At 45.9% G+C, this 114,953-nt stretch carries 117 protein-coding genes and 2 pseudogenes (1 of these 119 running past the window's edge); 29 read left to right on the plus strand and 90 right to left on the minus strand.

All coding sequences use genetic code 11. The features are described from left to right. Window position 1 precedes the first annotated feature (1 nt). The 27 genes from NMU02_RS04200 to NMU02_RS04330 form a co-directional block, all read right to left on the minus strand. Window positions 2-1,405, minus strand: a complete 1,404-nt coding sequence (locus tag NMU02_RS04200) for a mobilization protein (protein ID WP_255026211.1) — start codon at window positions 1,403-1,405, stop codon at window positions 2-4. 223 nt (window positions 1,406-1,628) lie between these two features. Continuing rightward, complete coding sequence (locus NMU02_RS04205; protein ID WP_255026015.1) at window positions 1,629-2,585, minus strand: DUF8464 domain-containing protein; 957 nt, start codon at window positions 2,583-2,585, stop codon at window positions 1,629-1,631. A gap of 206 nt (window positions 2,586-2,791) precedes the next feature. Continuing rightward, window positions 2,792-3,868, minus strand: a complete 1,077-nt coding sequence (locus tag NMU02_RS04210; RefSeq protein WP_255026017.1) for an AAA family ATPase — start codon at window positions 3,866-3,868, stop codon at window positions 2,792-2,794. Between the two features lie 14 nt (window positions 3,869-3,882). Next, on the minus strand, window positions 3,883-4,191 hold the full coding sequence (locus NMU02_RS04215) for a DUF3853 family protein (protein WP_009317188.1): 309 nt from the start codon (window positions 4,189-4,191) through the stop codon (window positions 3,883-3,885). 222 nt (window positions 4,192-4,413) lie between these two features. After that, window positions 4,414-5,433, minus strand: coding sequence for a hypothetical protein (locus NMU02_RS04220; protein WP_255026018.1), 1,020 nt, complete (start codon window positions 5,431-5,433; stop codon window positions 4,414-4,416). 7 nt (window positions 5,434-5,440) lie between these two features. After that, complete coding sequence (locus tag NMU02_RS04225) at window positions 5,441-6,736, minus strand: PDDEXK nuclease domain-containing protein (RefSeq protein ID WP_255026019.1); 1,296 nt, start codon at window positions 6,734-6,736, stop codon at window positions 5,441-5,443. Window positions 6,737-6,806: 70 nt separating this feature from the next. After that, complete coding sequence (locus tag NMU02_RS04230; RefSeq protein WP_065739599.1) at window positions 6,807-8,090, minus strand: site-specific integrase; 1,284 nt, start codon at window positions 8,088-8,090, stop codon at window positions 6,807-6,809. A gap of 263 nt (window positions 8,091-8,353) precedes the next feature. Next, window positions 8,354-8,974, minus strand: a complete 621-nt coding sequence (locus NMU02_RS04235) for a hypothetical protein (RefSeq protein WP_255026020.1) — start codon at window positions 8,972-8,974, stop codon at window positions 8,354-8,356. Then, a complete protein-coding gene (locus NMU02_RS04240) occupies window positions 8,971-9,495 on the minus strand; it encodes a glycoside hydrolase family 108 protein (protein WP_255026021.1) in 525 nt (174 codons plus the stop codon). The genes NMU02_RS04235 and NMU02_RS04240 overlap by 4 nt, the downstream gene beginning before the upstream one ends. A gap of 12 nt (window positions 9,496-9,507) precedes the next feature. Beyond that, window positions 9,508-10,176 (minus strand): hypothetical protein, encoded by a 669-nt coding sequence (locus tag NMU02_RS04245; protein ID WP_255026022.1) that lies wholly within the window; start codon window positions 10,174-10,176, stop codon window positions 9,508-9,510. A 5-nt stretch (window positions 10,177-10,181) separates the two neighbouring features. Then, window positions 10,182-10,589 (minus strand): hypothetical protein, encoded by a 408-nt coding sequence (locus NMU02_RS04250; RefSeq protein WP_255026023.1) that lies wholly within the window; start codon window positions 10,587-10,589, stop codon window positions 10,182-10,184. After that, window positions 10,567-11,577, minus strand: coding sequence for an RNA-directed DNA polymerase (locus NMU02_RS04255; RefSeq protein WP_255026024.1), 1,011 nt, complete (start codon window positions 11,575-11,577; stop codon window positions 10,567-10,569). The genes NMU02_RS04250 and NMU02_RS04255 overlap by 23 nt, the downstream gene beginning before the upstream one ends. Before the next feature lie 248 nt (window positions 11,578-11,825). Further along, the gene (locus tag NMU02_RS04260; RefSeq protein ID WP_255026025.1) at window positions 11,826-12,167 is read right to left on the minus strand and encodes a DUF8468 domain-containing protein; all 342 of its coding nucleotides are present in this window, start codon (window positions 12,165-12,167) and stop codon (window positions 11,826-11,828) included. A 104-nt stretch (window positions 12,168-12,271) separates the two neighbouring features. After that, window positions 12,272-13,591 (minus strand): hypothetical protein, encoded by a 1,320-nt coding sequence (locus tag NMU02_RS04265; protein WP_255026026.1) that lies wholly within the window; start codon window positions 13,589-13,591, stop codon window positions 12,272-12,274. Window positions 13,592-13,604: 13 nt separating this feature from the next. Then, a complete protein-coding gene (locus tag NMU02_RS04270; RefSeq protein WP_255026027.1) occupies window positions 13,605-13,874 on the minus strand; it encodes a hypothetical protein in 270 nt (89 codons plus the stop codon). 84 nt (window positions 13,875-13,958) lie between these two features. Next, the gene (locus NMU02_RS04275) at window positions 13,959-16,904 is read right to left on the minus strand and encodes a phage tail protein (RefSeq protein ID WP_255026028.1); all 2,946 of its coding nucleotides are present in this window, start codon (window positions 16,902-16,904) and stop codon (window positions 13,959-13,961) included. Further along, window positions 16,889-18,097: a LamG domain-containing protein gene (locus NMU02_RS04280; protein WP_255026029.1), complete on the minus strand. Its 1,209-nt coding sequence runs from the start codon at window positions 18,095-18,097 to the stop codon at window positions 16,889-16,891. The genes NMU02_RS04275 and NMU02_RS04280 overlap by 16 nt, the downstream gene beginning before the upstream one ends. Before the next feature lies 1 nt (window position 18,098). Continuing rightward, window positions 18,099-18,617, minus strand: a complete 519-nt coding sequence (locus tag NMU02_RS04285) for a hypothetical protein (protein ID WP_255026030.1) — start codon at window positions 18,615-18,617, stop codon at window positions 18,099-18,101. Between the two features lie 4 nt (window positions 18,618-18,621). Then, window positions 18,622-22,527, minus strand: a complete 3,906-nt coding sequence (locus NMU02_RS04290; RefSeq protein WP_255026031.1) for a hypothetical protein — start codon at window positions 22,525-22,527, stop codon at window positions 18,622-18,624. A gap of 223 nt (window positions 22,528-22,750) precedes the next feature. Beyond that, complete coding sequence (locus tag NMU02_RS04295; RefSeq protein ID WP_255026033.1) at window positions 22,751-23,332, minus strand: hypothetical protein; 582 nt, start codon at window positions 23,330-23,332, stop codon at window positions 22,751-22,753. A gap of 73 nt (window positions 23,333-23,405) precedes the next feature. Next, on the minus strand, window positions 23,406-23,948 hold the full coding sequence (locus NMU02_RS04300) for a hypothetical protein (RefSeq protein ID WP_255026034.1): 543 nt from the start codon (window positions 23,946-23,948) through the stop codon (window positions 23,406-23,408). A gap of 11 nt (window positions 23,949-23,959) precedes the next feature. Continuing rightward, window positions 23,960-24,373, minus strand: a complete 414-nt coding sequence (locus tag NMU02_RS04305) for a hypothetical protein (protein WP_255026035.1) — start codon at window positions 24,371-24,373, stop codon at window positions 23,960-23,962. 11 nt (window positions 24,374-24,384) lie between these two features. Further along, window positions 24,385-24,774, minus strand: coding sequence for a hypothetical protein (locus tag NMU02_RS04310; protein WP_255026036.1), 390 nt, complete (start codon window positions 24,772-24,774; stop codon window positions 24,385-24,387). Next, entirely contained in the window at window positions 24,768-25,079 is a 312-nt protein-coding gene (locus NMU02_RS04315) for a DUF6706 family protein (RefSeq protein WP_255026037.1), read from the minus strand. The genes NMU02_RS04310 and NMU02_RS04315 overlap by 7 nt, the downstream gene beginning before the upstream one ends. A gap of 52 nt (window positions 25,080-25,131) precedes the next feature. Continuing rightward, window positions 25,132-26,232, minus strand: coding sequence for a major capsid protein (locus NMU02_RS04320; protein WP_255026038.1), 1,101 nt, complete (start codon window positions 26,230-26,232; stop codon window positions 25,132-25,134). Between the two features lie 17 nt (window positions 26,233-26,249). Continuing rightward, complete coding sequence (locus tag NMU02_RS04325) at window positions 26,250-26,831, minus strand: hypothetical protein (protein ID WP_196053090.1); 582 nt, start codon at window positions 26,829-26,831, stop codon at window positions 26,250-26,252. An 18-nt stretch (window positions 26,832-26,849) separates the two neighbouring features. After that, window positions 26,850-27,569 (minus strand): hypothetical protein, encoded by a 720-nt coding sequence (locus tag NMU02_RS04330; protein WP_255026040.1) that lies wholly within the window; start codon window positions 27,567-27,569, stop codon window positions 26,850-26,852. Between the two features lie 1,085 nt (window positions 27,570-28,654). Between NMU02_RS04330 and NMU02_RS04335 the strand changes: the two genes are divergently transcribed. Further along, window positions 28,655-29,068 carry a hypothetical protein gene (locus NMU02_RS04335; RefSeq protein ID WP_255026041.1) on the plus strand — a complete coding sequence of 138 codons (414 nt, stop codon included), beginning with the start codon at window positions 28,655-28,657 and terminating at the stop codon, window positions 29,066-29,068. Window positions 29,069-29,075: 7 nt separating this feature from the next. Then, a complete protein-coding gene (locus tag NMU02_RS04340) occupies window positions 29,076-29,552 on the plus strand; it encodes a hypothetical protein (RefSeq protein ID WP_255026043.1) in 477 nt (158 codons plus the stop codon). A 119-nt stretch (window positions 29,553-29,671) separates the two neighbouring features. Here the strand turns inward: NMU02_RS04340 and NMU02_RS04345 are convergent, their stop codons facing one another. The 39 genes from NMU02_RS04345 to NMU02_RS04530 all read right to left on the minus strand — a co-directional run bounded on the left by NMU02_RS04345 (window position 29,672) and on the right by NMU02_RS04530 (window position 52,970). Further along, window positions 29,672-29,866: a hypothetical protein gene (locus tag NMU02_RS04345; protein ID WP_196053086.1), complete on the minus strand. Its 195-nt coding sequence runs from the start codon at window positions 29,864-29,866 to the stop codon at window positions 29,672-29,674. Continuing rightward, window positions 29,863-31,557 (minus strand): ADP-ribosyltransferase domain-containing protein, encoded by a 1,695-nt coding sequence (locus tag NMU02_RS04350; RefSeq protein ID WP_255026045.1) that lies wholly within the window; start codon window positions 31,555-31,557, stop codon window positions 29,863-29,865. The genes NMU02_RS04345 and NMU02_RS04350 overlap by 4 nt, the downstream gene beginning before the upstream one ends. Then, a complete protein-coding gene (locus NMU02_RS04355; protein WP_255026047.1) occupies window positions 31,557-32,012 on the minus strand; it encodes a hypothetical protein in 456 nt (151 codons plus the stop codon). The genes NMU02_RS04350 and NMU02_RS04355 overlap by 1 nt, the downstream gene beginning before the upstream one ends. A gap of 38 nt (window positions 32,013-32,050) precedes the next feature. Then, entirely contained in the window at window positions 32,051-33,541 is a 1,491-nt protein-coding gene (locus NMU02_RS04360; RefSeq protein WP_255026048.1) for a phage portal protein, read from the minus strand. Between the two features lie 26 nt (window positions 33,542-33,567). Continuing rightward, window positions 33,568-35,031: a phage terminase large subunit gene (gene terL / locus NMU02_RS04365; RefSeq protein ID WP_255026049.1), complete on the minus strand. Its 1,464-nt coding sequence runs from the start codon at window positions 35,029-35,031 to the stop codon at window positions 33,568-33,570. Further along, window positions 35,028-35,546: a terminase small subunit-like protein gene (locus NMU02_RS04370; RefSeq protein WP_255026050.1), complete on the minus strand. Its 519-nt coding sequence runs from the start codon at window positions 35,544-35,546 to the stop codon at window positions 35,028-35,030. The genes terL and NMU02_RS04370 overlap by 4 nt, the downstream gene beginning before the upstream one ends. A gap of 7 nt (window positions 35,547-35,553) precedes the next feature. Beyond that, the gene (locus NMU02_RS04375; RefSeq protein WP_255026051.1) at window positions 35,554-37,125 is read right to left on the minus strand and encodes an SAM-dependent methyltransferase; all 1,572 of its coding nucleotides are present in this window, start codon (window positions 37,123-37,125) and stop codon (window positions 35,554-35,556) included. Between the two features lie 5 nt (window positions 37,126-37,130). Then, window positions 37,131-37,421 carry a hypothetical protein gene (locus NMU02_RS04380; protein WP_255026052.1) on the minus strand — a complete coding sequence of 97 codons (291 nt, stop codon included), beginning with the start codon at window positions 37,419-37,421 and terminating at the stop codon, window positions 37,131-37,133. 99 nt (window positions 37,422-37,520) lie between these two features. Next, a complete protein-coding gene (locus NMU02_RS13705; RefSeq protein ID WP_354003101.1) occupies window positions 37,521-37,886 on the minus strand; it encodes a VRR-NUC domain-containing protein in 366 nt (121 codons plus the stop codon). Between the two features lies 1 nt (window position 37,887). Then, a complete protein-coding gene (locus NMU02_RS04385) occupies window positions 37,888-38,274 on the minus strand; it encodes a hypothetical protein (RefSeq protein ID WP_255026053.1) in 387 nt (128 codons plus the stop codon). 2 nt (window positions 38,275-38,276) lie between these two features. Continuing rightward, window positions 38,277-38,537 (minus strand): hypothetical protein, encoded by a 261-nt coding sequence (locus tag NMU02_RS04390; RefSeq protein ID WP_255026054.1) that lies wholly within the window; start codon window positions 38,535-38,537, stop codon window positions 38,277-38,279. Then, a complete protein-coding gene (locus NMU02_RS04395; RefSeq protein ID WP_255026056.1) occupies window positions 38,518-38,739 on the minus strand; it encodes a hypothetical protein in 222 nt (73 codons plus the stop codon). The genes NMU02_RS04390 and NMU02_RS04395 overlap by 20 nt, the downstream gene beginning before the upstream one ends. Window positions 38,740-38,743: 4 nt before the next feature. Continuing rightward, window positions 38,744-39,046 (minus strand): hypothetical protein, encoded by a 303-nt coding sequence (locus tag NMU02_RS04400; RefSeq protein ID WP_255026058.1) that lies wholly within the window; start codon window positions 39,044-39,046, stop codon window positions 38,744-38,746. An 18-nt stretch (window positions 39,047-39,064) separates the two neighbouring features. Continuing rightward, window positions 39,065-39,610, minus strand: a complete 546-nt coding sequence (locus tag NMU02_RS04405) for a hypothetical protein (RefSeq protein ID WP_255026064.1) — start codon at window positions 39,608-39,610, stop codon at window positions 39,065-39,067. Window position 39,611: 1 nt separating this feature from the next. Continuing rightward, window positions 39,612-39,854: a hypothetical protein gene (locus tag NMU02_RS04410; protein WP_255026065.1), complete on the minus strand. Its 243-nt coding sequence runs from the start codon at window positions 39,852-39,854 to the stop codon at window positions 39,612-39,614. A 10-nt stretch (window positions 39,855-39,864) separates the two neighbouring features. Then, on the minus strand, window positions 39,865-40,158 hold the full coding sequence (locus tag NMU02_RS04415; protein WP_255026066.1) for a hypothetical protein: 294 nt from the start codon (window positions 40,156-40,158) through the stop codon (window positions 39,865-39,867). 11 nt (window positions 40,159-40,169) lie between these two features. After that, complete coding sequence (locus NMU02_RS04420) at window positions 40,170-40,589, minus strand: single-stranded DNA-binding protein (protein ID WP_255026068.1); 420 nt, start codon at window positions 40,587-40,589, stop codon at window positions 40,170-40,172. A 10-nt stretch (window positions 40,590-40,599) separates the two neighbouring features. Continuing rightward, complete coding sequence (locus tag NMU02_RS04425; RefSeq protein WP_255026069.1) at window positions 40,600-40,788, minus strand: hypothetical protein; 189 nt, start codon at window positions 40,786-40,788, stop codon at window positions 40,600-40,602. Continuing rightward, window positions 40,785-41,141, minus strand: coding sequence for a hypothetical protein (locus NMU02_RS04430; protein WP_255026070.1), 357 nt, complete (start codon window positions 41,139-41,141; stop codon window positions 40,785-40,787). Before NMU02_RS04430 ends, NMU02_RS04425 begins: the two co-directional genes overlap by 4 nt. Window position 41,142: 1 nt before the next feature. Next, window positions 41,143-42,768, minus strand: a complete 1,626-nt coding sequence (locus NMU02_RS04435) for a DNA cytosine methyltransferase (protein ID WP_255026071.1) — start codon at window positions 42,766-42,768, stop codon at window positions 41,143-41,145. Between the two features lie 32 nt (window positions 42,769-42,800). Continuing rightward, window positions 42,801-43,376, minus strand: a complete 576-nt coding sequence (locus NMU02_RS04440) for a DUF4406 domain-containing protein (RefSeq protein ID WP_255026072.1) — start codon at window positions 43,374-43,376, stop codon at window positions 42,801-42,803. An 8-nt stretch (window positions 43,377-43,384) separates the two neighbouring features. After that, complete coding sequence (locus NMU02_RS04445) at window positions 43,385-44,056, minus strand: P-loop NTPase family protein (RefSeq protein WP_255026073.1); 672 nt, start codon at window positions 44,054-44,056, stop codon at window positions 43,385-43,387. Next, entirely contained in the window at window positions 43,962-44,684 is a 723-nt protein-coding gene (locus tag NMU02_RS04450; RefSeq protein WP_255026074.1) for a hypothetical protein, read from the minus strand. The genes NMU02_RS04445 and NMU02_RS04450 overlap by 95 nt, the downstream gene beginning before the upstream one ends. Window positions 44,685-44,742: 58 nt before the next feature. After that, window positions 44,743-45,489, minus strand: coding sequence for a hypothetical protein (locus NMU02_RS04455; RefSeq protein WP_255026075.1), 747 nt, complete (start codon window positions 45,487-45,489; stop codon window positions 44,743-44,745). Between the two features lie 6 nt (window positions 45,490-45,495). After that, window positions 45,496-45,765: an HU family DNA-binding protein gene (locus tag NMU02_RS04460; protein ID WP_255026076.1), complete on the minus strand. Its 270-nt coding sequence runs from the start codon at window positions 45,763-45,765 to the stop codon at window positions 45,496-45,498. Window positions 45,766-45,776: 11 nt separating this feature from the next. After that, window positions 45,777-46,208, minus strand: a complete 432-nt coding sequence (locus tag NMU02_RS04465; RefSeq protein ID WP_196053062.1) for a hypothetical protein — start codon at window positions 46,206-46,208, stop codon at window positions 45,777-45,779. A 6-nt stretch (window positions 46,209-46,214) separates the two neighbouring features. Further along, window positions 46,215-46,748: a hypothetical protein gene (locus tag NMU02_RS04470; protein ID WP_255026077.1), complete on the minus strand. Its 534-nt coding sequence runs from the start codon at window positions 46,746-46,748 to the stop codon at window positions 46,215-46,217. Between the two features lie 4 nt (window positions 46,749-46,752). Beyond that, on the minus strand, window positions 46,753-47,154 hold the full coding sequence (locus NMU02_RS04475; RefSeq protein ID WP_196053060.1) for a hypothetical protein: 402 nt from the start codon (window positions 47,152-47,154) through the stop codon (window positions 46,753-46,755). A 1-nt stretch (window position 47,155) separates the two neighbouring features. Beyond that, on the minus strand, window positions 47,156-47,896 hold the full coding sequence (locus NMU02_RS04480) for an MBL fold metallo-hydrolase (protein ID WP_255026079.1): 741 nt from the start codon (window positions 47,894-47,896) through the stop codon (window positions 47,156-47,158). A gap of 4 nt (window positions 47,897-47,900) precedes the next feature. Then, window positions 47,901-48,131: a hypothetical protein gene (locus NMU02_RS04485; protein WP_255026080.1), complete on the minus strand. Its 231-nt coding sequence runs from the start codon at window positions 48,129-48,131 to the stop codon at window positions 47,901-47,903. 1 nt (window position 48,132) lies between these two features. Beyond that, complete coding sequence (locus tag NMU02_RS04490; protein ID WP_255026081.1) at window positions 48,133-48,918, minus strand: hypothetical protein; 786 nt, start codon at window positions 48,916-48,918, stop codon at window positions 48,133-48,135. Window positions 48,919-48,990: 72 nt separating this feature from the next. Then, the gene (locus NMU02_RS04495) at window positions 48,991-49,245 is read right to left on the minus strand and encodes a hypothetical protein (protein ID WP_255026082.1); all 255 of its coding nucleotides are present in this window, start codon (window positions 49,243-49,245) and stop codon (window positions 48,991-48,993) included. 11 nt (window positions 49,246-49,256) lie between these two features. Next, the gene (locus tag NMU02_RS04500) at window positions 49,257-51,296 is read right to left on the minus strand and encodes an AAA family ATPase (RefSeq protein ID WP_255026084.1); all 2,040 of its coding nucleotides are present in this window, start codon (window positions 51,294-51,296) and stop codon (window positions 49,257-49,259) included. 6 nt (window positions 51,297-51,302) lie between these two features. Next, a complete protein-coding gene (locus NMU02_RS04505; protein WP_255026085.1) occupies window positions 51,303-51,608 on the minus strand; it encodes a DUF3853 family protein in 306 nt (101 codons plus the stop codon). 2 nt (window positions 51,609-51,610) lie between these two features. Continuing rightward, window positions 51,611-51,817 carry a hypothetical protein gene (locus NMU02_RS04510; protein WP_255026087.1) on the minus strand — a complete coding sequence of 69 codons (207 nt, stop codon included), beginning with the start codon at window positions 51,815-51,817 and terminating at the stop codon, window positions 51,611-51,613. 12 nt (window positions 51,818-51,829) lie between these two features. Beyond that, window positions 51,830-52,222: a response regulator transcription factor gene (locus tag NMU02_RS04515; RefSeq protein ID WP_255026088.1), complete on the minus strand. Its 393-nt coding sequence runs from the start codon at window positions 52,220-52,222 to the stop codon at window positions 51,830-51,832. Between the two features lie 2 nt (window positions 52,223-52,224). Further along, entirely contained in the window at window positions 52,225-52,455 is a 231-nt protein-coding gene (locus NMU02_RS04520; RefSeq protein WP_015545850.1) for a hypothetical protein, read from the minus strand. Then, the gene (locus tag NMU02_RS04525; protein ID WP_196053051.1) at window positions 52,452-52,742 is read right to left on the minus strand and encodes a hypothetical protein; all 291 of its coding nucleotides are present in this window, start codon (window positions 52,740-52,742) and stop codon (window positions 52,452-52,454) included. Before NMU02_RS04525 ends, NMU02_RS04520 begins: the two co-directional genes overlap by 4 nt. Window positions 52,743-52,745: 3 nt before the next feature. Continuing rightward, complete coding sequence (locus NMU02_RS04530) at window positions 52,746-52,970, minus strand: ribosomal large subunit pseudouridine synthase B (protein WP_255026089.1); 225 nt, start codon at window positions 52,968-52,970, stop codon at window positions 52,746-52,748. Between the two features lie 191 nt (window positions 52,971-53,161). Here NMU02_RS04530 and NMU02_RS04535 point away from each other — a divergent pair, with 191 nt between their 5' ends. From NMU02_RS04535 to NMU02_RS04555, 5 genes and pseudogenes are all read left to right on the plus strand, one after another. Beyond that, on the plus strand, window positions 53,162-53,551 hold the full coding sequence (locus NMU02_RS04535) for a helix-turn-helix domain-containing protein (RefSeq protein WP_255026091.1): 390 nt from the start codon (window positions 53,162-53,164) through the stop codon (window positions 53,549-53,551). 170 nt (window positions 53,552-53,721) lie between these two features. Continuing rightward, window positions 53,722-53,913, plus strand: coding sequence for a hypothetical protein (locus tag NMU02_RS04540; protein WP_196053049.1), 192 nt, complete (start codon window positions 53,722-53,724; stop codon window positions 53,911-53,913). After that, window positions 53,894-54,199, plus strand: a complete 306-nt coding sequence (locus tag NMU02_RS04545; RefSeq protein WP_122141266.1) for a hypothetical protein — start codon at window positions 53,894-53,896, stop codon at window positions 54,197-54,199. Before NMU02_RS04540 ends, NMU02_RS04545 begins: the two co-directional genes overlap by 20 nt. After that, window positions 54,196-55,506, plus strand: coding sequence for a site-specific integrase (locus tag NMU02_RS04550; protein ID WP_255026093.1), 1,311 nt, complete (start codon window positions 54,196-54,198; stop codon window positions 55,504-55,506). Before NMU02_RS04545 ends, NMU02_RS04550 begins: the two co-directional genes overlap by 4 nt. A 406-nt stretch (window positions 55,507-55,912) precedes the next feature. Then, a pseudogene (locus NMU02_RS04555) lies at window positions 55,913-56,092 on the plus strand (Arm DNA-binding domain-containing protein); the annotation flags it as partial. Window positions 56,093-56,098: 6 nt separating this feature from the next. Here NMU02_RS04555 and NMU02_RS04560 read toward each other — a convergent pair. From NMU02_RS04560 to NMU02_RS04600, 9 genes and pseudogenes are all read right to left on the minus strand, one after another. Beyond that, window positions 56,099-57,544 (minus strand): alpha-amylase, encoded by a 1,446-nt coding sequence (locus NMU02_RS04560; protein ID WP_255026095.1) that lies wholly within the window; start codon window positions 57,542-57,544, stop codon window positions 56,099-56,101. Window positions 57,545-57,854: 310 nt separating this feature from the next. After that, window positions 57,855-60,470 (minus strand): UvrD-helicase domain-containing protein, encoded by a 2,616-nt coding sequence (locus NMU02_RS04565; RefSeq protein WP_007855998.1) that lies wholly within the window; start codon window positions 60,468-60,470, stop codon window positions 57,855-57,857. 14 nt (window positions 60,471-60,484) lie between these two features. Further along, window positions 60,485-61,144 (minus strand): hypothetical protein, encoded by a 660-nt coding sequence (locus NMU02_RS04570; protein WP_214445787.1) that lies wholly within the window; start codon window positions 61,142-61,144, stop codon window positions 60,485-60,487. Between the two features lie 90 nt (window positions 61,145-61,234). Further along, window positions 61,235-61,813 carry a hypothetical protein gene (locus NMU02_RS04575; RefSeq protein ID WP_007855990.1) on the minus strand — a complete coding sequence of 193 codons (579 nt, stop codon included), beginning with the start codon at window positions 61,811-61,813 and terminating at the stop codon, window positions 61,235-61,237. A gap of 310 nt (window positions 61,814-62,123) precedes the next feature. Next, on the minus strand, window positions 62,124-63,431 hold the full coding sequence (gene mobV, locus NMU02_RS04580) for a MobV family relaxase (RefSeq protein ID WP_255026098.1): 1,308 nt from the start codon (window positions 63,429-63,431) through the stop codon (window positions 62,124-62,126). A 266-nt stretch (window positions 63,432-63,697) separates the two neighbouring features. After that, window positions 63,698-64,669: pseudogene (locus NMU02_RS04585) on the minus strand (toprim domain-containing protein). Window positions 64,670-64,920: 251 nt separating this feature from the next. Further along, complete coding sequence (locus NMU02_RS04590; RefSeq protein ID WP_007855986.1) at window positions 64,921-66,162, minus strand: primase-helicase family protein; 1,242 nt, start codon at window positions 66,160-66,162, stop codon at window positions 64,921-64,923. Between the two features lie 268 nt (window positions 66,163-66,430). Further along, window positions 66,431-66,814, minus strand: a complete 384-nt coding sequence (locus NMU02_RS04595; RefSeq protein WP_013617184.1) for a hypothetical protein — start codon at window positions 66,812-66,814, stop codon at window positions 66,431-66,433. Window positions 66,815-66,826: 12 nt separating this feature from the next. Continuing rightward, window positions 66,827-68,047: a site-specific integrase gene (locus NMU02_RS04600; protein WP_255026100.1), complete on the minus strand. Its 1,221-nt coding sequence runs from the start codon at window positions 68,045-68,047 to the stop codon at window positions 66,827-66,829. Between the two features lie 458 nt (window positions 68,048-68,505). Between NMU02_RS04600 and pulA the strand changes: the two genes are divergently transcribed. Next, window positions 68,506-70,473 carry a type I pullulanase gene (gene pulA / locus NMU02_RS04605; RefSeq protein ID WP_255026101.1) on the plus strand — a complete coding sequence of 656 codons (1,968 nt, stop codon included), beginning with the start codon at window positions 68,506-68,508 and terminating at the stop codon, window positions 70,471-70,473. A 224-nt stretch (window positions 70,474-70,697) separates the two neighbouring features. Here pulA and NMU02_RS04610 read toward each other — a convergent pair whose 3' ends face one another. The 3 genes from NMU02_RS04610 to NMU02_RS04620 form a co-directional block, all read right to left on the minus strand. Beyond that, window positions 70,698-74,138: a discoidin domain-containing protein gene (locus NMU02_RS04610; RefSeq protein ID WP_255026102.1), complete on the minus strand. Its 3,441-nt coding sequence runs from the start codon at window positions 74,136-74,138 to the stop codon at window positions 70,698-70,700. A gap of 591 nt (window positions 74,139-74,729) precedes the next feature. After that, window positions 74,730-75,221, minus strand: coding sequence for a GNAT family N-acetyltransferase (locus NMU02_RS04615; protein ID WP_255026103.1), 492 nt, complete (start codon window positions 75,219-75,221; stop codon window positions 74,730-74,732). A 271-nt stretch (window positions 75,222-75,492) separates the two neighbouring features. Beyond that, window positions 75,493-77,496 (minus strand): radical SAM protein, encoded by a 2,004-nt coding sequence (locus NMU02_RS04620; RefSeq protein ID WP_255026105.1) that lies wholly within the window; start codon window positions 77,494-77,496, stop codon window positions 75,493-75,495. Window positions 77,497-77,641: 145 nt separating this feature from the next. Between NMU02_RS04620 and NMU02_RS04625 the strand changes: the two genes are divergently transcribed. Next, window positions 77,642-78,037: a hypothetical protein gene (locus NMU02_RS04625; RefSeq protein WP_255026106.1), complete on the plus strand. Its 396-nt coding sequence runs from the start codon at window positions 77,642-77,644 to the stop codon at window positions 78,035-78,037. 67 nt (window positions 78,038-78,104) lie between these two features. Here the strand turns inward: NMU02_RS04625 and NMU02_RS04630 are convergent, their stop codons facing one another. Continuing rightward, window positions 78,105-78,668, minus strand: a complete 564-nt coding sequence (locus tag NMU02_RS04630) for a Crp/Fnr family transcriptional regulator (RefSeq protein WP_255026107.1) — start codon at window positions 78,666-78,668, stop codon at window positions 78,105-78,107. Between the two features lie 149 nt (window positions 78,669-78,817). On the opposite strand from NMU02_RS04630, the gene NMU02_RS04635 reads away from it, so the two are divergent. From NMU02_RS04635 to NMU02_RS04660, 6 genes are all read left to right on the plus strand, one after another. Next, window positions 78,818-79,144, plus strand: coding sequence for a DMT family transporter (locus NMU02_RS04635; protein WP_255026108.1), 327 nt, complete (start codon window positions 78,818-78,820; stop codon window positions 79,142-79,144). 288 nt (window positions 79,145-79,432) lie between these two features. Further along, complete coding sequence (locus NMU02_RS04640) at window positions 79,433-82,210, plus strand: AAA domain-containing protein (RefSeq protein WP_255026109.1); 2,778 nt, start codon at window positions 79,433-79,435, stop codon at window positions 82,208-82,210. Window positions 82,211-82,709: 499 nt separating this feature from the next. After that, entirely contained in the window at window positions 82,710-83,555 is an 846-nt protein-coding gene (locus NMU02_RS04645; RefSeq protein ID WP_255026110.1) for an AraC family transcriptional regulator, read from the plus strand. Window positions 83,556-84,103: 548 nt separating this feature from the next. Further along, entirely contained in the window at window positions 84,104-84,565 is a 462-nt protein-coding gene (locus NMU02_RS04650) for an RrF2 family transcriptional regulator (RefSeq protein ID WP_255026111.1), read from the plus strand. Window positions 84,566-84,583: 18 nt separating this feature from the next. Continuing rightward, a complete protein-coding gene (locus tag NMU02_RS04655; RefSeq protein ID WP_255026112.1) occupies window positions 84,584-85,183 on the plus strand; it encodes a DUF3575 domain-containing protein in 600 nt (199 codons plus the stop codon). Window positions 85,184-85,197: 14 nt separating this feature from the next. Continuing rightward, complete coding sequence (locus NMU02_RS04660; RefSeq protein ID WP_255026113.1) at window positions 85,198-86,769, plus strand: DUF3868 domain-containing protein; 1,572 nt, start codon at window positions 85,198-85,200, stop codon at window positions 86,767-86,769. A gap of 157 nt (window positions 86,770-86,926) precedes the next feature. Here the strand turns inward: NMU02_RS04660 and NMU02_RS04665 are convergent, their stop codons facing one another. Next, window positions 86,927-87,205: a hypothetical protein gene (locus NMU02_RS04665; protein ID WP_255026115.1), complete on the minus strand. Its 279-nt coding sequence runs from the start codon at window positions 87,203-87,205 to the stop codon at window positions 86,927-86,929. Here NMU02_RS04665 and NMU02_RS04670 point away from each other — a divergent pair. The 10 genes from NMU02_RS04670 (at window position 87,183) to NMU02_RS04715 (ending at window position 97,848) form a co-directional block, all read left to right on the plus strand. Continuing rightward, window positions 87,183-88,130: a hypothetical protein gene (locus tag NMU02_RS04670; RefSeq protein WP_255026116.1), complete on the plus strand. Its 948-nt coding sequence runs from the start codon at window positions 87,183-87,185 to the stop codon at window positions 88,128-88,130. The genes NMU02_RS04665 and NMU02_RS04670 overlap by 23 nt on opposite strands. Window positions 88,131-88,268: 138 nt before the next feature. Continuing rightward, window positions 88,269-89,168: a FimB/Mfa2 family fimbrial subunit gene (locus NMU02_RS04675; RefSeq protein ID WP_255026117.1), complete on the plus strand. Its 900-nt coding sequence runs from the start codon at window positions 88,269-88,271 to the stop codon at window positions 89,166-89,168. A 76-nt stretch (window positions 89,169-89,244) separates the two neighbouring features. Beyond that, window positions 89,245-89,430 carry a hypothetical protein gene (locus tag NMU02_RS04680; protein WP_255026118.1) on the plus strand — a complete coding sequence of 62 codons (186 nt, stop codon included), beginning with the start codon at window positions 89,245-89,247 and terminating at the stop codon, window positions 89,428-89,430. Between the two features lie 596 nt (window positions 89,431-90,026). After that, complete coding sequence (locus tag NMU02_RS04685) at window positions 90,027-91,352, plus strand: Lcl C-terminal domain-containing protein (RefSeq protein ID WP_255026120.1); 1,326 nt, start codon at window positions 90,027-90,029, stop codon at window positions 91,350-91,352. 9 nt (window positions 91,353-91,361) lie between these two features. Next, complete coding sequence (locus NMU02_RS04690; protein ID WP_255026122.1) at window positions 91,362-93,083, plus strand: fimbrillin family protein; 1,722 nt, start codon at window positions 91,362-91,364, stop codon at window positions 93,081-93,083. A gap of 424 nt (window positions 93,084-93,507) precedes the next feature. Beyond that, window positions 93,508-95,211, plus strand: coding sequence for a DUF4906 domain-containing protein (locus NMU02_RS04695; protein WP_255026123.1), 1,704 nt, complete (start codon window positions 93,508-93,510; stop codon window positions 95,209-95,211). Between the two features lie 7 nt (window positions 95,212-95,218). Continuing rightward, the gene (locus NMU02_RS04700; RefSeq protein WP_255026125.1) at window positions 95,219-95,884 is read left to right on the plus strand and encodes an Lcl domain-containing protein; all 666 of its coding nucleotides are present in this window, start codon (window positions 95,219-95,221) and stop codon (window positions 95,882-95,884) included. Window positions 95,885-95,902: 18 nt separating this feature from the next. After that, a complete protein-coding gene (locus NMU02_RS04705; RefSeq protein WP_255026126.1) occupies window positions 95,903-96,199 on the plus strand; it encodes a hypothetical protein in 297 nt (98 codons plus the stop codon). A 269-nt stretch (window positions 96,200-96,468) separates the two neighbouring features. Continuing rightward, entirely contained in the window at window positions 96,469-96,732 is a 264-nt protein-coding gene (locus NMU02_RS04710; RefSeq protein ID WP_255026127.1) for an HU family DNA-binding protein, read from the plus strand. Between the two features lie 135 nt (window positions 96,733-96,867). Continuing rightward, window positions 96,868-97,848 (plus strand): DUF5106 domain-containing protein, encoded by a 981-nt coding sequence (locus NMU02_RS04715; RefSeq protein WP_255026128.1) that lies wholly within the window; start codon window positions 96,868-96,870, stop codon window positions 97,846-97,848. A 437-nt stretch (window positions 97,849-98,285) separates the two neighbouring features. On the opposite strand, the gene NMU02_RS04720 is transcribed toward NMU02_RS04715, so the two are convergent. The 5 genes from NMU02_RS04720 to NMU02_RS04740 all read right to left on the minus strand — a co-directional run bounded on the left by NMU02_RS04720 (window position 98,286) and on the right by NMU02_RS04740 (window position 103,934). Continuing rightward, window positions 98,286-99,005 (minus strand): hypothetical protein, encoded by a 720-nt coding sequence (locus NMU02_RS04720; RefSeq protein ID WP_255026129.1) that lies wholly within the window; start codon window positions 99,003-99,005, stop codon window positions 98,286-98,288. Between the two features lie 158 nt (window positions 99,006-99,163). Next, on the minus strand, window positions 99,164-99,916 hold the full coding sequence (locus NMU02_RS04725) for a hypothetical protein (protein ID WP_255026130.1): 753 nt from the start codon (window positions 99,914-99,916) through the stop codon (window positions 99,164-99,166). 297 nt (window positions 99,917-100,213) lie between these two features. Beyond that, on the minus strand, window positions 100,214-100,984 hold the full coding sequence (locus NMU02_RS04730) for a 4Fe-4S dicluster domain-containing protein (RefSeq protein ID WP_255026132.1): 771 nt from the start codon (window positions 100,982-100,984) through the stop codon (window positions 100,214-100,216). A 67-nt stretch (window positions 100,985-101,051) separates the two neighbouring features. After that, window positions 101,052-101,588, minus strand: a complete 537-nt coding sequence (locus NMU02_RS04735; protein ID WP_255026134.1) for a SecDF P1 head subdomain-containing protein — start codon at window positions 101,586-101,588, stop codon at window positions 101,052-101,054. Between the two features lie 126 nt (window positions 101,589-101,714). Further along, window positions 101,715-103,934: a GH92 family glycosyl hydrolase gene (locus tag NMU02_RS04740; protein WP_255026135.1), complete on the minus strand. Its 2,220-nt coding sequence runs from the start codon at window positions 103,932-103,934 to the stop codon at window positions 101,715-101,717. 382 nt (window positions 103,935-104,316) lie between these two features. On the opposite strand from NMU02_RS04740, the gene NMU02_RS04745 reads away from it, so the two are divergent. Continuing rightward, the gene (locus NMU02_RS04745) at window positions 104,317-104,967 is read left to right on the plus strand and encodes a DedA family protein (protein ID WP_255026136.1); all 651 of its coding nucleotides are present in this window, start codon (window positions 104,317-104,319) and stop codon (window positions 104,965-104,967) included. 81 nt (window positions 104,968-105,048) lie between these two features. On the opposite strand, the gene NMU02_RS04750 is transcribed toward NMU02_RS04745, so the two are convergent. Further along, window positions 105,049-107,889 (minus strand): glycoside hydrolase family 2 protein, encoded by a 2,841-nt coding sequence (locus tag NMU02_RS04750; RefSeq protein ID WP_255026137.1) that lies wholly within the window; start codon window positions 107,887-107,889, stop codon window positions 105,049-105,051. Window positions 107,890-108,163: 274 nt separating this feature from the next. On the opposite strand from NMU02_RS04750, the gene NMU02_RS04755 reads away from it, so the two are divergent. Then, window positions 108,164-108,769 carry a GNAT family N-acetyltransferase gene (locus NMU02_RS04755; protein WP_255026138.1) on the plus strand — a complete coding sequence of 202 codons (606 nt, stop codon included), beginning with the start codon at window positions 108,164-108,166 and terminating at the stop codon, window positions 108,767-108,769. Between the two features lie 54 nt (window positions 108,770-108,823). Here NMU02_RS04755 and NMU02_RS04760 read toward each other — a convergent pair whose 3' ends face one another. Then, complete coding sequence (locus NMU02_RS04760; protein WP_255026139.1) at window positions 108,824-109,291, minus strand: GAF domain-containing protein; 468 nt, start codon at window positions 109,289-109,291, stop codon at window positions 108,824-108,826. Between the two features lie 219 nt (window positions 109,292-109,510). Here NMU02_RS04760 and NMU02_RS04765 point away from each other — a divergent pair, with 219 nt between their 5' ends. Then, window positions 109,511-109,870, plus strand: coding sequence for a BlaI/MecI/CopY family transcriptional regulator (locus tag NMU02_RS04765; protein ID WP_255026140.1), 360 nt, complete (start codon window positions 109,511-109,513; stop codon window positions 109,868-109,870). 11 nt (window positions 109,871-109,881) lie between these two features. Continuing rightward, on the plus strand, window positions 109,882-111,177 hold the full coding sequence (locus NMU02_RS04770) for a M56 family metallopeptidase (RefSeq protein ID WP_255026141.1): 1,296 nt from the start codon (window positions 109,882-109,884) through the stop codon (window positions 111,175-111,177). A gap of 118 nt (window positions 111,178-111,295) precedes the next feature. On the opposite strand, the gene NMU02_RS04775 is transcribed toward NMU02_RS04770, so the two are convergent. From NMU02_RS04775 to NMU02_RS04785, 3 genes are all read right to left on the minus strand, one after another. Beyond that, a complete protein-coding gene (locus NMU02_RS04775) occupies window positions 111,296-113,368 on the minus strand; it encodes a TlpA family protein disulfide reductase (protein ID WP_255026143.1) in 2,073 nt (690 codons plus the stop codon). A 181-nt stretch (window positions 113,369-113,549) separates the two neighbouring features. Further along, the gene (locus tag NMU02_RS04780; RefSeq protein WP_255026144.1) at window positions 113,550-114,374 is read right to left on the minus strand and encodes a transporter substrate-binding domain-containing protein; all 825 of its coding nucleotides are present in this window, start codon (window positions 114,372-114,374) and stop codon (window positions 113,550-113,552) included. 18 nt (window positions 114,375-114,392) lie between these two features. Next, window positions 114,393-114,953, minus strand: partial view of a putative porin gene (locus tag NMU02_RS04785; protein ID WP_255026146.1) — the 3' portion only. Its footprint extends 1,422 nt past the window's final position; 561 of the gene's 1,983 nt are visible here — the last part of the coding sequence; the start codon falls outside the window, past its right edge — the gene reads right to left on this strand; it ends in the stop codon at window positions 114,393-114,395.

Here is a 114,953-nt window from a genome sequence, read left to right on the forward strand (position 1 = left end):
TCTATATTCTAAATCCTCTGGATTTTTGCTCTCTCTGCACCGAGTTACGTAGATTCTGCTGTAACTTTTCCCATTGTTCCTTAAACCATTGTACTATGGGTTGTCGGTTTATGGTCAGCATAAGCTTACCACTATCCATCGGATGTTTCTCAACCCTAAAAATATCATTCTTGATGTCAAATTTCCACCTGTGTTCTTCGGAATAAATTTTGCCACTACATTGTATGGATTCTTTCTTTGTCAAGAGGTTTTCTATCATGTCTTTGGTAAACCCGATAACAGCGCATAATTTTTCCATTCTCAACATCTCTTTGAACATGGGAAACCATTTGTGGGCTTTTTCAAGCAAGGTGCTCAATCGTGATATTTCCTTGTCTTTGGCTTCAAGTTCTTGATTATGTATTCTTTGAAGATTACGAATTTGTCTGCTATGCTGTTCCTGTATTTGTTGTATCTGAATTTTTAATTCATCAGTAGCTTTGTCCCGTTTGGTAATTTCCTGATGTAGCTGCTCGATGTGATGTTCCAGTTCTTTCAGCTTACCGCTTCCGAAAAGAGAACCTACACCGCTTGCTATGGCGGTAGCAGCATTGGTGGCTGTTTTCTTTAGTTTGTCCGTGCGTATCTCTGCTTTTACCTGTTTGAGTTCCTGTTCGGCAAGGCTTACTTGTTGTTCCTTGTGTCGCTTGGTTTCCTCTATACGTTGCAGTTCGGCTTTCTGCTTCTCTATGATAAAGTCGTTCCGTTCCAGATGTTCCTTGCCTGTTACAGCCTTTGATTGCCCACGCTCCATCAGCAGAATGTCGGATGCCAAGCTCTGCATTTCGGTCATATCCTCGTCATTGAGTTTGCGGCTCTTGCCTGTATCGTGATTCATCCAGTCGAATACGATATGGGCATGGTAATTCGGCTTGAACCACCTTTCGCCTACTTGGAAACTCTCCATGTCCTCCGGTGCAGGCTGACCGTTCAGCCAATGCCCCTCGTCCTTGTGCAGGAAGATTTGCAGCGGTGTAATGCCCCAGCGTTTTTGGCATTCTTCACCGAATTTACGCACATCTGTCAAAGTGGTGTCCGGCCTGATGAGCAATACTCCCTCACGGATGGGCGAACATCCCGCCACCTTGATAATCTTACCGTTCTTCCCTTTGCGTTTACGCTCCTTTTCCTGCATGGCACGGCCTGTCTTTTCCTTGACCATGCGCTTGATGTTCTCATAGTGCGCCTGCAATTCGAGATTGCCGAAATCGGAATTTATCCACTGTTCATTATCAGCTGTAAGTTCGGGCACGATGTAGATTTTGGACTTGCCGATGTTGCGCATATATTCGGCAGTCCTCCGGTTATGAGCCTCGCTTGATGTCACGTTGCAAGGCTTGATATGTATGCTTGATTTTGTTGCCATCTTTTCAATTTTTAATTCGGTTATTACTAATTTTGTTTGCTGCTTTCCGCTCATAACCGCAAGGGGTTCTTAGGGGCAACCCATAAGCGGAGTTTCCAAAGAGAGGGTCACTCTTTGGTCGGGTTGCATAGGGCTGAAAGCCCTTGCCGGGTTCTTAGGGCAGCGTCCTAAGCCCCTCGGGAGAGCCCACAACTACGCAAGCGAAGCGTGTAGTTATAGTGGGCTATAACCGGAAGCCTTTCGGTTTCTTGGATAACGTATCATTCCTCTTTCTGACGGATTGCATTTGCTCTTTTCCATCAGACATGCGCTTCTGCAAATACTCGTTCAGATCTTTGCATCCGCAGTAGATTTGGGAAGCGTCCCGTATATGCCGGATGCTGTCGTATTCCTTTCGGATTTGCTGCAAGGCTTCCATTCCTGCGCGGTCATTGTCAAAAAAGCAGTGGATGCGCTCATAGCTTCCCAACGGGTAGAGTGCCTTGGAAACATTGGCTACGGAGTTCAGCACCATGTAATCCTGCCTGTCGAAATCGGGGTATTGCGGGCAGCTTTCGAGCCGTAGGGTCAGAAAGGAAAGGTAGTCCATAAATCCCTCGAAAACGAAACAGGTGTTCTTCGGTTCTTGTTGCCGTATGTGTGTAATGTCTTTCGGAGCGATACACCCCTTAAAATATCGGTTGCGTATCTCATAGCCGCCCGATATGTTCGGAAACGCAATGGCGAAGTACTGCTTGTCGTTGTGCGTAAACCGAGCTTCCTTACATTCTCTTTTCGCCAGTGCCGGATTTATCCCCCTTTCCTGCAAGTAAGCGAGCAAGGCAGGAGAAGAAAGCGGCACGATTTCCAACTGTTGGAAACTCGGCTCCGTAAAGGACTGCTTGCGAAAAGAGAAAGAAACGGGGCGCACGTGCGGTGCCTGTTCCTCTATGCGTTTCAAAAGATACGGCACACTGTCCGTTGCATAGAGGTGCGAAGCCAGTGCGATGATGTTGCCGCCCTTGCCGAGTGCAAAATCATACCATTGGTTCCGCTCGGTATTCACCTTGAACGATGCTTCGGTTTCTTCCCTGAACGGCGATTTGTACCAAAGATTGATGCCCTGCCGCTTCACCGGGCTATATCCCAAGCTGTGAAGATACTCTTCCAGCCTGATTTGTTTTGCTGTCTGTATATCCATAAATGATTATCTTTATCGGTTATTGCTTGTTTTTCTTTTCGCCAGTACCTTTTCATATAGGTTACTGGTGTATAACCACTTCACTTTATTGTCGTATATATAGGATACGGCTTAAAGTGAAGCGGTTTGATGCACTCCTGTAACCACTTCGCTTTATCCTAATATATAGACCCTGAGAATAAAGTGAAGTGATTGCGAGGATTGGGCTAATAGTGGAAATCCGGTTCGTACCTGTACTTTCTGCCGTTTTCCTGCACTATCATCCGCTTGTTCTTTAACACTGTGATGAGTTTGACCAGCTTGTTGTCACTTAACGGAATGCCCACCAAGGCATACGACTCTTTCAGTGCTTTGCCCAGTTCCTTATATCCGTATTCGTCCTGTAACGAGAATGCGGCTTCCAGAGCTATCCGGTGCTGTTGCTCGGAAATGTCCTTGCAGGCATCAAACCTTTCACCTTGGGGTCTGCCGGGTGCTTTGGTTTCTGTCTGGTAGTTCTCCATCAGTTCAGGCAATGCCCTGTCATTGATGCGGAAGGCAAACGGCTCGAAGTCCATCGCACGGATGTGCATGGCGGAAACCTTGCTTATGTCCCCGTTGCTCTTGTCCTTTTCAACGAGCAGCACGGTTTCAGCCTTGTTGTTCAGCTCCGTGCCGATATGTCCCCTCGCGTTCTCATCCCCCTTGTTCTGATGGAGTATCGTGTGGATATGTATCTGCCTGTCGTCCGTCCACTGCATCAGCTTTGATATGATGCGTGTCGATTCACTGGGGCTGTTGATGTCATATACCATGTCACGGATGCCGTCTATTATCACCAGACCAAGGTTCGGCGTATGGTAGATTGCCTGTTCGACAATCCTTATGCGCTGCTCCGGCGTGTACTTCCGCAGGGCAAGGAATTCAAGGTTTTCGTTGTCCCTGTCATCGGGCAGCCCTGCCATACGCATGATGCGCTCCATCACATTCAGGCAGTGGTGGGGGCTTTGCTCCGTATCCACATAAAGCACTTTCCGTTTGGCTTCGGGAAGTTCAGCCGCATACCTGAGCACCGTGCCGTTTTTCAATGCCGCCGCCACGATAGCCGACACATTGAATGTCTTCTTGCTTTTGGCTTTGCCGATGGATGCGCTGAAATTTCCCAATGTGCCTATTACAGAACCTTTCACACTGAGGATTTCGGGGGCTTTCTCGTATTTTCCTGACAGGCTCAGCCGTGAGGCTTGCCAGAGGATTACCGCCTGTTCGTCCGATATTTCCCGGATGTCTTTCATATAGTCCATAGCGATTCCTCCCGTTATTTGCGTCCGCCTGTTTTCTTCCCTGCCAGTTCAAGGGCAAGTTCCGCATCCACGATAATCTTGCGCCCAATCTGGGTGATGGCCTTGTCTATCTTCCCGCTTTTCTTTATGCGGTTGGCGGTGGGCAGGCTGCACCCGAACAGTTTGGCTATGCCGAGTATGCCGTACACATATTTCCTGCTTGTGTCCGTTACGGGCTGCGGCTGCGTTTCCGGCTGACCGGATGCGTGCCTGCTTAACATTATAAACTCTTCGCCTGTCATCTGCCAGACGGGTTTGGATAATAATTCTTGGATATTTGTCATAGTCCAATCTAATTAGTCGTTAAACAATCAGCCCTGCGCACTGGCTGTTATTTCTGTTCTCGAACGATGCAAAATTAGATATGGATACGGGTGGTAAGGATGGGGATAATATAATCGAATATCGCTGTATCTTATTGAATATCAGAAAATAAAAATACCACTCAAAAATGAATTTGAGTGGTAAAAGTGGAACTTTCGTAAAGAATCAGGATATGTCACGGATTATCTGAATATCTGCTCCATTTCTTTGGCGAAATTCTGGTTGCTGTCACTGGGGAAATCAGAAACGGGCTCTTTGTACTTGGACTTATAATAACCGTCATCAATATCCAGCAGTTTGAGCATTCCGGCTTTCCATTTGTCCCTGTCCTGTTTGGGGAGCTTTTCGCTCATGAGAAATATCAGATAACATACACGGATTTTCTCTCTCGGTTTGGTTTTCAGTTTGTAGTTGCAGGGTTGCAGGTTCATGTTGGCATAAAAATCCGGTGCGGAAATTTCTTCAAACTGTTCTCCCACACATACTTCATGAATGAGCGAAAGTAATTTCATGCTGAAGTATTCGTGTTGTTCCGTTGTTGTTTCCTGCGGACTGACTGGCTTTCTCGGTTCTTCCTGTCGGTTCCCGTCGGGAATATATTTCTTCAATATGTCCAAGAAAAGGCAGCTTTGACGGTATATGTCCGCACAACGGTTCTTCATATATTGGAATGCCTCCTTTCTTGCAGCCTTTTGCAGGTCATAGAGTTCGTTCAGTCTGGCTTTTTCCCTGTCGTATTCAGCCTTGCAGCGTTCATATTCTTTCTCCGCCTGCTTTTCTTCTTCGGCTGTATGTTCCCTGTAACCGATGGAATCATACCTGTTGTTGGCTTCATTCAGCGGCTTGCTCAGACTTCTTGTGACATCCAGTTGGGCTTCAATTTCAAGGGAATACCTTTCCATGTGCTGATGGCAGACACGCTCTATGGCACTGTCACTTATGGGGTGCGTTTCATAAGCCTGTATGCTCTTTTCTATTTCGGTTTTCAGGCTGTTGAGTATCAGGGTGTATTGTTCTTTTTGCCTGTCAAGCACCAGTTCAAGGATGGCGGCTTCAAAAGACTTCATGTCATTGTACTGCTGACAGAAATCGGAAATAAATTTCTGCCTGTCAAAAGAGAAAACGTGATTGTCTATATAGTCCCTGTATATTCTGTAGAGTTCCCCGTATCGGGGAATCATCGTCTGTATATTGTCTGCCATAGGTGTCCTACTTTTGTCTGTTCTTTTCATTGTCAAGAAGCATCGTCAGTTCTTCCTCCACCTGTTCTATGCTCGGCAGTGCCGATTTCAGGTTTTCCGGCACAGCCTTGCTGAGCTGATAATCGCTGATGCCGATAGGCTGGTCATAGCCGGTCAGCGCATATTGTGCGACAATCTCATCCTTGCCCTTGCACAGCAGCAGCCCGATGGTCTTGTTGTCATTCTCTCCCCTCAGCTTGTCATCCACCACATTGATGTAGAAGTTCAATTGCCCGGCATATTCCGGTTTGAACGGGGTGGCTTTCAGTTCCACGACCACGTATGCATGGAGTTTTATGTTGTACAGAATCAGGTCGGCATAGAAATCGCTGTCGCCAATCTGGAAATGCTTCTGCCTTGCGACAAAGGCGAATCCGCTGCCCATCTCCAGCAGATAGCGGGTGACGTGCTTCACCAGTTGTTCCTCTATGTCCCTTTCGTCCGCCCGTTCTTTGGCTCCCGCCAAGTCAAAGATATACGGGTCTTTCAACAGGTAGTTGGCAAGGTCGCTTTGAGGTGCAGGAAGCGTGGCGGTAAAATTATTGACCTTGCGGCTGTTGATTTGCCGTTCAAACAATTTGCTTTCAATCTGCATTTTAAGGACGTTGCTGCTCCATCCCATTTCCACGGATTGCTTCATATACCAATAATCGACACCTAATGGAAGTGAACTGTTCAGCAGAATCACATGGCTTGCCCAGTTGATTCTTGCGACAGGTGATGCCAGGAACAGTTTTTCTATGTCCTCTATCGGTATTCGGCAAACGGTAGCTACTGTTTGGGCTACATCCTGAATTTGTGCAAGAGGTTCTTGCACAATTGTAACTTCCTTGTTGTCAGAGGATGGAATTTGTGCAAGAGGCTCTTGCGTAAATGACACATTGTTCAGGCATTGGATTTCATCCGTGATTTTCTGCACACTTGGAGCAAGTATTTTCGCATCGGTTTCTATGAAACTCCGTAATGCGCCCAATGGATAGGAGCGTGCGAACTGGCACATATAAGCCAAGTTCCTGACCGAATATCCTTTCTTTTCGGGATAACTGAACCGTATTGCCTGCGCCAGTTTCTTGATGACCTTGCCGCCCCAGCCTTGTCGGTTCTGATGGTACAATATGTAATTGCCCATCTTCCAGTAGTGGAACAGCATCTGCGCATTGGCGGCACTGATGAGCCGGACTTGCGCCTGCTCTATTTCCGAGCCGATGGCATTGACGAAAGCCTCGAAACTCCTTTTCTCTATGTTGTTATCGTTGTTGCTCATTGTTGTATGTATTGAAAGTCACAAAGATAAGCCCAATAACAGGCATCCCGTGAAACTTGCTGATTGTTTTTTATAGTTGGTTGAATTTGTTCATTGCATTTGCCTTGATGTCATCTGCGATGTCAATGTAAGGTTTCATGGCTTTATAATCGCTGTGTCCCGTCCATTTCATGACCACTTGTGCCGGGATACCGAGAGCCAAGGCGTTACAAATGAATGTCCTTCGTCCGGCATGGGTACTTAACAATGCGTACTTTGGCGTAACTTCATCTATACGTTCATTTCCTTTATAATATGTTTCCCTTACAGGCTCGTTGATTTCGGCAAGCTCGCCCAACTCTTTCAGATAATCATTCATTTTCTGATTGCTGATGACTGGCAGTGCCATGTTGTTCTCAAAGTGAATGTCCTTGTATTTTTCAAGTATGGCTTTGCTGTATTTGTTCAGCTCTATGTTTAGGCTGTCCGCCGTTTTGACGGTAGTAACTTCTATGTGGTCGGATTTGATGTCACTTCGCTTCAAGTTACGGACATCTGAATATCTTAGACTCGTAAAGCAGCAGAACAAAAAAACATCCCTGACACGTTCCAGATATTGTTTGTCTTTGGGTATCTGATAGTCTTTCAGTCTATTCAATTCGTCCCATGTCAGAAAGATTACTTTCTTTGAGGTGGTTTTCAATTTCGGTTTGAATGTATCATATGCAATGTTTTGATTATATCCCTTTTTGAAGCTCCATCGCAGGAACCATTTGAGAAATCCTATCTGTTTGCCGATGGTACTGTTTCTCATGTCTTTTTTGTCACGCAGGAAGTTTACATACTCGTTTAGCCCAAACTCATCGAAATACTCAAAAGTCACATCTTCTTTGAACTCTTTCAGGTGATTTTTTACGGCTGCAAATTTTTCGTATGTAGATTCTGTCCAGTTGTTCTGATTGCCACATTCCTTGACAAACTCATCAAATATCTCCCAAAAACTTATTTTAGTATCTTCCTGTTGCTCCTCACTGTCATTTTTCATTCGCAGATTGAACGCATCTTTTAACTGTTGGGTGGTCGGCATGGTTTCCTGTACCTCAAATTCTTTGAACACGTTTTGAATTTCGGCATAGTATCTTAGCAAATCCGCATTGATTTCGGATGCGCTTTGCTTTAACTTATTGGTACATCCGTTCTTTACACGCTGCTTGTCTGCATCCCACTTGGCTACATCAATGCGGTAGCCGGTTGTAAACTCGATGCGGTGACTTGCGTATATGACACGCATACGGATGGGAACGTTCTCCACGATTGGAACGCCGTTCTTTTTGCGGCTTTCAGGTGCAAAAATGATGTTTCGTTTGATGTTCATGACTGGGTGTATTTGAAATTCTGCACCCAAATATACACCCAAAAATTGAAATAGCGAGCGATATTCGATAATATTTAGATTTAATTATGATTGTAATAAGCTGGTTATTAATAGGCATTTGCGATTGTGTGATATTTTGAGATAGTACAGGTTCGAGAGCCTCTCTCTCCGCTGACAACCTTAACTATTAAGGTTTTACAAGTAAGGCACCCAAAAAGGAACCCATTTTTAGGTTCTTTTGGGTGCTTTCCTTTTATCCCCCGTTAAAACAATTTGCGGAAGAAGCCGACTACGGCCGTAAATACTTTCGTCTTCCGAAGGAAGAAAAAGGCAACCGCCAATAGTACCAAAATCCCGAAAATGTAACGCCACCTGTACGGGTCGGCCGCCGGCTTCTCGGTAATATCGGCTTCCTTATCGGTGTCCGTATTCACTTTTTCCGCCTTGGTCGTTTCCGTCTTCTGTTCTTCCTGTGTTACCCCGGTCGCTTCGGTATTCTGTTTTACCGTGAATGTTTCGATACTCTTAATAGCTCCCTGCCTTCCGGTATCGGGCGGCTGCTTTTCTTTCGGTTCCTTCGGCCGGTTCTTGGGCGTGTCTGCAACCGTCTTAGACGGGCCGCCCGTCTTCGTAGTGCTCTGCTTTACCGGCAGGGTATCGGGTTCCGGCGGGAAAAACTCGATTTTCGTATAGGTTACTTCTACGCCTTCGGTTTTCGTACTGTCTACCGTCCGGCGAAATTCGGCCGCCGTCGTTTCGTCCCGCTTTTCTTCGGTCTTAGCCGTTTCCTTCGTGCTGCCGGCCAACTTTCGCGGCGTGCTGCAACCGGCAAGCAATACGGATAAAAGCAACGCAATTACTACTATGCTAAATTTCGGTTTCATACTGAATATTTTAAGGCGTTAAGCCGGTTAAGCCACCCTTTGATAAACCGCTTTTGCGAAGGGTCGCGTTCCACAATCCGGTAAAGGAAGGCTTTGCGCTCGGCCTTAATCGTGTCGAACAATGTACGCGGGTCGGCGTTATTGACTGCCTGCAAGGTCTTCGGGCCTACGATACCGTCCGCTTGTACTCCTAATACGCGCTGGGGTATCTTAATACCGTTCGCGCCGGAACCCCAGACCCAATCCACCAAAATATCGGCGACCGGCTGGCTTGCGATGTCGTCGGCCTTCCACCTGTCCCAATAGTGGGGCTTTAATACCCGGTTCAAAACGTCGTCTTCCGTAAGTAGTTTAAGGTCGTCTACGTCTATATCGCCGTCCCCGTCCTTATCGTAGCCTACTTTGCGCCAAGTAGCAATAGTTACGCCTTTGTTCGTCGCGCCGCCTTTATCCAGCGGGTCGTTTACAAACCCGCCTTCCCACTTCAAAATGAAGGGTAATAGTTTTCTTACGTCTGCCATATCGAATTAGTTTTAGGACAATAACGTAGCTATCTGAACCCCGGCCTTGCGTATCAACATACCGACCTTTTGCGCGTCCATTTCGGTATTACAATAGGTTAGGCCGACAATACCCAAGGGTGCGGTTCCCTTGTATATCGCCAATAGTGCTACTTCGGTTACGTTATTGGACTTCATTTTGAAATACAGCTTTTGGTCTAAGGGCTTAATATCTTCGATACTGCCGTAGAAAAAACCGTCTTCCAAGACCTTAGCAAGCAATGGATAACGCGAAAGGCTAAAATCTGCGTATTCTTCTTCCACCCCTAAAACGCCGTCTTTCGTCGTTTCCAATCGCATAGAACCGAATAGGAACGGCAACCCGGAACCCAAATTAGAATTTCCGTTATGAAATTCGATAAGCCAAGACCGCCCGGCTTCGGATTTGTTTAACAGCCGTTCCAAAATAAGGCGTATTTCGGTATCTGATTTTATACGCTTGGCTATCGCGTCTTCGTGCTGTTCAGTTCTCGTATTCTCGATTTTCTCCAACAAATAAGTAGGATTAAGTGCGAAGAATACGACGTACCCCGATAGCAGAAGGATAAACAACCCTTTGATAATCGAGAAAAAGCCGTATTTGTTTTGCAAGGCTATTAGCTTTTGAAGAAAACCGATACCCTTTTCTATTTTCTGTTCCATAGCTACTACAATTTAGACCCCGTAACTTCTATTCCTACTTTCTGCAAATCGGCCCGAACCATAGCCTTTACCGCGATGACTTCGGAAAGGTAGGCTTCGTATTCCGTTTTGTCCGTTTCGTCCGTCGATAGCCCAAGCACAAAAGCGTTATACTTGTTGATAAGGCTAAATTCTTCGGTTTCGTCCCGGCGGGAACGCAAAACGGCCTTTACGCATTTGTCGTAATCCGGCCGGCCCCATACTTCCACCGTGTCGTAGTCGTACGCCTTCCTTGCGGCCGGGGCCTGTTCGCCTTCCTGTTCGGCCATAGGTTCCGGCTGTATTTCCACTTCGGTAATATTGTAGTTGTAATGCCAACTGCCGTTACCCAAGTCCTGCAAAATGGGCGGTCTATCGTTTGAATTTGATTTCATACTTCGATGTTTTAGAAAGTTTCTTAATCAAGTGTTTGCTATCGCAAGACTTCGCCCAACCCCACCAAGGGCAAATAGCCTGCTTAAAGTCCTTTTCGGATAGTGGCCTTTTCCGCTTGTTAATTTTCGCCAACCGCCGGCAAAAGGTCTTTTTAATGCCCTTTCGCATTTTGGTATGCGTGTGGAAAAATACATATCCTACGAAGTCGATACCGCGAGCCGCTACGGGGAAAACTTGCCAGTTCCCTTTAACCTCTAATTTCAAGTCCCCCAAATACTCCCTAATTTCGCCCATTAAGGAATGAAGGTAGGCTTTGTCGGGCGCAAGTATTACAATATCGTCCGCATAGCGGAAGTAATATTTTACGCCTTTCTGCTCCTTTATCCAATGGTCGAAGTAGGTTAAATAAAGGTTAGCGAAATATTGGCTTAGATAATTTCCGATAGGTACGCCGTCCGCCGAATCTACAATTTCGTCAAGTAGGCGAAGTAGCCTTTTATCCTTCAACTTGCGGCGTAGAATGGATTTTAGCACGTCGTGGTTAATCGAAGGATAGAACTTGCGAATATCCAATTTCAAGCAGAACGTAGTACCTTCCGGGTCTTCCCGTAGGGCTTGTTTTACCTTCTTCGCGGCCGCATGAATCCCCCGGTTCTTAATGCAGCTATAAGTGTCCGCCGTGAAAGTCGAAACCCATATAGGCTCTAAGACGTTCATTATAGCGTGGTGCAAAATACGGTCGGGAAAGTAAGGCAAGCGGTATATTTCCCGTTCTTTGGGTTCGTAAATAGTGAATACGTCGTACTTAGACGTATGGAAAGTACCGTTTAGCAAAATTTCGCGTAACTTCAATAGGTTTGCTTCCCTGTTTTTGTCGTGTTCTATAACTCCGTACGTGCGTAACTTACCCTTACGGGCCTTTTCGTCCGCAAGCTGCAAGTTCTCGATAGAACAAATCTTTTCGTACAAGTTACCTATTCGCTTCATTGCGTTACTCGTTTGCTGATTTCTTAGGGAACGTTCGGGAAGTCCTACTAATGCCCCTTAAATAGTTGTTGTTTTTTGCCAAGTGGCAAGGTTTTTACCCCCATAAAAAAAACTGCATAGCTGAGAGCCGATATTCGCATTCGTATTCGAAGCCGTGTTATTCGTATTCGCGTACGAAAAGCCGGCATTCGCGCTGTTATTCGCATTACCGCCGAAAAGCACGCCCCAAGGGTAAACCGCCTATAATTCTATTCGAAATAATACCTTGTACCCGAAGCCCGCATAGTTACTTTACGCGGAAAGGCGTTGCGCTCCTTAATCTTCCCAAGGATATATTTAATTTCCTGCGAATTGGTAAAGAACTTCCGCGCTTCATTATCCGGGTCTTCTCGGTTGAACTTAATCTTAACCAAGAAGCGGTTATTTCCGAACTTCGTTTTAACGTCGTCCAAATAGTCTACAACCCAAAACGAAAGATTGATTAACTTTTGCTGGTTCGTTTCCGGGCAGTTGAAATGCTTGTTATTCGCGTCCGGCTCAATCTGCAAGAAAGCCAAACTTCCGTCGTCCTGTCTGTTGTTGTTTTCCATTTTTGCGAAAAATTGAACGGCGGGCGTTCGTCCTGATTTGGGCTAATTCGAAAGCCCGCCGTAGTTAAACCTTCTTTGTTAAATGCGTTCCGTTACGTGTCGTTTCAAGCGGGTAAAAAGCAAAGCCGAGAGCCGATATCCGCAGTCGTAGCCGAAGCCGCGTTAAGCGTATGCGCGTACGAAAAGCCGGCAAACGCGCCGTAATGCGCATTACCGCCGAAAAGCACGCCCCTTTGTCCGGTATTGCTTGCTACGTTCGTATAGAAGTAATCGGCGAAGTAAGTAGTAGAACTTGCGCCTACCTCTACCGGCATATTCTCGCCGTACTCGCCAATCATCATAATTTTAACGTAGCCTTCCTTTCGGGGTAACTCGCCGCGCTTTTCGTAATCGGTATAGTCGCTATCTTGGTACTTGGCCGGGTCGGTACATACGAAGAACTCACTAACGCCGCCAGCGTCCGCACTTTGAATATTGCACTTGCAGCCGTCCGTCCAACTCCATACGTGCCCGAAAGGATTTTCCAAACCTCGGTAGCTGGGTACGCTAAGGGTTTGGGTATTCGTGCCGGCATCGTCTTTATTTACCGTATATTCTACTACGCCGGTCTTGTTTCCTAACGCGTTAGTAACACCGCAAGGAATTACCGGGTAATACCCGAATAAATCCCAATTTGAAAGGTTGGTAACGCCTTGGCTTAATCCGCCCTGCTTATATCCTTCGCTCGTGGGTTCGGCGTTATAGGCAAGCTGGCAATTAAAGTTAGCGTATTCGACGGCATAAAGCCACCAACAAGTTTTTTGTACCTCGTAAACGTCGCAATTCCAACCTGCCCCGTTCTTGCCGGCATTACCTCGGTTACGTGCGTATGCCCGGAAATTGGTAAGGCTGATAACCGTAGCAGGCATACCTATAAGCGACTTAAATGTACCGTCTTTGCTTGCGTCGTTGTTACCCCCTCGGAAAGCTGCGGAAGTGTTTACGACGCTTGCAAGTTTCGGCGTAGCCGATACGGTGCGGTCTACGGCTGCTTCATAAGCCGAACGATAGGCAAGCGGTACCAAGTGGAACCCCGGTAATGCGTGTTCAGAAAGAAGACAGCGAAATTTAGTACCGTCTACTTCGAACTTGCGGTAGTGGGCCGGTATTTCTACCATTACCTGCCCGTCGGTACCGTCAAGTTTGGCAGCCGCCCCCGTATCGCGCTTGGTGCTGTCGTTCGCATGAAGGTAGTAAGCCACCGTTCCGTTATCGCGCAAGATACAACGGCGCATTTTACTTTGAATAGGCAGCGAAACGTGAAGTTCCGGGCGACCAATTCGGGTACAAGCCGAAGAAGCTACGTTAGAATCCCATTCTATACCGTAGTAGTAATCGTAGGGAAACGTCGGCTTCGTGTTTCCTACTCCAATCAATAAACCCATAGCCGTATAAGATTTAGTACCCCCACACAAGGGTAGCGTTAATACTCGTTTGCTTAATCTCGCGGACTATTTCGGGGTTCCAGCCTGTTTCGAAGCGCGTAGCTACGAACTTGCCCGGCTCCATGCCCCAAAGGTTTACTTCAAGAACTACGGCGGTTTCTCCGTCGTTCTTAATGTTAAATGGCGTATCTTCCATTTTGAAGTTACCCGTACTTAGCCCTTCAATGGGGCCAATTCTTCCAATTTGGGCGGAAACCGTTTCGCCCCCTCTCGTTGTACTCATTTCTCCTATTTTTTAAGTTACACAAAAATACCCACTCGCGTATTATAATAATACGCTTGTTGGTAAAATATTAAAAACTCACAACTATTGCCAAGTCTTTTCTAATATGTCAGTACCCCAATTTAATACAATCCAATATGGTTGCCCATTGGAATAAGGAACGCATAGTAATTCTATAACTCGCCCTAATATTTGTATGGCAAAAGGGTCGGTTTCATCTATTGTTCCGGTTTTAGGCTTTCCGCCAATACCTATATAACTCGATTGGGATGCCGAGGATACAAGTAGTACCGTCTTTGCAAAAGAGGCCGGCGTTCTTGTATAGGGCGGGAATCTATTATTTAAGATAGTTATACGCGCCCCGATATACTTTTCATCGAATGGTAATTCTATCCAATCTTCGTAAGAATGGTAGGTATCTTCAAGGCCGGACGAAACGATATTTAGGTTTTCTTTTATCTGGAATACGTGCCTTGTTGAGTTCCAAACCGCGTCCGAATCTCCAAGATAAATAAAAGGTGTTTGTAAATATCCTGCGAAAATACCTTTTGAAGTATACATAGAACCGTCCTGTAACACCCTAAAAGGTGCGGACGCGCGATTGGCTTTTGTCGCCCCCGCCCAAAACCTAACGCTTGTTTCGCTGGTTCCTTCGCCCGTAATTCCCGCTTTAATTGTACTGTCGTTTCCGGCAAGTTGTACGGTACCGGAAGTAACTATACCACCATTTATTACGGTCTGCGTATTGTCGTATTCTACTGCTTCTACCCAATCGGAAGCAACGAAATTCCCCGTAGTTCGGGTTACATTACACTTACGTAATACTTTCCCGTCTACCCAAATATCGCCTTTTTTATACGGCGGTATTGGCTGGGCCGTATATACCTTATTATTGTCGCCTATCATTTCTTCAAGGTCGGCAACGTCCTTTATAGAACCGTCCGAAGAAACGAATTTTATATTACCGCCGATTTCGCCCGCGTCCAAATCAAAATAAGTTTGTCCGTCCGCGCTTTGAACACGTCCCGTAGTAAGAAAACGCCCGTTAATGGTAGTCGCGCCATAAGTAAGGGCAATAAGACGCGCCGGCCGTTTCCCGTCGGTGTCCGTTATCGCGCTGCTTAGGCTTCCCACCAAGAAATAGTAATATGTCGGGTCGCTGTCTACCTTTCGTTGTACTGTATCGAAAACGATGTTTCCGGCCGTACCGGTCTTTTGGCAACGGGCGTATATGTAGTACACCGTCCCGCTTACAAGGTTCGAAAAGGTGGCCGTATTTAGCTGCCAACTTTTTACGGTTTCCGCTATCGTATAGTGAACCAACGTACCGCCTACCACCTTTACCGTATTGGGATTCCCTTCGTAGTTCGGTTCAAAGCGGGTGTTCTGTAATACGAACTGCTGGGAACGTGCGCCGGTGGCTAACATGGTCGTTTCAATCGAAAGCGGCTTTATCTTCTCGCTGTAATAGTGGCCTTCGGGGTCGAACACGTTAGCTAATACCTCTTGGCTGGCTTTCCAATTGCGGCGGGCCTTCGATGGGTCGGCAAGGTCGTTTATCTCTATAACATTGTCGATTTTCTGCAAGTCTTCGATAACGCGGGTTATCGTCGTTTTGGTTACGCTATCGCCCAAGGTTATATTATACTTGTATTCCCGCAGCAAATCGCGCGTAAAGGCCGTAATTCGTACCGATTTGTTTACGCCTATGTCTTCATCTTCCACCGGGATATAATCGCCGACGGCGAAAAGGTTTACTACGGTCAATTCGCCGGCGAACTGACGTATAAAATTTTCGTCGATACTTAACCCGTACTGTACTTGCGGCTGGCTGTATTCGGCTATTGCCTTGTTGCCTTCCGCAAGGAGTTTGTTTTCCGCGTCGGTCTTGTAAGCGTCCGGCAAATTTATATCCGTGAAGAAATACTTATCGCCTACGCCGAACTGAAACGCCGCACTTGTTTCGCTGGGGAACTTCATGCCGTTTTCGTCCGTGAACGGTACCACCTGTATTTCCTTCGTCGCGTGGTCGTACTTGTGTATGTCAAATTCATAGCCTGCCAAGTTTCCGGTAGTGAACTTTACCTTTGCAGTAGCTCCGTCGATAAGCCACTTTGTATTACCCGCGCTATCCTTTTCGTTAAGGTCGAAGTTCATAGTAGCGTCCTTAAAAGCATAATACGCGCTTCCGGCGGCTGTTACTTCGCCGTAGCGTTCGGGTCTAATGTCGTCGAATATCTTTGTATTCTCCTTCAAACCGTACGCCGCAATAGCAGCCGCGTTTTCAATGTAGGAAGCGTTCTTAGCCTTTCCCGGAAGACAAAGGCGGGAATAGCGGTATTTGTTCCCAAGATTGCTATTACCACCATAAACGTACAGGCGGGTAACTACGTTCTTGGAATTGATATTTTGGCGCGTCAATTCGTAAAGCCCGCCGGTACGACCGTACCGGAAGGTATAGGGGAAGTTTACCCCGGCCGTTTTGATATTGAGCGTACGAACCCCGTTAGCTTGGGTAATCTCAAATTCGGTACCCCATTGCGTACAGAAGTCCTGCAATACTTCCAAGCAATTCTTTTCCGTATAGGTAAGCGTTTTATACTCCGTATTGGCCGGGAAAATGCCTAACACCCATTTACCCGGATATACGCGGGTAAGGTTCCCGATAAGAATACCTAAGAAGTCTTCTAAATCGCCCGTAAAGCTATCTAATACGGTATCGTCCGGTAACAAAAATTGCACGTCTATTAACTCGTACTGTACGCCTTCGAAAGTAAGGGTATATTCGAAATTCCGGTTTCCGGTCTTCTTAATACCCGGAAGCTGGTTAAGGGTATAGGTCTTCCCGTAAACGTCTATTTGGTCGCCCAAATGGAAGGTTAAGGGCGTGGCACTTTTAACGGTTATCGCCACCGTATCGGCCCCCAACAGCGTAATACTCTGTTCGGCCTTGGTAACGCCGGATTTACGCGCCCGTGAGGTCAAAAGGGCCGTAGTCCCGTCCGGGTGTCTTACTATAATTTGTTCCATACGATAATACCGTTAGTAGTGAAACTTTCTATTTCTTCGATAACGCCAGCGACAATGGCGTAAAAAATTCCGTCGGTCGTATATTCGTGGCTGGTTGTTACGTCGGTTCCGTAAACGTCGTTCGTTTGGGTTCCGTCGCCCCAAAAGATAGTAACCGCCTTCTTGCTGGTTAGGGTAATCGTTAGCGTCTTCGTATCATTGCTTAAACGCTGGTGCCGTACGATACGCTTTACCGGGTCGGGTTCCTTCAACTTCAAGGTAAAGGTTCCTACCATAAGGTCGTCATTCCAACGCTTGCTAATGGCTACCCCGTTTTCGTTATAGACTTCGTAAAGCAACGGTTTTGTAGGGTGTATATCTACCATAAGCCGCTGGGTATTGGGCCGGCTGAATACGTCCAAGAAATCGTTTAGCTTCGTAACAAAGTCTACCTTCCCGTTCGCTTTCATAAAGCAATTAAGGGTTATTTCGCGGGGTTGCAGTATCTTGTTTTCAAGGTCTACTATCTCCCCGTGATAATCCGGCCAATCGACGGAAACCGGGGCTTTCATCTTGGGCCGGTCAAGAAGTCCGCTACTTTCGCTTACATAAATATCCCAAGCCTTAAAATCGGTTCCGTCTATGCTGTAAGCCAATTGCGCCACCGTAGCGATACTATCGGTAATTTCCGCCTGCGTTAAAGCGGTGTTATAGACCTTCAATTCGTCGATACAACCGTACCCGTTGGCGGTCGTATAAATGTCTTGCAGGATAGCGAAACCGGTAGGCTGGGCCGGCAGCGTAATGGTCTGCACTAATGCGGTATCAAGGTAAATGCGGATTGTTAGGCCCTCTTTAACGATAACCCAATAGCCCCAAGTATCGGCCGCAAGGTTAAACCACGCTTCCGTATAACCTTCCAACGCTTCCCACCGTGCGAAAAATCCGATACGTTTGCCTGTAAAACCGTCCGGGAAGGCCGAACGCTTCAACCAAGCAAGAAGGGTAAAGTTTCCGGTAAGGGGAATTACGTTTTTGTCTATATCGCAATGCCCGCTACCGTCGAACTTTATACAATTGCCTTGCTTTCCGCCGGTAAAATCCGCTTCTACTACCGTACCGTCCGCCCGTGTCTTGCTGTAATCGTAGGCAACGGTAGAACCGGCCGCTTCGTCGAAAGGCATATTTAGGATAATGTTACTTTCGTCTGCCATATCAATACGTTTTAGTCGTTTTACGAATAACTTTTATTATCGCGTGCCCTTCGCCGTCGCCGGTGGTGGTCGTCAAGTTCCCGCCGTAGTGGTTTACGCAAATCTTCGCGTTGTCCCGTGCTTCTACCTCTACGGTGGTATCGTCGAACACGTCTACCATGACGAAGGAATTACCGGTAGCAAGAACCTTTAACCGGCTTTGGTGCTTTACGAATATCTGCCCGACGTTCCAACCGTCGTAAGTGGCTGTACCCTCGCAATGCCCAAGGGCTACTACGTGCCGGAAGTTTCCGGCCGTAATAGCTCGGTCGAGGAATACGCCGTAGGCTTCGCAAGTGCCTACGAAGTGCCGGCGTATAAATTCATTGCTGGGGTACTCGTTGCTTAGGCAGAAGTCGATACCTTCAAGGTACATTTTTATAAGTTTGTCTTTCTCCTTGGTGTCTATAAGGCGGTCGTACCATTCTTCGCAAATGCCTTTCTTTTTGGCGTCGCGGGCCAATTGTTTATTTACTTTCATATCGCTACATTGTTATTCCTTGCGCCCGTAACGGGTCGGACGCACTTCCCGAAGTATTTTTTTCTATCTGTTCAAGGTACCGGTTCGATACGCTTAGTTTGCCGTCGATATTGGCAAGGTGTATAAGCTGCTGGCGCAAAACCTCTATTTGTTGTACTTGGTTTACACGCACGGCGTTCGTTTGTCCGGCCAATAAATCTATACTTTCTTGGCTGGCTCCCTTAATGGCTCCCGATAGGCTCGTAGTGGGGTCGCCTGTATCGTCCAAGTCCTTAAACAAATCTTCGTACAATTTCAAGGCTTCGGCGTACCCTTGGGCTATCGAGTTTACCCTATCCTTAAACCGCTGTTGTTCTTCCGGGGTCAAGCCGTCGAAGGAACCGCCGCCTTCTTCATCGAAACCCATATCGCGATGCAACTGCTTTACGGCACTTTGTAGCTGCTGTTCAAGAAATTGTTTCTTTAAGGCGTTCTTTACGGCATTACCTAATACTTGGTTCGTAACCTTTTCAATCGCATTTTTTACATTGTCGCTATTGAATCCGTCCGCGTAGGCTTCGGCTATCGCGTCGGACAATTGCGTAGCCAAGTCCTTCGCCGAAGTCTGCGTAACGCTTTCCGTAATTTCGGCTATGGTATCTTCGATTTGGCGGCCTAATTCTTCGTATTGTTCCTTGTATTGGTTTACCTTGCCGCTATCGGTTTTCTTCTTCCCTTCTTCCTCTTGCCACATGGCCCGCAAGTGCGCTTGTTGTTCGCGCATATTGTTGATAAGGGCCTTTTGGTTGTCGTAAACCGATTCGCCTAACGCCTTATCTACGGCGTGTTCGAGTGCTTTATACACTCGTTCCAATTCTTCGACGGCGGCCGCGTGCTTCTTAATGGCACGTTCGGCCCGGCGGTCGCGGAAGTTGAACACTTCGAACGCGGAAGAAATAAGGCCGATACTACCCTGTATAATCCCCAGCGGGTTGCCGGTTGCGATACCGGTAGCCAACTGCCCGGCGGAACCTATCATTTCGCCGATGTCGCCTAAAAGCTGCTGGGTTACTTCGTCGCCGGCAAGCCCCATATTCGAAAGCGCACCCGTAACCGCGTCGAACGAACCTTTTACCAAATCGGCCGTAGCCCCTACACTTTTGAATACTTCGGATAGGTTCGCTTTGCTTGCGTCCTTCTTATAGTCCTTCAAAGCCGTAGAAAGGGCCTTAAACGGGTTGCGGGTCTGTACTTCGTCCTTGGCTTCCCGTAGCTTGCTTAAAACTACGTCTAAGTCTTTCGGGTCGAGTTCTACGCCTAATTGGGCTTTTTGCGCTTCTATCTTGGCTATAAGGGCCTGTATTTGCGCCGTCGTAAGGTCGTCAAGGTTCCCGAAAAGTTGTTCCCAAGCCCCGCTATCCTGCAATTCTTGCAATGCGGCTGACGAAAGGGCCTTATTCTTTGCTTCCTGCAAACGCGCTACTAATTCTTCGTTCTTCTGCTCGGTCGCCAAGGCTATTTTTTCGTCGTATTGGGCGGAAATATCGGCGCATTTCTGTTGGTAGGTTTTGTATTCCTCTACCAATGCGTCGTAGTCCGTTGTCTGCTTTAACTGCTGGGTGGTATCGAGCGTTTTTAACTGTGTTTCGAGTATTTTCTTTCGCTCTGCGTCCGTTTCCTTCTCTATCGCTATTTCCAATTCCCTACGGCGGGTTTGGTACGATAATTCCGCGTCTATTTTACTTTGCAAATAGTCGTTATAATCGCGCATGGCCTTCGCGTAGTCCTCTTGGGCCTGCGTCGCTATATTCGCTTGCTCGGTGTCTAAAACTGCCCCTTTTTCCTTGGTTAGTCCGCTATCGTCCGTTTCGAGTTCTTTACGTTTGTCGGCGATAATCGCCAACTTTTCTACAAGGGTATCGGCTAACGAAATCTGTTTTTCCAAACTCTTGGTATAACCGTCCATGTAAGTATCTTTTTCGATACTTACAAGCTCGTTAGACACTACCGATATTTTCTTATTCCGGTCGGCCGTTTCCGGAAATGCTTCCAACTCCCGTTTAAGGTTTTTAAGGTAGGCTTCGTAACTTTCGCCGTCGGCCAATAATCCGGCAAATTCCGTCTTCGCGCTATTCCGTATATCTTCGTTCGTGGAATTTAGCCAATTGGCGTACTCTTGGTATTTCTTTTTTCGTTGCTCTAACTTCTCCGTAAACGGGTCTTTCTCCTTATCGCCGCCGGTATCGGTGGCCGTCAAGTCTATTTTTTTAAGTAATGCTTCCTGCTCTTGGATTTGCTTTAACAACGCCGTCCGTTCCGTATCGGTGGCCGCTTCCTTATACTTCGTTTTCAAGGCGGAAATAGTCTTTTCCAAAGCCGCTATACTGCCTTCCGCTATTTGCTCCGAACCGGCACCTATGAAAGCCAATATTTCGCGTTCTTTATCGGAAAATTCTACTTGCTGGCGTACCAATGCTTCGTACTCTCTTTCGGCCTTCTCTACGGCTGCTTCTGCCTTCTGCCAATTGCTGGATTTTTCCAAAACAACCCCTTTTCGCTGCACGCCGTAACCGTCCGTATAGGTTCCCTTCTTCGATACATACGCTTTCGGGGTGGCTTCTAATTCCTGCTGGGCCTGTAATACTTCCTTGTATTTTTCTACGGCCAATTCCTGTACGGCCAAAGCCTTAGCACGCTGTAAACAGGCTTCTATAAACTTGGATTTATTGGCTACTAACAAATCTTCCGCGTCTTTTACCGTTCTAATGGAAAATCCCAAATCATCGAAGCGGTCTTTATTGTCTTCGATAAATTTGTTTTTCGCGTTCATGTCGTTGCCGAGCTTATTCCAAGCGTAGGCAAGTTCGTTAATAGCCGCTATGGGTTCTACGGCCGTTTCTACGACCTTCGAATTAAATTCTTCTTGCGCTTTCTTGGCTTCCCTCGTTTTGCTTATGTACTTCGATACAAGGGTAATTACCGCTGTAATCGCTACCGAAAGCCCCAAGGTAAGAGTAGCCATTAACGCCTTTGCCGCAACGTTAGAAATACCCAGCGCAACGCTCATACGGGTAATAGCTGCCGTATAAAGGTCTTTTGCCTTACGAAGCGTTACTAACATAAATGCTTCGTCTTTGTCTAACATTAACTGAACTTCGCGTAAGCCTATGGTTATAGCCATTAAAGACTGAATTTTAACCATAATCTTTTGCATATTCTCGTTTTCGCCGGCAAACAGGCTTACCGCACCTTGGGCGGCGGAAAAGGCACCGGCAACGCCGGAAATACCGGAAATAAGACCTTCCCAGCCGCGTTCGCCTTTCTTCAAAATATTAGCCTGCGTGGTTACTGCGTCCATAGCTTCGCTAAGCTGGCCGAACCGTGCCTGTAATTTGGCGTACGCTTCCGAATTGGTTTCGCCGGCAAGTTCCATAGCGGCCAATTCCTCGCGTACTTCCCGTAGCTGGGTGCGGAAGGTCTTTTGCGCTGCTGCGTTCTTCTGTACTTCTTCGTAACGCTTCTTAAATGCGCGTTCTTCCTCGGCGAGTGCGTCGGCCGATTCTCCAATTTCTTGTAATAGACGTTCGCGTAATCTTATTTCTTCTACTATTTTTTGCTGTTCCTTCGTTCTATGTCCAGACTGCCCGTAAACCGTACTATATATACCCCCGGCTTCGGCTCCAAGTCTTGCATATTCCTTTTTCAAATCGGAAATAGCATTACTATGGGTTGCCGCCATAGCGTCAATGTCCCTAAATGCTGCGTCGATTTGGGCGGCAATTTCCTTAAAGGCGGCTTCCATTTGTTCGCCACCTTCTACGGTTGCGTTAGTGAATCCTTGTATTCGCCTTTTTGTTTCGTCCAATGCGCTATTTATTTGCCCGTTATTCGCAATTATATCGAACTCCAAGGCACCGCCTTTTATATTCATCGGATAAGGTTATTTATTTGTTGTAAAATACTTTCGGCGTTCTCGCTGGTTATCTTGGTCGCTTTGGTATCTGTGCTTCCGTCTTCGTCGTCGGCAATACTTGGCGCGTCAATTAACAACCGTTGCACAATGGCCCATGCTACGCCGTGATGTAAGTAATCCCAAGTCCAGCCAAGGTGGGCGCAAATCGAACCCCGGCGGCCATAAGGACTATTTAGCCCGGTTACTCTATGCGCTCCGTCCTCGGTTGGGTCGTCCTTGCGCCGCTCTGTAATCGCATAGAGTTTATAAAATCCCCTAAGTTGCTTACGCTGGTTATGGCTTCGGAAAGCCCTACCAATTTGGAAGGCTTTATAGTATGGAAGAAAAGTGCCGTAAGCCGGTCTAACTCCTTATCGTCGTTATATTTCCTAATCCGTCCGCCAGCACCAACTTCGGTAACGTGGTAATCTTCGCCCAATACGGCAATAGCGATTATTCGGGCCATACGTGCGGCGTTATCTTTGGCTATCCGTTTAGCTTCCGCCAAGGTTTCCGTTCCGCCGGCCGTAAGTCGGTCTTCGTTTACCTCCATTTCTACCCATATCGCGCTAAGCCTGTCAAGAACCGAAAGCGTAGGTTCCTGTATTTCGAAATCCTCTTTTACCGTAACTATTTCGGGGCGTTGAAAGAGCCCTTTAACGCCTTTTTTACGCCGGTGAACTTTGTGCGTAACGCTGAACTTTATACCCTGCTTTACCAACAGGTTAAGTTCTTCGCGCTCTAACTCAAAATCCGTTTTTTCTCTTATGTTATCTTCGTTCATATTGCTTTATACTAAGAAAGCCCCCGAAACTTTCATTTGGGGGCTTTCGGGTTAAAGTAATGATTCCCCCGCTTTATGCCTGCACGTCTGCGGCAGTCATAAGCATAGCGGTCATTTTCTTGGTTCCCGTTTTGGTAGGCTGCAATACGGTACCGGCAACCTCGATAAGAAGAATACCGCTTTTGCTGAAAGTGGCGTTAATCTTACTTACGAGCTTCATGCGCGGAATCTCGAATTTAAGGCCCTGTTCCGGGGTAATACGTACCGACTTCTCTACTACGGGGATTTTATCCGGTGCTTCCCATTTATCCTGCGTAGATGAACCGTCGCCGGCCGTTCCTATTCCGCCCAAAAGGTCGGCAAGAACCGTAACCGAAGGGTTCATAATCGAAAAGTTGAAATTCGTCTTCCCACCCCGGCTAATGCTTACTACGGGGTCGTCCACTTCTTCGGCGTAGTGGTCGGTCGTTTCCGGGTCTTCCTGCGTCATCGTGCAGGTGTCTTGGTAGGTATAACCCAATACCGCCAAAGTTTCCCCCATACCGCCGTCTTCGGCAATTGCGCCTACCTCAATCTTGGAAAGGCCGATAGTATAAGTTTTCTTTGCTTCTGCCATTGTCGTAAATTTTAATTAGTTCGCTGTATGTTCCATTCTACCCGCAAGTTGTTGTAATGCTCGTTAATGCCCGGTTCTTTAATTATGGTTTCCGTAGAAACACGAATAGTCAGCCCGGTAATGTTCGCCGATTTTAGAACCGATAGGACAATAGCCGTTAGTTCGCGTATTCGCTCCCTATTCGCCTTAAATTGTTCGGCTCGGCATATCCTTTCCTTTTTGTCGGGGACATGGATATTTACGTTTGAAGTTCCGGTTTGCGGTACTTCGTGGTTTAGAAATAAATTGTTTATAACCACGTCTTCCATACCGGAATTATCCGGCCGTTCGCCCTGCACGTATATTCCGCCGCTAAGGGCCTTTTTCAATTCGGCCGAAGCGTTCAGAATCTCAAAAAGAATATCATCGGTTTCTATACTTTGCATAGCTATCTGTGTTAAATCCATAACCGGCAATGAAGCCGGCCGGGGTCGAACTTTTCACAAGTTCCGGTTACTACAACTAAGCCCGTTGCTTTGGCCGCTTCGACAAAATCGGTATTCGCAAGTTGGCTAACCTCTACTTCTTCCCGCGTTACAATTACCTGCGTGCCTTCGGGAATTTTGGCCGTACCTTTCGGTAGCTGGATAAGCGAAGCGAATACGCGGGTTTTTCCGTCGGCGGTCTGAATTGTCGAACCTTTACCGTTGGTTTCTTCCCGGCAAGCTGCTTTTAACTCCCATGCGGCGGCGGGCGTTTCCCAAGAACCGTTAGGTAATTGGACGCTTTCGCCGTTGTGCTGCAAGGCGTACAGGTATTGCGGGTATTGGTAGGAAGTCGTTACCATACGTTGCTTTTATTCCGAATTTTGGGCTTGCTGGCCGGCGTAATGCCTAATTCGGCGCAAGCCGCGTTATACCAAAGTTTTATAGCTTCCCAATTCCAACTAATGGAATACCCGCCTTCCCCTATATTGGCAAGGGGGATAAGCGTTGTAAACTCTCGGCAAATAGCCGTTTTTGCCTTCCGTACGTCCACCGGTGCGTCCGGGTCGGGGATAAGGTTACTTTGGTTGCAAAGTATTAAATCCACGTCGTCCGCCGTTAGCTGGAATCTGCCGACCGTCTTAGTTATCCATTCTTTGTAAGTCATTGGTAGCGGGTGTTAAAATAGGGGCGACCGTTGCCGGCCGGCCCCGTCTTCGTTAGTGTGTCCAAGTGCTGTTAGAAGTGTCCAGAAGGAAGGAACGGCCCGAAGAAAGCCAAGCCGGGAAAGCGTTTGCAATTCCTACGGTAACTTCTTCGATAGGTTCCTCGGTGGAATACTTCTTTACGCAAGTGTGGCCGTTCATAGCTTTGATAGCTACGGAACCTTTAAGGTTCATATCGGCCGGCTTCTTCCAATAGGTCGAACCGAGTACCTTGCTTTCGCTGAACATTACCACGTTATCGGCGAACGGGTTGCCGGTAATGCGGCTTCCGTCGTCCTTCTCGATAGTAATATCTTGGTCGATAACTACGACCTGCAAGCCGCGCAGGTACGCCAAACCTTTCATAGCCGCGTTTACCTGCTCCAAGCTCGGCGTTTGTGCGATGTTCAAGGCGTTAGCCGCGAACGAAGCGCAAAGTTTCGTTACTTCCTCGGTCTGAACCATAAGCGCGAAGGTGTCAAGGTTCATAAAGGCGTACTTCAAGCTAATACCCTTCTTCTTGGCCTTAGCTACGATAGCCTTAAAGTCCTTGCTAAACGGTTTTGCGCCGGTGGTGTTCCAAGCGGCCGAGCCGGTCTGAAATCCTACCTTCTGCGTTGCGTCGATTTGATAATCTACGTCGTATTCGGTAATTACGCTATTGTTGTTGTCGTTGGTAAGCGTTACTTTACCCAACGAAATAGACTGCAACGCAATCCATTCCAAGCGGGCGGCCACCCCGTCCCAGCAGTACTGCGTATCTTCGGCCCACGCTTCTACCAACGCCCGAAGGTCGGGGTTCGCGGAAGTCATGGCGACCATAATGTCGTATTCGTTAAGCTCGTTTTCGTCCTTGGTGCGCTTAATAGCCACTTTCGGAATATCGCCCTGAATACGCGCAATAGCTTCGCGGGTCTTCTTGTTGATACTTGCGCCACGCGCTACAAGGTCGCCGGCAATCTTTAACCCTACCTGCGCTTCAAGGGCTTTCCACGTAAGCGTGTAGTTCTCCTTCAAGGGGAACAAGGTAGGATAGTAATACGGTTTAAGGTCGTAGGTATTAACTACGGCCTGCATATCCCTTTCGGTAATGCCAATCATTAAGCTCCTTTGCATAACTTTTCCCGATTAAATTAGATAAACTGAATACCGGTAAGTTTGGCTTTCACTTCGGCACCGATAGGCGGGATATTGCTTTCCCGAATCTGCCCGATAGTTACGGCGTTTACGATATGGTTGCTAAGCGCGTCTACGTCGTAGCTTTCGCCTACAAGGGCTACCGGTGCGTATTTGAAAGCTGCCCCCGAAGCCCCGGCCTTGGCTGCGAGGTAAAGCGAATCGCCGGCTTTTGCGGCAACTCCAAGGGTTGTACCTACCGTAAGGTCGTCTTTGGTCGCGTCGCCGCTGTTTGTGGCGATAGCGGTAATAGCGTAAGCCGCTTTACCGGAAGCCAGCATAAGCACGTCGCCGACTTTGAAGTTATGGCCCTTCTTTACGGTGTAGGTGGTAGCGGAGTTCGTAGCGTCGTCCGCAAGAACGGCTACTTTCACTACATGGTAAAGCCCGTTTTCGTCCTTTCCTACCGGCGTACCTTCGTGCAGAACTTTCTGCGTAAGGTCGGCGGCTGAAACGGTAATACCGTTCGGAATATCGGCGAGCTTGTGGGTAAACGCGCGAATAACGCGGTTATCCTTTTTCCTGTCGATTCTAAGCATTTTACAAGTGTTTAAGCGTTAAACCTCTTTGCCGCCCAAGCCTTTATTTTCGGCTTCTGCGGCCTTTGCCTGTATGTAGCTTTCTACGCCCGCGCTTACTCCGTCCTTGTTGGGGGAACCAAGTACCGGTTTTTCGTGAAGGCTTAGGCCCCGGTCTGCCAACTCTTGGCCGAAGGCTGCTACGTCGTTCTTGGTTTCGGTCAGATACTCGTTAAATGCGTTTTCATCGGCAAAGCCGCCAAGTTTGGCTACCCTGTCGAAATCTTTAAGAACCTTAGCTTTGTAGGCTTCGGGTACGTCGGCAAGCTCTTTAACAAGCGTTTCCCGGCGGCTGGCGGTTACGGCCGCGCTTTGAAGGCTCATTACTTCGGACTGCAAGCCCTTAGTAGCTTCCTTTACGGCGTTCGTAATCATTGTTTGCACGGTTGCGGCGTCCAAGGTTCCGGCCGGTGCGGGTGGGGTGCCGCCGTCTTCCGGTTTCTTTTCCACAAAGTCGTACTTCTTGCGCAGGTTGTCCTCGCGCGTTTTGTTTGCTTTGTCTATTTCCGCGTCCGCGTCTTTGCGCCAATCCGCTATAAACTTCGCTACGGCTTCGGCGGTAAGTTTACCTACGATACCGGTAGCTTCTTCCTTGGTATTAACCTGCATGGCGATAACTCGCGCAAGCTGGTTAAGCCCGTCTTTTCGCACGCCCGGAAACTGCGTTTCAAGTAGTGCTACAATTTCGTTTAGTTCCATTTTGATTTTTGGGATTTAATTAAACCTGCAACAAAGAAACGTATTATAGTAATACGATTATTCGCATAGCGTTGCAAGTTCTCTACACCCGTTTCAACAATTCAACCGTAAGGGCTGGGTCGCTTCTTGTTCGGCTGTTACTGAGTAAGTGATTTTGCGAACAAATGGCAATGCAGTGTAAGGAATAGCAAAAGAAGGCGATTTTAGCGCGTTTTATTCTCCAAACAAGGAAATATACCAGCCAACCGCATAAAGTCGAACAGCGGGCACGAGAAAGGGCAAAAACGGGTATTCTTGCTTCGTCCGTTATCCGGCCCCTATCGAAAAAGTGGAAGACGGGAATTTTGTTACCGCCGTATTGCTATCATCATTCCGCCGGTTGAACTATCAACATAGCGGCGGTTACTATCATCATTCCGGTAATGTTGGTAGTTAATGTTGCAAGCTATTCCGAAATGTTGATAGCTTCCGGGGTATGTTCGTAAAGAAAGGTTCCCCCCCCATACCCCCCCTATAAAGAAATATTCTTTTTCTTTATATTTATCCAGTGCCCCTAAGAAGGGGCACGCTTGGGGCTACCCAAGGGCTGGCCAGCCCCTCGCTTTTGTGTGCGTTATTTGCTGATATATAGTTATTTATTGATTTTATAAAAATGAAAATTGCGCCGAATGTTCCGCGCGAAATTGTGGGGCTGCCTTGGGGCTGGTTAGGGGCTGGGCTGTGGCTGGTCTGCTCCTTCTTAGGGGCTGGGTAGCTCCTGCCTTGCTCCTTGCTCGATTTTTCGCCGTAAAATAGTGTTATTTAGTGTTTTTGCAGTATATTTGCAACGTTCCGGGGAGAAATCCGGGAACGTGTACGGAAGCGTATAGGTATCTAAGTTTGAAAATCGCCAATTAACGAACCATAGATGAGCCTATTAACGCTCGCTGGCTGTATATCCATTTCCGATATATCGCTAAGCGTGGGTTATGGTTTATTCTATGGTGGGCGTTTGGCGATGCCTCAAACTTGTAAACCGATAAGGCCCACGCTTTCTGCGTTTAGTAATTGCCTGTTCGGGTTCTTGGGGCGCAAATTTTACGACTATGCAAATAGAAGAACTATTAGCCCTACTAACACTTGCGGCTGCTTTCCTGCAAATTATCCTATTCTTCAAGTTATGGATAATGACGAATGACGTTAAGAAACTGCGCGAAAATTGCGGATATTCGAATAAGTCTAACTTCAACTTTGAAATACGCAAATTACTTGCTTCGGGAAGCAAAGGGAAAGCAAAAGAAATGTTATTAAATCGTTTCTACGATAGTATTTCCGAACTCAATTATTCAGGGTTGGATAAGTCGGAAAACAACTACGACCAAATAACGAAAAACATAGACGCGGATTTTTTGAAGTTGAAAGAAAGGCTTACAAACGACCTTTCAAAGATAGGCGAGCAATTACCGGAAAATATTAAGCAAATGAAATCCGGGAATGAATTTTACGAACTGTTTAACTGAGTATCTTATGAAACACTTTTGCCTGTTATGTGCGCTCTTTCTGTTGGTAGGGTGTTCCAAAGATGAAGACCCCGGAAGAAACTATACCGAACAACAAGAAAAAGCCTTATCCGTGTTTAATGGAACTTGGGCCGACACGCAATTTTCTAACCTTGGCAACTATCCCGGTGCCGAACTCCAACCCGACCCGGATAAAATCATATTCGGAACCCAAAACAATAAGCCCGTAGAAATCTACGAAAACGACTTTATCGAAGGAGAACGGCTGTTATTCTCTGCCTTTGGCGAATTGGTTTACCATAGCGAAGGGTACGAAGATGTCCCGTGCTATTATTGGGTATCGAACACGGCCGATGAACTACGCTTATACCGGACTTCTACAAAGAAACTATATAAGAAATTCACGCTTTCAATAAAAAGCGATACGAAAATGCACCTTCACGACCCCGATTTGTCGCTACCGTACATTTTCGTAAAACAATAGCCGGCCAGAAACGGCCCTATTTCCGTTTATCTCCTTTGTCGGGTATCGGCCTATATCCCTACGGAATTGAAGGCCACAAAATCGAAATTCGGGAAAAATAAGGAAGGAGTAGCGCGGTGCTACTCCTTCTTCTTTTCTTCTGTATCGTCGTCTTCCGCCATAGCGTCGGTTTCTGCTTCCCAACGGTCGATAGCGGCCGCGTGTTCCCGCCGGTACGCTTCTTTTTCGTCCTTCGGCATTGCGTCCCAATCCTTACGGGCCTTCGCCCATTTATCGTTATCGGGCCACTTATCTATTTCTTTTACTTCTGTCATAGCTCTACAAGTGTTATGCGGACTTCTTGCCCGGAAATTTCGTGCTTCACTATCTTAAACCGGGTGCCGTTAGTAAATAATACTTCCCGCTGGTCTTCGGGAGCAAATTTACCGTTAAATTCCGAAATATCGGATATGTCGCGGCCGTTTTTGCTCTGAATTTCAAAAAGTACCCGTACTTCCGTCTTCTTCAAATCTCGATAGCTGGCAAACCGGTAAGCAACCGCCGGCGTTTTTGTCGATGAAGTGAAAATAGCGTGTTTTACTTCGTCTTTGCCGGCGTAAAGGCGTTCGTAATCCTTCCGCTTCATAATTGCACCTCGGTAGACGGTTCCCCGGTATTTCGGCAATCCTTCCAACGCCTTAGCCATAAGGGAAGCCGAAGCCTTGTTAAAGTCGGTAAGGTCGCCTTTATCCAACTGCTTATTAAGCTGCCGATAGTTCCCGCCCTGCTGGGTATAGTGATGAAGGGCCGCAAGCTCCGTATTCTGAATATCCGGGTAAAGCGTACTAAGCAATTGCGTTGCTCGCTCCATTGCTTCGGCCGTACTTCTTGCCCTCGTAAACTTCCGTTCTTCGGCTGTATAGGTGTTTACCGGCAAGGTACCTATACTTTTTCGGTTATCCCGAACAAAGTACGGTAAAGTCTGCCAACCTTTCGAGCGTTCCTCGTTTTGGGCTATCCAATCGGTTAGGGCTTTCGGAACCTGTGTTACGGTGCGCTTGGGGTTCGGCTTCCAATCCTTCAATTTCCCGGCCTTACGCGCTCTTATCCGTTCCCTAAAATCGCTTTCCGAAATGAAGATAGGCACCATTTCGCAACGGCAATGCGGGTGCCAACCAGTCCACCGGAAAGTTTTAGGGTACCGTCCGGCCAATTTGTCGCAAATGTCTACAAGCCGCTTTACTTTTCCGTTTACGGTGGTCGTATGGTTGTTGCTTAGTCGAATTTCATACCCTATAACAAGGGGGTTATTTTGGTAGCTTTCCCACTCTGCACGACGGTAGGCCGCGTTCATTTCTGTAACTGCAAGCCGGCGGGCGTTTTTGTACGCCGACCTATATACGCCTTGGCCGGGGTGGTATTTCTTTGCCGCTTGGCTTAATTCAAGTTCCCCGGTTTCTTTGTTCCTAACCCGTCTATAAAGCGCGTCGGGATTGTTCAAGTAACCGCGAAGGCTACGGCTTACTTCTTCCGGGCTTTTACCTTCAAGTATGCCGTTTTGTATGATAATTTCAAGTTCTTGTTTCGCCTTCGCTGTCAAATTCCAAACACGGGTAGATAAGTTCATACCCTCGCGGTCGGCATTAGCGTAAGCGTGTCCCGTTGCACCTTTGGCCCGGTGTGCCTTTACTGCCTGTTCGCAAATGTCGGTAGCTTCTTTCCGCCGTTCAGATGTCTTCCCGAATGTTTCTAACGCCTGTTCACTTACTCGTGCTTCTCCTTTGTCCCAACTCCCTATAATGCCGTTTTTGGTAATAAGGGCTGTTTTACTGCTAAGGTCTTTTAGGTATCGGTCTAATTTGCGTTCGGCTGCTGGGTTCCCCTTCCATGTGAAAGAAGCCCCCGTTTCTATTGCTTTCCTAACCTCGGTAAGTTTTATAGCTGCCTGGTATGTATCGCCAAACAGGGCGTAAAGCTGTTTTTCTACGCTCGCTATGTATCGTATAACTTCCTGCCTTTTATCCATTACGCCCTAAGTTCTTCTATTGCAATTCGTATATACTTACTTAAAATGCCGTTTAACTCGCTACAAGGCCCGCTAATTACGTCGTACCCCTTACTTTCGACGTATAGGGCATAATCGGCGGCGGCAACTATAACGGCTACTATGTCGTTCGGGTATTGTGCGGCTGCTTGTGCTGCCATACGCTTACCTTCTTCTACGCCTTCGCTCCCTTTCTCGCCACCGGTAGAACCGAAACTTTCCGCTACCTTTTCGCCGTGATTGTAGATAACGAAGCCAATCGACGAACGTAGCAGGTGCGTCCGGTCTTTGTAGGTGTTCAATAGTTTAGCGTTCCGCGTAACCTCTAAACAAGCCATTTGCATAGCGTCTACGACGGTGGCCGTTATAATGTCTACTGCTTCGTAAACACCTGCAAATAGCTTATCTATGTCGAATTTTGCTACTATGTTACCCATATCTTAGTTAGTAACTTAGTTATATACTTGGTTAGTAGCTATTCGGTGGGTTCGTAAATAGACGAATAGGAAGCCGCACTTTCTTCGGCTTCTATCTGCTCTATCTCTGCGTCTGTGTCGTTTACCCAGCCCAATTGCTGTACGGCCGTCTTCCGAGAACAAATAGCCTTCTGACCGGTTGCCGAAAGAAGAAGGTTTACGTTCGCCGATTCGTCCTCAATCATAAACGGCACTATTTCGGGTTCTATAATAAGGCTACCGCAAGCGTCTACAAAAGCCTTATCCTTTGTGTTCATCTGCGATAAAAACGCCTGTATTACGCTTAATCGACGCTGCAAATAATCGTCGAAAATTTCGCATTTGTCCTGTACTTTTAGGTGAGCGTCCATAAATAAAAGTTTCAAGGCTACACCCGAAACGGCCCCTATACCTTTTACTGAATCAAAAGAAATATCCGGCGTTTGCGTAATGGTGTAAATCATACGCAAAAGGGTTTCTATCTCTAATTTTACGCTTTCGGGGGCCTGCGCCCAGCTAAGATATTGCGCTGTTGCTCCTTCCTCGCCTTCTATAACGGCCCCGCTTTCGCCCTTCTTGGCCCAACCCAAAATAGTACCCGTAGTAAAGATTTTCGGGCTTGCGTGGTAGTCGTTGGTATCGGCGAAATTGGAAAGCAACTTTTCCAAGCGGTCTATAAGGTTCTGCACGTCTTCCCATTCTACGGCAGGCTGGCGGCCATAAATAACCGGAATTTTGCCTATTTGGTTCTTCTTGGGGTAGCCGTCCAATAATTGCCATTGGTTGCTCGTAAGCGTCCATTTCCGTATTTCGGTATCGGTATAGGTTTCGAAATAGGTATGTTTTACACCCGCGCTATCCTTTACGACGTATTCGCGGGAGAAAGCTATCATATCGCCCGTTTCATCGAAGTAGGGGTAAAGCCTATCGCCGAACAACGGGCTAAAAATGGCTACCCGAAGTTTGTGCGTCGAATCGAAGCCGTAGTTTTTCGTCTGTTTCTCCACCGGGTACCAAAGTTCGGCCGCTTCCGTGCTGCTGTAAATGGCCCGCGCTACCTTGCGGTTAAGGGTTCGGCTTTTGGTGTCGAACAAAACGCGCTTTACAGCTTTCAAAACCTCGGCTTCCTTGGTGCCTTCTTCCGGTTCCGCGTTAAGGGTTACGGGGTTTCCAAACGTAAAGGCTACGGCCCGCTTTACTATAAGTTTCTGAATTGCCAAGGCTACGCGAGCAACCGGCTCTATACGGAAGTTTTCGGTTTCACCGTTTCCGTTGGTAACGGTCTTTATATTCTTCTTTTCTTCGTCGTTTATATCGAAGTCGGAAAGGTCTACTTTTACCTTCTTATCCCTACGCTTTACCGGGTCGTTTACGTCGTGGCCTTTGGGGTCAAGCTGGGCGATATATTCGGCAGCGTTCGGCTCTGTCGCGTTACGCCCGTTCTTCAATTCGGCAATAGCGGTACTATGGTTTTCGCCTGCCAAAAGTTCGTTAAGCTGCTTGCTATTCATTTTGTTGTTATTTTAATAGTTAAACATTATGCGAAATATCCGGCCGCGCTTTTCTTACCTGTAATGGGCCGTTGCTCTACGGTTCCGGTCAATGCGTCCGGCGCGTCGTCGTGGGCGTTCTTGCCAACCTTCATATAGTGCGTAAGGGCTTGGTAGAAGTCGGGCCACATTTGCGCCCACCCTCGCGGGAAATAAGTAAGGTTTTGCACTTCCGCGCTATGCGTAAATATGCGTACGGCCTTGTTTTGGCTTTGGTGGAACCACTTAATACGGGTTTTGTTGTTACCCATTAACCGGGCTTGTTTCTCTACATTACGCGCGAAACCACGGCCGCCGTTGTTACTCTCTACTACGGCCAATTCTACCGCGTGTTTGGTTAGCATTTCGGCCGTTTTGGGTTCGGTGTACTCCATAGGCTTAGCCGTATAAAGCACGTCCAAAACAAAGTTTCCTATCTCTGTTTCAAGGTAGGTTATCGAGCAAAGGAAATCCGCGCCTTCGTCCGCCGTGTCTGTATAGTTCTTAACCTTCCGTAGCTTGGTGGCCGGCAGTATGTCGTATTCCTTAAATGGGTTTTCGTACATAAGGCCCTGCAATGGTTTCGGGTCTTGCTGGTAAAGGCTTTCGAATACGTGCGGGTTTCGGGTGCGTATTGCTTCCAACTTTTCTAAGTTGTGGCGTTCTGGCCATAGTGCCGTACCTTCTTCGCGTGGGTCGTATTCGGTAGGTGCGCCCTTCTTAATCGCTTGGTATGTTACTACTACCCACCCGTTCGTATTGTTTACCGGGTCGTATATTCCTTGCTGCTCCAAAAGGCGGCCGGCTAAGTCATTTTCGTGCCAGCGGGTAAATACTATAAGCTGCTGGCTATTGTTGTGTAGTCGGGTTTCGGCTACCGTGTCGTACCAATCTTCGATAGCTTCACGAACAACCGCCGACCAAGCAGTTTTAGCGTCCTTATAAATGTCGTCCATTATAAGGGTATCTACCGGTTCGCCCGTAAGCGGGCCACCTACGCCGACGGTCTTAAAACCGCCCCGGTGTCCTACTATTTCGCATTCGTCGGCATTGCGAAGCCAGGCCCCGGCAACGGTCGTAATGTTCGATGAATTAAGGCGCGTTTCCGGGAATATTTCGGCATATTCCGGGGTGTCTATAATACGCTGTATTTCGCGGTTGAACTTGCGGGCCTTCGGTGCCGAATAGCTTACTACGGCTATTTTATTGTCCGGGTTCCGGCCAAGTATATAAGCCGGAAGGCGGCGCGTAGAACCTTCGCTTTTGCCGTGCTGGGGCGGCATGAATACCATTAGCTTTTTAATCTTTCCTTCCGCGAATAAGGTTAGAACGTGGTAATATCGTATATGAAATTCGGCCGGGTCAAAAGTAGGCATAGTAGCACGGGTAAACGGCAAAAGGTCGGTACGTGCTTCTCGTATCAACCTTTCCCGTAATGCGGCTATATATTCTATTTTCTCTTGGCGTGTCATTTCCCTAACTTCTTTTCCAATTCGGCTATACGTGCGTCTAATTCTTCGTCCGTAAGTTGCCCGAACAAATCCTTACCGTCCTTGCCCGTTACTTCGTTGTTTTGTCTATTCTTCCAATTCTCCGGCTCTCCGTTGGTAAGCGTGAATATTATCGCCGCCGTGTCCGGCTGGAAATGTTTATCTACTACCTTCTGTTCCTTTATTCGCGGTATCTCCTTGCCGTTTACGTCGTACTTACCGGAACCTACCGTAGTTATGTGCTTTTCCTGCACCGTGTAACCTTGTATCTTTCGTAAAAGGCTTTTTTTCGCTTCTGCTACGAAGAAGGCCATACGTTCCGCTTCGGCCTTTTTTATATTATCCGAAAACTCCGGAAACCGGGTAATCCAATCGTAATAAGTAGAATCGGAAATTTTAACCATACGGCATACTTCCGCCACCGTATAAGTGTCGGTAGCGATAAGCGAACATATCTTTTCGGCTATCTTCTTATTGTATTTCGTTGGTCTTCCCATTACTTACTTATTGCGGCAAATCGTCCCCCGCGTGTAGTTCTCCAAATTCTTCTTTTATAGTCTTCGGGTCGCCTTTGTAAAATACTAATACGTCGTCGTGAAGGCCGCTATTCTCGCGGGTCTTATTGAATTGTTCTACGGCCTTCTTAACCTGTACTTCTTCGAATTGGTCTACCGTTTCTTCTACTGAACCTTTACAGAATACTAATACGTTTTGGTGTACCTTGCCAACTTTGCGACCACCGTTAAATTGTCGGCGTATTCTCATTGCAAGGCTGGTAATTTGGTTTACTAAAATCAAGTGGTTATAGTAGCTTAGCCCACATTCCGTAAAGGCTTCGATAGTATGGCCTATGAAATTGCGGTAAATACCCTTTTTATCACGAACGTCCCCAACTACGAAAACAGCGAAACGATTGTTTTTCAATCGGGCGCAAGCCTGCTTTATCGCGGATTTATAGGCTTCCAAGAACTGCGGGTAATCCATATTGGAAATATCGCGGGGGTCGTTGCTATATACTTCCAAATCTGCGTACGGTGGGCAAGAAAATACCATATCGAAATCGCCGGTAACGCCATTCTTTTGTAACACGTCTTCAAGCTGCGTACTATCCCCAACCGTCCAACGCGGAGCAATTTCGGCCGGTATGTTACCTAAAACTTCCTTCGCGTTCTCTATGTTGGCTACTACCTGTTTTTCCCGAAGGTCATTACCAACATAGGGCATATTCAATTTTGCCGCTACTATACCGCGAACACTTCCGCCAGCGAAAGGGTCTAAAATGCGTCCACCCTCGATATTGAACCAACGGTAGGAAAGTTCGGTTAGAACGGGGTCAAATATTGAAGTAGTCGCCATAGCCTGTATTCCCTTCTTCTCCATTTCCGCTAACACTTCATCGGTAGACGGTTCCCGCCCCAAGGTTTCCCGAAGCGTGTTTTTTGTGTCGTAGAATATCGGCGGTTGAGCGGATTTGGCAAATGTCAAATCTTCGTCCCTTCCTTCCTCGCTCTTTATACCTATTTCCAACCAAGCGCGGCGGCGTTCCTGCCATTCGGCCGTACGGGTGTTAAGCACGGAAAAAGGCGGCATTACGAAGTCGTCTTTAAGTCTTCTAAGCTGTTCTTCCGTATCTTCTTCCCCTTGGCCGCCTTCTCCGCCGTAGCCTTCCAATTCTACGCCCCAATCGTCGGGGGCTATATCCCACTTATCCGACGCTTGGGTAAGTGCCGCTTCGTCCCAAGCCAGGTTAGCGGCCCCGGTCGCATTGTCGGCTAAGGCAAGTTCGCGCCCTTCCCGCGTGTCTAAATCTATGTCGGTACGCTTTACAGCTACTATTTCTTCGCCGGTGGTTTCTACTATCAAAACCTTTTCTAAGCCGATTTGCCCGGCGTTTTCTACGGTCTTGTTTCCGGCTATAATACGGTTGTTCTTATCCAAAAGAATAGAACGGCCCGCCCCGAATTGGCGCAGGCTCTTTTCTATCAAACTTTGGCCGAACTGCGTACCTTTGTTGAAATTTACATCGTCCGGTATAAGTTGGGCTATATCTGCTTCTATAATCTTCTTCGGTGCCATAGGCTCTACGCGATGAAGTGGAATACCAAGCGGGCCAATAGTACGTTAATGATACCGGCAAGTACGCCAACAACAGAGAAAACGAAATCCCAAACTTCCGGGGTTCCTTTCTTGCTGAATTTGTCGTAAATCTCTTTTCCGGCGGCGGCCAAAATACCTGCGGAAAGCCCATAGAAAACTCCGAAAAGTCCTACGAAGAAGGCGATGATAAATCCGGCCGCTAAATGCAGCCATTTGTCCGAACTGAATAAGTAGCCCTTAAAGGTCGTAAGGGCCTGTAAAATCTTTTCTTTCATACCTGTGTACGTTTATTAGTGTGTAAATATTCGCGTTACGCAAAAATAAAAGAAGCGCATTACTATAATACGCTTCTTTATCCAAGAATAATTAAAAAGTTACCAACATAAACGGGGTATATATGCCCGTATAACTTGCTGGAAGTCTTCTAATGAGCGGCAAACAACGTACTTATTACCGTGCGCTTCTGCCAACGCTTGCCATTCCTTTTGTGTTGGCGTTTGCCGGCTGCTTTTGCTTGGGGTCTTAAACTCGATACAAAGTGAATGAAACCCGCCGGAAGGGTAAAGTAGTATAAGGTCAGCAACCCCGGCCGTTACTCCTTCGCCCTTCATAATCGCGGCTTCATTTGCGTTCCTTGCCCCGCCGTTCGGAACCGCGAAAAGAAGGCGGCCTATTTTCGGGTATTGCAACCGGAACCAAGTAACGCAGTTCTTCTGTATTTGGCTTTCTATATGTCTCATATTATTCGGTTCTTTTTTCGTATAAGGGGCAAGCCGTGTTAGTTACCTTTATCCGCTTCAATCCGTTACCCGTTCTTCGGCTCTTTTGAAGGGCGCAACTTTGTACTATCTTCGTACTATGGTCGTTCAACTCCCACCGTTGGCGGTGCTTACAAGTCCGGCAAGTTGGTAATTCAGGTTTATTCCCGGTTTTAACGGCAGATATAAATTTTCCGTAATCCATAGTCGAATATACCTTTAACCAATCTTCGCGCACTAAAATATCGTGCTTGGGAACGTAGGCGTAGAATACGCCATTTACCCGACAACCGCCCGAAAACCTTGCAACCGATAAATACGGCTGCTTTGTAACGTCGGCAATTACTATAACTTTGTTTGTGTCGAACATGCCTATTCGTGTTTAACAGTTAATAAATACTTCTGTTCCCGTTCGGCCCGCTTTATCAATCGTTCTATATCTTGCCCTACATCTGTACCGTTCCCGTTCTCAAATCCCAACCAATTTTTTACCTCGCAACCTCTAAGGGATTTTACTTTTAGAACCTGTATTAACGCCGAAGAAAGACCGTTTAACCTGCAAGCCAATTCCTTTTTTTGGGCTTTAAGCGTTTTTACTTCTTCCCGCAAAGCCCTAATTTCTTCGTCCTTCATAATGTTCTGTTATTTGTTTGAACCATGCCCGGTAATAAAGTTCCCGAAGCAAATCCGAAATAATGGCTAACCCCTTGGAAAGCCATAAGCAAATCAATTGAAGCGGCACAGCCGTAAAGAATACAAGCCAAAACACCATATTCCATAATAGGCCGGTTCGCCTTTTTACTTTTATCGTATAGGTAATTTCCCCTTTGTTCATACCGTTACTTTTTAGTTTCTGCTTCTTGTTTCGCCCGATAGTTTACTACCGTTTGGGCTACTCTGAAAACAAGCCCGGTTATCGCGTCGCGCTGGGCCTTCGGTAGTTTGCTTTCAAGGTTTGCAACCTGTATAAAAGTTTCCCTAATACCTTCTACCGTAAATATCCCCGCGTCCTTCATAGCGTCGTACGGTGTCCGGCGGTACCTGTAACCTTCTTGCGGAGCAGGTCGTTTGTTGTAGGCTTCAATTTCGTAGCCTAAGAACTCGTTAAATTTGTCGTCCTTAATTATGTCCTTTACTTTCATATCTTTTTTTGTATGTGTTTAGTAGCGTCGTTTCGTGAAATGGATAATAGCGAAGTCAAGGGTAAGCGCAGAAGCGAGCCCGGCCAATTCGTGGTACTTTTTTTCGGCATCATCAAATACCGGTTTGAACCACGCCTTAAAATCGTCTACCGTAAGCCCGTCGTTTTCGGCTAAAATATCCAAGGAAACGGGGCAACCGTCTACCTCTGCGGAATAATCGTAATAACTGATAGATACTATCGGCTTTTCCTGTTGTTCTTCCGCATAGTGATTTACTACGCATTTTTCCCGTCGTAACTCCAACTTCTGTACGCCGACTATGCCGGCCGGAATCTCTGTTATAACCTCTTGGGGGCTACGGTATGCCTTCCCGCTCCATTGGCGTACACTAAGCAACCCGCCGGTAGCCGTTATTTTTTCTATTTTGGCCCGCCAATACTCGTAATTGCTCCGGCAAGTATGTACCTTCCGCCCGTCGGTTACTTTGTCCTTAAAGCCCGTTTCTTGCCCTTTACGGGGGTGCTTCGGGCCGAAGTGTTTACCAAGTGTTACTACTGCTTTCATATTATTGTGTTATTAAAATGTCCGACTTATTTACGGTTACGCATATTGGCTGTAATGGCTTGTTAAATGTTCGAAGGGCTACCCAAAGTTCCCCGGTTTCAGCTATTTTCTTCCGTTCTTCTTCGTCCAACTCAAAGCAAAAAACCGCCGTTCCGTCTTCTGATTTATATGCAGGAAGGGGGTAATATTCGGGTTGATTTTCTCCGTAAACTGCATTTACTTCCTTAAATTGTTTTGCTTTCATACTCAATGCTTTAATTTACTTTTGTTCGGTTGTAAAGTAGGTGCGTATCTATTCCGGTAGCGTTAAAAACCAAGGCCCTAACGTCTTGCCCTAATTTTTCTACGGCTTTTAAGGTGTCTTTTTGGCTAACTCCTTCGGCCTGCTGCTTCTCGAAAAACTTATCTACGAGTGCGCTCATAAATATTTTCGTAGAAGCCCGGAACCCTTCTAAGGTATAGTTTGGCTTTGCCCCGTTAAATGCTTCGTACTCCCAAAGGGTAGCTTCCATTTCTTCAAGCACGGGGCTTAATTTCTTTCCTATCATATTGGTAATTGTTAAAATGGTAAATCGTCTTCTTCTTGTTGCTGATATGCTGGTGGCGCGTAATTTGGTGTAGCTGCCGAAGCCGTTGCGGCCTGCTGGGGTGATTCGGGTTGGTCGGCCCTATTCCCGCCTAAAAGCTGCAATTCTCTAACCCGGCAATTTATACCAGCTTGTAATGCCCCGCCAGCTTCGTATGCCTTTGCAGAAAGTTCGCCGCGAATAAATACACGGGTTCCTTTCTTCAAATAGTTAATTACCTGGCTTTCTCCGTATCTAAGGCAACTAATCCAAGTTGTACGTTCTTTTCGCTGTCCCTGTGAATCCTTATAGCTTTCGGTATGGGCTATGCTGAAAGCTATATACTTTTGCCCGTTAATGTCTTTAATAATGGCATCTGCTCCGAGGTTGCCAATTGCTTCTAATACTAACATATTACTTTTATTATTTGGTTATTAACTCTATTCCTTTGGCTACTACTAACGGCTGTTCTTTACTTAATTTCCCGATAAAAGCCGTTATAATTCGCCATTGGTCGGGGCTTATGCCTAATGGCGAAAATGTCCCGTTACCGTTCTTTACTACCAGCAAAATAGCCCCTTCCGGCAACTTGCTTAAATCCTTTGTTTTCATTTCGTTTTAAGTCCTTCTATCTTGTAAAAATCTTCTTCCGCTGCTTCGATAAGGTTGTACCGGGTCGATTTTTTAGCTTCGATACCTATACGGCGAAACAAGGGCGCAACCCGAATACACGTAACCGAACAAACTCCATTTTTCCGTACATACACCCGGAAAGCGTTGGGGTCGGTATTATCGGCTACTTTCAAGTACAAGGCCCCGCGTTCGTCATGGGCCAATAGTACCCCCTTATGCTCTGAAAGGTTAAGTTCTGCAACCGCTCGGCTACTGAAAAACAAATAGCCGGTAGAAGCCAACGTAACGAACAATTTACCGGGTTTCGGTGGTTTAATAATTCGTAATGTCATTCTATGCAACTTTTAATAAATCGGTTGTTATTTCTTCTACCAAGGCTTCGCAAAGAACACGGGCTATATTCACTTCTACCGCGTTACCTATAAACTTCTTTTGGTCGGCCTGCGTCCCTATAAGGGTGTAGTTTTCCGGGAAGCCCATTATTCGCTTTAACTCGATAATTTTTAACATGCGCATTTTTATATCGACTATACCGTAAAGGGCCATAAACTCCTTTATTTTCCGCATCGGGCCGCTGTCTGTTTCGTAAATTTCTATCGCCAATTGTCCGCACTCGGTAGCTATAAGGTACGGGGGCTTTTTATCCATTTTGGCTATAAGTGTAAAACAAGGTTTTTCTACGGAACTGCCGGCGTTAGAAAATTGTGGGTTCATAAGGTACCATTTGCAGGTTATTACGTTTTGCTTGGGGTTAGTCATTACCGCCGGGCAAGGATTATCCAAGTCTGATAATTGCCCGCCACCACTATAACTATTCGCTATAAATTGCGGTCTTACCACCGAAAGCCTATCTTTCGTTGTAAGGGTCGGCGAAGGCGTATTTACGGAATGATTATGCCCGTTTCCGTAATATGCCGAAAGAAATTCGGCCCCTACTAAACTATGGTGGTCTACGGTCGTAATGGTTCCCGCTACGTTGTCTACGCTGGAAACTTTGCTTTCCGGGTGTCCGCTAAAATGCTTTGCGAGAAAATGAATGTTCGCTATTCCTAACCTGTTTTGGCAAGCTACGGTAGGGCATGGTTCATCTATCGAAGGCGGGATATGCTTACCCGTCTTCTTATTGACTGAATTATATTTAATCAAAAACGAATCCTTCCCGCCTGCTACGAACTTTATAAGGCCCGCGTATATGCGTTCCAAGGTCTTAGGCGAAAGCGGTTTTTTACGATTAAAGATACTTTCCCCTTCATCGGCAAAGTCCAAAACTTCCTTTACGGGTTTCCACTTCGCCAAGCTGCCGAAAAGGTCGCCGCCCCCGGTCTTTGAGTGGGTAGGCTTCGGCCATACGATAGGTAGGTACGGTTTGGCAAATATCCCGAAGAAACGCTTTCGGCTGGTATATGCCCCATAATCCGCCGCGTTAAGTATTCTATGGTCGAACTTGTACCCATAGGCTTTTACGTTATCTACCCAATTGGTATAAAGCCGCCCTTTGTCCCTGCTAATTGGTTTTCCGTTTTCGTCCAAGTCGCCCCAGCTCATAAATTCCTCTACATTCTCGATTTGGATATAATCGGGGGTAAGGGCTTCTATATACCTAAACAAATGTTCGGCAAGGGTGCGGCTATCTGCGTCGCGGGGCTGGCCACCTTTGGCACGGCTGAAATTGGTACATTCAAGCGAAGCCCAAAGTACAACTTTCGCCATAGGGTACATTCGGCGCATTTCGGCCGTATGTTCTTCCAATGGGCGCAAGTCCAAAGTTCGCATATCTTCCGTATAGTGCTGCGCTTCGGGGTGGTTGGCCGCGTGGCTCGCTATGGCGTTCGCGTCGTGGTTTACGCAAGCTATAACCTTCGCGCATTTATGCCCCTTATAGTTGGCCTTCTCTACGCCTGTACTTGTTCCGCCTGCACCGCAAAACAAGTCTATATATAGTAATCTAATGCCGTTCATTTCGTATTATAGTCAGACGCTTTCGCGGAAAATTAGTCTTTTGATAGGTGGGCTTTCACTGCGTTTACATAAGCCCTAAATTCGGGGGTGTATTGGTAATCGTCCGGGAACTTTTTAAGGTAGTAGATAATTGTAGCGTGGTTCCGTTTCATCTCCTTTGCAATCCTTACTACCGTCGCCCCTTCTTCCCGGCATAGCTGGGCGAAAATCATGCGGGCAAAGACGTGCTTTTGCTCTCGACTTTCGCCTACAATATCGTAGAAGGCAACGCCCATGCCTTCGGCTATTGCCTGCTTTATGTTCTGAAAGGTCGGTACTTCTTCGTAAATAATTGTCTTACCTGTCAATTCGGCTAAATTCTTTTCAAGTGTAGCCCCTTTGGAAAATCCCCAATCGGGCAACAAATAGATAGCCTTGCACCCCATAAGTAGAAGTACGTCCATAGCTACGTGAACTTCCCAAGAGGCATTAGCCGGAATACCGTTTTTAAGTGGGTTTACCACCTCGTAACCTTTGGCTTTTAACATGGTTTCCGCTGCTTCGAATTTGGCCGCTACTTCTTCTATTGGCCGGCCGCTTATCTGTCCCGAAATGTATATCTTTTCCATATTGGCTATTATTTTCTATAAGAGTTGTTTATAAACGGGATTCTGTCGAACATTTCCGTAAATCGGTCGGCTATACGTTCGCCGTATTTATTCGCCAAGTCTTCCGCGTTTAGGTTGCTGGTCATAATTGTAAATAGCTGCCGGTCGTACCGGTAGTAAATCGTATCGACAAAGGGGCTAATTTCGTTTCCCCAAACCTTCACTACGGAAGGTTCCGTACCTACGTCGTCAATAGCCAATAGCTCGGCTTTTTTAATGCCGTTAAAGCGTTCCGGTTCATTCTTCGCTATGTCTGCAAGCTCTAAGGCCGATACCGTCCTAACCGTCTTTCGTTGGTCGAAATATGCACTTTCGTACAGAATCCCGATAAGGCTACCTATCGCACGGGCTAAGGTACTTTTACCGTTACCTACCGTTCCGAATAGCAGAAGCCCCGGTTTACAATTACCGGTAAGCCATTTTGCCGCCTTTTCTATATGGCTTTGGGTAGCTTCGTCGTCTATAAACTGCATACGCCGCCGCATAACTTCGGCTATATAACATTCCCGTAACATTGCCGGCACATCTTCGGGGTACTTATCAACCTTAAAGCGTTCCGGTAAAGCCCTTCTTTGAAGTACCGCCCGGAACCGGGTTAAGTCCACCCGTTGCGGCCCCTGTTTGTTGTCCTTTTCGTCCATTTCCGTTATTCCCTATTTCGTTACGCTCCCAAGTTCTAACCGCCGCTTTCCAATCCTTCATACAATTGCGGCCGACCTTCCAGCCGTTCGAAGTATAGTAATCTATCCACGCCTGCGGGTCTACGTCGTTACCCCGTTCCTGACAATACGCCGCAACTTCTTCTAAGGTGGGTTTCTGAAAGATTTTGCCGCCTTTCGTTTTAGGGGCTGCCTTGCCACTGCCTTGGGGCTTGCCAGCCCCTAATATCGGCCCTTGCGGTAGCTGGGTAATACCTTCGTTCAATACCCGTATAAGGTCGTATTTTTCAAGTTTTTGCAATACCGATTTATGTGCGTTATTCGTAGGGTTTAAGTTCGATACCCCGCCGTACTGAAATATGATAAATTCGGGTAAAAACGCTTTGCTTCCGTTATTGAAGAAATGGATTCTTCCGGCAAAGGCCTTTTCGAAGTCCTCTAAATCGTACGTTTCGCCGCAATAAAGCCCGGCCACCTCTAAGTCTACTTCCCATATTCCGGCGTTATCGCACTCGCAAAAAAGGTACACCCAAAGCAATTTATAAGCGGGCGGTAAGTCCCTTATAAATCGTTTCTTAAATAGGTCGGTATCTATAAATCTTTTTGCCATTTTGTTACTATTGAAAAGCTACCCCGGCCCGGAAACCGGGGTAGCTGGGTTAATACTGCTATTGCTCGATAATCGCAATTTCGGGGCTTAGTTCCCGAATGCGGGCTACCTGCCCGTCTATAATTCGGTCGCGCAGGTCTTCCAAAAGCTGGCACGCTCCGGGACTTACAAGTTGCAGGGTTACGTCGCGGCCGTTTACCGAAGCGTAAAATTCCACTTCGATAGTTTCCGCCGGCATACCTTTGAAAATCGGAATTTGAAGGGTAAAGGCTTCCGGCAGGTTACTCATAACCACTCCGCTATAATTGTCTTTGAAGTCGCCCTTTTCGCTCTTTTGCTTCTCTACCTTGGAATTTACGGTAGCTTCGAAGTTTTTAAGCTCGGTTACGAGCTTCATATTCGCGGTTTTGTCCGGGAAAAATGCGCGGTTCATTTTGAAGAACTGCCCCAACTCGTTAGGTTCCCAACCTTTACCGGCGTTAATCCCAAATTCGGCAAATTTGGGGTGTTGGGAAAGACGGCCTACCACCCGGCCCGTAGTATATTCGTCGTTCTCGTTTGTAACGAGTGTAATGCACACCTTTTCCCGGTCTACCAAAACGTGGCAACGCTTCGGGTTAATTTGGTCGGCTTCGGAAAGTCGCTTTTCTAAGAACTCTACCGGCGCACCGATAACGCCGGAAAGGTCGATTTTTACCGGGGCCTTGGGGTCAAGAACTGCGGGGGCCTCGCCCTCACGTACGATAATTTCCGCCTGCGTAGTTCCTTCGGGAAGGTTTACTACTACTTTTTTGTTTTCGTCCATACTTTTTTACTTGTTGATTGTGAAACTTTTACTTGGTTTGAAGTGGGCTACTTCGTGCGCCGGTATGATAATCGTAGTACCGGCGGTAATGTTGCGGGCTTTCTTTTCGGCCCGTTTCTTCGGCTGGAAGGTTCCGAAGCCGCGAAGGTAAACGGGTTCCTTGCGCTGTACGCATTCCTTAATTGCGTCTAATGTGGCTTCGATAATCGGCCTTACGTGGCTATCGTTTTGCCCGGTCTTACTGCCAACGGCCGTAATTAAATCTTGCTTCGTCATTGTTATGCTTTTTAGTTGTTAGTACCTGTTTTTCTTCCGATTTGGAAAAGTGTTGTTTGTAATTCTTCGCTGTACGCCGGCCGACTCTCGATAAGGTCGCCGTTCTCATTGTAATAGCCGACTTCGCGGGCTTCTTGGTCGATGAACTTAAAGCACCTTTCGGTAACAAATTCGGCCTTCTTTTTCAGCCCTTCCAAGGTCTTTTTTCGCTCCGTCGTAAGGGGTTCCAAACGGGCCTTAAAGTCCTTCATCGCGGCCGTCTTTTCTTCCTCGATGTCGTTAATTTCGATGTCCGTTTCCGAAAGGCTTTCTTTCATGCGGGCCAATTCTTCCGGGGTAAAAGGTTTCATATACCCCTTTTCTTCCACCGCGTCGCAATTATCCATAAGGAAGGCTACGCGCTTCTTGCCTTGTTCGAGGTCTTTCCCTAATTCTCTTTCCATGTTTCGTTATTTTTTGATTAAAAGAAAATCGTTATAAAGACCTTCGAACTGACGGCCCGCGTACGTGGCGAGTTCACGGGTTTTATAGCAAAGCTGAGAGCCGATATACGCAGTCGTCGCCGAAGCCGCGAAATTCGTAGACGCGAACGAAAAGCCGGCATGCGCGGGATTATACACGAACCAAGGCCAATATTTGTACTCGTTGCTATTGGCCCAATCCGGCCGCCAACCTTCGTTAAGGGCTTCGGCAATGGTCTTTAACTTGCGGTAGGTTATTTCGTCCTTGGTAAAGCCTAACTTCGCTAATACGGTTTCGTTCATCGGCTCAATGCCAAGCACCGCGCAAGCGTCCGCGTAGGTCTTTACGCGCTTGGTAATGTCCTTCGGGGCAACCGTTTTTACGGCCTGTAATACGGTCGTATTAACCCCTAACTTCTCGGCCAATCGTTCGGCTTCCTTGCTGGCCGCCTGTTCGTTCTCGTGTTTGTACGTCGGTGCGCCTTGGCCTTCGGCGTAAACCATAAAAAACTGCTTTTCCATTTTGTTATTTGTTAAAAAGTGAACTTTGTTTTTCTTCCCTCTTTTGCTCGTAAAGTATTCGCCTTTGTCGCGCAATACTCAACCGGACGGCCCTAATAGCGTCTTCACGCCCTTTTAGGCTTTCTTCGTACTCCAATAGTTCCGCTTCGCTTTGGGCGATAAAATACCCGTCGGAAGTGGCTATTAAGCCCGGTATAAGGTCGTTTGTCCTTATGTGGTTTATAATCTTCCTTACCCGTGCGTCGTTTAGTTTATAGGAACCTTTAAGGCTGCTTACGATATGCTTGTTTGTTACGGCATTTTCGCGCCCTATTTTCGTCCTAAGCCCCCGTACGAGAAGCGGAAGAAGTACGCCCATTTCGTAATCGTTTAAGGGCTGCGTTTCTTGGTCAAATCCTTTAATCATATCAAAAGGGGGTTTTGTCGAAATTGATTATTAGCCCCGCTTCGGCTATATGTACGGTCTTACCGGTTGCGGCTCGCACTCCGGCCCGGAATTGTTCGGCGTTGCTGTTACCGTCGGAAAGGTGGATAAGAACAATATTATTTACCCCCTTTATATCGTTGGCTTGTAACGCCTGTACGCAATGGTCGTAACTTAAATGCGATTTTAGCGTACGGTTCCGAACAACGGCGGGAATGCGTCCGGCCGCTATATTTGCGTCCAATAGGTCTAAGCGGTAATTACATTCTATCAATACGTTATTAAGTCCCGCGAACTTGCAGGGCAAGTAATAGGTATCGGTAGCGAATAGGATATTACCCGTTTCTTCGTGGTTGATGAAGAACCCCAAAGGCTCGGCGGAATCGTGCTTAGTCCCGAAAGGAATAATTCGGAAACCGCCGAGGGTAAAAAGATTTCCGGCTTTGCAAACATTCGCGCGGCGCGGGCCCTCTATTGGGGTGTTCTCAATTGTACCGGCCGAAGCGTAGACGGGTACGGTAGCTTTCAATACTTCGTTAATGTAGCCTGCGTGGTCTTTGTGTTCGTGGGTAATTAGGCAGCCTACAACCTTCGTTATATTGTAGTCTAACGCTTGCTTCACGCTGGCGAATCTTACGCCCGCTTCCAATAACAAGGCTTCGCGGTCGTTCTCCAAAATGTAGCTATTTCCTTGGCTGCTACTGCCTAATACTTTTAGAACCATTGTACTACGCTTCTACGATTTTGCGAAATGCTTTACGTTTCCTTTTTAGCGGAAGGTTCCGGCCGATGAAGTACATAGCCGTATCGAACTTGCCCGAAAATCGGTTAAGGGCTTTGCCCTGCTGGGCTACGCTCTGTTCGCTCTCCTTCGCCATGTCCGCCGCTTTGTTAATCCGGGCGTTCATTGTGTCGATGTCCTTTGCCGTCAGAATGGCAATACCAAAAATTACTTTCATATTAGAATCCGGGTGTTTTAGGTGCTTGCTGGGTTCCGTTCGTTCCTGCTTGGCCGAAATCAAGAGTTCCGCTCGCGTTGGCATTGTTTTTAACCTCGGCTTCTACCTCGTGGGTAACGTCCTTATATTCTACGTCTTCAACAGGGCCGCTTTGTTCGTCCGCGTCGCCGAAGTCGCAACCGGTTATATACTCGTAAAGGGCTTTTTTGGCGCGGCGTTCGGCTTTACCCCGGATTTGGTCGGGGCTGCTGTAATCGTCCTTCTTCACGGTAGCCACTATTCCGAAGCTGTTTTTTTCTCCGTTGTACGTGTAGCTGATTTTGCAAGGCACTTCCGCAAATCCGGCGGTTTGGCCTTTGTCAAATGATACGTCGATGAAGTATTTTACGCCGAGTTTCCGAAGAAGGGCCGTATAGCCTTCCTTGGTCGGGTACATTCGTTCGGCAATAATATTAAATTGGTTGCCGGTCGGAAGAAGCCCGATACTTACCGCGTCTATAATCGCGTCCCGAACAACCGGAATAGTATAAAGCGGTTGTACCGTTCCGTTTTTGCGCGGCCGTCCGTTACGGTCGGTAAGAAAGCCTACCTTCGTATTCATAAGCGGCATAAATACACGCTCCATTACTTCGTCAGAAAGAGCTTCGCGCAATAGCGCAATTACGTTTACGGCGGTAAATGCCGCGCCGAAGTTGTTTACAATCTGCAAGGCCGAAGCGTCCTTACAGGCAAGTTCGAATTTCCGCTTTGCTTCGTCAATTACGGTTAATCCTTTTTCTTCTGCCATAACTCATAATTTTTATAGGTCGTTGTTATTCGTTTCCAAGAAGTCGGCTTAACTTCTTCAAGGTCGCCAACTTCATAGCTTCGTCGGCAAGCGGCGCAGTTTGTTTTCGGTAAAGAAATTCGCCAGTCCCTTTATTACTTGCTCGCCGTTACCGCCTACCGCTATTACGCCCTGCACGTTCTCACTTTCGCCGTCCTTATTGTCCTTAATGTCCGTGCCGATAAGAATAAAGGCCCGGCCTTCATTGCTTTTTACCGCCTGCGAAAGTGTTGCGGCGATTTGCTCCAACTGCTGCGCGAACTCGCGCTTTTCTTTGTTCTCGTTCATAACTTTAATTTTTATAAGTGGTTAATGGTTAATTCTCTGTCGGTGGTTACAATCAACTTTACAAGCTGAGAAGCAACCGGGAATAGTTGGTTTACGCTTTCGGCGTTGTCGATGAATACCGGTGCGCTTACCCCGTGATACAGGCAAAGCGTGTTAATGATGTCAAGCCCGGCGTTTATCTTTCCGGCCGTATTGAGGTCTGCGTACTTAACCCCGTCTACCATTGCGATACAAGTAGGGGTTTCGCCGCCGTTTAGCTGGGGTTCGAACATTCGGAAGCGGACGTTTTGGAACTTACTATTTACCCGGCGTTCTACTTCGTCCATTCGGGCCTTATTAAGTTCGTCTATCGTAAATTCCTGCTTTTCTAAGTCCGCTTGCTGCTGGGCTAATTCTTTTTCCCTTGCCAATATTTCGGCCTTCTTTGCGGCGTTCTTTTCAATGGTGGCCCGAATACTTAGCTTTTGTTTTACTTCGTCCAAAAGGGCCGTAAGTTCCCGTTTCTTGGCGGTAAGCTCGGTAGTATCGGCCGCCGGTATATCCGAAATGGTAGCGGATATTTCGGCTATCCGGGCTTCTATCTCCTTCCATTCGGGTAAGTCTTCGGGGATAATGTCGGTAGATACGGTTACTTCCGGGTTGGCGGCTATTTCCGCTTCCAAGTCCTGTAACTTCTTCGCGTATTCGGCTTTCTTAGCGGCGATAGCTTCCATACGTTCGGAAAGTTGGGCTTCCAATTCCTGTAACCGGGCTTTCTTTTCTGCTATTCGCTGGTTTAGCGTTTTGCCTTCTTCGGTAATCCGGGTAAGGTCGCGGGTCTTGGCTTCGTCGAATTTGGCCCGCGCCTTCTCCTTGGCGATAGCGTCCATACGCAAAACGCTTGCGTCCGAGCATAAGGTTTCGTATATCGGGCAAATAAGGCCGTCGGTACTTACTTTGTATTCTTCGGCGTTCCGCGTATTCCATTCTTCGCGCTTGGCTTCCACCTTGGCGGATAAGTCCGCTATTTCGGAAGTAAGGGTTTTAATAGTATAGCGAATATCGGAAAGGCCGTTTTCCGAAGCGGTATTATAATTTTCTGCTTCCCGTTTGGTTATTTCGTAACTGGTCTTAACCTCGTTACGCTTGGCGTTCTTTTCGTAACCTTCCTTTTGGGCCGCTTGCCTTGCCCGAAAAATTATATCTTGCTGCTGGTTCCGAAGGTCGTTAATCGCTTTGCGTTTTCCCTGCACCCCTTCGTAGTGTTTGCGGGCCGTTTCTGCAACGTCCGTAATAGCCGCTTCCACTTCTTCCAATTCGGCGGATAAGCGTACCTTTTCGGCTTCCAAGGCTTCGTAATCCGGTGCTTCGGGCGTAACGCTGTCTATTGCGTTAATCTCGATAGGGCATTTTTCCAAACCTTCCTTAATCCGGCTTTTGCGGTAGGCTATTTCTTGTTTGAACTCTGCCAAATCTTTACCGGAAAGCTGGGAAAGGATAGCCGCGAAATCGGCGCGGCCGGCGGCCACTTCTTCGTATGTTACGCCCCCGGCAATGCGCAGCAATATTTCGCGCTGGGTTTTCCAATCCAACGAAGGGAAGTAAGCCGGGTTCGTAATTAACTTAAAAAGTTGTTCTTCGGTTATGGCCGTTACTTTCTCTTGGAACGCTCCCGCTTTAATTTCTACGCCATTGCAGAAGTAATGCGTAGTATTTCCTTTAAGTTCTACTTCTGCCTTGCCGCGCGGTTTTACCCAATCTTCCGTAAGGGTGCGGGTAAGGGCTACTTCTTCGCCGTTTACGTCTAAAACTGCCGTTACGGAATGTTCCAATTTAAGGATAGGGTTCCCGTCAGGGCCGACCGTCTTAACGGTAAATGCGCCTTTCCCGCTATCTGTACGGTCGTTACTGTCTTTGCCGAAAAGTACCCAAGTAAAAGCGTCGAAAACGGTGCTTTTACCTGTCGCGTTTGCGCCGGCAATGGTGGTTACTTCGCCGAACTTTACGGCCAAGTCCCTAATACCCTTAAAGTTTTTAAGGGTCAGTTCTTTTAATGTTACCTTCTTGTTCATAACAAGTTATTTATTTCGGTTGTTACTTTTTTTTGCTCGCTTTGCGGCCAACTCTAAGGCTTTTTCCGCGTCTACTATTATCAACCTTCCGACCTGCTTATATGCGCCGTCGATTAAGCCGCTTTGTTTTATGCGGCTGGCGGTAGTCTTGGAACATTTGAATAGTTCGGCAATCCCGGCCCGGCCGTAGACGTATTTTTTCTTCGTGTCTTTGGTAACGTCTACTTCTATCCGGGGGCTTTGTCCTTTCCCCATTAGCTCTAATAATTCCCCCGCCGTAAGGTCTATAAGTCTTGTATTTAAGTCTGCCATACCTAACTATCTTGTGGGTCTTCCGGTAGCAGAACCCGTTTTATAAGGCGGGCGGCATTAGCGAAGTTGGCAACCTCTAAAAACAAGAACCAAAACGGGGCTTCCGCCGTGCTTGCAAGGAGGCAAAACGATATAGCGAAATACCATACTATCGCCTTCTGTTTTAGCGTCAATCCCGAAAGGGATAATTCTTTAATTAGTTGCTTCATAGCCTTTGCCTTTTATAGTTCCCAAAAATCTAATTCGTATTCCGGTCTTCTTCCGGTTCTTCGTGTCGCCATGCGTTCGGTAACCTTGCGACTTCTGAATAGTCGGTAGGTTTCGCCTTGTGCGTACATTTCATGCGGTAGAATAATCGCAAGGAAGAAGCAGGCTATAATTGTCCGTTTTATAGGGGATAGGTCGAAGGAAACGCCGCAATGTGTGCAGAACCACCATACGCAAAGCTCCGTAGCCTTCTGTATTCCTATCTTGCTATAAATGTTTCGAGCGGTATTCTCTACCGTCCGGGGCGAAATAGAAAGCCTATCGGCAACTTCCTTTTTTGCGGCTCCCCAAGCCAATAATTCGGCTATTTGGGTTTCGCGCTGCGTTAGTCCTGCTTCGGCTCTCATTTCTATTTCCCCCAAATGTTAGTCGTAACACCGTACTTCCTAAATACCAATTCGACGGCGACGGCTTGGCTTGCCTTGGGTTCGATACGTCCGAACTTATAAGCCGCGAAAGTGTTGCGGTTGTTAATCCCCAACGCCTGCCAGAGTTCCTTTGTGGCGGCTTCTACGTCAATTTGCCGAAGCTGCATAAAGCCGGCGTTAAATCCTTCTTTGTAAATTGTCGTTTCGCTCATTTCTCAATATTGTTAAGTATGTATTCAATTGCTTGTTTATGGGAAGCAAAGCTATTCCCGTCGAACTCGAAGGTTTCCGAGTAGGGGCCGCCGGCAACCTTAAAGGTGCGCGTTCCTTCGTAGGTCTTTCCGTTAATCGTAAAGGTTAGTTTAGAAACTGTTACCCTTTCCGTAACCCGTCCCCAAGGTTTTATTACCTCGTTATTGCTTAGCGAAATAGTTTCGCCTATCGCGTACGAAAATTCTATACGCTTTGCTTTACCATTAACTATTACTGTCTTCTTCATCTTCTATTTGAAATATAGTGTTACTTGTAATCCTCTGCGTAGGCGACATTTTACGCTGTCTTTCTTGCTGTTAAGTGCGCGGGTAATGAATTTTTCGGTAAGCTCTACACCGATTAACCCCACCAAGCCGGAAACCCCTACAAGGCGGTTTATCCTTCTGTTTTTGCTGTCTACTCCGTAGACTTTCAAGAGGAAGTTTCGGTTAATAAATCTCGTATCGTACTTCATAATTCATTGTCGCTTAAATTGCTTAGGTATTTTTTGCTATGCCGTTTATTTGCTCGGAGCGTATTATTATTATACCTTTGCAATCGTATATGTTACGTGCTGCAAATATATAGCAATGCAGTGTAATATGCAAGGTTTTGCAGCGTAAAAATGAAAAATATTTTTTAGACAACCTTCTAATAATTCGCTATATGGGTGTAAAAGAAAGACTTAGGGAATATATCAAGACCCTAAATATTAGTGAACGGGAATTTTGTAGGCAAATCGGCGTTTCTGTTTCTTATGTCAATTCTATACGAACGTCGATACAACCCGACAAAATGAAGTCTATCGGCGAAAAGTTCCCCGACCTTAACCCTATTTGGCTTCTGACGGGGGACGGGGAAATGCTGCAAGGCAATAATACAAACCGGGTTTCGGGGAACAATAATACGGCCGTTGCCGGTAATGGGAATCGAGTTACAACTAATGATATTGCGGGTATGATTGAACTACAAAAAGGCTATCAAGAAATGATAAAAGAAAAGGATAGCCAAATAGCCCGGCTTATATCTGTAATCGAAAAACTAAGCGAAAAATAGAGCAATGCAGCGCGTTTGTTGCTGGTTATTCGTATGGCGTTTCAGTTTGGATTTGTAAAAACGGGCAGAAATGCCCCAAATTTCAAAGCAAATCTATATAGCTATACTTCTTACCGACCAGCGTACGAAAGTGCCGTAAATCAAAAATTCGATAAAAATAACTGTGCATAATGGAACCGGAAACAATCGAAATAAAAGTAGCCGAATACTACGACCAACCCAAATATTACGGGGATATGCCGGAAGCGGTGTTTAATGCCTTGGAAGCGGCGTTTATTTCCGGCGCGGAAACTGCCATAGTACCAAAGGCAGCGTTCGAAATGATGTTAAGGAGCTTTGAAAATGGGCGTAAAGAAGCCTAAGATAATAACCCCTATCGAAGACGGCGTAAACCGCCGTTTCTTCCAAGCGATAGAAGCCCTTGTTTCATTGGGCCGTTTGTCCGCGTTGGAATCATTTTGCAAGGAAGCCGGGTTAAGTGCTTCCCGTTATCGGGAAACCCGATTTACTTACGGCGTAACCCCAAGGCCCGGTAAAGTTTCCCGCTATAAGTCTATACAAATAGAAGCCCTTTATTATTTGGTAGCTAAGTATTCCGTTTCTTCCGATTGGTTATTAACCGGCCGGGGTAATATGTTTTCAAAATGAAGCGGACTATTAAATTTAATCTATTTCCTAAAAAGGTAGGGGGTGTATTGGTAGAGTGTCGCCCTATTCGTATGCGTGTTTGCTATGCCGGGTACCGGGTAGATTTTCGGGTAGGGTATAGTATCGAACCGGAAAAGTGGAACGAAGAAGAAGGCCGCGTTATCTCCAATACAAAAAACCGGTTCCGACAAACGGCCGGCGAAATAAATAAAGCTATTACGGCTTGCGAAGAACAAATAGAAGCCATATTTACCCGGTTCGAACTGCTGGAAAAGCGGGTACCGACACCGGCCGAACTTAAAACGGCCTTCGATGAAGCGACCGGGAAGAGAACCCCAGCTACCGAAGCGGAAGAAAGCGGCCAGCCATTCTATAAAGCCTATGCCGAATTTATGGAAACTATGGGCCGTTTGAACGATTGGACGAAAGCGACTTATACGAAGTTTAATAGCCTGCGTAAGCACTTGGAAGCGTTTAACAAGAACCTTACATTTGACGAAATAAACGAAGTTACCCTACAAAAGTTTATTACAAGCCTTCATAAAGCCGACCTTCGTAATACTACCATATCTAAAAACATGTCCTTTCTTCGGTGGTTCCTGCGCTGGGCGCACCATAAAGGATATAACCCAAGTAACGTACATGAAACATTTAAGCCGAAGTTCAAAGGGGCCGACGGAAACGCGAAAGAAATTATTTATTTGGAATGGGAAGAATTGTTTAACCTGTATTCCTTCAAATTCCCGCCGTCCCGGTCTTCGCTGGAAGCCGTGCGCGATGTGTTTTGCTTCTGCTGCTTTACCGGTCTTCGTTATTCTGACGTGGCAAAATTGCGCCGAAGCGACGTAAAGAAGGATTATATAAGCGTGGTTACTCAAAAGACCGTAGACGGCCTTATTATCGAACTGAATAAGTATAGTCGGGCCATACTGAAAAAGTACGAAAATATAGGCTTGCCGAACGATAAGGCCCTACCGGTCATAAGTAACGTAAAAATGAACGAACACCTTAAAGTAATGGGGGAAATGGCGGGTATCGACGAACCTACAAGGGTCGTATATTTCAAGGGGAATGTTCGGCACGAAGAAGTATTACCGAAATACGCCCTTCTTACCACCCATTGCGGCCGGCGTACTTTTATCATAAACGCGCTTAGGCTTGGGGTTCCGGCCGAGGTCATTATGAAGTGGACGGGACACAGCGACTACAAAGCGATGAAGCCCTATATTAAAATTGTCGATAAATTGAAGGTCGCCGAAATGGATAAATTTAACAAGTTCCCGATACCCCGAAAGAAGGGGAAATAAGCCGAACCCAAAAAGGAACCCAAATACGCCTTAACTAATCGGTAGCGCATGGTTCCTTATGTTACCAACAATAGGGCTAAAACGCTGATATTTCGGAAATTTGGCAACGTATGATAGTTCGTTGTTCGTATGTTCTTACAGCCTCTCTCTCCGCAGAACCTACTAGACAAAAACCTACAAATCACTGATTTGTAGGTTTTTTTTATTGCCTATAAGTCTTGTTTCCAAGACAGTAAAAGGACTTGAAAAGACAGAGTTTCGTTACCAAATCGTTACCTATTCCCTACCGGACAAAAACGGTAACGATTTGTCCCGAAATGACCGCAGAAAGTCCGAATTTGTCCACTGTCTATCTATCTCATATTTAATAAGTTATTAGTATTTTTCAACTTAAAAATGTGAAGTTATGAAGAATACATTCAAAGTCCTTTTCTATTTAAAGAAAGGTTCTGAAAAGAAGAACGGCGAAGTTATGATTATGGCAAGAATTACCATTGACGGTAAGCTATGCCAGTTTAGTACAAAACAAAGCATCCTGCCCGACAACTGGAATATAGCAGCGGGTAAAGCCAAAGGTAAGGATGCACCATAATCAAGCTTTTTTTATCCATACGGCGATATTGCGAGCGGCAACAGAAAATTCGCCTTTTCCTTCCCCGTCTAAGGCTACATCATCGGGGATACTTCCGGTTATTTCGTGCCATACTTCGCCTTTATGTTCTGCTCCTAAATCCATTTGTTTACTGCCAGCTTCGTCATTAGACATTAAAAAGACCAGACCCGATCCTTTGTGCTCGTCGTCTCCCGTACGGATAAATCCGACTGTCGATGGATGGTCGAAGTAATCGATCTGTTCTCCGTAAGCATATTTACGTCTTGCGTCCAGTAAAATATCGATAATTTTAGTATGTGGAGATTTTTTCCCTTTAGTTCCGTAATAATCGCCGTAAAATATGCAGGGATAACCATCTTTCATTAACAGAATCAGTCCGTACGCCAGAGGCTTAAACCAATCTTTTATTTGTGATTCCAGTGAACTGCCTCTTTGGGAGTCGTGGTTGTCAACGAAAGTTACGGCCAATACATTATTATGCTCAACTAATGTGTTTTTGAGAATATTTTGTAAGTCATAATCTTTTCCTTCCTGCGAGGCTTGAAACATATTATAATGAAGAGGTACATCGAATAGATTTATTTTATGACCTACGGTTTCTACATATTGATCGAGAGTTTCGAGGTCTCCGTTCCAGTATTCACCAACGGCATAAAAATCATCGCCTCTTTCTTTTCTCATGTTGTCTAGAAATTGTGCGATAAATGTATCTTTCATGTGTTTGATAGCGTCTAATCGCATACCGTCGAGATTCAGTTCATTTGAGACCCATTTTCCCCATTGGTTCAGTTCTTTTACGACTTCCGGATGGTCCAGGTCGACATCATTACCCAAAAGAAAATCGTAGTTGCCGTTTTCGCTATCTACGCCTTCACTCCATGATTTTCCTTCCCCCTGTATTTGGAATATACCGCTTCGCTTTTTTGCGTCGTCAAATCCGGTTCCGGAAAAATGATACCAATGCCATTTAAAGTCCGAATATTTGTCTTTACGACCGTGAAAACTATAACCCGTCCAGCCCTGTATTTCGAAAGGTTCGCCCAATGCTTTGTTTCTGTCATTAGGATCGACCTCTACAACCATAAACTTTTCGGTAAAATCGCCGCCGGTTTTGTGGTTAAGAACTACATCCAGATAAACTGAGATATGATATTTATGTAATTCGTCTATCATTTCTTTAAGTTCATCTTTTGTTCCGTATTTTGTTCTTACAGTTCCTTTTTGTTCAAATTCGCCCAGATCGTATAAATCATAAGTCGCATAACCCTCGTCCTGTTGTTCGTCAGCTTTGTAGGCGGGGGGTATCCAAACAGCCGTTACGCCTATATCATGCAGATGCGAAGCATCTTCTTTTAATTGTTTCCACAGTTTTCCATCGTTTGGCAGATTCCATTCGAAATACTGCATCATTACACCATTTTCCATAATTTAAAAGCTTTTAGTCACCTCAATATAACAAGGCAGAGAATGATAAAGTTCTCTACCCGAGTACTCCATTTCTTTTACTGTCAGTGTTTTAGATATTTTTTGACAGAAATTTTTCATAATTCTGGAAAACTTCTGTTAGTACCTTATACAAAGGACTTTGGGATAATTACCCGTTTTTGAGGTAATGACTTGGCAACGGTACAATCTGCTGCGTTCTACCTTGAATTGCTTTCAAGTAACTCGTTTCTGTGTACAAAAATAATAGAATAGTCCGATGCACACAAGGTTCATCAAAGAAAAAGTTCGACTATTTTTTTAGTTTGTTTAATCGCATTACAATCGAAGTTTGACTTCTACCCATTTTGTTTGCAATATATTTGACACTCTTACCTTCATTGTGCAGTTTCAATAAAAATTGGTCTGCACTTCTTGTCCATCTTTTATTGGCGTTAGGGTGCTTTACATAGCTTTCTTCTGACACCTTTTCGGGGTGCAAGAATTCATCCACAAATACAGACGGGAAACGCTTATCGTATAATACAAGCGTTTTTATCTTAGCCCTTGTTATTGCAACATAGAATAATCTTCTTTCTTCTCCGTATGGGAATTGGTCGCTCTTAGTGAGCACATAGTTAAGCACAGGGTCGTCACTCACCTGTGATGGGAAACCGTATGTATCTTTATTGCATTGTAAGAGTATTACATAATTCGCTTCAAGACCTTTTGACTTATGTACGGTTAAAAACTCTATTTTTCGTCCTCCTATCACATAGTAGAATCTATTACCCTCTTTAATTGATTGGTACATAAAAGAGAGGTAGTAATCATCAAAAGAGTAACGCCCCAATAGGAATATTGATTTATCCGATGGAATAGAAGCCACAAGTTGCCCTATCGTATTGCAGTAATCTCGTCTATCATAAGCATAGAATTCCAACTCGGTTCTCATTTCTGAGCTGAACGAATGGATATTCTTTTGTATTTGGGCTTTATTGCGTTGTATAAAGTTCGACGATAAAGAAACCAAAGGCTCTCCAAACCTGTATGTAGTTTCAATCTTGTTTATCTCCGTTGCTCCAAAATATTCGGGGAATTGATTGAATAGAGCCATATCACTTCCCGAAAAACGATAAATAGACTGCCAATCATCACCCACACAATACAACTTTGCAGGAGGATTACCCTCTCGCAATACTTTCAAGAAGTTGTAACGGTCAACAGATATATCTTGAAACTCATCCACTATGATATAATCATATTCAACAGGGTGTGAAGTACGACATATCTCAGTGGCTTGAAGAATAGCATCGGTAAAATCAATTTGGTTACTATCGCTTAACGCATTTATGTAGCGTTCATATACAGGTTGAAATATATTCTTGATGATAAACACACTTCGTTCATCATCTGCATTTTTGGCTTGTTTCAAAACCTCTTTAACTGATTTACAACTTGATTTTACCAATGTAACGAAAGTAACAACAAGTCGTATAAACGCCTTTTCCTGCTTGCTGCCTTTGGGTAGTACTAAATCGTATAACTCCTCATCGGTCTTTTCTTGAATTGGTACACCTGCTTCAGCTAATAGTTTACGGAGTTTATCCCTAATATCAGAATAATGGAAATCTGCACTTGATGTTACTAAAAGTTGTGTGCCAAATTTCTCGTGAGCAGTTTTCTTCCAAGTTATACCATCATTGTATTTCTGATTGGCTTCTTCGTAGGTTATACCCTTATCTTTTGCGAACCAAGCAGGAACAAGCCCGTGTTCATCAACTCCGAAATGTTCAAGATAGATGCGTTTGGTTACTCCTCCTTGCTTAAAATATATTGAGAAGTCGGGACGATATTGTGAGTGCATCTCATCTGCTAATTGATGTTCGTATGGTTCTTCATATCTGAATTTCACTCCCAGCGAGGACAAAGCAAAACATATTTTTTGTTCTTGTTCACTTCTCACATATATGGCTCTGCCGTCCATATCGGGGAACATCGCCTTTAGCTGCACATTCTTTAGTCCTGATAATTGCTCCCGTCTTTCATTCTTGCGTTGTTCCCAATCAGCTTCATTCGTTTGGTAATCAATAAAGTATTCCACTATACTTTTCTTGAAAGACGATTTATCTAACAATTTGTGATATATATCTACAAACAATGAATCTGTATTGTCGCAAATAGATGGTTTTGTACCTGTCGTTTTGCCTATAATATCAATGGCTAACTTATGGAATGTGTAACCTTTCAATCCATTGGTCGCCATTCTTTCGGTTAGTTCGGCTGCTGCTTTGTTGGTATAACTGATAAGTAAAATTCTTTCAGGTGCTATACCCTTGATTTCGGTGAGATATTTAACCTTACCGACAATTGAAGAGGTTTTACCACTACCTGCACTGCTGACTACTAAACAATTATCCTCTTCTGAAACAATTGAGCGTCTTTGTTGCTTGTCTAATGGGTATTTTAGGCAATGGTCGAAAAAGTCCCTGTGCGTGTCAAGTAGAAAGGTTATAACACCATCATTATGTTGTTTTACAAGTTTGTTGATTCTTCCAAAGTCGTTAATGAATTTGGATATGGTTTCTGATGGAGTGATGTTAAAGGCTTTAAGTTTCTTCAGAAGTGAATATGCCTCTTGGAAATGTACCTTATAATGATTGATGAAATCTTTTTCTTGCGTTGCGGAGATTACCCTGCCATAAAAGCCATTATTTAAGTCTGAGGGAATATCTATAAACGCCCCCTCCTTAAGAGCCGATAATCTCTCTTTTGCTTGCTCATAATTTGATTTCTCGCTATATGCAGATATATGGTTTAGCTTTTCTGCAAGCTCTTTGGATTTGTTTTTTAGGCGTGTTCGTACCATCGCTATTACAATAACCGAAATAGCAATTATACAAATTACCCAAATGAACAATGGCTGCATATTGGAAGTAATATTTATCTGAATCTTTCAATCCATCTATAATCATCCCCCTTAGTACTCCACTGAAATTTCCACATATCACCTGTATTATCGTTTATAAGATAGTATTGATACATACTTGTCAGTGGCTGAATAGAGAATATACACCTTTCGTTATTTTCTACTAATTCGTATTTATTTATAGGAATACAAAATAGGTTGTCTAAATCTTGTGTACTATATTGAACTTGCCATAGTCGTCCATTATATGAGTCCAACAATATAAATGTCCACATGTTGTCAGTGGCAAACATCTGAAATCTATTAGTCCAATTTGACGACTTCTCAGGATATGCAAGAGAAAATATGTTGATTGGTGCAGCAAACATGTAATCCTCACCCTTGACACTAAACTGGACTTGCCAATTCTTACCTGTATATGTATCAAGCATTATGAATGTCCACATATTCTGTGTTTCATAAAGGCGAAATCGTCCTTCTTTATCTCCTAAAATTTCTCTCGCACTACAAATTTCCCAAGACTGACCATCATCTTGAATTTGTTGTATTTCGCCTGTCATTGTATTTAAGCGAAGTTGATTATGATAGTTCCGAGTCTTATACATTTTATAGACTTGAGCATATGATGTAAAAGCTATAACCATTAAAGCGAATAATACGAAAAGCTTTTTCATAATTCTGTTATGTTATTATTTGACAATTAACGGATTGTATTTCTTATTCATGTACCAGATACATTTTGAATAAGTCGCATACATTGGATACTAAATATCCTCTAAATCTTTTTGAATTTTAGTTTCTACATTTTGAGAATCACGATAACGAATCATTACCATACCCTCATAAATACCAGAAGTTTTTTCTATCGATAATTCAATGTTTCCTCCTGTTACCTCCCAAGCACTACCCCAAACAACAGTTCCTTGATGAACTTCTGCCATTAAAGCTGTATTGGAATCCGAATGGGCAGGGTTCTTCTCTTTTGAAATAGTCGGATTGCCATATTTTCGGGTGTATAAATCTTTATAATAGTTATAAGTATTAACAAGCGTATTCCATTCACCACTTGGGTCAAACAACACAGCTACGGCAAATACACTTTTCCCATCATCTGTAGCTGTTACACCTATAGTTGCATTACGACCTGTAAAGTCTCCCATAAACAATGCAAGATTGTTTTCACTGCCAATAGAAGTGAATCCTTTAGCTTTTAACTTCTGACAAAATTCAGTCATACTTCCCTCAATGGGAATTCCCTTAAAGGTAAGGTGTTCGGAACTACTTTGAGCATACGATGTCAAAGCAATTAAAACAAATGCGAATGATACAATCAACTTCTTCATAATTTGTTGTATTATATTTAATAAACATTTTAGTCCAACCTACGAAAAAGCGTGAACTACAAAGCCACACTCTTACTTGAAGGTCGTAGGAAACCATAGATGCAGATGTAACAATAGTAGCCCACGCTATATGCGTGAGAACCACTATGCTATCCTTGCATCTAATTGAAAATTTCCTACGTTTTCAAGTACAAGATAAGCATAACGCTTCTTCTTAATTCTAATATGTTTTGGAAAGAGTAGCCTCAATCCAATACAAAAGTATGAAAAATCCGTGATATACCATTCTACTATCACGGATTTTTTTGATTTACAGTTTCATACTTCTATTCTGTCTTGGCTTCGGTATTCCGATGGCTTCTCTAAACTCATTCATCTTCTTTCTGAACCAGTTCACGTGAGAAACCCCGTCTATCTTGAAATCGAATTTACCGTTTTCATCCTGTTTGATAGAGCAGACGGAGTGTCGGGTATCAAAACTTCGGTTAAATTCGGAAGAATAGAGTTCGCCTTTTATCCCGACCTCCTTGAACTCGCACAGTCTTCTGATTATTCCGTCATTGAACTTCAATCGGTCACGCAGGAAGTTTATTATAGGCATCAGCTTCTCCACATATGGAAAGTAGCGTCTGACAAAATCCGCAAACTCCGACAGCTTGCGGTGCTGTTGCTCGTAAGCGTTTCTTATCTCCTGTATCTGCTTGGCTTGTTGCCGTTCCCGTTGTCGGGCTTCGTTTTCAAGTTCAAGGATGCGGTCTTGCAAATCCTCGTTCCTGCGCTCCAACGATTTCATCTTTCCACTTCCGAAAAGAGAGCCCACACTGCTTGCAAGGGCGGTTGCCGTATCGGTGGCTGCGTTTTTGAGCTTGTCGGTACGGATTTCCGCTTTCACCTGCTTCAGTTCCTCCTGCGCCTCGGCTTTCTTCTCCTGCAACAGTCTGGTTTCAGTTTCGAGGACTTCATTCTTCTTTTTCAAGTCCCTATAATACTGCATGGTGGTGGTGTGCCGTGCTTCCGAACCCCGTACCCCACGCTGCAATCCGTATTTCGCCATCACCCTTGCGTAATTGTCGTGGTAGGCGACCAAGGTCTGGCGGTTGAACAGGTCATCGGCACACAAGCGGACGGAATTTGTTTTCTTGCGGTACTTGCGCTTACCGTCCGTTTGCTCTTTCTTGGCTTTGCGCCTTTCACCCGTCACGATGGGAACAACGGCTGCGTGGATGTGCGGAGTCTTCTCGTCCATGTGCAGATGTGCGGCAACCACATTGTCTTTGCCGAATGTGGCTTGCAGCCATTGGATGCTGTCGTTGCACCATTCATCGAGTTCTCCTTTTTCCTGTATGTTCATCATGTCCTCGTGCGTACCCGACAAAACCACCCGAACGACACGGACTTGGTCGTGTGTGATTCTCCGTCTGATGCCTGCCGTGTTCAGTCTGTGGGCAATCGCTTCATCCCTGCCGTGAACGCCATCGGGGTATTCGACAAGCACCCTGTTCAGATGTGTCCTTGTCGGGTCTGCGTTTTTAGGTATTATCTTTCTCTCTATATGGTCGGACTGCGTGGTGTCCGATGTACCCTTTGCTTTCTTAATGTCCAATGAAAAATATCCCATTTTATTTCTATTTTGCGGTTATCGTTATGTTTCTTCTCTCTGCCTGTGGCATCGGCTCACAGGGTTTATTATGCAAATGAACCCTTGCTGCACTCGGCATAATCCAAACGAGTTTGGCTTCTGCTCTCGTTTGCACAGGGTTTCCAAAGGGATTTCCCTTTGGCTCGATAGGGTGTTTTTAGCGTTACGGAGTAATGCGTGAAGAAAACGCCCTATTGAGCTATGGTATTTCTGTCTAAATACCTTTCGGAAAGCAGACGAGCACATTACAGATGAAATCCCCCTTTCTTTTTCGGTGGCTGCATCATCCGCCTTGCGGATTGGACTTGCTTCTTCTCCTTTATCGGCTCTGCCGATTGGGACAAGGGCTTACCGCACAGGTAGTCGTTCAAGTCCTTATACTCACGATAGTACATTGACTTGTCAAGCAGCCGTTCCCCAAACTTCTCTTTCAGCTTCTTGCAAGTGTTCCGTCCTGCCGTGTCGTTGTCAAGGAAACAGCCGACTTGGGTGTAGGTCTCCAATATGCTTTCCGCTTTTGCAAGATTGGAAACGGAGTTCAATATGATATAGTCCTGTGTGTCCAATCGCGGGTGTTGCGGATTGTTTTCTACTCGGATGGTAAGGAATGAAAGGTAATCCATGAACCCCTCGAACAGGTAACACATACATCGTTGTCCGCCCTGCTGTCGGATATGGGTGATATCTTTCGGGGCGACACATCCCTTGAAGTATCTGTTGCGCACTTCATATCCTCCTGCCATGTTCGGAAAGCCGATGGCAAAATAGGGTTTGTCGGCATTCATAAACCGAAGCTCCCTGCATTCTCTTTTGGCAAGTCCGATGTTTATTCCCCTTTCTTGCAGATAGGCTATAAGAGCAGGGGAGGACAATTCTCCAACCTTTAATCCCTGATAAGTACGATTGTCGGAATGCTGTCTGCCAAAAGAGAACGATGCAGGGCGGATGTATGCTGTCCGCTCCTCTATGCGTCTCAACAGATAGGCTACATCTTCCGAACGGTAGAGTTCCGCTGCCAATGCGAGGATGTTTCCGCCTTTGCCGATGCCGAAGTCATACCATCTTTCAAGCTCGGTGTTTACCTTGAACGATGCGTCCGTTTCTTCCCGTAACGGTGATTTGTATCACAGATTCCTGCCTTGTTGCTTTACAGGCGTATAGCCCAGACTTTGCAGATAGTCTGCCAGTTTGATTTGCTTTACATCTTGGATTGTCATATTACATACGGTTTTGAAGTTGATGAAAATTTGTTGATTTGATGAATTGTCAATGTAATATGTTTATATACAGCCTCGTAACCTCTCAACATCTTCTCAACAAACCGCTCGCCAAAAGAGAAATCCACAAACGGGTGTCGGTGGTCTCTCAACTTCTCTTTTGGCTTGTTGAGATTTTGTTGAGAATGTATATCGTTTATTGTCAGTGTATTTATACCCATATTCAACAATTCAACAGAAAAATGATAGTATTACAGGGATTCGAGTTGCTTCCTTGTGACGGTGTAGAAGCGTCCCACCCTCTTTATCGGCTCATAGTGACAACTTCTGTTGTAATTGCCCTGATAGGTGGTGTAGGTAAGCCCGTTTGGTGCAGGTGTCAGTTTCCAGCACTCCTGCACCACCTTACGCACTTGGTGCTTTTCCGCCTTTACCTGCGAGTGCACCAGCAGTACGACAAGGTCGTTAAGGCAGAATGAAACGCTATCCACATCCATTGCAACCATAATGTCAAGCAGCAGTTCCGACATCTCTATCTCCAGCCGATTGCGGTTGCTACGGATAATCTTCTGCAAGGCTTCTGTATGCAGCAATGTGGGGTTGAACCACATCCGGCTTTCCTTTTCGGTGGACAGTTTTCTGTGTTGCAGGAAATGGAGAAAGGCGGGTATCTCCGCTTTCAGCTTTTGCAGGAAGTCGGTATCATCGGACTGCAAGCGGTCTATCTTGCGCACCCAATAGCGTGTTTCCCCTGCGTCTATGATTACGGGCAGATGCTCGTTGTTGGAACACAACACGAATTTGGCGAAGAACGCAATCTCATCACGGTCTTTGCCTTTGGCTTCCACCTTATAGGAAAGTGTGGTGCTGAGGTTCTTCAACCGCTCGCTATCCTCCCTGCGGTTGAGCAGCACCTCATCCACCACGATAAGGAGCTTGCCAGCCCAGTCGGAATTGAACTGGCTGCGGAAATCCTCGTTGGTGTTGAAAGTCACATTGTTCTGAAAAAGGGCTTTCAGAAAGTTCAGGAAGGTGCTTTTGCCCGTGTTGCGTTCTTCCGACACCAACAGCAGGATAGGCAACTTCTGAATTGGTTGCAGGTAGAGCAGTTGCAGATAGTCCATCCCCAACTCGTACTGTTCCCCGAAGATGTGCCGTACCAAAGATTGGATATGCGATAAATCGCCCTCCTGCGGTCGGTGGTCTATCGGTTCGTAGAGGTTAAGGAACTTGCCGACCACGGAACGGTAGCCGATGTGTTCGGGTACTGTGCAGAAGCCGTCATACTTGGGAACTCTGCCGATGTAATCCTTGCCGTAATCCTGTCGCAGGGTCTCGTTGTTCCATGCGATGCGTTTCCTTATATACCCTCCGTTCAGTTTGGGCTGCTCCACAATCTTATAGAGCGTTGTCCCCACTCGGATAAACTCTTCCTTTGCCATGCCGCCATCCGATGGCGGTCTGTGGCTGTCCTGTTGTTCGATAGCTGACATAATCAAATGGTTTTAAGTTTGAAAATTACCAGCTGCAAAAATATAATCAATTATCGGATAGGTTGTTATGCAAAACACGGCAGAATGGTGACAAATAGCCCCCGAAACAAAAACTTTCAATGGTTTGGGACAGGAAACGGGTTGTGCAAACGGAAAACTCCCGAAAAGCGAATGTCGGATTACGCTTTTCGGGAGAAAAAATCAGAGCGTCTGTCGTACTGACTTAATGAATTACTGACTTACCGAGTGAATTATGTCAGGCATTCAGCTACGAGAAGTATTCGGATTTGGATATACCGTTGGTATTCAGCGAGAAGAAGATGCTTGTTTTCTCTTTTCGCAGGTACAGTATTTCAAGAACGGCATTGCGTACCCGTTCCGCTCCGAATGTGCCGATATGGAAAGCGAGGGTAACTATCGCTTCAAGGTTGTAAACCTCCATACAGCAATTATCGGATACCCGTATGCTTCGCCTTATCCCGTATTCCCTTAAAACTCCGCTCTTGCAAAGAGCCTTCAGCCCTGCACGGAATGTCGGGGCGGTTACTCCGAACAGGTCGCAAAGTTCCCATTCGCTCATGGCGGTTGCGCTAATGTCGGTCGGCATGATGATGTTGCCGTTACCGTCTGTTGTTATGATGCTTCGTTTCATGGCTATGCTTGGTTATGGGGTTACACTTCCGAACGATGCGTTCAGCTTGTTGCCGAACATCGTCAGGTCATTGTCAAGTTTCTGCGTGGTTATCTTCGCATAGATTTGAGTCGTGACAATGTTCGTGTGTCCCAGAACACGGCTCACGCTTTCAATGGGCATCCCCTTGCTAAGAGCCAGTGTTCCAAACGTATGACGAGCGCAATGGTAGGAGATTTGCTTCTCTATTCCGCATTCCGCCATTACCTTTTTCAGCTGTTTGCACATCGTCCAATAGTTGATTTTCCCGAAAACCAGCTTGTCTTCCGACAGATACTTGTACCGTTCGATTATCTGCAAGGGAATATCCAGCAGCTTCACTTGGAACGGGACATTTGTCTTGTGCCGTTTCGACAATATCCATTTCTCACCATTCACCTCCACTATTTCATCCGTTGTGAGTTCTTTCATATCCACGAAAGACAAGGCGGTGAAACAGGCGAAAATAAACAGATCCCGCACCAATGCGAGGGTGGGGTTGTCAAACTCGTGCGCCATGATTCTTTTGATTTCGTCCTCTGTCAGATACTCCCGTTCCTTAACATTCGGGCTGATATGGAACTGCGCAAACGGATTTCTCGGTATCAGTCCGTTATAGTGCGCACGCATGACCACCCCTTTCAGCCACATGCAGTTCAGCCAGATGGTGGCGTTTTTCAGTCCCCGTTCAGCCGTAAGATAAGCCGCAAACTCCTTGATGAAGTCGGGTGTAAGTTCCAGCATGGACATGTCCGTCCGTCTGTAGAATGAATTGATAAAGGCTGCGACATAGTTCCTTGCCCTTACCATGACCTTGTACGTGCCGATGCTGCGGTCTTTACCGACACGTTTCAGGAAGTTGGCGCAATCCTTGTCAAAAGCCTTTATCAGTGTCTCATACTCGCTTCCTACCCCTTGGTAGGCATTGCGCACCATTTCAGCCGTTACGTATGCCTCTCGGTCGGATATGCGCTGATAGTGCTTGATGATTTGCGCCTTGATGTTGTCCAATGCCAGATTGACGTTCCGTGCTTCGGCACTCTTGCCTTTGGCTCGGTTGCCTTTCGCATCCCAAAGGGTTTTCGGGATGGTCTGCTTGCAGCTGAACTGCGCCACAGTACCGTTGATTGTCACTCGTCCCATGATGGGGACAATACCGTCTTTCTCCTTGCTGCCGTTCACGTAGAACAGCACTTTGAATGTACTTCTTGCCATACTCGTTTTTTTTGTTTGCAAAGTTAAATATCAACGAGTTAGACCTTGATATGCAAATCGGTGACAAACGGTGCAATAGCATCTCCCATATGTTAAATCTTACTCTTTCACGGGTAATGATTTGCAAACCATTCTTCTTCTTAAATCCGCTTTTCTTTGCGTTTTCCGCTTTTTCGGCTTGTCATCATTTGACACCGTAACAACTCTGATATTAAGTCGTTTAGCGTCATTTCACCCGTTTTTCGAGGTTATTCCAGAGATTTTATATAAATCTGTACATTTACGTTTCGTGCGGAGGCTGTAACATAAAAGAATTCTTAAATCTTCTTTTTAATTTCTTATTTTCTCTTTTTACGTCGATTTTTATACATCTTATTTTGTTTTGTACCCAAATGACCGGATAATGATCATTCGTTCATTTCAGTGTTATTTTTGTATTCATTAATATGATTTATATCATGGAAAAAGTAAAAAATCATCCTGCTGCTGAGCAATTAGACTCCTATGACAAGTATCCGGTCTATTACGGAGATGACCTCGAATTGTCTTACACCCCCGAAAAATCTATTTTTACTATATGGGCGCCAACAGCAAACCGGGTACGTCTTAATCTTTATTCGTCGGGCGAGGGGGGAGAGCCGGAAGAACAGATCGAAATGAATAAGGCCGACGACGGTACTTGGCGTACCGAAATAGACCGCAACTTGATAGGGAAATTTTATACCTTTCAGATCGAGAAAGAGGGAAAATGGCTTGCCGAGACTCCAGGAATATGGGCAAAAGCAGTGGGTATCAATGGCGACCGTGCCGCTATAATCGACTGGAATGAGACAAATCCCGAAGGATGGGAGTCGGATAGCAAACCCGAACTTAAAATGTATTCCGACATTATTTTGTATGAGTTACATCATCGTGATTTCAGTATCGCCCCCGATTCGGGTATCCAAAATAAAGGAAAATTTCTCGCCCTTACCGAGACCGGTACTAAATCTCCCGATGGGGAGGCCACTGGTATCGATCATTTAAAAGAACTCGGAGTAACGCATATTCATATTTTGCCTTCGTTCGATTTTGCGACGGTAGACGAAACCCGGCTCGAAGATAATACTTATAATTGGGGATACGACCCTAAAAATTATAATGTACCCGACGGTAGCTATTCTACCGATCCCGCCAACCCGGCGGTACGTATTCGGGAATTCAAGCAAATGGTGAAAAGTCTACACGACAATGGCTTGCGTGTCGTTCTCGACGTAGTGTATAACCATACGGCCTCTACCGAACATTCTAATTTTAATCTTACGGTTCCGGGGTATTTTTATCGCCAAAATGACGATGGCTCTTATTCCGATGCTTCGGGTTGCGGAAACGAAACGGCTTCCGAACGTGAAATGGTACGCCGCTATATTATAGAGTCGGTTAAATATTGGGCGAAAGAATACCATATCGACGGTTTCCGTTTCGATCTTATGGGAATTCACGATATCGAAACGATGAACCGGCTTCGCGAAGAACTGCTGAAAATCGATCCTACTATATTCATTTATGGAGAAGGCTGGCTTGCTGCCGATTCTCCGTTGCCTCCCGAACAACGGGCGGTAAAAGAAAATGTCGGCAAGATGGAAGGTATTGCCGTTTTCAGTGATGATTTTCGGGATGGCTTACGAGGCAGCAATTTCGATGAAAAACACCCGGGTTACGCTTCTGGAAATATTAATGGTAATTATGAACCTGTTAAATTCGGAATTGTAGGCGGTACCGGTCATCCACAGGTAAATTATGACGGATTGCTTTATAGTAGTGGGCCTTATGCGGCAGCTCCTTCGCAATCGGTAAATTTTGTTTCATGTCACGATGGGTATAGTCTTGTCGATAAATTAAAACTATCAGTAGAAGGAGATCACGTTGCAGACGAGCTGTTCTCGATTGACAAATTGATACATACGGTTTTGTTAACGTCGCAGGGTATACCTTTTATTCGCGGGGGTGAAGAAGTTATGCAAGATAAGCAGGGGATATCAAACAGTTTCCGTTCTCCCGATTCTATCAACCAAATCGACTGGTCGTTAAAGATGAAAAACCGCGATCTGTTCGATTATATCAAAAATCTTATTATTCTTCGTAAAAGGCATCCTGCATTTCGTATTCCAACGGTCGACGGATTGCGGCAATGGCTTCATTTTTTAGATACTGGCGATTCGGGAGTCATAGCTTATACACTGGGTGAATACGCCAATGGCGACGAATGGAAAGAAATATTGGTCGCTTATAACGGTAATCGGCATCAGGCCGAAATTACAATTCCCGAACAGGACTGGATTGTTGTTGGTCGCGATGGGAATATCTATTTAGAGGGTCAGGACCATATGCCGGGTGGAAATGTTTCTATTGCTCCTTCATCGGCTCTTATCGTTTACAGACAATAAAGATGCCTGCTACTTTGTGTCCTATCGTTGACTTCCTTGATGGCATCACCTCATGTTATCCAGAGTCCACTTGCTTGTCATCTTTCGTTATTACTTAACATAACAGGGGGCTCACTTAAACGGTAGCATCCTTGTTATCCCAAGGCAACAGTTCGTATTTTCGTAAAACAAAGCTCCCCTTGAAAGCAGGCTTTCAAGGGGAGCTTTGTTAATACTTATGTAAATTATTCCGTGACGACGATTCTCGAAGATTTCGTATTTCCTTCCTCGTCGGTAAGAGCCAGAACATATACTCCGGCGGTAAGATCCGATAGAGAGATCGCTTGTCCACCGTTTACCTGTTGCTTTTGAATCAGAAGACCTTGCATCGAAAATATTTTCAGGTCTCCTGATAAAGACACGAAAAGACGATCGTTTTTGCTTACCGGATTAGGATAAAACAACGGTAATTTATTATCCGTCACATCTTCAATAGCGGTTTCTCCCTGAGTTTTATAAACTTCGAATTCTTTAATATTAACTGCATTTCCTGCAAGTTTCGATCTGGGAATTTCTAATTTTACGTAACGGGCTTTTACCGGCTCGTCGAGATTTACCTGTTTATTCATTTGAGTTTTGCTAAAGGTCGCATTTTCTACTACCGGAATCCATTTAGCATCATCTCCACTCAGTTCTTCGTTGCTTACATACACGTTATATCCGGTAATATAAGGAGAACTGTCTCTTATCTGAAAACGATTGATTTCGTATTCATTTTCCAAGTCGACGGTCACCCAGTGAGATCCGCTTGTTGTCTTCGTAGTATTCCAATTATTACTTACGAGTCCGTCCAACAGGTTTGCGGGAGTTTCCCGGTCACTGCTGTAACCACTGCAATCGAGTACGGTTTTACCGATACTTACAATACCGTTCCGGTCTATTGTTTGCGATAATTCTCCGTAAATATCGAAACCGTAAATACGAATTTTCTTTTTGTCCTTACCTCCGGGTTTCAGGGCGAATTTCACATATCTGGCTTCTACGGGTGTATCGAAAACTTTACTTTTTATACTCTGATGTATCACGTTATCTTCATGAGCGACTAATTGCCAATCAGCAGGGTTTGTTCCTGTCGTACTTACATATATCCAGTATTCGCCGCTGTTTATTACATCGTGTTTTATTTCGTACCAGTTACAATCTCTCCATTCTATTTTATCTATTTTGTAAATATCGCTGAGAGAGAATACGACCCAGGGAGATTCCGTATTGTCTGCATACCATTTATCGCCGTCGCCCTTCACGTTTTCCGCGCCGATAAGTAGTTTGTATATATTCTCGGTATTGTTATTAAAACCGCTCGAGGAGTGTATGTTAACGATACGTTTTCCAATACCGTCGGCTCTTGATGTGCTGATCAGGTTATATTCTTTTTCGTTTGGCAGATTTTTAGAAGCCAGTGACGTTATTCTGAGTTGGTAAATAATGGCGTCGTTAAAATCCCAGTTCATGTTTCCGTTTTCGTTTTCAAGGAATTTAAGTTCGATTTTATGAGTACCGGCTGTTAAATGAACAAGAGCCGAGTTACTCCATCCGTTGGCAACCCATTCGTCTTTACCCCGGTGAGGGAAAATAGATATGCCTACTTTTTTACCATCTACATACATTGTTCGTATACCGCATTTATTATCATTCAGTATACCTTCCGCTCCGTTAGAATATAACCAGTCGAGGGCATAATCACCAGCTTCGGCTATTGTAATATTTGTAGTATAGGTAGAGCCGGAAACAATTTTTCCTGTCAGGTCTTTTATTTCGTTTTTGCCCAGGCGTAATCCGCCGGTTTCAACGATTTGTATCTGTCCGGGACGTTTTACCACCGGTTCGCTGGCCAGCGACGATAAAAGGTCGTCTTCGCAAATTGCAATTACCTGATAGGCTCCCGAAACAATCGCTGTGAAAACCGTATCGGGTTGTCTCGCAATTTCTTTACCGTCTTTCAGTACGATATAGTTGGTGGCTCCTTCTACACCGCCCCAAGACATTTTATTGCCCCTGAAATAAGCGATCGGTTCGGCCAGAGAGTTTTTAAAATCGGTGAGGTTAATCGGGTGATCACTGTTTTTAAACGTATTGTTCAACTCTATTTTTATGGTGTGTTCTCCGGTCAACGTTGCCGGAATTTCGGGAGAGGTTTCTTTGCCATCCAGCAGAAAAGATTTAATTACATCGCCGTATCCCGAGATTTCTATACTCAGGGTAGCGTTTCTGTATTTAACGTTATTCAGTTTTCTTGTTCCTGCGAAACTTTCAGGGACAATAGGAGTAAATATCATTTTGTCGGTTTCATAACTCATCCCGAAAAGAACTCTGTGTACGACCGACAAGTTTCCGGCCAGACTCCATAACATATTGTTCGAGTTGGTATGGGTTCCTGTCCAGTCACCGGTTTCCGCCGTAAAATTTTCTTTATTCGTAGCGAAAAGGGCGGCTGCCCGGTAAGTACTGCCGATGGCGTGTTTTACTCCTTCCTGATTTCCGACTTTTGCCGCCGCCAGCATCCAATACGAAGTAACGAAGGGCCATACGGCATTATTGTGATACGAAAACTGGGTAGGTATGCTCGGGTAAAAAATATTGGGGCCGTAATCGGTTACGGGCATTTGGGCGATAATTCTTTTTTGTTGCTCGGGAGAAGCGATATCGAATAAAATACACAATGCCTCGCCTAATGTTTCGCTGCGTTCCGAAACAATATCGTTATTACGTCCATACAGGTATTGTGCGTAATAACCTTCATCCTCGAGCCACAAATATTTGTTAATCGCTTTTTTTATCGATTCCGCTTTTTCCGCATAGTTTATTTTATCTTCTTCTTTCCCTAATATTTCAGCCATTTTGCTTAAGATCACCAGAGTCTCGTAATGTACGGCATTGGTTCCGAGACATTTCGATTCGGCGATATCGGCTGGTTGCATCCATCGCGGATAGCTTTGTTCGCGCCAGTCGATAAAAGAAGATTCGCCTTTCATCAATCCTGTTTTTTCGTCGTATACGTTAAACCGGTCTGTTTCCACCGAGTTTTTAATATACGGGTAAACCTGTACCAACCAGTCTTTTTCACCATATACTTTGTAGTATTCCCAAGCGGCGATAGTCCATACCATACGGTCGGTCGATACCGGCCACGATCCTCCCGTTCCGGTATCTTGTATAATACGTCCTCTTTTGGTATCTACTTTTCGTAACAGGCTGTTTTTGGTGGGCACTTTCAGTAAATGAGATATCGACAGGTATATACTGTAACTTACATCACGGGTCCATACACCTCCCCACGATTCACCGGTTCTCAAAGTTTGGTCCGACTCGATATTATTTACCATCTCGTCGAGCCCCAGGTTGTAGAGCGCTTCTTCAATCAGGTTTGGGCTGGAGTATTCGGGGTAAACCGACAAATCGTTTTTCACTGTCCAGGTGTACTTATGGTTGTCGTCTTTAGAACTCGTACTCCTATAAGTACTCACGATTTTGGTGGCCGATTCGGCACTTCCTTGAAATTTGCCTTCAACGACTTTCGTCGGTTCCAGGCTATAAGATTTGGTCTGGTAGAGAACTTCATCTGCTGCCGCTTTCAGGGGCAACGCGACTAAAAGAAATGAAAGTAGCGTAATTTTTGATGAATTCATAATTAGATTTATTTATATTTGTTAACTATAATATTCCGGTTTTCGATTCTGTCCGTTAGTTTTGGCTCGATTTTCAAAAATAACTTACGATAACCTTTTTATCGAAAAATAGGATAAAGTTCAGCCATTGTATAAAACCGGGCTTACCTTAGTTATATTCCTTAGCCCGATCGTAATGAAAAAAGAAAAGTCCCTGCCGTTTCTGATAGTAGGACGGCTTTTTTGTTTTCGAAGATTTAATTCGATTATCTTTATTTCGTTTGGGTAGGTAGCATAAGGATGATGGAAAAACGGGAAAAAATTAAAAAAATAGTTTTCTCATATTCAATAGTGTCTTTAAGGTTATTAGGCAAAAGTAATTTTTTTCTTCAGAACTACCAAACAATTTATTTAAAGTTTTTCTTTATCATTTCGGGTTCTCAAATGTTTTAAACGTGATATTTAGGTATTCTGCATTATTTATAGCCGTACCCCTCCCGGGACGGATGTAAATCTTTTTCGACCGATTATCCTCGTTCGTTGTCGAGTAGTGGATATATCGGTTTCGTTTTCCGGGAGTTGTTCCGCTTTTTATAGCCTAAAATGCGGCAGTCATAATGTACCGGATATAATTTTTTCCATTTGGTAATTGGTCAGATACAAACGGTTTGCTTTACGTTTCTGCTCCTTTATGACGACATATCCTTTTCTCTCGAAAAAAGGTCGGGCAGTGATGCATACTTCCGAAGTCATTTTTTGTGCTTTGTGTTCCCGGGCATACATTTCGGCTTTTTGTAATAGAAAACTCGCCACACCTTCCCGTTGATGGTCTTTATGTACGAAAAGCGAATGCAGGAATCCGGTTTCCGACACCGCTGCAAATCCTGTGATCTGTTTTTTTGCATCGAGTGTAACGATAAAATAAAATCCGTCGATCAATTCTTGCAAGTGTTCGATATCTTCTCCGCACGAAGCCCAATCTTCTATTTCTTCAGCAGTATAATTCGCTCGGTTTATCGTGTGTAAGGTTTCTTGGTATAAATTCTTTAGTTCAGGTATATCTGCGATTTTCGCTCTCCGGTATTCGTATTTTTTATTTTCCATCGTAAATACAATCTTTTTTAGTATCAAATATAGTTATTAATGAGGAAATAAGTAAGCGGTTACTATAATATATTCCTTTTCTTTTTTCAAATTCAATAATATGATTTTTACGTATTGTTTAATTTCTAAATAGAATGTTTTATAAATGTAAATAAACTATTAAATTTATTCGCAAAACAAAAACAGCATGCAGTTATCTAAAAACTTATTATTTGCCTCGAATGAAGTTTCGGATTATTATTCATTAAACGGAACCCATATAAAAGGCTTCCTATGCTTGTTTAACGACTCCTTTCTTTTTCTCGTACTCTTCTGTCAGGGTTGTTATTTCATTTTTTATTCCCGGTATAAAAAGAGTATCGCTCATGTTTTTCAGTTCGTCGATAGTTATCCAGCGTATGTCTGTGTGATTCTCCGAGTTCGGTTCACCCGAGCGGTATTTACACAAAAACACGATACCCGGTATCGTCGGTTCGTTTTCGGGAGAGATATAATAAAACCGGTGTATATCTTGCATTACGTCGACAGAAACTCCCATTTCGCACTTGTAATGCCGTCTTACACCATCGGTAAACAGTTCGCCCTGAATCAATTGGCCGCCGCAACCTTCATATAGTCCGGGGTAAAGTTTCCGGGTATTTTTTCGGCGGGCGATTAGTATATACATTTGATTTTTCTCCTCTTTTATACATATTCCGGCTACATGAGTTTCCACGGTGCGCCGCTGATGTTCCCGGGTAACGAACGAGAGCGGGTTGCGCTCATCGATGAGATCTACACACTTAGGATAGAAAATTCCGTTTTTGTCTATCGAGAAAATATGGGTACCGCTGGGGCAGTTCGAGTCTTCACAAACAGGCATAATCAATTCCAGACTTTTTAAAAAAGAAACGTCTCCATGTTGCCCATCGATGATTTCCTGATATTTCCGTAACAAATCGGTTTTGGTATTCTCCTCCGATTTTACAGGAAACGAGATTGTAATGTTTTCTATTTTTTCTTTTCTCCAGAAATCGATAAACCGTTCGGTATTCGAGAGGAAAAACGTATTTCCTATTACATTTACGTTGAAAGGTATATTCAGCGACTGGCATTTATGTAAAAATTCCAGAACCATAGTAAACGACCGTTCATTTTTTATCCCTTTGTTTACACGATATTTTTTGTTGTTATAAGCCTCTATGCTGATAACGAATTTATCGAATTTTTTATAATTCTTTATCTCATTTATCAAATCTATTTGCTGATCGAAGTTTATACCGTTGGTACATATCGAGAATTTCTTTATCGGAGAGTCGTTTACGTTTTCCACGATTTCCGGTAGATTGCTGATCAAAAACGGTTCCCCGCCCGAAATAATCAGTTTCTCTATACGATGGCGGGCGATTTTCGTGTATAAACTTTCAAAATCTATATTTACGGCAACCGGCTCGGTATTCAGTTTTGTATTTATAAAGCAATGTGGACAATGTGCCGAGCAATGGTCGGTCAACCGCCAGCAAACCGTCTTTATTTTGTCGTTGAAGCGACATAGCCGTATATTGAAAGTCGGGTAATTCGTTTTTTTATAAATCGTGATAAATCGATTGTAAACGTAAATTAGGTCTCTGTATACGTCCATCGATTCGAATTCCGAAATATTCCTGAACGAAATATTTTTCCCGGTATTCTTTTTTTCTTTCAACTTAAATCCGTAATACATTGCGATGTGGAATTCTTCTTGCGAAGATTTGTTGTTTCCGTATTCCTGTATGATAAAAAAGGGCGGGGGGCTGATCGTATGTTTCAGGTATTTATCGTAAAAATGCAGTTTTTTTACATCTTTGCCGAGTGCCTCTTTCAGGGTATATTCTTTTTTCTCGCCGAAGTACGACAAGTCGATCAACTCTATGTCGATATCCTGTAAGCCGGTCTCTTTTTCTATCGTATTGAGTATTTTACAATAAGGAGTCTCCAGTTTTCCTAACAATCTGGGGCGGTTGGTTCTGTAATACGATCCCGGCTGCATATGAAATCCTTTATCATCTTCGATCAGCAAAATGTTGTTATCGTCGTCTACGATAATGGCGGCGACCGAGAAAACACCTCTCGGATGTAATATTTTCTTTACATAAATGAGGTAGTAAATCAACCAGAGAATCAGAAAAAAAGTGGCGAAAAGGTACCAAACGATACTGTTATCACTATTCTTTATATAGCCTATTACGTAATTACTCATGCTTATAAAAAACATCAGCCAGTCTCTTAGGGTCGTAACTATACTTTTCCAGCTCATGGTATGGTACCGGTTTGGGGATTCGCACAAAAATAACTTATATTACAAATGTAATATTTTGTTTTTAAATCTTTAAATTTTGCTATAATAAATCTCGTGCATTTTCTTATCTTTGTTATTATGTCAATAAAAAAAACAGTTCATTATGATTCCCGACTACGGCGAAAAGGTTTATACTATTCTTAGTGATTTAACCGGTCTGAAATTCAAAGCGCAGCTCAAAGGCAGCGGAATAGAGTTTAAAAGCATATATAAAATGCAAAATCTGGTCGGTGGGAGCGAAAGTTATCTTTTGTTTCTCGATGATACATCCATCTGGTTTCGCGATCGGGACGGATTTATAAATGAGTTCATTACGTTTCTTGCCAAAAGTCTCGAAGATTTAAATGCCCGTTTCGAAGAGATCAATTATCGGTTGGCTCGTAAACCGTTTGCCGATGAATACGCCATTTACGAAGAAAATGAATATATCGGGGTTTGCGGGGCTAAACGGCAGACTTTGCTTCAAAAAATGAGAGAATTTAAGGCTACACGGCAATAAGTCTTGCCCCGAGGCTTTCAGTTTTTTCTGTTTACGGTACCGGTCACATTTCTTTCTGTATTTTCATTTACTTTATCTTTGCTCGTATCCGGCTCAAACTTACTTGTGTTATGCCCAGATACGACGCGATGTTTCCCAGCGGAATGCGTTGCAGCAGTTCGGGGGTATTTTCCAATAGTTCTTTATATCGTTCGCTTGCATCGAGAAACAGTAGCGAAATAATTTTCTTTTCGGCTTTTACCAGTTCGGTTTCGGCAAATTTGCGTCCCCAGTTGGCGATGTGCAGGTCTTTTTCAAAAAGTTCATACAGTTTTTCCCTTCTCAGCACATAAAGCGAAGCGTCTTCTATCAGTTCTACCGTTTCGTATCCCGGTTCGTCGTTTACATAGCTTTTTAGCGATACCAAAGCAGCGCCTTCGCCGCCGAACCAAAATGTCACTTCTTCTCCGTTTATCGGGGCGTAAGCCCGGGCGATTCCCTTTTCCATAAAATAAATGCTTGTTTCTGTTTTGCCTTCCTGCAACAGCCGGTAACCTTTGGGGTAGGTAACTTGCGAAAGGTGTTCGATCAGCGATTTTTCCGATTTTTCGGGTATAGGGCAGATATGATTTATAATCGTATGTATATCCATTGTTATAGCTTATCAGTCGTATCAGATAAAACAAAAATAAAAAAAGAATGCCGTTTTTTACGGTTATCCGTACTTTTTTATCAAATGTAAAAGGACAACCGGTTTGTTTTTCTCAATTTTGCTACCGTTAGTAATTCAAATAATAAAAAATGAACTGGATTTTATTATTAGTCGCCGGTCTTTTTGAAATCGGAATGACATTCAGCCTCGGAAAAACGAAAGATGCCGAAGGATATGTATTTTATCTCTGGCTGGTTTCTTTTTTTGTCTCTGCTGCCCTGAGTATGGCATTGCTGGCCAAGGCCGTGCAAACTCTCCCGGTCGGTACCGCTTATGCTGTATGGACGGGAATCGGAGCTGTCGGGACAGTGCTCGTGGGCATATTCTTTTTCAAAGAACCCGTTACGTTTGCCCGCCTTTTTTTCATAGCCACGCTCATTGCTTCCGTAATCGGCCTCAAATTTGTATCGGCTTGAGAAAATAAGAGTGATAATTTTTTTCACGGTTTATTGTTTTGCCGATGGATAATAAACAAAAAAATCATATCTTTACATATATTATGATAATTCATCCTGCCGGCTGTTTTCCGGTGCTATGCGTATAATTGTAAAATCGTCTCTCGAAAATCGATGGTATCTCAGGTACAGAGACGAAAAATAAGGCATCACATTATGGCAGAGAGATCGTTTTAGAGAAATATTCGGGGAGGGGAGGTCGGTTTTGCCGGTAGCGCTAACCTTTCCGTTCGTAAAATAAGAGTTGCGATGATAGATACCTCTAAAAATTTTATATTAATCGATGGCGAGAACAGAACCTCACAGATAGAAAATATTTACCGTGAGGGGCAGGAGTGGTATCGAGTAAAATTTAACAATTCATACAAGACTTATAGATACAGTAGCGATAAAATTTTATGTCTCACCGATCCGGAGAGTATCGATATCGGTCAGAATCGTATTTTTATCGACGACCGTCTCATCCTCGATTTAAAGGAAGTGCTTGCCTTCAGGCATAAGAGCCGGGTTTACTGGCATGTGGTGCATACCAACGGTTATACTCGCGACCTCATCGATGGGCAGTTGGTCGTTAAAGCCTCCTGTCTTTCCGATCGGAAATCTGGCAAGGTGTTCGAATACCTGAAATCGGTTGCCGCTACCAACATTCTCGGTAAGGAAGAGGGAAAATCTGAAAACGGCCTTCTTTATAAACTCTATCGGGGGATCGATTTTATCGATAATCAAATGGCCGTTGCTCCGTATCTGAATCCCGGGAAAAAAATAAAATCTTATAAAAGTTCAGACCTTATCTTTCCTTTCGGATGCAATGCCAGCCAGAAGAAAGCTGTTGTCTGTGCTTTCAAAAATCAGATCAGTGTCATTCAAGGGCCTCCGGGAACGGGAAAAACGCAAACCATCCTCAATATCATTGCCAACATCTTGCTAAAGAAGCAGACCGTGTTGGTGGTTTCCAATAATAATTCGGCTACGACAAATGTCCTCGATAAACTCGATAAATCCGGTCTCGGTTTTATCGTGGCTCCCTTGGGAAAGAAGGAAAACAAGGAAGCTTTTATCGCTAACCAGCCTCCTTTGCCGAAGGAGTTGCTTCACTGGAAATTAAATACGTGGGATAAGGGAAAGAACCGGAAGGGGATAAGTGACGCTTTATCCCGACTCGACAAGATTTACGCGATACAGGAGAAACTCGCACTCTCAAAGCAGGAACTCAAAGAGGTCGAGTTGGAGTGGAACCATTTTCGCAATGAACAAAATACGGACTTTTCCTCATACGACCTTTCTAAAAATCTGAAGTCGTCGTATATTCTCGACTTGTGGCTGCAATTTCAGGCCTATGCCGAGAACGACAGTATCTCTCCCGATGGGTGGGTGCAAAAAATCTTGGCTGCGATTAAATGGTGGTGGATGAATCGGATCGGAAAGTATCGGTTGAGACTGAAATCGAAGTTCGATAAGTTCAATCTTCAAGCGATTATTACCGAATTACAGGCGCTTTACTACCTGCGGAAAATAGACGAACTCAACAAACTCATAACCGATCTGATGGCGGAACTGAAGATGTATGATGCCAAAGCCGAATCCGGCAGACTCACCGACCTGTCGATGCAATTGTTTCGGGCCGCCTTATACGATAAGTATGGGAAAACAAATCGACACGTGTTTTCGTCGCTCGATGATTTGCGTACACGTAGCGGAATCTTAAAAGAGCAGTATCCCGTTGTATTGAGTACTACTTTTTCTTCACGTCTCTGTTTACCCGAGAACGACGCTTTCGACTATCTTATTATGGATGAAGCGTCTCAGGTTTCTGTCGAAACCGGTGCCTTGGCGCTCACCTGTGCCCGAAATGCCGTTATCGTGGGCGATACCCTGCAAATCCCGAACGTAGTTACCGAAGAAGACAAAATAAAACTGAATGTCATTGCAGAGCGGTACGACATCCCTCCGGGCTATAATTGTGCCGACAACAGCTTCCTGCAATCGGTATGCGATATTTTGCCCGATGTACCGCAAACGCTGCTTCGGGAACATTACCGTTGTCATCCGCGTATCATCAACTTCTGCAATCAGAAATTTTATGGGGGTAGTCTGCTCATTATGACCGAAGAAGACGATAAGCCCGATACGATGCGGGCCGTTCTCACTTCTCCGGGAAATCATGCTCGCAGTCATTACAACCAACGTGAAATCGACGTTATCAAAAACGAAGTCCTTCCCGGTCTGCCTTCTCGGGACGATGTCGGTATTATCACCCCTTATAATGCGCAGGTCGAACAGTTGTCTCGTCAATTGCCCGATTTCGAGGCGGCTACCGTCCACAAATTTCAGGGAAGAGAAAAAGATACGATTATCATGAGTGTCGTAGATAATCAGATTACCCCGTTCAGCGACGACCCTAATCTGTTGAACGTGGCCGTATCGAGAGCCAAAGACCGGTTTTGCCTGGTTGTTTCGGGCAATGAACAAGAGTTGAAGGGGAATATAACCGAACTGATGTCTTACATCGCGTACAATAATTTTACCGTTACCGAGAGCAAGATACATTCTGTTTTCGATTATCTGTACAGCCAGTACACCCGGCAGCGTTTCTCCTTTATCCGGGGACACGCCAAAGTGTCCGAATACGATTCTGAAAACCTAACTTTTGCCCTCATACAGAAAATTCTCGAAAAGCATCGCGAATTTCATCATCTGAGTGTGGTTTGTCATGTTCCCTTGCGTAATATCATCAAAGACAACTCTTTGCTGAGTGAGGACGAAAAAAACTATGTGTCCAATTACAGAACGCATGTCGATTTTCTGCTGATCAATCGCGTTAGCAAAATGCCTGTTCTGGGTATCGAAACCGACGGCTACTTTTATCATAACTGCGAGACGCAGCAGCACCTGCGCGACAAGATGAAAGATCATATTTTTCAATTATACCGTATTCCTCTTTTACGGCTGTCGACAGTCGGTAGCGGCGAAGAAAACAAAATCGTAGATTCGCTTGCTTCCCAAATTCCTGCCGGGGTTATATCCTGAGCAAATCAGAGGAGGCAGAGCCTACTTAGCGGTTCACCCGGGGGCCGGGAAAGCCAATAGCGGGGATGAGGGAATTGCCTGCTGTAAATAGTAAGGACGGTAGGGCTATTACCCGAGGTGCCCGACATCGGGGAATGTTTCGCTCGCGCCCGACATGACAAGCACCGCTCTACACGACCCGGCTTATTCACGGCGAAACAAGGATGAAATAATATAAATGGAAAAAAAATAGTAAAAAAAGAATTTTTTTTTTATTTTCGCCATATTAATAAATATATAACAGTTCAGGTAGTTTACAATGCGGAAGATCCGGCCGTCACGTACGGAGATACGGAAAGACCGCAAAAATCGATGAATAGGCAATCGCAAGAAAGAGGATTTTCCCGATGAATTCGTGATATCCGTATCCACTAAGTTTGCCGCGCGGGGAGGTGAAGGGCTGCCGACCATAACCCGTTATTGTATGCAACTTAATTATGTAAAAGAGCACGTTACGTGCATGAATTACAAAACCGATTCCGAAACCGGCTTTTCTACCGGTTCCGCTCTTCGGGGCGAGTGTTTCGATACCGACGGGCATCCGCTCGATACCAACCGTCTTATTTTTATCCTGCAAGGCAGTGCGAGCATCACCCGCGACGGGGAAGAAACCGTTTTCGTCGATGAGGGACAGTTCGTTTTCATCCCTGTTTCGTCGTCTTATACCTGCGAGGTGATTCGTCAGGTTCGTTATCTCTGTCTTTCGTTCACGCACGATCACATCTCGTTTTGCGACAAATACATGCTCGAGAATTATTTCAAAGAGGTAAAAGATGTCGAGCCCGGTTTCGGTCCGCTTGCCGTGCGTCCGCCGATCGATCTCTTCCTGAGTCTCCTGCAGGTATATCTTTCCTCGGGAGTCAATTGTGTCCACCTGCACGAGATCAAAGAAAAAGAACTTTTCATTCTGCTGCGCGCCGTCTATACCCGCGAAGAACTGGTGCGGCTTTTCTATCCCATCATGGGCTACCGGGTCGATTTCAAAAGTATCGTACTCAAAAATAAAGATACCGTTACCAGCCGCGATGAGCTTGCCCGACTTACCGGCATGAGTGTTTCCGACCTCGCCCGCAAGTTCCGCGCCGAGTTCGGCGAGTCGCCCTATTCCTGGCTGCTCAAACAGAAAAACCGCCGTATCCTCACCATGCTTAGTTTCCCTACCGTGCGCATCAAAGATATCATCAACGAATTCAACTTTTCCACACCGGCCTCGTTCAACCGGTATTGCAAAGTGCATTTCGGATGCGCCCCCCGGGAATTACTCCGGTACGTGCGTGAAAACGCGGCTCGGCCTGAAAAGGAATAAGGCGATTCCCCGCAGGTGACCGTTATCAGGGGAGGTTTCGTTCACGCCCGACAAGACAAAAGCGGGGGGGGATGACAAGGAGTAGGGCGATTGCCCGGGGCGGCGGCCATCAGGAAATCCTTTGCGGCCGCTCCCGATGACGGAAGATAACGAAAAGCCCTGCCGTTCTTCCCTCCACTCCTGATAAAAAACGGGCGCTCGCGACGACAAAGACGTATCGATAAACAGGCATTTTCCTGTTTTCATCGAAAAAAATGCTGAAAATTTGCGTAAATTTAATTTTGGATAATTTTTTGATTGTTTTGGATAACTTAATATCGAAAAATCACCCGTAGATTTGCAATAAGTAAAAAAAGATGTAGTACCGTACGACTGCCATAGGCAGAATCAGCGGACGGTACACCAGAGATGATTTTAGCAGATTATACGCCTCCCGGGGCGTCGTATCGCGAAAAGTTCATCTCTTTTTCTTTTTTAGTCAAATACAGTATTACGGTGTATTTCATGAAAGAAGGTAATGCCGTAAATAACGTAGAGGAGAGATAATTATGTTTTTGGTATCTACAAGATGTGGGATTATTGCCTGTCGGCTGCTGGCCGAGGCCTTCGGTAGCGGTACTTACCTCAACGCCCAGGCCATAGCCGCTCATTATAATATGAATGTGCGTTCGCTCATGCCGGCCCTGCGCCAACTTACCCGATCGGGAATTTTGCAGAGCCGGGTAGGCGGCAAGCAGCCCGGGTTTATCTTCGCCCGCGACCCGTCCGAAATTTCCCTGCTCGATGTAGTTACCGCCCTCGAGGGCAGCGTTAGCGTTCCCTGCTGCCGGGAAGTGATAAAAGACCTCAACTGCGATTGCGGCAACAGCGGCGAGTGCGCCGTATACCGTCTCTTCGACGGGTTGCTCACTTACAGTAAAAGAAAACTGGCTTCGGTTTCGGTCGCCGAATTCGCGCGTACCGGAAACGGTCTTTTCGCGCGTACCGGCCTCGGACTCGAATTTAAGTAAAATTATACACGTACACCCATGAAGCTACTTAAAAACCTGTTCATATTCGCACTGTTCCTCGGCTCGGTCTCCGTTCCGGCCCAGAAACTCGCCTTGAAATCGAATCTGTTGTACGATGTAAACGCCACGATCAATCTCGGGGTAGAAATGGCGCTCGGGCGCAAAGTCACCCTCGACGTTTCGGGAAACTATAACGGTTGGACTTACGCCGAAAACCGGAAGATGAAACACTGGCTCCTGCAACCCGAGCTGCGCTGGTGGACCTGCGATCGCTTCTCGGGACATTTCTGGGGATTGCACGCCCTGGCCGGGCAGTTCAACTTCAACGGCATGCTGCCGTTTACCTTCGGTAACCGGCAAGTTCTGGCCGCCGTCGCTCCCAACGGACTCGCCAAATACCGCTACGAAGGCTTTATCAGCGGGTTCGGCGTCAGCTACGGTTACCAGTGGATTCTCGGCAAGCGATGGAGTCTCGAGGCCTCTATCGGCCTCGGATACGCCTATATGGATTACAACAAGTTCGGCTGCGAGAAATGCGCCGAGAAAAAAGGTCATAACCGCTCGCATTATTTCGGTCCCACCAAAGCCGCTCTTTCGATCATATATATCATTAAATAAACGCTGTTTACATTATGAAAAGGAAATTACTATACACGATCGGAGTTTTTGCAGCCCTCTTTACCGCAGGGGAGGCCGCCGGACAAACGCTTATCCGTCAGGGTAACGTAGCCGTCGAGGTAAACGGCCTCTCGCAGGCCGGCGACTCGCTCTACGTAGATATGCACCTTACCGTGCTGGGCAAAAACGTGGCTTCCGACGAAAGCGCCGATTACATCCCCGTTCTCGTGGCCGGCCGCGACACGCTCGCCCTGCCCGCCGTGTCGTTACGGGGGAAAAACAATTATAAAGCCTATCAGCGCAAACTCGCCCTCATGTCGCCCCGCGAGCGGGAAGCCGCCCGCTACGACGCCCCCTTCCGGGTGTTGCAAGACGACAAGCGGGGCATGCGTTCGCTCGACTACCGCGTGGCCGTGGCTTACCAACCTTGGATGGACGCCGCCCGCATCGACCTGAAAGTGGTCGGTTGCAACTGCGGTAAGTCCCGCGAGACCAACGTGAGCATGGCGCCCAGCGAAACCGGCGGCGGCCGTAAAGTCGTCATTGTACACGGCGGCAACCTTATTACTCCCCATTTCGCCTACCTGCGTCCCGGCGAAGAGGCGGTGAAACAGCGCACCGTCAGCCGCGTGGCTTACCTCGATTTTCCCGTCGGCAGCGCCAGACTCGATCCCGCTTACGGCAATAACCGCGACGAGCTTTTCCGTGTCTCGAGTATTTTCTCGGCACTCTCGGGCGACTCCTACGTACACCCCGACCGCATTACCATTACCGGATACGCCTCGCCCGAAGGCTCCCGCGCAATCAACCGCTCGCTCTCCGAGCGGCGTGCCGGCGCTCTCGCCGGTTACCTCACCGGCCGGTATGCCTTTCCCGCCGCCATTTACGACGTGCGTTTCGGCGGCGAAGACTGGGCCGAGCTGCTCTCGCTGGTCGAGAACTCCCGCATGAAGGGGAAAGAATCGGTTGAGGCCATTATCCGCTACGTGCCCGACTCCATCGACGAGGTACGCAATATCTCCCGTAAAAAAGTACTTATGGACCTCGACGGGGGCGATCCCTGGCGCTATATGCTGCGCAAGTTTTTCCCCGCCCTCAGGCGTACCGTGGTGAAAGTAGATTATACCGTCGCCTCGTTCGACTTGCCGCAGGCCCGGCAACAGGCCCTCGAGCGTCCGCAAAACCTCAGCCTGGCCGAGTTCTTCGCCGTGGCGCAGAGCTACCCCGCCGGCAGCGACGAATATAACGAAACCTTCGAGACGGCCGTGCGCATGTTCCCCGATGACCGTATCGCCAATATCAACGCCGCCGTCGCCGCCCTCTCGCGACGCGATTACGTGAGCGCGGCCCGCTACCTCGACCGTATCGACGTAGTACCCGGCGAGTCGGTTTACGATAACGCCATGGGGCTGCTGCTCGTCTTGCGCGACCGCGACGCCGCCAAGGCCCGGCCCTATTTCGAGAAAGCCGCCCGGGCCGGACTCGAGGCCGCCCGGCAGAACCTCGACGCCCTCGACGCCGTCACCGGAAATAAACCGGCTCCCCCCGCCGCCGAAAATGCCGCGAAGGGGCGCCGCAAAAGATAAACCTTACTTAACGCTGAAACAGATAAGCCTATGCAAGAGAAAAAATCACCCGGTACGTGTCGCCGTTGCGGCAAGCCGGTAAAGAATACATGTTACCGAGGGTCGCCGCGACCGGAGAGACACATTTTAATCAATCTATTTTAATAACCAATTTTATTTAAAGAATGAAAGTAAAAAATCTATTTTTATCGATGTGCGCGATAGCGGCATTGGTAAGTTGTTCGCAAACCGACGAGGTGATCGACAAGGGCGGGGAGATCGGCAAAGGCGAGGCCGCCCGCGTTTCCCTCACCTTGAAAGGCTCGGGCGCAGGCTCGAGAGCCGAGGTACCCGGAGAGATCGATCCCGCTATCGATACCCAAAACGCTACGGTTAACGACGTTACCGTCTTTTTCTTAAACGGCAACAAACTGGTGAACAAGGTGTATACCACCATGACCGGAGACAATGCCGTGCTTACCACCACTACCGATGCCCAGCAGGTGGCGGTAATCGCCAATATCGGGGAGGACGAAACCCTCACGGGTATTTTTAAGAACGTAAACAGCCTCGCCACCCTGAAAGCGGCTGTGACCGGTCTCGACCACCTGAATAAACAGAAAGATGCTAAGGTGTATATGGCCGGTATGTCGACGGATAATATTGTTTTTGATGCGGATAACAACGGTGCGGTTACCGTGAAGATGTCGTATGTGAGCGCACGTATCGACCTTGTGAGCGTGAGCTGGCCCAATACGGCTGAGTTGGGTGAATACGGTACCAACTTTACCATTACCGGTGTTTACCTGATGAAGGCGCAGACCAATACCCATTTCTTCCCTATTGGTGATGGTACAACTCCCCCTGTTAAATACATCGAAGACGCCAGCCGTCTTTTCGGTGGTTTCAAACCGTGGGGTGTGGCCCCGTGGAACAATCCGAATGAATTCCCCGAGTACACTCAGGATGTCTACTTCGGCCTCTCCTCGATTCCTACGCCTACCGATATAGCCGGTGGTGGTTCGTTAACGGGTAAAGAACTCAAGAACCAGGCTCACTGGTACGTGTTCGACAACAACTTGATCAATGACAACGGTACCGCTCTCGTAATCGAGGTTTCGTGGAATAAGGTACTTGCTCCTCCTGCAGAACCTGTGACTCGTTATTTCGTCGTTTACTTCGACGGGGTAGATAAGGAACCCATCGTGGCCGGGAAGAACTACCAGGTATCTCTGCGTATCAACCAGAGTTTCTTGCCTTTCAGCGAAGGTGGTGACCCGGGTACCGATACCCCGACCGTACCGACGGTAGACGCCAACGTAACCGTTACCGTAGAAACCACTGCCTGGGATGTAAAGACGATCAACAAAACATGGAACTAATGCCGGACTTTTCGGTATCTCTCATCCGCACCGGGCGGTAACGCCCGCCGGTAACATCAGTTTTTCCTCACGGGCCGCGGCTGGTTCCGCGGCCCCCGGGAAAAACCATTACAGAATCATTTAATACAAGCAAATCTCATGAAGTACGGCAGCAAATACAGGTTTATATACGGTGGCATAATCGGTATGCTTACCCTGTTGGCGGCAACGGGCTGTATCGCCGACGATCTCAGCGGTTGTTTCCGGGGCATCTCCATGAAGGTAGAAGTAGACGCCCCCGGCGAAGAAACCGCCGTTAAAGACATCAGCCTGTATGTCTACGACGACAACGACAAGCTGCTCGATATTATCCGCACCGATAAAGACGGTACCATCATTCTCGATTACCCCGGTACTACCGCCACCTTGCGTTGCGTCGCCTGGGGAAACGTAAAAAACGCCCCGGTTACCGTTACCGCTCTCAAGCCGGGCGACCCCCTCGCCAAGGGTTTCGTCAGCCTGCAAAAAACAACCGGCCGCGCAGCGGCCGATACCTACCGGTCTCCGTCCGATTTATTCTTCGGGACCCTCGAAATAGAAAACAACCGTACGCCCGGCCGTACCGATATCGTCAAGTTACCGGTATCGCGCAAAGTGGCGTCGATGAATATAACCGTACGCGGCTTTACCTTGCTGGCCGGTACCACCTCGGGAAAATTCTCGGTCGTGGTGCACGAGACTCCCAGCCGGGTAGACTTTACGGGCCGGTTCAGCGGAACCCCCGCCGCGTATGCCCCACAGGGTAGCCTCAACGCTAAAAACGAATTTATCGTTCCCTCGTTCAACCTCTTTCCTACCGCCGGCGGAGCTCCCCTCACGGTAGAACTTTACCACGAGGGCACGCTGCTTAAGAGCGTCACGACCGACTCTGCCGGCCGCCCCATCGTTCCCCAGGTGGGTAAAACGTTGAACCTGTTGCTCAATTACGTCGGCAACGTAGATGTGCAGATCGCTATCACCGGCTGGGGCGACACTTACGTCTGGAAAGAATATTTGTAAAGAGGTTAGAAATTGTTTTTTGTCATCCTGAATGAAGTGAAACGCATACGACTCGGAATCCTGTTGCTGATGATTTATGGCGATTGATAAGTTTGAGAGTTGTGAGGGCGGAAGAGCCGCCCGAATGAGGACGCCGGCTCGTCCGGCAGGAGAGTTCCCTGGGATAGGGGATGAGATGATTGATGATAACAGGAATCCGGGTGAAGGGGATTGCTTGAATGGGGAGCGTTTCACTCAGGATGACTTTAAAAATAAAATATAGGAAAATTAATTTATATACGATACGATATGTGGAAACTCCATACCATCCCGACGCGGAAAATATTCGGCGGACCCCCGCTAACGGTACTCTTGGCGGTACTCCTTCCGCTCTTTCTGTTTCCGGGTGCCTGCCAGTTCGAAAACATCGACTGCGATACGCCGCCCGTCGACCCCGAGTCGACGCTGGTAACCCTGTCGGTTTCTTCCGCCGGGCCGATGTCTCTTTCCCGGGCTGCTGTTCCCGAGGCCGATCAGGAATCCATCAAAAATATCTACGTATTGCAGGTGTACACCTCGGGAGTTTATAACGGTACGATACGCCGTGCGGCCGAAGGCGTGCCCGACTCGCAGTCGGGAAAATATAAAGTGAATCTGCTCAAAAGCAACGCCGGCGAAAAATACAATCTCTACGTGCTCGCCAACGTCCCCCGCGAAAAATTCCTGCCCGCCGCCCTCACGGGGAAACCATACTTCCAAGTATTGGCTTCGATCTGGACCAGCGGTAAAATCAACGGCACCCTTACCTTTTATACCGCCAACGGCGTTCCCATGTTCGGCTCCGCCAACAACGACCAGCCGGTCGAGATCAGAGACGGCATGGACATTACGAATATCAAACTCATCCGCAATGTCGCCCGCGTCGATATCGGCATCGGTACGTATAATGGCACCGACAATACGTGGAATAAAGGCAGTATTAAATTTAAAATGAAAACCATCGAGATACGTAAGGTTCCCGATGAATACTCCTATTTCCCGGCTCCGGGCAATTATACTTTCGGCACCGACGGAGTGCCTCAGGTAAAAGCTGCCACGCACGTGAGCTCCGGCGAAACTACTTTCAACTATAGCACTACCGCGCCCAACCCCGACATCGTTAACAATACCTATTGTAAAAACAGCATCTTCCTGCCCGAGCTCGCGATGAGCGGCACCATATTCGACGATGACCATACCAAGCGCATGGCGATTATCGTGGGCGGACGTTACGGTGACGATACGCAGGATACTTATTACCGGGTAGACTTTTCGCAGACCGGCAGTAATTCTCTTTTCAGCGTATTGCGCAACAACCTCTACCGCTTCACGATTTCCGATATCACCTCCTCCGGATTGCCTACGGCCGACGAGGCCTATAACAGCAAGCCGGTAAACCTGCGCTACGCCGTATCGGTGGAGCCCTGGAAAGACGGTGTAGAAGACTATCCGCAGGCCATTATCGGTTTCCGTATGGTGTACGGCGGTTATAACGGATCGGTAACGAGCGGCGTGATTACAGACGATAAAACTCCCAATTCTGCTACACATACAGGTTACCCGAAAACCGTATCGGTAAAACAAAAAACAAAAGTATGGAATGGCCGCGTACGCTATACTTACGGTTACGATTACAATAAGTTTACCGGGGAGTCGAAAAACTTCTGGGCGCAACAGGGAGGGCCCGAACCTTATAACGGCGACCTGTACACCTCTTTGCAGAACGCACTCGATGTAGAGGGCGTGTACCCCGATATTATGGTGGCCGGCGACGACCTTACCGACGATCAGGGGAGCGACGTGGTTCTCTGGAAAGACGACAACGGGAAATTCCCCGCCCGAGACCTCTGCAAAAACTATTACGGAGACGGATTCCTCGACTGGCGGCTGCCCCGCCTCTCCGAACTGGTATATATCTACTTCAACCACGCGGCGTTAAAGGCCGAGCCCGGCTTCGTCCCTATGCAGGGCCGCTACTGGAGTAATTCCGAATTTACCGAAGGCCCAGACTATCGCGACTCTTATTCGCCCTACGCTTATACTTTCCAATTCGATACCAACGGCAACGGCCGGGCGATGGTAGAAGGGCATAAGAATATGGAACTGAACAAGGTACGTTGCGTGCGGCAAATGAACAGTAACCCCGCGAGTAAAACGATTAAATAGGCAATGCATATGATAAACACGAAAAAAATATTCGATCACCTTCTTGCCGCCGCGCTCGTAACGCTGCTGTTCTTGCCGGCCGGCTCGTGTGTAGAAGACTTCTCGTACGACTCCGGCGCCGGTACCGGCGCCCCGGGGAAATCGGTTCCCCTCCGTTTCTCGGCTTCGGTAAGCGGGGCGGGGGAGACTTCACCGCCTCCTGTGGAGTCGAAGGGGGTAAATCCGATAAATCCCGAAAATCTGGGTAATAGTAATCTGGGATTTATGGGAATGATCATACAGCAGTCGCCCGGGGGCGGCGATGTCTTTCCCGGCTCCCGGGAACTGCTGGTGAAAGCGTTCCAAATTTTAGACGATACACAATGGGTATATTATCCTCAAACGCCGGGTGTTACCGGGCCTGTCACACCCCAGTGCTACGCCGGTAAAACGATACGGGTCACCTACTACGGCCCTGTTGACGGAAAAAGTCTCCCTGTCGGGATTGGTATCGACGGTTTTCCCTTCGATTTCAGGGGTAACCTGAATAATGTTACACAGCAAGATTACCTGTATTGCGACACCACCTACGTAGTTCCTTCAAACGAAAAGCAGGTAAGTCTGCGACTGAAGCATGCCTTCGCCCATATCCGGATAAACGTGACCAAATCGCTCGACAAAGATACGCACACACTCTCTCAGGTTGCTCTCGACAACATGGGCGACGTGTGGATCAAGCGGAAAGGTTATATCGACCCCGCCACGGGCGATACGGTGTCGGGGGCCGCCCATCCCGGGCTGCGCTCTCAGGCCGGCCCGCTCTCGTACAGCGGCCTGAATGTTGCGCTTTCGTCTACGACGAAGCAAACCTACGACTTTTTCGTACCGGCCTTTATGAGCGACACGCTCAAAGACGAAACGGTGGTAATCGCACTCACGATTAACGGTAAGAAAAAGATATTTCCCCTGCGGCGCAACCACCTCAACCACGAGGCACGTAACGGAAAAGACTACTACGGGTTTGCGCAAGGGTATATAAATACCTACGACGTGGTGTACGACAATACGGCCATGCGGCTCATCCTTACCGACTGGAACACCGTCAACCGAGATGGGGACTTCGGCATACCGCCCTCCGGCGTGAAGGGGATACGGCTGAACGGCGCACGGGACATGATCAGTAATTTTACATGGGGCAATTTCCCTACCACCGGATATGTTACTCCCGCTCATTTGTACGAGAGTTGGCTTTCTACGGTAGCCCTCGGCAACAACGGGATGTATATCGACGGGTCGAAGAAACATACATCGAAATATTCCGGTTGGGGAACATTCGAGGGCGATAAGAATGTGTATCAAGACGAACCACCGTCGGCAGACTTTTTTATGACCCAGGAGAATGTAAGCACCATACCGGTACCTTGGGAAGGAGCCGACGGGGCGCTCATCGCCAAAGAATTGTGCCGCAAATACCGGGGCGGCGGTTTCACCAACTGGCGCTTGCCCCGGGCCTCGGAGTTCCGTATGGTCGTCGCCTCTTATACTATGACTTTGAATACGGTGTGGAATAATTTGAATTTTGGCAGCAGTCTCGATACCGAAACCTTCTGGATGGCCACCGAAGCCAGCCCGACAACAGCCTGGACCGCATTCGGAAGGGAGTCGGATGATCCTCCCTTGAGGCGTGTATACCTCGATGCCCGCGACAAGAAAACTACATTGGCGAGCGTACGCTGTGTGCGGGATAATTAAGAAGAGATGACAAAAGACAAAAACAATAGGGAGGCGGAAATTCGCGCCAGACATATTGGGGTAATACAGGGTGAGCGATACCCGGGGAAATGCGCGCTATATCGGTGTAACGAATAACCCCGATGGGCGGGTATCCGAACCTGAATCGGTTATACCCCCGGTTTTATCGAACGGTATAACCGTCCTCTTCTTGTATATTATGAAACGTTCTATGGCATAAGAGAGGCGATCGCTCGCGAAAAGACCCTGAAAGGCTAACCCCGCATCCGTCGAGGAAGCTCTTATCGCTACGGTAATCCCCGAACGCATAGACCGTTCCGCCGGCTGGATTCCCTATCATCGGGAGGTCGAAAGGTGTGATGAATGACAAAGGGGCGATTACCCGCAGGCAACAAGAAATAAAGTAACAATAAAAAACAACCCTATGAACAGAAAAATAATCAGTCTTTGTTTTGCGGCAATGCTGTTTGCCGGTTGCAATGACGAACTCGTCCCCGATGCCGGAACACCTGTTTCGGGAGAAACGGGCGAACCGATAACCGTGCAGCTCTCTTTCGGGCTGTCTCCCTACGGATCGCTGACGGGAACAACTGCGCGCGGTGCTGAGGTTATGCCTCCGGTAAAGGCGTCTTCTGACGTTATGGACGTAGAAATATCGGCCGTACCCGATACCGCCGCTTCCGCGGCGACCCGCGCCGTGCCCGAAGGGGTAGATACTTATGTGGAGGGATATCATGTGTTGCAGTTCGACGGTACACAGCCCGATTCGCATTTGAAAAAACGGGTGTATTATCCCTGTCCGGGGGGTAAACTTACTACCGCCGACGTAACCCTTTTCAAACAGCCGGCGAAACAGCGCATCGTGGTGATTACCAACGTGCCGAGCGATTATTTCGATGAACTTGTGTTGAATACTTCTACGTATAGCGATTTGCAGGATATGAATTTCGAGAGAAGCCCCGCTAAATCTGAAAATATGTTTCCCTTATTCACTAACGGGACGAAGGATCTCATCGTGATGAGCGGACAGAGCGACCTTACGCTGCAGGAAGGCAGCGTAATACAGGCTTCGGTGGTATTGCTGCGCACGGTGTCGAAACTCGATTTCGACATACAGGTGACCGGCGCCGACGTAAAGGGCAAATTCAATGTCTGGGACGTATCGCTGGCCAGTCTTCCCGGCAGGAGTTACGTGAATATTATGGGCGGCCGCCTTGCGGTATTTCCCGACCTTAGCGGAGCGGGTTCGAAGGCCTATTACGCCCTGCCGTTGAAAACGGTGTTGAATACCGATATTATACCGGCTCTCTCGGCCTTCGTACCGGTAAACCTGCAGCCCGACGTGCCCGGCACGACGTTTTACAACCGTCGTACCAACGCTCCCTTGGGAAGTTCTTACTTGCAGATCGTGGGCCAGAACCGCGATAATCAAGGCGTGGTAAAAGACATGGTGATGTACCATATCAACCTCGGGCTGAATTTCGCCGAGAACTATAGTCTGCCCGGTAACTATCATCTTAAATATACGATTCGTCTCAAAGGTATTTCAGATGAAGACAGCCATGTGATAAAATTTATCCCCGGCTATTTCGGGGGGCAGTTTAAGGCTTACAATGCAACGGGAGGCGAGGTGGAGCTTTCCAGTTCTTCAGCCGTCACCTTCCGCTACGAAAAAAGGGTAGAGGTAACGGCATCGGATGCCGCGGCTCCTGCCGCAACCGCCGATGCGGGCAGCACCTCCATGCGCTGGTACACGAATAGCGCAACGGTGCCGTCGATAAACGTGGGATCGTTGACCGACGGTTTTGCCAATACCTCCGCCGTGGCGGGCTACGTATCTCCCGCTTATTTCCCGGCGGCGTATACCGCTTTCCGGGGACTCAACGGAAATATAACCTCCGATATATATACTGCGGCCGACTGGTACCTGCCCTCTATCGCGCAGTTGATGGGTACGTGGCTTTCGGCCGCGGCTTATGTGCCTACCATGTCGCCGGTGTACTGGTCGTCGACCGTCGATGCCGGACGCCAAAATGCCTATACGATCTCGATCCGGGGCGAGGTGAAACTCGAGCCGGTACAAAGTTCTCATCATTACGTAAGGGGGATGCGTACCCTGAATAAATAGACAAGCGATGGAAATACAAATAAAATTCAAGACAATGCGCCGTCGTGTCGGGCACCGGGCCATCACCGCCCTGTGTGCGGCGGCCCTATGGCTGTGTGTGGGTATCGACGCCGCCGCACAGTATGTAAAGAAAGAAACGGTTGACAACATCACCGGTAACGTAGCCGTCGTATATGCCGACGGCATGCCCGAAGGAGCGATATGGCCGCTGGGTACCGTACTGATGAAGAATGGTGCGACCATACGCCACCAGGTAGGCAAAGGGAATGGCGGCAATATCGATGTCAACAGCCGTGTCTCGGCCCGGTTTATCGTGGCTCCGGCCGATGTTCAAAACAGCATTAACTGGCAGAACGCATCGGGTTTCGATAATGGAAACAACGATATTAACGCTGAATTTACGAATACTGCGGCCAAAACCGGTTGCCGGGGACTGACCACGGGAAACCGCAGCTGGAGGTTGCCTACCCAGCGCGAATTGCAATTGATATGGTTGCTCAAAGAGGGTATAAATAAGATATATTCCGCTAATATGATGAACAATTCACTCTATTGGAGTGCGACCGAAGAGGATGCGGGAAATGTCTGGGTGGTAAATTTCGGTAATGTACTTGAAGTGAAACCTCTACCGAAAAGCCGTTTGTATCGTGCGCGCTGCGTTAGCGATTACTGATTATAACCCGGGAAAGATATGACGAACTTGAAAATTATACTGGAGATTATACGGCACGAAATGACTAATAGAGCCGATATATGCCTGTTTCTCGAGCCTTATACTGGAATGTGGAAGGCATACGCCCAGTCGGCTGTAAACCTGAAAGGGCTGATGCCTACTCTCGAATACGAGAAGTCGGAACTGGTATTTTCCGATGTATCGTTCTGCCTCCCAGGCGTTACGGTTACCATAGAGCAACTCGACAATCGCGGTCTCATACAATTCTGTACGCTCGTCAGCGATAACTATATACGGCTTTGTGTACGGAACTGATTTCGGGGAAAAGAGCCGGTATAACCGTTGAAAGATACTGAAAAATAGCCGGTCTGGCGGGTGAAGCGACAAGAACACCTAAGTACACCTCGTAGTTGTCGGGAGACAACGAACAGATGATAGACACACAATGCTTCGAAGCCGGAGCGGCTATCTTTTATTTGCCGGGCAAATCCGGAGAGTAGAGCGGGAAAAGGTTTCCGGCGGGTGACCGTAGCGGGGCCTGTGGAAATCGGATATTTCGTGTGAATAACTTAAAATATGCCGTTATGAACAAAAAAGAAATACTGACAGCAGCCGCCAAAGAGTGCGGTCTCACCCGGAAAGAGACCGAACGGGCGTTTGAAGCGATTCTCTCGGTGATTACCGTTGGATTGAAACAGGAGGGAAAGATCTCTTTAAAAGGATTCGGTACCTTTATCGTTAAAACGTCCCGCTCCCGGATTATCTTTAATCCCCGGCGACTGGAAAAAATGAGAATGGAATCCCGGAAGAAGGTTTGTTTTAAAGTTTCGTCGATGCTGAAGCTATAACCGGGAACCGGTGGGATTCTGCCTCGTCCTCGGACTTGCGGCTTATTGCGGCGGTAGCCGGGGATCGAAGATTTTTGTATTGTCGGGTATGTTGTCCCGGCATTTAATTGAGGATAAATGTTTTTTTTATAGGATATGAAAAATAGGATATATATACTTATCGCGGGTTTCTTGCTTATTACGGCAGCCTGCTCGGGACACCATACGAATACCGCAATAAGCGGCAATGCGTCTGCCGGTAAAGCGAGGGTCCCGGAAAAGAGATTTGTTTTGCCGCAAATTCCCGACTCGCTCACCGTTCCGGCCGAACGTGCCGACTGGCTGGCGATGCATTACTGGGATTTGTTCGATTTTAAGGATACAGCCCTCGTCTTTCGCCCGGAGATCGGCGAGCAGGCATTGGCCGATTTCCTCGATGTGTTGCGTATGACCGGGGAGAAGATTGCCGGAGAAGCCATGGCGGCTATGATGGATCGTGCCTCGGCTGACAGTGCGGCGTACCGGCATTTTACGGCACTGGCGGGGAAATACCTGTATGACGTGAATTCGCCTTTTAGCGATGAAACGCGTTATGTGCCTGTTTTGCAGCATGCCCTGGCTTCGCCGCTGACCGACCCGACTGAAAAGATACGGTTGCGTCACCGCCTGACGATGGCGATGACAAACCGCCCCGGAGAACGGGCGGCCGATTTCGAATACATTCTGGCCGATGGCCGTAAGGGCCGCATGTCGCGTATAAAGGCCCGGTACACGGTGTTGTTTTTTAACGATCCCGGATGCGAAGACTGCCGGCGCGTGAAAGATTATATTGCGGATTCGAAAGTTTTTGCGTCTTTGTGCCGCTCGAGCGACAACGGAATTCCCCGTCTGGTGATATTGGCCGTGTACACCGAAGGCGATGTAATCTCGTGGCAGCAGACCCGGTACCCCCATTTTATATTGAATGCCCGGGATGGCGGTCAGGTCATAGAACGGCAGGCGTTGTACGACTTAAAGGCGATGCCTACACTGTATTTGCTCGACCGGGAGAAAAAAGTACTGATGAAGGATGCTTCGGTAGAGAAAATCGAGGAATATTTGTCGCGGGCCGAGTTATCGCAGGGGAGCGGCAAATGATCCCGGGCGGGAAAGATCGGGAAATACCTTGCCGGTGAATAAATCGTATTTTATATATCGACGAATAGAATAATTTTACATTTCGAATAGAGAGGATAGAGCGATGAAAAGTATATTGAAAAGGATAAGGAACCATGAGATAAAAACCGAAGAAGAAGAGAGCCGTTCGCTGACTTTTTCGATCTTGATATGCGCCGCGATAACCATCGCTATTTTGTTTATTTTTTCATTAATACTGTTAGTGGTTATATTTTGAGAAAACGCCGCTCCCCGGGCATATTCACACTTGGGAGTTATCGCGGTCGCTGCGGGTCTGCCTCCCGGGAGCGGCGTTTTTCTTTACCGGCTACCAGAAGAATCGATCTTGTTTTAGTCCGTATTGGAAAACGGTTGTTTTACCTGTCTGAATCTTCTATCGTAATCGGCAAAAGGTTATTCTATTCTATCCACCCGTTTTTTCTTTCAGGGTCTCGGATAAAAACATTTCCGGATTTTTTATACCATCTTTCATCTCCTGTACACCAGCTGGTTCGTCGTTTAAATATCAATAAATTATGAGCTGCTGTAATTCTGTAAATCTGGGGAAAGGTACAAAAATGCCAGTAACCGCCCCAATGACCGTAAGCTAAATCGATATATTTGCTCAAGGTTTTAAGATTTTTATTTTTTATTTTCGTTAGAGTACCGTCGGCTTTGTTTAAACCTCCTGCAAAATGCGACAACTTTGATTCTATACTATCTGTCAAATAAAGTCCTGTGGGAGAGAGAGGCGGTGTAATACTGTCTAAACGATACTCGATTATAGCATTATTATCATTTTGGTCATATATATATCCATATTTTAGATATGCCGTTGTATCTGCCTCGATGAAATATCGATCTACTTTAATATATCGAAGAAGTACATTAAATTTAGGTAAACGGGTATGGTTGGATAAATTTCTGTAAGCATTTATCTCGCAAGTGATTATCGAGTCTAAAGTTACGTCTTGCAACGGGACATTAGCGGCAATCGAATCTGAGTAGGCTTTCCAGTCGGCAAAGAATTCGGACAAGTTTTTTTTCGTTAATTCAGGATATTTAGATATAAATTCTTGTCCGTTGCATAGAGATAGGGATAAGAATGCCGTTATAAGGGTTGAATAAAATTTTTTCATGGTAGGTTTTTTACTGTAAAGTTTAGGTTTTTTTGTTTGAATGCAGGTGTGATACTAACGTTTTATGTGCAGAGTATAGCGAATTTTAAAGATAAAGCATCTGTTTTTTAGTGAATTAATGGGGTTGAAATACTCGATCGGCACATGCGGAGGAGATTTTACCGGTGATAATCTCCTTTTTCCTTTACCAGAATGACTTTTAGCTGATCATCGTTCAGCATTTTTCGTCCGCGGGGGGAAAGCAGGAGTTGCAGCTGGGTGGAACGGTGCGCCCAGGTGAGCAGGTCGACGGGACGGTGTAGATTTTCTTTGATGTCGGAGTACCACCAGTAAGGGAACGAGAGCGCTTTCACCGCTTTGCTGTCGACAATCTCCTGTAGATCTTCGATACAGTCCTGTATTTGCTCGTCATCGAGGCGCGACGGTTTGTCGAAGGGTACGTAGAAAGAAGTATAGTACCCGTTGCGGGTAAACAGGGCGAGGGGTTTCCAAGAGGAACTTTCGATAATGAGGTTTTCTTTGGAAATATGGTATAAGTCGAGAAGCTGTTCGAGCGCATCGAGCATAACACGGCTGTTTTCTTCGGTCATGTTTTTGATATCGAGCCATATGCGGCCGCCCAGTTTTTGCATGAAGAGGCAGTACGCCCGGAGGTCGAGACCGTAACTTTTGTCGAGATCGTGGGTAACATCGAATTTCCCGTCTTCCCGGAAAACGACATCGACCTCGATGTTGGGATATTTGTCGTGCTTCTCGACCAGTTTTTCGACGGAATTGCAACGATGCAACCAGATTTTTTCGGGATAGTCTCCCAAATCACCGATGGCCCTGACTATATCGAACAATAATCCTATACCGACGATAAAAAACAGGACTTTGATATACATCCGTTTGTCCTTGCTGCTACTCATGATAAACCCTCCCTTTTTTTACCGCGGGGAAACGGCTGAGACGAATCGTTTTTTAGGTTATACCGGAAGCCGGTATCGTTTTTTGTGTATATTATAGAATATATATACCGATATTAAAAAAAAGCGAATTCTTGACTTACGAAGCAAAAATACCGAATTTTATTTTTTCGGTGTAGGGGTAATTTCTGTTTTTAACTTCTGATACGGTACTATTTAACACTCTTTACGATCGAAAAAGAAGACTGGAAGCTCTACGATCCTGTTTGAGAGTATTGAAAAACAGTCTCTTAAGAAGGTTTACCGGCTGAAAAACAGTTCGGGCTCTTTGCGCAATGAATATTTTTTGACGAATTTGCGGGAGACCAAGCGATAGAGTAGCCCGTGGAACTTTCTTGCGTGCCGGGGACACACGGCGATGCAGTGGGCACATGAGATGCATTTGCGTTTGTCGGTTACCGGGGGATTCTGGGGATCGATCGCCTGTGTCGGACATTGCCCGGCGCAAATGCCGCAGCGGTTGCATTTTTTACCGGCTGAAGGGTAAAGGGGAACTTTTTGGGCTTTTCGATAGGGTTGGCTGCCTTTTATTTCGCAAGGGGCGGCTTTGTTTTGTAATGCGATGGAGAGGCTGTCGGTACCGAATTTACGGGCAATCGCCAGATCGGACATATCGGGCCGGCCGCGGCCCGTATCGGGAAAGATAGAATGCTGGCCGATGAAGGCTCCGGCCGAGAGTACCCGGAAGCCGTTGCGGGTAACGATGTCCGAGAGTTCGCGTAGGGCGTCGTCGTAGTCGCGGTTTCCGTAAACGCAGGCGATGACGGCGGGAGTGTGGTCTCCTTTTATTTTTTCGAGGGCTTCCCGGGCCGGAGCCGGGATTCGTCCGGAAAAAACGGGAACTCCGAAAACCGCGATCTCGTCGGGGGGAACCGATAAATCGGCCGGTGTATGGGACAACAAAGCGCAGGAAAGCGTATCGGTATTGCCGATGCCTTCTCCGATAGCGGAAACGATGCGAGCGGTCGTTCCGGTAGCGCTGAAATAGATAAGTCGGGTAGTACGGATCATAAAAATGAAGTATTTGTTTTTTTGTCGGGTCGGATATTGCGATACGGCGCAGAATATGTTTCGGGGTTTATTTTATTTCCGGAAGGTCGGCTTTGAAAAGAACAGAGTCTTTTTGAGCGGCCGAGAGGGCGGGGTCGTTCGCGATTTGTGGGAACGCTTCCCGGGCAGCTTCTATTTTTTCTTCTTTTAAGGTGCGGTAAATGAGCGGAATGTCGTCTCCTTTACGCGATGAGATCATGAAATTACCGCTATCGATGCGCATATTGACTTGAGGGGCGCTGATGATGGTATTGTCGAATACGAAAGCAATGCATTTTCCGATGGATTTTTCGGTAGCTTCGGCAAATCGTTCGGTTCCCTGTTTGCCGGTTTTCCCGATAATGACGAATAGGGTATCTCCTGTAGCTTCGTTTACGGAAGAGTCTAACCGGAGATCGACAAAATCACGATAGGTTACGATGGGTTCGCGCGAAAGGCTGTCGGCGGCATTGCCGGTAATGGTGTACCAGCCGTCGGCTCGGTCGGTCTGTTTTTTGGAACAGGAGAAGAATGTGCCTGTAACGGCCAGCAGAAGGAGAGATATGAAAAAAGAATAGAATTTCATCTTGTTTTGTGTATAGTTTGGATAAGTTATTTTAGGAGAAATACACCTTTCGGTGGATCGCATTAAAAAGCATCCGGGAAAAATGCTTCCTCCCGGATGCTTCCTGTAATATAAGACCGGCTGTCGTTATTCGTTTTCGGGAGCCGACATGGAAGGAGCTGCCGCTTCGGGCGAACTACCCCATTGCTTGTTGGGACGCGGTCCCATTTCGAAAACGAGTTTACCGCCTTTTACGATATCGGAGTGGTTGATCCAGGTCTGGTCGAACGGTTTTCCGTTGAGAGTGGCCGACTGGATGTATTTGTTCTGGGCCGACACGTTTTTAGCTTCGATTACGAAGGTTTTTCCGTTGCCTACATTGATAGATACTTCGTCGAAAACAGGGCTTCCGATGTCGAAGATAGGACGTCCCGGACATTGCGGATACAATCCCATAGCGGAGAATACGTACCAGCTCGACATGGCTCCGCCGTCTTCGTCACCGCTGATTCCGTGAGGATCGGTATCGAACCAGAGGTCCATGATTTGCCGAACTTTTTTCTGCGTTTTCCAAGGTTGTCCGGCATAGTTGTACAGGTAAGGGATATGGAATACCGGTTCGTTTCCCTGGCAATACATGCCCATCAGTCCGGTCATATCGGGGAATTGTCCCAGGAAAGTGAGTTTATCCATGCGGTGGGAAGTGGAGAACAACTCGTCGAGCTTCCGGACGAATTTTTCTTTTCCGCCCATCAGGTTGATCAACCCCTGTACATCGTGCTGTACGTGCCAGGTGTATACCCAGGAATTACCTTCGGCAAAGTAGGCTTCTCCGGCGAAACCGCCCGAATATTTGGGATCGAAAGGTTCTATCCATTCGCCATCGGCCGATTTCGGAGCCATCAGGCCGATAGAGGGTTTGAACAGGTTGCGGTAGTTATGCGCTCTTTTCATGAAGAGGGTGTAATCGTCTTCTTTCCCTAACTCTTTTGCCATCTGAGCCAGGCACCAGTCGTCGTAACAATGTTCGAGCGTAACCGATACCGATTGGCGACGATGCCAACTATCGACCTCTTTAACCCATTCTTTTACTCCGGTCTCGGGCATCCAGCGTACTTGATAAGGCATTTTTTCGTTGATGTCGTTCGTCACGGCTGCAGGAACGAGGGCTCCTTTTTTGACGGGGAGTGCCGGGTAAAATCCTTTATCGAAATAGCATTGTTCGAGTTCGGTCACGTAGCCCGAATCTCTCCAGGGAATCATGGTCGCCTGCAGGGCGTTCTTTTTCATCCCTTCGTATGCTTTTTCTACGTCGTAATCGCGTACTCCACGCATGTAAGCATCGGCGATGACTGCTGTAGAATGATGTCCGATCATGGCACCCGAACTGGGCAGCCAGCCGGTTTCTTCGTATTTGCGAATGAATTCCCGGATCGCTTTATTGGTATCTTCGGGTTTGATAAGACTTTGCAGAGGATAGGCGCTGCGATAGGTATCCCATACGTTCCCCATGCGCAGGGCGCGGGTACGATGCAGGGTGGTGTAGAAGAGTTCTTGTTGCTTTTCGGTACCTCCTTTTACTTTTATCAGACTTAATTCTTCGTTCCAGGCCTTTTTAGCTTTTTGTTTTACCTGGTCGAAGGTCATCGTACCGATTTCCTGTGCGATAAAGTCGGTCGCCCGGTCGGCATTTTCGGGAGAGATTCCCACTTTTACCTCGAGCGTTTCGCCATTCGGGGAAGCCGGGAAGCCGATACTCCAGCCATCGGCGGTTTGGTCGAACGACTGGCAGGGACGGCTCAGTTGCAGAGTATAGAAATTTTGAGCGTTGTTTCTGCCCGTAGAGGAACCGGCGATGGTAGAACTGTCTTTTAATGCGAAGGAGGCGTTTTTAGGCATATTCAGCAATAGATCGTACCGCTGGTCTTTCGGAATATCGAAGCGGAAAACGATCGTATTGGCCGTAACTGTAAATTCGGCGTTTACACCGGGGTCTTCGAGCAGTACCTGATAATAATAAGGGGTAGCGGTCTCGAGGTCGTGGTCGTATGTAGAGGCATTGGCCCGGATTCCCTTTTTCGTATCTCCCGTACCGATCATAAGGCTTCCGTTTCCGATGGGGAAACCGTATATCTTATCGGCGACGTACATGTCGGTAAATCCGGGAGTAAAAGAGGGGAAGAGGCCGACCGATCCTCCCGGTACTTTAATAACGGGGATGGCGCCCCTTGTTTTGGGGTTTATCGTACCGATGTACATGTACACTTTGTCTTCGGGCGCTTTCGTATCCCGTTTTCCGGTTTGGCAGGAAAATAGGACGGAACACGATAAAGCAATGAGGGATAGCAGTTTTACGTTGGTTCTCATAGCAAATGTGTTTAAGTGAAAATTTTAAATATTTTTTAAGGCATAACGTAATGTATGTGAGTGTGTTTCTTCCCGTTAAAGATACTGATATAAAATGTTTTATCAAAAAAAATCGGGGTTAAAATGGTGCTCTTTTTTGAAAATAGATAAATAGATAGTTGTTAATATATTGATATATAAATATTTATAAGATAAAACTTATTTTTTGTTTTTAGAGGAACGAAACGATATGGCACTTACTCCGGTTTCCCGGATTTCTTATCGGGGACAGCTGAAACGGTAAAGTAATAAAATCGTAATAAAAATGTAACAGATGATGCGATGGTGATTAGTAACCTTATTTTTACCTTTATTCCCGATTATTATCGTACATAATTTATTTATGGAGTATTTGCATTTCGTTATCGATTTTATCCTGCACATCGATGTGCATCTCGCCGAACTGACCGCCGATTACGGGGTATGGGTGTACGCGATTCTTTTTTTGATCATATTTTGTGAAACCGGGCTGGTGGTAACGCCTTTTTTGCCGGGAGATTCGCTGTTATTCGTTGCGGGGGCTTTGAGTTCGTTGCCTGTAAACGACATTAGCGTGCATGGGTTGGTGCTGTTGCTGATCGTGGCCGCGATATCGGGGGATGCTTCTAATTATTTGATAGGCCGGTTTTTCGGACAGAAACTTTTCGGTAACCCGGATTCGAAAATATTTAAACAGAGTTATCTGAAAAAAACGCATGCGTTTTATGAAAAATACGGCGGAAAGACGATAATACTGGCCCGTTTCGTTCCTATCGTACGTACGTTCGCACCGTTTGTGGCCGGAATGGGACGTATGGATTACCGTCGTTTTTCGCTGTATAATGTCGTGGGCGGTATCGTGTGGGTCGTATTGTTTACCTATCTGGGTTATTTTTTCGGGGGATTATCTTTTGTACAGGAAAACCTGAAATTACTGATCGTCGTCATCATCGTAGTGTCGTTATTACCGGCTGTTATCGAAGTGATTCGCAATAAAATGAAAACGCAAAAATAATTTTTTCCTGTGCGTTTCTGAAATAAACAAGGGCCTGCGGAATGAATTCCGCAGGCCCTTGTTTATTAACGGTTTTGTTTCTTATTTGTCGTTATAGGCAGAGGCTATAACGTTGAAATTACGGGTATAGCCTTCGGGAAGAGAGAACTCGATTATTCTCTTTTCTCCCGGCAGCAAGTTGAAATATCCTTCTGAGAAATAAGCCGGTAGTATGATTTCCCCGGTTTCGGGATTTGTCGCGTTCAATTTTATCGAGACGGCCGGATGAGCCGAAATATTGGTTATTTCTACCCGGTTCCGATCGTTTTCTTTCAGTAGGCGAACCGTTAACCGGCTTGCCGGCATTTGGCTTAGAGCCTGATAAGACCGGGAATCTCCGGTCGTTCTCCAATAGTCGTTTATCGATAGGGTGCGGCCTTTCCGATCTTTTAATTCTACCCGGGCCAAATATAAAGAAGGCAAGCCGGACGGTTTTTCGGGAAGGAAGCAATCGGTGAAAGCGTTGGCGGCGGCATGGAATTTACCGGATTTTCGGAATAACTCTTTTCCGTCGGGATCGAAGTACCGGAGGGTGGCCGTCAGGGATTTCGCGTCGTTGCGGGTGGTGTTTACGATAACGATTTTATCGTCGGGCCGATTCATTTGTATGTGCAGCGGTTCACAGGCTTTACGGGCACCGAAGTATGATCCCGGTGTTTCGTAATCGTAACTGTAAGTTTGCCAGATCATGCTCGGCCAGGCCGGATGCGTCATCCAGAGGATGAGTCCGGTCGTATTGTTCCACATTTTACTGTTCCAGGCTTCGAGCATGTCGCGCCAGGCTTCGTAAGTGACGAATTGGGCTTTATCGGCGAAATCTTCCATTCCGGAAGGTGTTCCGTAACGGTTTACGGCCTGCATGAAATCATCGAAATTTTGTGTGGTGTGATGCAGGTCGTGGTAGGCCCATACGTCGTTGATGGGCCAGAGGTCTTGCGGAGCGATGAATTTGCGAATCGTGCTAGCTGTGGGGACGGCATAAGTTCCTAATTCGGTGAGGAATCCCTTTGCGTTTTTCGTAAAGTAATCGGCCGGATTTTTCAGGTATCCCCAGGGGCCGCTCGTTCCCATATTCAGGTAGCGGGATTGTCCGTGATAATGCCGCGTAGGATCTTCTTTGGCTGCCATGGCAGAGAGCATGGGCGCGAGTTCTGCCGGGGCGAACCCTTCGTTGCGGGGACACCATACCGCAATGCTCGGGTGATTGCGGAAACGGCGTATCACGTCGGTGGCATTGCGCAAAAAGAGCGGGAAATCGTTCGGCTCGACGGTGTCGTCGGTGGTGATCCAGAAATCGTTCCAGACGAGCATCCCGTACTCGTCGCACAATGCATAGAAGTCTTCTTCGGTAGATTCGCCTGTCCAGTTGCGGATAATATTGAAATGCGCCTCTTTATGCAATTTGAAATAAGGTTCGAGGCGCTCTCTCGAGCAGCGTTTCATCCCGTCGTCCATTCCCCAGTTTCCGCCCCGGCAGAAAATGCGCACTCCGTTTACACGCAGTACGAGGAAAGGCCCTACCGGATCGTTGGGGTCGAGTATTTTCAGCCCCGAGGTATCGGCATTTTTAGCCAAAGTGGGGAGTTGATTGTCGGGAGTGTAGTGCACCCTTTTTTCGTAATCGAAAACCGGCTTTCCCGGATGCCGGGTATCGTTGGGAGTATAGGATACCCGGATGTTTCCCTTGTCGGGAGTATTTATCATAAGTTCGTAAGAGAGTTCCCGGATACCGAAGCGGATTTTTTTCCGGTCGGAAAAACCGTTGCCGTCGTCGGCTTCCAGCGTAAGGTCGTATAACGCAGGGGTACCGTAACCGTTGGGCCACCATAACCGGGGATGGGCCATATTCAGTTCCGGGTGTTCTTCGGGAGAAAAGCGGATTTCTTTCTGTTCGAAAGGTTGTAAGGTGTACGGTGCTGAGATCTCGGTACCTTCGATGTGGGCGTAAAGATTTCCTTTTACCGTTTTGCCGGACGTATTGCGGATATCGGTTTTTAAAGTGATGGCGGCCCGGGTAGTATCGGGGAGTGCCAAATCGGTAACAATTAGCGGATCGCCGATGATGACGTCGCCTCCGATTTTGAGTTTTACTTTCTGCCAGATACCCATGTTGCGGTCGCGTATGCCGGGTATCCAGTCCCATCCGATAGACGAGATGAAGGTGGGACCGTCGAGGCTCAGGGTCCCCCCGTTGAGGCCTTGTCCTTCTTTTATCGATTGTTCGTGAGGAATTCCGGAATTATCGGGCGGGAGAATGCGTACGGCGAGCACGTTTTTCTCCTTGTTTTTAATCAGGGAGGTAACGTCGAAATCTCCTCTTATAAATGCGCCGTTTATTTTCCCGGCTTTTTTCCCGTTCAGAAATATTTCGGCCCTGTAATTAATTCCGTCGAATACCAAACGCACTTTTTTATTCGCTGTATTTTCCGGTACCTCGAAAACAATCCGGTACCACCAGTCGGTGCGACATAGGGAGTCGGGAATGTATAGGTTGTTGAGTCCGTAATAGGGGTCGGGATATACGCCCTGATCGACCAGAGTAGTCAGTACCGTACCGGGAACGGTTGCGTTGTACCAAACTTGCGTATCCGTTTTCGGGTCGAAGATCGACTGCCGGGATTCTATGACCGTAGTACCGTCGGTCATTTCCCAGCCTTGGGAAAGAACCCATTCTCCCGGTTGCAAAGGGGTGAGCGATGTCGGGATATGCCGTTTGGGTACACGTCGGGTTTCGGGTACGGTTGCGTTGCTGACCGGAAGGTCTTTTTGAGGGGTTCGCAGTCCTGTCCAGAGCTGGTTGAGGGTTTGTGAAGATAAAGCGGGGAAGATGAACAGCCCTGCCACGAGAGCCGATAACTTCAATAGCCGGTATTCTTTTTTCATATTATAAAAAGTGTCGTGATTATAATGTGGTGAACTTGAATTAATGGAACAAAAATAACTTTTTTCCGCGAAATGCCAGCCAATAAAAGAATGTCTTATCTTTTTTTGAGAGATATGCAGAAAATAAATATAAACTTTTGGACAATATCCTAAGGATAGTACCGCTATGTTTCATAAGAGGGTTATCGGTTGCAGGGAAAAGAAATGAGTCTCGGAGTTGGCATTTTAAAAGCAAACCCGTAAGTTTGCAGTCTGAACGAAAAGATCGTATGAGATGAAGAACTTGGGTATAAGATTTGCTACGGCAGCCGATGCGGAAGATATTTTGGCGATATACGCACCTTATATAGAAAATACAGCGATAACTTTCGAATATACCGTTCCGGCTATAACGGAATTCAGGGAACGGATAGAAACAGTTTTAACATCTTATCCTTATCTCGTATGCACGGTAGATGGAAAAATCGTGGGTTACGCTTACGCCGCCCGTCACATGGAGCGGGCGGCGTATCAGTGGAACGCCGTATTGTCGGTGTATATCGATGAACAATACGGCGGTTACGGTTTGGGGCCTTTACTGTATGAAACGTTGATCGATTTGCTGAAATTGCAGAACCTGCAAAATGTTTACGGAATCGTTACCTCCCCGAATGAAAATAGTGAAAAATTGCATTCCCGTCTGGGGTTCAGTTTGATCGGTCTTTTTCATAAAACCGGTTATAAATTCGGCCGTTGGTACGATGTTTCGTGGTGGGAAAAATTTGTTGGATGTGAATCGGGCATAAAGAATTTACCCTCTTTTATAAAAATAGGAGAGATCGACGAAAATGATATAAGAACGGTCATCGATAGACATCTCGACGCATTTCGTTTCAAATAAGTATTTAACGAAATGATGGTAAATGTCATGTTTAAAATATCAGTAGGTCATCGTTTATATTAAGTCGACGAGTTTTTCGAGATAGTTGCGGTCGATAGGGTCGAATGAAGATAAATCTTTACTATCTATATCCAATACACCCCATACGGTATCGTTTTTAATCATTGGAACGACGATTTCTGATCGGGAAAGCGAACTGCAGGCTATATGTCCCGGAAATTTTTCGACATCGGGGACTATCAGCGTACTTTTTTGTTGCCAGGCCGTTCCGCATACCCCTCGGCCGTATTTTATGCGGGTACAGGCCAGTGGACCCTGAAAAGGCGCTAAAACGAGTTCTTCGCCTTTGACGAGATAAAATCCGACCCAGAAAAAACCGAATGTTTCTTTTAGAGCGGCTGCGATATTTGCCAGATTGGCGATCAGATCGGTTTCACCTTCGAGAAGACCTTGAATTTGGGGGAGAAGGCAGTTATACCGTTCTTCTTTATTATTTCCGGATATGTGTAATGATTCTGACATTATTTTCAGGTATTATTTTATGATGCGGTATTATTTCCGCAAAAATAATGAAAAAGATACATTTGTGAATCCGTTTGCGGCTGAAGCTTTTTAAATCCGAAGATCTACCGGGAGAAATTCAAATGGTTTAAAATAATTTAACATTAATATCGATCTTTATCTACGAAAACTTCGTAGATTTACGAAAAAATAGTAGTTTGATATTTAAATAAATATTTTATGAAAAGACTGACACAGCAGGAAGAAGAAATTATGTTGCTTTTTTGGCAATCGGGCTCCTCTTTTATAAGGGATATAGTAGATAATATGCCCGAGCCGCGTCCACCTTACACGAGTGTGGCATCGGTCGTTCGTAATTTAGAGAAGAAAGGGTATCTTTCTTCTGAAAAAATGGGAAATTCTTTACGATATCAGCCGGCAATAAAAGAAAGCGATTATAAGCGTTATTTTTTAAGTGGTGTTGTAAGTAATTATTTTACAGGTTCTTATAAAGAAATGGTCTCTTTTTTTGTAAGAGATCGGAAAATCAGTAAAGAAGAGTTGAAAGAACTGATCGATATTATCGAAAAAGAATCGTAAAATATTATAATATGCATATGGTCGCCTTTATTACCTATATGATAAAAGTAAATTTTGCTCTGGCAGTTTTATATTTACTTTATAAATTATTCTTCAGCAGGGATAAGTTTTTTTATGCGCATAGGGTCGTATTACTTCTCATATATGCGGTAGCGTTTACAATCCCTTTTATCGATTTGCCGGAATGGCGGCCCGGAAATGAAACTGCGGAAACCATCGTAGAGACATATAGGAAACTGGTTCCCGTAATTTCGGAGACTACATTACAACCGGAAACCGGATGGTTGCTTTTGGCGGTATTGGCGGGGATAGCTTCGGTTTCTTTTATATTATTTATAAAAATGGCGTTAGGGATATTCCTTATTTGCCGGAAAATTATAAAAATTCCCGTCGTAACGATTTCTGGAATAAAAGTTCGTAGCCTTCTATCTAAAGAAGAACCCCATTCTTTTTTCCGGTGGATATGTGTATATCCTGAAGGCTATGAGCAGGGGGAGTTATACGATATACTTCTGCACGAACAAGTGCATGTGAAGCAATGGCATTCAATAGATATAATTATAGCACAGGTAGTTACTTGTATCGGTTGGTATAATCCGTTTGTCTGGCTGTTGAGGAGTGAAATAAGAATGAACCACGAATTTATGGCTGATGAAGGCGTTTTAAGGCAGGGAGTAAATAAGAAAGAGTATCAATATAATCTGTTAGGATTCGATAAAACCCGCGAGATCAATATGGCTGCAGCAAATTTATATAATAACTTTAGTGTATTACCTTTAAAAAAAAGAATTAAAATGTTGAATAAAAAGAAAACTTCTAACATCGGAGGAATAAAATATTTGATGTTAGTGCCGGTCATAGGCCTTTTATTGATGCTGAATAATACGCGAGCCATGTCTACGGCTAAGGATGCGATTGCCGACTCTCTGCCGATAGAAACTATAGGAGAAACATTCGGTTTACAGACTGCCGATACCGTAGTTACTTCTGCTTTTGTAATGCCCCAGTTTCCGGGTGGGGAAACAGAATTGAAGTCTTATATCACAAAAAATTTAAAATATCCTGTAGACGCTTCTGAGAAAAAGATTCAAGGACGTGTTATCGTTAAATTTATCGTAGAAAAAGACGGTTCGGTAAATCAGGTTGAAGTTTTAAAGAGTGTTGATCCTTCTCTCGATAAAGAGTCGGTACGTGTTATTAAATCTATGCCTAAATGGATACCCGGTAAAAATAAATCCGGTATGCCACAAAGGGTATGGTATACGGTACCTATAGATTTTAGCTTAGTAGTTTGGCGTACTAATTAACGAATTATTGCTATAAATAGAGTTTGTAGTTGAAACATTAGTTATGCAGAGTAACGATACTGTGGATAATTAAGATAAAAAAAGTCCGGTAGAGATGCCGGACTTTTTTGTAACAGGTTTATTTTTTCTCGAGAGCTTCCTCGATTTGTTGTAAAAGAATATTTTTGAACTTAGGGGAAGCTGCGTTCATTTTTATTAATTCTCCCTTTTTGTCGAAAATAAAGTAACTGGGATATTCACTTACCGAAAGTAAATTTTCAATCATGCGTTGTTGGTGGTCGGGAAGACGGTAATGAACTATGTTTTCTCCCGAAAGCCCGGTTTTTTTGATAAATGATTTCCAGGTATCTTCGGGCGAATTGTTTGCCAAATACATAAATATAACGTCTTTTCCGGAGAGTTCCTTTTCGATGTCCGGCATCAGTGCCATATTTTCCCGGCAAGGGCCACACCAAGTTCCCCATATATCGAGGTAAACTACTTTCCCGTTATACGGTTTTAGCAATTCTTTCAATAGAATTTTCGCATCTTCAAAATCTTTAAATGCTGAAACATCTTTCAGACTGTTGAAATCGATAAATCCTTTTTCTTTAATCGTAATGTATTGATTTTGTTGTTTTAGAATATCGCTTTTAAAAGCGTCGTGGGTAACTCTTGCGTTTAAAATCGATAATGCGGTTTCTGATAAGGGTTTTTGGGTTTGATTTAATTGTTCTATAAAATAGCCGGCGGTAAGTAATTCTTTTAATATAGGGTTGGTAATGACCGAATCGATTGTTTTCAGATCATTTGCGATGAGGTCTTTTTCCAGAAGCTCTTTTGCTTGTGGCAGTTGGAAATATTTATTTAATTGATCTAATTTTTTCTGTTTATCGGGGGTAAAAGAATTGGCTCTTTTATCGATTGGCAATTTTTCTATTTCTTCGATAATGCGGGCTGTTTCTTCTTCCAGACCGGTATCTTCGTCAGGAACCAGTCCATCATTTATCAACTGATTCCATATTTTATGGATATTGGGCTTGTATATAATAGCAATACTGCCATCGGGCATCGTTACAGACTTTTGCCGATTTATATAACTGAGATACGTTTCGATAAAATCATTGAATTCTTTTGTGGCTGTATAATCTAATTCGTTATCGAGAGGAAATTCTTTTTCGATGAATTTGAAATATTCCGGCGTATCAAAAGAAATACGGTTCTCCTCTATCAGGTTGAAATAACGTTGCATGACATAATACCCGTACTGGTACAGGAAATTTTGCCGGGCGATATCGATCGTTTTTTGTGAAAGAGCCGGATATTTGTTTATGTATTCACTTAGTTTTTGTAAAGCTTCGTTATATTTTGATTTTATATCTTCGAGGGCTTTCATGTCTTCTTTTATCGATTTCATTTGATAGTAATCTACCGACCAGTAATTCTGGGATAATAATTCGGATAATTCGTTATGTAGTCTGGCATTTTTACCCATAAAGAGTTTTTCTTTTTCCCTTTTGAAATGATCGACAATACTTTTATCCTCGGGTTTAATTGTGAAATCTTTGATATTGCAATAAAAAAACAAGGATTCACCGGGTGTAACAACCGTTGAAAGTAAAGGGTAAATATCGATATACTGCGGGGCGAATGCGGGTATACGTATTTTAAACCGGCCCAAAGAATCTGGTTCTATGTTATATTCTTTCTGAGGCTTTAAGTGTATAATAACTTGAAATTTTCGAAAAAAACGCATATCTTCTTCGGTCACCTGGTCGAAATTTCTGAAATATCCTGTAATAGTTACTGAATCTGTACGGTAATCGCTTATGTTAAAACGTGAGTGGTCTTTTTGAGGATAATATGAAAATTCTTTAGATGCTTTTTTATAAACGCTTTTTTTCTTTTTCCCGGATTCGATCGAAATCGTACCGTTTTTTTCTTCCTTTATTTTTATCGAAAGAGACTTTTCTCCATTTTCGAGATTAATCATCAGAACGTTTTTCTTTAAAGGAACGATAGAAGTATAATTCCAAAAGTCGCAATCGTAAACAGCGAATTTTTCGAATAAGCCGTATTCCCATTCATTTGTTTGAGTGTTTATCCAATTGCCCTTCAGTGAGGTTGGTATAGATATATCTTCGGCAAAACATGGGATTGAAATAACAAAAGCAATGAATGACAGGATAATACGTGTTAGATTTTTTTTCATGAAATTAGTTTTAAATAAAATGTGACGTTTAAATAGCATAATTGGAAAACAAATGTATAAAAATAGATATATGTAAAGCTTTTTATTTTTTATTGTTATATATTATTAATTATATAATAACTGTGTAAATACATAGATTATGTAGTGTGTAAAAATATTAAAAATATTGGAATCGTGTCGATTATTTTCCGAAATAACGCTTTTGAAGCGAGCGAAATTCATCGCCTTTTTTGATTTCTTTGAGCCAAACATTAAGACTATCCAGTAGTACCGGCGAATTTTTACGTAAAGCCCACGATTGAAATTGGGTAAAACTTATATCGGTCCCATAATCGATTTCGGAATATTCTTTCGCCATTTTCCGGGCGATCGTTTCGTCGCACACCACATAATCGATGTCTCCTTTTGCGACCATAATTACCAGTTGTTCGGCACCATAGACGGGTTCTTCTTTTATGTATATAGTATCTCCGATCTCATGAGACAAATTTTCGATACGTAGTCGGGTAGGAGTGTCTCTGACGATATACAATTCTTTTTTCCCTAAATTCAATTGATTGCGTATCGGTTTTTTCCCGTTGTTATATTCCGCTTTCCGCTGTACGAGTACTTGTTTGTTTAGTTGTATGGTTTCAGCGAAATTATAATTTTGTTTATTTTCGGTGGTAATAGGTATGGGACGTCCTACAATATCGTAACGGTTTTCGTTAAGCCCTTCGAGGCTTTTGCTCAAACTTACTTCCGGATATACTTCTACTACCAGTCCGCTTCTTTTGCTGATGAGGTGAGCGAGTTCATAATCGAATCCGATGACCGTATCGCCCGAAACCCGGTAGCTTAATGGGGTATAGTCGGTTACGATTCTCAAGGTATCGCTTTTTGCAATTTGTTCGTAATCTCGTATGGGCAAATGAACTGGCCTTGAGCATTTTTTTATCATGACCATAACCGAGATTGAAAGAACGAGTAATATTACGTATAATATAAGTCTGTTGCGATTTTTCATAGGAAAGCCATTAATAAATTAATTAACAAAATCGATGGATATTCCGATCTGTAACATCGAAGGCGGAATGGGGTAATGAGGAATCGTAAAATAATTATTATTGCCTAAAATTCCCTGATTGGCATGGGAATACATGACGAAGAAACGCGTTTGTTTCAGTTTCATGTTGGCATAGGCGTTCATGATCGGATAATTCCCTATTTTGGTTTCATTTTGGGTGTGAAACGCAAGTATTCCCGGTTGATAGGCTTCACTGTAATATTGGGTGAAGTAGCGACAGTCTACCCCCAGTTGTACATGTAATACTTTAGCTATTTTAAAAATAAAATAGAGATTACTGCTGAAACTGAACTCGGGTAAAGGTATAACCGAAGGTTTACTCGTTTTTTGATATACGAGATGATTATCGAAATGCAAAGGGCCGGCTTTAAAATTTTGTTCGAGGGAAGCACTGAAGATCTGCATAATAGAATTTTCTTGCAGAGGAAGAGCCTCAGGTCCGAAATAAACATAATTTTGTATGTTTTCTACACCCACATTCAGTCTGGTACGCCAACGTGGGATGCTGAATTCTCCTCC

Origin of the sequence: Coprobacter tertius (assembly GCF_024330105.1) — a bacterium.
Lineage (GTDB): Bacteria > Bacteroidota > Bacteroidia > Bacteroidales > Coprobacteraceae > Coprobacter > Coprobacter tertius.

Bases quoted from the DNA above. Each gene is read 5' to 3' on its own strand.
- NMU02_RS04715 (WP_255026128.1), top strand. From the start codon at position 96,868: ATGAAAAATAGGATATATATACTTATCGCGGGTTTCTTGCTTATTACG.
- NMU02_RS04405 (WP_255026064.1), bottom strand. From the start codon at position 39,610: ATGAAAGCAGTAGTAACACTTGGTAAACACTTCGGCCCGAAGCACCCC.
- NMU02_RS04425 (WP_255026069.1), bottom strand. From the start codon at position 40,788: ATGAAAACAAAGGATTTAAGCAAGTTGCCGGAAGGGGCTATTTTGCTG.
- NMU02_RS04610 (WP_255026102.1), bottom strand. From the start codon at position 74,138: ATGAATTCATCAAAAATTACGCTACTTTCATTTCTTTTAGTCGCGTTG.
- NMU02_RS04730 (WP_255026132.1), bottom strand. From the start codon at position 100,984: ATGATCCGTACTACCCGACTTATCTATTTCAGCGCTACCGGAACGACC.
- NMU02_RS04350 (WP_255026045.1), bottom strand. From the start codon at position 31,557: ATGGATAAAAGGCAGGAAGTTATACGATACATAGCGAGCGTAGAAAAA.
- NMU02_RS04625 (WP_255026106.1), top strand. From the start codon at position 77,642: ATGATTCCCGACTACGGCGAAAAGGTTTATACTATTCTTAGTGATTTA.
- NMU02_RS04680 (WP_255026118.1), top strand. From the start codon at position 89,245: ATGGCGATTGATAAGTTTGAGAGTTGTGAGGGCGGAAGAGCCGCCCGA.
- NMU02_RS04225 (WP_255026019.1), bottom strand. From the start codon at position 6,736: ATGAGCAACAACGATAACAACATAGAGAAAAGGAGTTTCGAGGCTTTC.
- NMU02_RS04435 (WP_255026071.1), bottom strand. From the start codon at position 42,768: ATGAACGGCATTAGATTACTATATATAGACTTGTTTTGCGGTGCAGGC.
- NMU02_RS04685 (WP_255026120.1), top strand. From the start codon at position 90,027: ATGGACATTACGAATATCAAACTCATCCGCAATGTCGCCCGCGTCGAT.
- NMU02_RS04755 (WP_255026138.1), top strand. From the start codon at position 108,164: ATGAAGAACTTGGGTATAAGATTTGCTACGGCAGCCGATGCGGAAGAT.
- NMU02_RS04400 (WP_255026058.1), bottom strand. From the start codon at position 39,046: ATGAAAGTAAAGGACATAATTAAGGACGACAAATTTAACGAGTTCTTA.
- NMU02_RS04500 (WP_255026084.1), bottom strand. From the start codon at position 51,296: ATGAACAAGAAGGTAACATTAAAAGAACTGACCCTTAAAAACTTTAAG.
- NMU02_RS04410 (WP_255026065.1), bottom strand. From the start codon at position 39,854: ATGAAAGCAAAACAATTTAAGGAAGTAAATGCAGTTTACGGAGAAAAT.
- NMU02_RS04270 (WP_255026027.1), bottom strand. From the start codon at position 13,874: ATGAGTACAACGAGAGGGGGCGAAACGGTTTCCGCCCAAATTGGAAGA.
- NMU02_RS04300 (WP_255026034.1), bottom strand. From the start codon at position 23,948: ATGGCAGAAGCAAAGAAAACTTATACTATCGGCCTTTCCAAGATTGAG.
- NMU02_RS04725 (WP_255026130.1), bottom strand. From the start codon at position 99,916: ATGAGTAGCAGCAAGGACAAACGGATGTATATCAAAGTCCTGTTTTTT.
- NMU02_RS04630 (WP_255026107.1), bottom strand. From the start codon at position 78,668: ATGGATATACATACGATTATAAATCATATCTGCCCTATACCCGAAAAA.
- NMU02_RS04560 (WP_255026095.1), bottom strand. From the start codon at position 57,544: ATGGAAAATGGTGTAATGATGCAGTATTTCGAATGGAATCTGCCAAAC.
- NMU02_RS04595 (WP_013617184.1), bottom strand. From the start codon at position 66,814: ATGAAACGAAGCATCATAACAACAGACGGTAACGGCAACATCATCATG.
- NMU02_RS04460 (WP_255026076.1), bottom strand. From the start codon at position 45,765: ATGACGAAGCAAGATTTAATTACGGCCGTTGGCAGTAAGACCGGGCAA.
- NMU02_RS04380 (WP_255026052.1), bottom strand. From the start codon at position 37,421: ATGAAAGAAAAGATTTTACAGGCCCTTACGACCTTTAAGGGCTACTTA.
- NMU02_RS04370 (WP_255026050.1), bottom strand. From the start codon at position 35,546: ATGGGAAGACCAACGAAATACAATAAGAAGATAGCCGAAAAGATATGT.
- NMU02_RS04430 (WP_255026070.1), bottom strand. From the start codon at position 41,141: ATGACATTACGAATTATTAAACCACCGAAACCCGGTAAATTGTTCGTT.
- NMU02_RS04305 (WP_255026035.1), bottom strand. From the start codon at position 24,373: ATGCAAAGTATAGAAACCGATGATATTCTTTTTGAGATTCTGAACGCT.
- NMU02_RS04325 (WP_196053090.1), bottom strand. From the start codon at position 26,831: ATGCTTAGAATCGACAGGAAAAAGGATAACCGCGTTATTCGCGCGTTT.
- NMU02_RS04570 (WP_214445787.1), bottom strand. From the start codon at position 61,144: ATGAAAAAGCTTTTCGTATTATTCGCTTTAATGGTTATAGCTTTTACA.
- NMU02_RS04345 (WP_196053086.1), bottom strand. From the start codon at position 29,866: ATGACAGAAGTAAAAGAAATAGATAAGTGGCCCGATAACGATAAATGG.
- NMU02_RS04415 (WP_255026066.1), bottom strand. From the start codon at position 40,158: ATGATAGGAAAGAAATTAAGCCCCGTGCTTGAAGAAATGGAAGCTACC.
- NMU02_RS04355 (WP_255026047.1), bottom strand. From the start codon at position 32,012: ATGGGTAACATAGTAGCAAAATTCGACATAGATAAGCTATTTGCAGGT.
- NMU02_RS04375 (WP_255026051.1), bottom strand. From the start codon at position 37,125: ATGGCACCGAAGAAGATTATAGAAGCAGATATAGCCCAACTTATACCG.
- NMU02_RS13705 (WP_354003101.1), bottom strand. From the start codon at position 37,886: ATGAGACATATAGAAAGCCAAATACAGAAGAACTGCGTTACTTGGTTC.
- NMU02_RS04510 (WP_255026087.1), bottom strand. From the start codon at position 51,817: ATGAAGCAACTAATTAAAGAATTATCCCTTTCGGGATTGACGCTAAAA.
- NMU02_RS04675 (WP_255026117.1), top strand. From the start codon at position 88,269: ATGAAGTACGGCAGCAAATACAGGTTTATATACGGTGGCATAATCGGT.
- NMU02_RS04440 (WP_255026072.1), bottom strand. From the start codon at position 43,376: ATGGAAAAGATATACATTTCGGGACAGATAAGCGGCCGGCCAATAGAA.
- NMU02_RS04705 (WP_255026126.1), top strand. From the start codon at position 95,903: ATGACGAACTTGAAAATTATACTGGAGATTATACGGCACGAAATGACT.
- NMU02_RS04220 (WP_255026018.1), bottom strand. From the start codon at position 5,433: ATGGCAGACAATATACAGACGATGATTCCCCGATACGGGGAACTCTAC.
- NMU02_RS04450 (WP_255026074.1), bottom strand. From the start codon at position 44,684: ATGGCAAAAAGATTTATAGATACCGACCTATTTAAGAAACGATTTATA.
- NMU02_RS04740 (WP_255026135.1), bottom strand. From the start codon at position 103,934: ATGAGAACCAACGTAAAACTGCTATCCCTCATTGCTTTATCGTGTTCC.
- NMU02_RS04340 (WP_255026043.1), top strand. From the start codon at position 29,076: ATGAAACACTTTTGCCTGTTATGTGCGCTCTTTCTGTTGGTAGGGTGT.
- NMU02_RS04700 (WP_255026125.1), top strand. From the start codon at position 95,219: ATGGAAATACAAATAAAATTCAAGACAATGCGCCGTCGTGTCGGGCAC.
- NMU02_RS04395 (WP_255026056.1), bottom strand. From the start codon at position 38,739: ATGAACAAAGGGGAAATTACCTATACGATAAAAGTAAAAAGGCGAACC.
- NMU02_RS04330 (WP_255026040.1), bottom strand. From the start codon at position 27,569: ATGGAACTAAACGAAATTGTAGCACTACTTGAAACGCAGTTTCCGGGC.
- NMU02_RS04760 (WP_255026139.1), bottom strand. From the start codon at position 109,291: ATGTCAGAATCATTACACATATCCGGAAATAATAAAGAAGAACGGTAT.
- NMU02_RS04535 (WP_255026091.1), top strand. From the start codon at position 53,162: ATGGGTGTAAAAGAAAGACTTAGGGAATATATCAAGACCCTAAATATT.
- NMU02_RS04735 (WP_255026134.1), bottom strand. From the start codon at position 101,588: ATGAAATTCTATTCTTTTTTCATATCTCTCCTTCTGCTGGCCGTTACA.
- NMU02_RS04515 (WP_255026088.1), bottom strand. From the start codon at position 52,222: ATGAGAGCCGAAGCAGGACTAACGCAGCGCGAAACCCAAATAGCCGAA.
- NMU02_RS04770 (WP_255026141.1), top strand. From the start codon at position 109,882: ATGCATATGGTCGCCTTTATTACCTATATGATAAAAGTAAATTTTGCT.
- NMU02_RS04265 (WP_255026026.1), bottom strand. From the start codon at position 13,591: ATGGGTTTATTGATTGGAGTAGGAAACACGAAGCCGACGTTTCCCTAC.
- NMU02_RS04480 (WP_255026079.1), bottom strand. From the start codon at position 47,896: ATGGTTCTAAAAGTATTAGGCAGTAGCAGCCAAGGAAATAGCTACATT.
- NMU02_RS04455 (WP_255026075.1), bottom strand. From the start codon at position 45,489: ATGGACGAAAACAAAAAAGTAGTAGTAAACCTTCCCGAAGGAACTACG.
- NMU02_RS04445 (WP_255026073.1), bottom strand. From the start codon at position 44,056: ATGGACGAAAAGGACAACAAACAGGGGCCGCAACGGGTGGACTTAACC.
- NMU02_RS04385 (WP_255026053.1), bottom strand. From the start codon at position 38,274: ATGTTCGACACAAACAAAGTTATAGTAATTGCCGACGTTACAAAGCAG.
- NMU02_RS04255 (WP_255026024.1), bottom strand. From the start codon at position 11,577: ATGAAGCGAATAGGTAACTTGTACGAAAAGATTTGTTCTATCGAGAAC.
- NMU02_RS04360 (WP_255026048.1), bottom strand. From the start codon at position 33,541: ATGAATAGCAAGCAGCTTAACGAACTTTTGGCAGGCGAAAACCATAGT.
- NMU02_RS04260 (WP_255026025.1), bottom strand. From the start codon at position 12,167: ATGGAAAACAACAACAGACAGGACGACGGAAGTTTGGCTTTCTTGCAG.
- NMU02_RS04420 (WP_255026068.1), bottom strand. From the start codon at position 40,589: ATGTTAGTATTAGAAGCAATTGGCAACCTCGGAGCAGATGCCATTATT.
- NMU02_RS04205 (WP_255026015.1), bottom strand. From the start codon at position 2,585: ATGGATATACAGACAGCAAAACAAATCAGGCTGGAAGAGTATCTTCAC.
- NMU02_RS04245 (WP_255026022.1), bottom strand. From the start codon at position 10,176: ATGGAACAGAAAATAGAAAAGGGTATCGGTTTTCTTCAAAAGCTAATA.
- NMU02_RS04655 (WP_255026112.1), top strand. From the start codon at position 84,584: ATGAAGCTACTTAAAAACCTGTTCATATTCGCACTGTTCCTCGGCTCG.
- NMU02_RS04545 (WP_122141266.1), top strand. From the start codon at position 53,894: ATGGGCGTAAAGAAGCCTAAGATAATAACCCCTATCGAAGACGGCGTA.
- NMU02_RS04660 (WP_255026113.1), top strand. From the start codon at position 85,198: ATGAAAAGGAAATTACTATACACGATCGGAGTTTTTGCAGCCCTCTTT.
- NMU02_RS04695 (WP_255026123.1), top strand. From the start codon at position 93,508: ATGAACAGAAAAATAATCAGTCTTTGTTTTGCGGCAATGCTGTTTGCC.
- NMU02_RS04765 (WP_255026140.1), top strand. From the start codon at position 109,511: ATGAAAAGACTGACACAGCAGGAAGAAGAAATTATGTTGCTTTTTTGG.
- NMU02_RS04635 (WP_255026108.1), top strand. From the start codon at position 78,818: ATGAACTGGATTTTATTATTAGTCGCCGGTCTTTTTGAAATCGGAATG.
- NMU02_RS04290 (WP_255026031.1), bottom strand. From the start codon at position 22,527: ATGAATATAAAAGGCGGTGCCTTGGAGTTCGATATAATTGCGAATAAC.
- NMU02_RS04240 (WP_255026021.1), bottom strand. From the start codon at position 9,495: ATGGCAGACGTAAGAAAACTATTACCCTTCATTTTGAAGTGGGAAGGC.
- NMU02_RS04490 (WP_255026081.1), bottom strand. From the start codon at position 48,918: ATGGCAGAAGAAAAAGGATTAACCGTAATTGACGAAGCAAAGCGGAAA.
- NMU02_RS04390 (WP_255026054.1), bottom strand. From the start codon at position 38,537: ATGAAGGACGAAGAAATTAGGGCTTTGCGGGAAGAAGTAAAAACGCTT.
- NMU02_RS04465 (WP_196053062.1), bottom strand. From the start codon at position 46,208: ATGGAAAGAGAATTAGGGAAAGACCTCGAACAAGGCAAGAAGCGCGTA.
- NMU02_RS04310 (WP_255026036.1), bottom strand. From the start codon at position 24,774: ATGGTAACGACTTCCTACCAATACCCGCAATACCTGTACGCCTTGCAG.
- terL (WP_255026049.1), bottom strand. From the start codon at position 35,031: ATGACACGCCAAGAGAAAATAGAATATATAGCCGCATTACGGGAAAGG.
- NMU02_RS04720 (WP_255026129.1), bottom strand. From the start codon at position 99,005: ATGAAAAAATTTTATTCAACCCTTATAACGGCATTCTTATCCCTATCT.
- NMU02_RS04775 (WP_255026143.1), bottom strand. From the start codon at position 113,368: ATGAAAAAAAATCTAACACGTATTATCCTGTCATTCATTGCTTTTGTT.
- NMU02_RS04620 (WP_255026105.1), bottom strand. From the start codon at position 77,496: ATGAGCTGGAAAAGTATAGTTACGACCCTAAGAGACTGGCTGATGTTT.
- NMU02_RS04590 (WP_007855986.1), bottom strand. From the start codon at position 66,162: ATGTCAGCTATCGAACAACAGGACAGCCACAGACCGCCATCGGATGGC.
- NMU02_RS04650 (WP_255026111.1), top strand. From the start codon at position 84,104: ATGTTTTTGGTATCTACAAGATGTGGGATTATTGCCTGTCGGCTGCTG.
- NMU02_RS04615 (WP_255026103.1), bottom strand. From the start codon at position 75,221: ATGGAAAATAAAAAATACGAATACCGGAGAGCGAAAATCGCAGATATA.
- NMU02_RS04235 (WP_255026020.1), bottom strand. From the start codon at position 8,974: ATGAAACCGAAATTTAGCATAGTAGTAATTGCGTTGCTTTTATCCGTA.
- NMU02_RS04665 (WP_255026115.1), bottom strand. From the start codon at position 87,205: ATGGTGGTATACACCTTGTTCACCAGTTTGTTGCCGTTTAAGAAAAAG.
- NMU02_RS04780 (WP_255026144.1), bottom strand. From the start codon at position 114,374: ATGAAAAATCGCAACAGACTTATATTATACGTAATATTACTCGTTCTT.
- NMU02_RS04315 (WP_255026037.1), bottom strand. From the start codon at position 25,079: ATGACTTACAAAGAATGGATAACTAAGACGGTCGGCAGATTCCAGCTA.
- NMU02_RS04540 (WP_196053049.1), top strand. From the start codon at position 53,722: ATGGAACCGGAAACAATCGAAATAAAAGTAGCCGAATACTACGACCAA.
- NMU02_RS04550 (WP_255026093.1), top strand. From the start codon at position 54,196: ATGAAGCGGACTATTAAATTTAATCTATTTCCTAAAAAGGTAGGGGGT.
- pulA (WP_255026101.1), top strand. From the start codon at position 68,506: ATGGAAAAAGTAAAAAATCATCCTGCTGCTGAGCAATTAGACTCCTAT.
- NMU02_RS04285 (WP_255026030.1), bottom strand. From the start codon at position 18,617: ATGAAAGTAAATAAACAATTGGCCCGCGACGCCAAAAAGAAAGGCATT.
- NMU02_RS04525 (WP_196053051.1), bottom strand. From the start codon at position 52,742: ATGAAGAAGACAGTAATAGTTAATGGTAAAGCAAAGCGTATAGAATTT.
- NMU02_RS04505 (WP_255026085.1), bottom strand. From the start codon at position 51,608: ATGGCAGACTTAAATACAAGACTTATAGACCTTACGGCGGGGGAATTA.
- NMU02_RS04575 (WP_007855990.1), bottom strand. From the start codon at position 61,813: ATGAAGAAGTTGATTGTATCATTCGCATTTGTTTTAATTGCTTTGACA.
- NMU02_RS04745 (WP_255026136.1), top strand. From the start codon at position 104,317: ATGGAGTATTTGCATTTCGTTATCGATTTTATCCTGCACATCGATGTG.
- NMU02_RS04470 (WP_255026077.1), bottom strand. From the start codon at position 46,748: ATGGAAAAGCAGTTTTTTATGGTTTACGCCGAAGGCCAAGGCGCACCG.
- NMU02_RS04215 (WP_009317188.1), bottom strand. From the start codon at position 4,191: ATGACAAATATCCAAGAATTATTATCCAAACCCGTCTGGCAGATGACA.
- NMU02_RS04250 (WP_255026023.1), bottom strand. From the start codon at position 10,589: ATGAAATCAAATTCAAACGATAGACCGCCCATTTTGCAGGACTTGGGT.
- NMU02_RS04320 (WP_255026038.1), bottom strand. From the start codon at position 26,232: ATGCAAAGGAGCTTAATGATTGGCATTACCGAAAGGGATATGCAGGCC.
- NMU02_RS04275 (WP_255026028.1), bottom strand. From the start codon at position 16,904: ATGGAACAAATTATAGTAAGACACCCGGACGGGACTACGGCCCTTTTG.
- NMU02_RS04600 (WP_255026100.1), bottom strand. From the start codon at position 68,047: ATGGCAAGAAGTACATTCAAAGTGCTGTTCTACGTGAACGGCAGCAAG.
- NMU02_RS04710 (WP_255026127.1), top strand. From the start codon at position 96,469: ATGAACAAAAAAGAAATACTGACAGCAGCCGCCAAAGAGTGCGGTCTC.
- NMU02_RS04645 (WP_255026110.1), top strand. From the start codon at position 82,710: ATGAATTACAAAACCGATTCCGAAACCGGCTTTTCTACCGGTTCCGCT.
- NMU02_RS04475 (WP_196053060.1), bottom strand. From the start codon at position 47,154: ATGATTAAAGGATTTGACCAAGAAACGCAGCCCTTAAACGATTACGAA.
- NMU02_RS04200 (WP_255026211.1), bottom strand. From the start codon at position 1,405: ATGGCAACAAAATCAAGCATACATATCAAGCCTTGCAACGTGACATCA.
- NMU02_RS04520 (WP_015545850.1), bottom strand. From the start codon at position 52,455: ATGAGCGAAACGACAATTTACAAAGAAGGATTTAACGCCGGCTTTATG.
- NMU02_RS04530 (WP_255026089.1), bottom strand. From the start codon at position 52,970: ATGAAGTACGATACGAGATTTATTAACCGAAACTTCCTCTTGAAAGTC.
- NMU02_RS04335 (WP_255026041.1), top strand. From the start codon at position 28,655: ATGCAAATAGAAGAACTATTAGCCCTACTAACACTTGCGGCTGCTTTC.
- NMU02_RS04495 (WP_255026082.1), bottom strand. From the start codon at position 49,245: ATGAACGAGAACAAAGAAAAGCGCGAGTTCGCGCAGCAGTTGGAGCAA.
- NMU02_RS04565 (WP_007855998.1), bottom strand. From the start codon at position 60,470: ATGCAGCCATTGTTCATTTGGGTAATTTGTATAATTGCTATTTCGGTT.
- mobV (WP_255026098.1), bottom strand. From the start codon at position 63,431: ATGGGATATTTTTCATTGGACATTAAGAAAGCAAAGGGTACATCGGAC.
- NMU02_RS04230 (WP_065739599.1), bottom strand. From the start codon at position 8,090: ATGAACATCAAACGAAACATCATTTTTGCACCTGAAAGCCGCAAAAAG.
- NMU02_RS04485 (WP_255026080.1), bottom strand. From the start codon at position 48,131: ATGAAAGTAATTTTTGGTATTGCCATTCTGACGGCAAAGGACATCGAC.
- NMU02_RS04750 (WP_255026137.1), bottom strand. From the start codon at position 107,889: ATGAAAAAAGAATACCGGCTATTGAAGTTATCGGCTCTCGTGGCAGGG.
- NMU02_RS04640 (WP_255026109.1), top strand. From the start codon at position 79,433: ATGATAGATACCTCTAAAAATTTTATATTAATCGATGGCGAGAACAGA.
- NMU02_RS04295 (WP_255026033.1), bottom strand. From the start codon at position 23,332: ATGAACGAAGATAACATAAGAGAAAAAACGGATTTTGAGTTAGAGCGC.
- NMU02_RS04210 (WP_255026017.1), bottom strand. From the start codon at position 3,868: ATGGACTATATGAAAGACATCCGGGAAATATCGGACGAACAGGCGGTA.
- NMU02_RS04280 (WP_255026029.1), bottom strand. From the start codon at position 18,097: ATGGCAGACGAAAGTAACATTATCCTAAATATGCCTTTCGACGAAGCG.
- NMU02_RS04690 (WP_255026122.1), top strand. From the start codon at position 91,362: ATGATAAACACGAAAAAAATATTCGATCACCTTCTTGCCGCCGCGCTC.